This window comes from Lactobacillus sp. W8174, assembly GCF_016100975.1.
In the GTDB taxonomy this organism is placed as follows: Bacteria; Bacillota; Bacilli; order Lactobacillales; family Lactobacillaceae; genus Lactobacillus; species Lactobacillus juensis.
Window position 1 is genome coordinate 1 of sequence record NZ_JACFRN010000005.1, and the last position, 115,343, is coordinate 115,343.

Genomic DNA, 115,343 nt, shown 5'->3' on the forward strand with positions numbered 1-115,343 from the left:
AGAATTTAAGGATAAAGGAGTAATTACAATGAAAATTAACAAAAAATTGTTTATTAGCTTATTAGCTGGAATATTGACAACAACAGCAATAGCAGTTACTACACTAATATTGATCAAGCTCAAACTACTACGTCAAATGTAAATCTGAGCAAGGCAAGCTAACCTTGAATCATAAGACTCGTGTTTATAACATAAATGGTAAGAAAAAATATTCTTATCTTAAAACAAATGGTCTGGTGCTTCAGTAAGATATGTTGGCAAAATTTAAGCCTTATCTGATCCAGATACCAAGCGCTATTCCTTTAATGACAAAGATATGAACTGGTATTATCTACCATATAAAACAATTAAAGCTAACAAGTAACCAATATTAGATCTGCCAACCCGATAACGCTGACTTAACTCAGTAGAACCGATTTGATAATCATGCCAAAGATGATAGATTTCAATTTTATCTTGTTTAGTTAATTTAGTCATAAAAATAACCCCCAAATTTGTCCTAAATTTGGGGGTCATATCATTTTATGAAATTTTAGATTCACCTTCATCGATGTTAAACTGTAATTTTGTGAAAGCTTCGACTGCTAAATATACTTTTGGCAATCATTTAAAGCCAATAAATACAGCAACTGATGTCACGCCAGCCAACATAGAAAAAGAGTAAAAAGATAAAATAAGACCCTCAAATAGCCATAAATTTGAGGGTCTTATTACTGTTTAACTGCTTTCTGACTCAAAGACACAGTGAGTTTAATTTATTTATATGCCCATTTCTGCTTCCACTACATCGGTTATTCTTTTAACGTAAGCGTCAGTTTCCTCTTGAGTAGGTCCTTCAGCCATCACCCGCAAAAGCGACTGTGTACCGGAAGGACGAACTAATACCCGTCCTTCATCACCCATTTCATTTTCAACTTCTTTAATGACGTCTAAAATTGGTTGGTGCTCTTTCCAAGATTTTTTATCTTTAACCGGAACATTAACGAGACACTGAGGATATTCCTTAAAATCAGTCAATAATTCTGTCAAACTTTTTCCAGTTCTTTTCATTACCAACATTAGATGCAAGCCAGTCAACATTCCGTCACCTGTATTATGATAATCACTCATGATAACATGACCTGACTGCTCTCCACCTAAATTATAGCCATGTGCCCGCATTTCTTCTGAAACATACCTGTCGCCAACTTGAGTACGAACATTTTTAATACCACGCCTTTGTAATGCCTTAGTAAAACCCAGATTACTCATTACAGTAGTTACAATGGTATCTTTTTTTAGTCGGCCGCCATCTTCCATATAGCTGCCCAGAATATACATGATGTGGTCTCCATCAACTTCGTGACCATTTTCATCAACAGCAATGCAGCGATCAGCATCACCGTCAAATGCAAGGCCAAGTTGTGCGCCTTGCTTTACCACTTCTTCCTGCAGTTTTTTGGTATGAGTAGCACCAACATGATCATTAATATTCAAGCCATCAGGATGAGTAGCAATAGTAGTGAAATCAACGCCGCAATCCGCAAATAACCGCGAAATCAAACTGCTGGCAGCACCGTTAGCACCATCAATAACCACTTTGATACCACTAAGGTCCTCGGGAATAGTATTTTCAATAAATTGCAAATATTTGGCACTGCCTTCATGAAAGTCAGTGACTGAACCCAATCCTTTAGCAGAAGGTCTAGGCAAATTATCTTCTGGAGCATCAATTAGTTTTTCAATTTCGCCTTCCATTTCGTCTGACAATTTCAAACCATCACTACCAAAAAATTTAATACCGTTATCATCCACAGGATTATGTGAAGCGGAAATTTGAACACCGGCATCAGCGCCCTGAGCGCGGACTAAGTATGACAAACCAGGGGTAGTAATTACACCAACTTCTAAAACTTCAATCCCAACGGAAAGAAGTCCGGATATCAAAGCGTATTCCAACATTTGCCCCGAAATTCTGGTATCACGAGAAACTAAAACTTTTGCCTGCTCTTCCTTAGCTTTATTTTTGGTTAAAACATAACCACCATCACGACCCAGTTTAAAAGCCATTTCTGGAGACAAATCTTGATTAGCCACCCCACGTACACCATCAGTGCCAAAATATTTCAACATTAGTAAACAACCTTTCTATCTTAATTATTTTTATTTTTTGAATCGTTTGTATTTTCCACTTTTACATCAACAGTAATCTGCCTGGGATTTGATCTCACAACCCCATCAGGTAAATTAAAAGTAATTGTTTTGGTAGTAGAAGTTGTAATAGTTCCCAGGTCGACCGGAACTTTTAAATGCTTCACCTTAGCCAAGTCTTCTTCACTACCATATAAAGTAACATACTTAGTTTTAGCAGTTAGAGAATATATTTTATTCATTTTCTCATGTTCTGGCTCAAGCTTTATTTTAACCGCTTTTTTGGCCGTTGTAACGGGAATTGATACTTTAGCCGTTGCGGGATCAATGACTACGTTTAGTTGCCTGCCTTTATGATCTTCGGCTATTAAATTGACCTGCCGCTCATAAGTGTGGTCGATCCCATTTGGTAAAACTACTTTAGCTACTATTTGGTCAATTTGGTCTACTTCAGAACGAGCTCCCGTTACCTCAACCTGCTGCGGATAAACACTAGAGTGACCCAGTTGATAGCCATGAGCAACAGCACTCTTATTATACTCTATTTGTATAGGCATTGTAGTAGATTTTCGTCTTTGAATATCAACTTCAACACTACGAGGATTAATCGAATAAGATATTTGCCTGTTAATACCGTTAACATGAATTTTAACGTTATGTTTGCCAATACTTTTATTAGTCAAATCAATGTAGGCTCTGAAGTTTTGGGTATTAACAGTTGAAGTAACCAGTGCAGTTGAACCTTCAAGTGTGACGCTCACTTTCTCAGGATAGCCAACTACATAATACTTATCTGTATCAACCGAAACTTGGAGGGGAACCTTAATGGTTTGGGTTTTATTTGCAGTTTGCCTTGTTTTTTCTGCTTGTCCTTGAGATAAAAAACCGCCCTGAGTAGAGTTAATATAAATGACCAGTAAAACAGCTATCAACAAAGACACTAATTTAATAAACCAAGACTTTTTCCAAAATTCTCTCATCGATCAGCACCCCACTTCCAGAGCTTGCGGATAATTTTTTGATACCACTTATCGTTATCATTTTTCTTTGGAACCAGTTCTGCATTGAGATATTTTAGATATTCATCACGAGTTAAATCAACCATAAAACGACCATTACGGGTAATTGTAACTCCTCCAGTTTCCTCTGAAACAACTACAGTAATTGCATCCGTCACTTCGGAGATACCTACAGCGGCGCGATGGCGTGTTCCCAGTCTTTTGGGAATCATACTGTTATCTGAAAGTGGCAAATAGGCTGCAGCAACTGCAATTTGATGATCATTGTTGATGATAACCGCACCATCATGTAACGGAGTATTAGGAATAAAAATGTTAATTAGTAATTCCCCCGTAACATCTGCATTTAACTTAATTCCAGTTTCAATATAATCTTCAAGACCGGTTTCCTGCTGAATTGTAATCAAGGCTCCAATTCTTCTTTTTGACATGTACTGAATAGCTTTATCAAGCTCATTAATAAATTTGATTGATTCATCCCGAGCACTGTCCTCACGTCCACCAAAAATAGGCAAACGACCCAAATGTTCAAGTCCACGTCTGATTTCTGGCTGAAAGATCACTATAATACCTACTACGGACCAGGAAACGATTTGATCAATTAACCAGGTAGTAGCATGCAATTGCAAGATGCCAGCAATAATGCGTACAAGAAATATCAGCACAATGCCCTTGGCCAGTTGAACAGCTTTTGTTCCTCTGATCAAAACCACCAGGTGATAAACAACAAACCAGATAATTAGAATATCAAGAATTGTTGAAAAGGTGCTCCAAGTAAAAATATGGGTCCCAATATTTTGCATAAATTCTCCTTCCCATTATGTGTAAACATAATACTTTAATCATTGGGCTTACCAATAATTCTAACTTCTGTTTGTAAGTCAAGTCCAAAACTTGACTTGATTTTCTTTTGAATTAAATGAATTAAATTTAAGTAATCTGTAGCAGTGGCTCCACCTTTATTCACGATAAAACCAGCATGTTTAGTTGAATCTTGAGCACCACCAATTTGTTTTCCTTGAAGTCCTGCCTGAATAATCATAGGTCCAACATAATGACCAGCTGGGCGCTTAAAAACACTCCCACATGATGGATATTCTAAGGGCTGCTTATACTTACGCAAAGCGTTGAGATAATTCATATTTGCCAAAATTTTCCTTTTATTTCCATTTTTTAACGTAAAAGCTGCTTCTGTTACAATATCACCATTTTCTTGCACCAAAGAGTGGCGGTAGGAAAATTTCATTTCTGCTTGAGAATAATTTTTATATTCGCCTGCTCGTGTCAGCACTTTTACATTTTGGACTACATTGCAAGTTTCTCCCCCATAAGCACCAGCATTCATGAAGACTGCCCCACCAACACTGCCTGGTATTCCAGCTGCAAATTCCATACCACTTAGACCATGATGAGCAGCAGTAAAAGCCGTATCAACGATAGTGGCTCCTGCTTGGGCAATAACGCAATTTCCTTTAACTTTTATTTTTTCCATCTTGGTTAAAATTATAACCAAACCATCAATTCCACCATCTCGAATAATTAAATTGGAAGCATTACCTATTACCGTTAAGGGAACATTATTTTCATTAGCAGTAATTACTAATTTCCTTAATTCACTGTCATTACGAGGAAAGGCGAGAAAGGCAGCTGGTCCGCCAGTTTTAGTAAATGTGTACTTACTAAGCGGAACTTGCTTTTCTATTTCAATACCATTTTGGGCTAAATCCGCTAATTTCAAAACAAAAATCCCCTTTTTTACTAATCTTTTACTATTTTACCGCATTCAGTTAATTGCTTCATCATATGTTATACTAAAATTAAAATTTAAAGGAGATAAAATGAATTTCATCGCGATGGATTTTGAAACAGCCAATCGGCATCCAGAGAGTGCTTGTTCTTTGGCACTGGTGATGGTACGGGACAATCAAATTATAGATCGTTTTTACACGGTAATTAATCCGCAAATGCCTTTTGATGCGCGCAACATTCAAATTCACGATATCACTGCAGCAGATGTCAAAGATGCCCCAACGATGGCTGAAGTTTGGCCTAAAATTAAGGATTTATATCAACCGGGAATGTTAGTTACGGCTCATAATGCCCGCTTTGATACTAATGTCATGAGGCAGAGTTTGGCACGCTATGATATACCTGAACCACACTATTTTGTTATTGATACTTTACGCACCAGCAAGTTATTTGAACCCAAATTACCTAACCATAAACTCGACACTGTTTCAAATGCTCTTGGCGTAGAATTATGGCACCACCATAATGCGTTAAGTGATAGTGAAGCATGTGCCGGTATATTAATAGCACAGGATAAACAATATGGTGACGAAGCACTGAAAAACTTGGTTTACCAAATATAGCATAAAAAATAGGGCCTTTTAGACCCTATTTTTAACTTACTTTTTCTATAATCTTTTCTGCCCACTGTTCATTCCTACGGCCTTTTGGCACGAATTCAACTACTCGCTTAGTCGAATTCCAGCTATCATCTACTCTTTTGATAATAATTTGTAAATATTCTTCAGGTAGTTGTTCTTGCACAATTTCCGGCCATTCAATCACAACCAGGCCAGGTTCTGCCATATAAGCACTTAAATCAATTGATGATAAATCATCATTTTCCAAACGATAAAAATCCATATGAAATAAAGGAAGTCTAGCCTCAGGGTATTCTCTAACGATGGTAAACGTTGGACTTTTCACAGGTCGTTTAATTCCCAGTTCCCTACCAATACCCTGAGTTAAGGTTGTTTTACCTGCTCCCAAATCACCATTTAACAGTAACAAATCATGGGCTTGTGCAGTTTGAGCTATAACTGCACCTAAATGTTGCATTTCCTGTGTCGAATTGACATCAAGCTTCATTTTCTTCATCCCTTATTAGTGCTTGTGCAGCAGTTAAAACGGCAATATTATAAACATCTTGCGTATTTGCCCCGCGCGAAAGATCATTAACAGGTTTGCGCAATCCCTGCAAGATAGGCCCAATAGCCGCAAAGTTGCCTAGGCGTTGAGCAATTTTATAAGAAATGTTACCGGACTGCAACTCAGGAAAAATAAAAATATTTGCTTGTCCCTTAATGACAGATTCCGGAGCCTTTTTAGCAGCTACTTCGGGCACAAAAGCAGCATCAAATTGTAACTCACCATCTGCAAGAATATCTGGATGTTGCTGTTTAAAAATTTCTGCAGCTCGTTCAACTTTGATAACCGTATCTGCCTGGGCTGAACCTTTAGTTGAAAAGCTTAAAAATGCGACTTTAGGATCAATATTAATCATTTGTGCAGTTTTAACTGACTGATATGCAATTTCAGCTAAAGTTTGGCTATCTGGATCTAGATTAATTGCACAATCAGCAAAGATATATTTTTCATCGTGCCGCTCCATAATAAAGCTGCCAGAAACTCGTTTCATTCCTTTAGCGGTGTGGATCAGTTGCAAAGCCGGTCTTACCGTTGCAGCAGTCGAATGAGTTGCTCCTGAGACCATGCCGTCGGCCAGACCCATTTCAACGAGCATAGTGCCAAAATAATTTGGATCCTTTACTATTTCTGCTATTTCAGTGGGGGCAACTTTTTTCCCTCGTGCATTGATAAAGCTCTGCACCATAGCTGCCTTGTTCTCATAGTGAGCTGGATCAATAATCACTAACTCCCTAAAAGTTAAATTTTGTTCTTGTACCAACCTAGTAATCTTTGCAGAATTGCCTAATAAAAGGGGCTTGACAACATTATCCAAAGATAATTGGCTGGCTGCGTTTAAAATGCGGAGGTCATCTCCTTCAGGAAAAACAATCTGATACTTTCTGTGTGACTTTTGTACTTTATTTTTTAATAAATCAAAAACGCTCATTTACTTCCTACCTATGCTAAATCTGCTTGTGTTACTTTGGCCGGTAATTGCCAATCAATGGGAATTTCGTTAAAATTTTTTAGTGCTTCGTTGCAACGTGAAAAAGGTCTTGAACCAAAAAATCCTCTGTCTGCGGAATACGGACTTGGATGAGCTGATTTAATCACAAAATTTTTATCTTGGTCAATCAAAACGATTTTATTTTGAGCATAGCGACCCCATAGTATGAAGACCACTTTGCCGCGATCACTTAATGCCTTAATTGCGGCATCAGTCACTTCTTCCCAGCCCTTTCCCTGGTGACCATTTGCGTGACCATATGGGACCGTTAAAACAGCATTTAATAGCAAAACTCCCTGATCTGCCCATTTTTTTAAATAACCATGATTGACGGGTCTACAACCCACATCATCATAAAGTTCTTTATAAATGTTTTGCAGAGATGGTGGCAACTTTACACCGGGATTAACTGAAAAACTCATTCCTGTTGCCTGACCAGGATTATGATACGGATCCTGTCCCAAAATGACTACTTTAGTATTTGCAAATGAAGTTAACTTAAAAGCGGTAAAAATATGATACATATCAGGATAAATCTTCTTTGTCGCGTATTCTTTTTTTAAAAATTCATGTAATCGCTGATACTTTTCACTTTTAAACACTGGAGCTAATATTTCGTCCCAGTCGTTCCCGATAAATTTTTTCATTACCTAAACAGCCTCTCTTTCATTAACTTTTATGTTATCATGAAATTAATAATGAAAGTGGAACAATTAATACTTTTAATTTCTCTTAATTTTCATGTGTAGTTGATGAAGATTAAAGGTAGGGTTTTCTTCATATATGTTAATATGTAAATAATCATTTAAACAGCAAAATTGGAGGAGGAGTAATTTTACCATTGATTAAATTAGTAGCTTGTGATTTAGACGGAACTCTTTTTAACAGTGATATGGCTATTTCGGACAAAAATGTCGCTGCAATTCATGCAGCACAAAAAAATGGTATTGAATTTTTAGTGGCAACCGGCCGTGCACCACGACAATCTCGTAAAACCATGCATGATTATGGTCTTAAAACTGGCTTTATCAACATTAATGGTGCATTAGTCTATGATGCAGATGCCAATTTAAAGGTAAAGCATAAACTGCCAAATGAAAAAGCCAGCCTCATTTCAAAAATCCTTAGGAAAAATAATATTTATTTTGAATTAGTCACTCCTGAAAAGATTTTCTCAACGGATACTAGTAAACGAATAGTTAATTTGGCTCGTTCCTTAATGTTACTTGATCCCAAGGCTAATTTTAAAAAAGCAGTAGCTACTGCTGCAGGTAGTGATGCTATGTTGAGCATGACTTTAGTAGACGATTATGATCACTTATTGACAAATCCTAAGATTGAAATCATGAAAATTATTGCATTTGATGGACGCGGACAAGCTGCTTTTACTCAAGCTAAAAAAGAGATCAATGCTTTAGGTGACGTTGTTGTGACTTCAAGCTCTGCTGCGAATATTGAGATTAATGATGCTAAAGCACAAAAAGGACCTGCGCTTCTTGATTATGCACGTCAAAAAGGTATTAAACGTGAAGAAGTAGCTGCTATCGGCGATAATTTAAATGATGCCAGCATGATTAGAGATGCAGGAACAGGGGTGGCTATGGCAAATGCTGTTCCTGCAATAAAAGAATTAGCACAAGTCAAAACCAAGTCAAATAATGAAGATGGAGTCGCACATGTTTTAAGAAAGTTTATCAAGGATAATGCAAAAGAATAGAGGTGCTTAGATGCGCTACTTACTCGAATTAACTCAAAAACAGGAATATGGTCAAATTCCTGTAGCCAACAGGCAGAATAAAATTCAGTATATAATTCAAGGCAATTTAGATAATCCTAACCATACTCTGTACTTGAAAAAAATTAATGGTGAAGAAATCGGACGTCTTTATACCGATGGCAATGGATTTATTTCCTCCTACACAATTGACGTTATCAACCATTCCTTAGTAAAGGTTAAACGCTTAAACAATAAATTAGCAAACCTTTTTTATATTACTAGGTTAAATTACATAGTTTCTGGCAGTATCAAAAAAGGAAGCTATAAGTTCCTCTTTGGTATCAAAAAAGTCGCAACAGTGCGTACTGTTGTTCAAACTGAAGGGGTGGTCCTCATTTGCGACATTGAACGGCCTGAAGACGTTCCTTTTATTTTATTATGTGCTACTCTTTTTACCCAGTGGCATACTACACCATTGAGACTGCCAACTTTTCCACCTATTGGTCGTAAATATAATGTTAACTTTAATTAATATAGTTACCAGTAAATCAGACAGACTTTGCTGGTAACTTTTTTCGCTTAAAACTAATTTAATGACAAATTTGTAAAAGTTAAATCGGCAATTTCTTCGGCGCGATGGGAAACTACTACTGCCGTTTCTACTCTTCCAAGTAATTTTTGCAATAATTCTTGTGCTGTTTTTAAGTCAATACTCGAAAGGCTTTCATCAAGTAAAATTAGCTTTCCTTTGGTATCAATTAATCTAGCTAATGCGACACGTTGCTCTTGACCTCCCGAAAGAGAGTCAAATTGCCAATTATTATTAATCTTGAAATCTTTTTTCACTAAATCAAGACTGTCTTGATCATAATGACGTCCTAATAAAATATTGTAATCAATTGAGCGTGGAAATATAGTAACCGTCTGTGGCATATAGATAATTACTGAGTTTATTACGTTTCGGGGAATGCTCCTGATATCAACTCCATTAAGGAATATCTGTCCTCGATTTGGTGTGAGCTGACCAGTAATTAACTTCAATAAGGTTGACTTTCCCCTGCCTGAAAGTCCATTTAGTTTGTAAAAAACTCCTTTTTTAAAGACAAAAGAAAAATTATGCAGTATTTCTTCTTTTGCTCGAGGATATGCAAAAGAAACGTTGCGAAATTCTAATGTTCTAAATTCCATTGAAAAAGTTGTCTTATCAAATTTTGCAGATCTACTTTCACTTTCTTCTTTTAAATTATTAAATTTGACAAAAATGCTGGATGTAGAAAAAAGTTGCGCAAAGTAACGGTTAATAATGCCTGCTGAGTCGAACACTTTAGTAGCTAATTCAGCTGTAGCCAGTATGGCGCCAGCGCTAATTCTTCTTTGAAAATGCAGAAATCCAGTTACTCCTAAGATAAGCAGCTGGCTACCGATATTAATCACACCTGTAATAACGTCAACAGCTGAGCGTCTAACTGTGTTATGCACATTTGCCTCTTTTAATGAATTTGAGCCCGTGGCAACGAGTTTTTTTATTTCAGTGAGAACATTAAAAGCATATAAAGTGTCATAACCGTGCAAACCACTGCTCGTGAATTTTAGAAATTTTTCATTTGCCTGAGAAATCTTGGTGACTCCGGTAGTAAGAAACTTTTTACAAAACCTTGGAACTAAAACAATTATCAAAACTAAAATAATTGCAGCAAGAAAAAGAATATAGCTGTAAAGATATAGTGCTGCTAGGGAAAAAACTGCATTACCACTAAAACGTACAATTTGAAAAAAGGTGTTTAAACCTTCTTTTTGAATTAAATTGACATCATTTTGCAAGTAAGACTCATAATAATCAACTGGATTTTCTTTAAATTTATTTTGAGGAAGCTCGATTAAACTGTTAGTTATATCAGCACGAATATCGATCAATATGTCCTGTGTTACGGTTTCCTGAATATAATTTTCAAAAAAGGAAATGATAAATGTTAAAAACCAGAGCATAAATATAATGACTAACATTTTAGTAAAGGAGGCAATTTTACCCGCAATAAGATAATTTGCGAGTACAGCCATTTTAGTAGCTGCCAAAACTTGCAATACTGAATTAACTAGCAATAATAAACAAGCTGCTATAACTGCGAATGTATGCTTTCTCAGATAGTGGTACATTTTGGCCCTCCTTGACTGCTATTTAATTAATAGATAGCTTTTTGCAGCTATTTTCATTAATTTATAATTTATTAATAATATTAACAAAACAGATGCAAGCAAACAAGATACAATGGTAAATTCTATTATTTACTGTTCTGACGTAAAAAATGATGAAAACTTTTAGTCATTCAAAAATTCTTTTACCAGTAAATCTGACAACAACTTGTATCCTTCTGTTCCAAAATGCAAGCCATCATTTAATTGTCCCTGACAAAGAGTTTTTAAGTCACCATGTTTAATCATAGCTTGAAATAGGTTAATAAAATGCAAATTATAAGTTTCGGCTAGCTTTATTAATTCTGCAGTATAAATAGCTATTTCATGATTGTTTCTCTTTTTTTGTCTGGTCTCATCAACTGCAGGTGGCGAAATTAAAATTACATTCTGCGGATAATATAAACAAATTACGCTGGAAATTATGAGAGACATATTTTTACTAAATTGTGTAAGAGGAACTTTTTTGTGCAGGGCCAAATCATTAGTTCCCAAGAGTAAAATTAATTTGTCACAACGCTCAACTTTTAACACTAAATCTGGCAATAATGCGTAAAATGCTCCTGAGTTAATACCAGAGACTGCCGTATTAACTAAATTTGTGCCTGGCATTTTTTCTTTTATTTCTGCATTAATACGCGGTTCTTTTAAGCCTTCTTTGCGTGCAATAATGCTATCCCCTGTTAACAGTAGTTTCACGACTACCTCCTAACTTTTCATAAAAAAACTGTAATCACAAAGAGTTGGGACTACAGCTTAATATCTTAACGTGGATTAATTTTACTATACTTCATGTTTTTAAATTCATGAGCACTATACTTATTGGTTAAAGTTTTAGATTTAAAGTATTGATTTATTACCAACCCATTTTATGGATTACCTTGAAATAAAATTTTATGATTTTACCAGCTAATTTTTCATTTTTGATTGTGAAAGCAAAACCGTTTTTAAAAGAGTTCTCTTGAACTGGGCTTAGAATAATCCATTTATTACTATTTATTTTTTTAGTTGTAACACGCATGTATTTAGCAAGTTCATTTTTATTACTTTGTTTCCATCCATTAGGCATTTGCCAGGGATACTTTTTTGTCCCTTTAACGAAACCTGTTTTCACAACTTTAACATAATCATTTGCCCAAGGAGTATTAAAAGCAGACTTGTGAATAAACATGGGACTCGGTGTAAGATTATTGTTGCTAAACCACTTGCCCCGCCATGATTGTGGAAACTTGAAATCCCTTTTAAAGCCATACTTAGTTTGATTACTGATTTTCTTAACGAATTTTTACACCTTAGTAGTCTGAGCATGATTTGTCTGGCTAACAGTAATTCCACCTGTCGCAACTAAAGCAATTATCATTGTTGTCCAAATGGCAGTTTTACGAAGTTTCAGAGTATTGCCTTTCTTACTAGAACCGTTTTCTTGTATTATGGACACGCATTGTCTTTAATGCAAGCGATATCTTTGAGAATAAATAAAAAAGCCACTATGAAAGTGACTTCGATTACTTAGGAAAAATGCATGAAATTACCATTCTCCGTATCTTTTAAGCTCTTTAGGCTTATGACCTCCATATTTTTTAGCCAGCTTGCGCGTTTTCCAATAAACATTAGTAATTCTAAATGAAGAGGTAGTTCTATCAATTAAAACCTTATGTCCTTTGTAATGATATAAGCCAAGACTCTCACCAGATAAAACCGGACTTACCCACGGATACAAGGATATATATTTTATCCCCTTATCTTTTTTAAACTTTACTGGATAAACTACTCTTAACCAGTTTCGAGCCACCTTGGGTATTTTGGTACCTTTAAAATTAGCTTCTTGTTTATGCAATGAATGCCCAGCAATTGTGTGGGCAGTAATTTTAATCTTATCAACTTTCTTTGCTTTAATACCATTGATGTCAAAATACTTGCCATACCATGTGCCGCGCATTTTTTTAGGTACAGTAAATTTTCCTAAGTCTCCCTTAACATGTTTTGCTTCTACAGTATTACTAAAACCAGTAAAATTGTTACTATCTTGAATACAGAATCCTAAAATTAGCACACCCAAGAGTGCTACCAATATTTCTGCTAGTTTAAAATTAACTTTCTTTTTCATTTCACTGCCTCATTTTATTATTTATATATTCATTACTTATGAATTTATAGTATTTTATATTTTATTACAAATCAAGCACAAAATAATTATATTTTTCGGTTAAACAAAAAAGTTTCTGCAAATCGCAGAAACTTTTTGCTAAATTACATTTAAAACTAACCTTGATAGTTTACTAATTCTAAGAATGAATCAGGTTTTAGTGAAGCCCCACCGACTAAGCCACCATCAATATCAGGTTTAGCCATTAATTCTTTAACGTTGCCTGGATTTACAGAACCACCATATTGAATTCTAACGTTCTCAGCAGTTTCTTCGTTGTACAAATCCTTGACAGTATTACGAATAGTCTTGCACATTTCTTCAGCTTGATCTGAACTGGCAGTCTTACCAGTCCCAATAGCCCAGATTGGTTCATAAGCAATAACTAAACTAGCAACTTGATCGGCTGATAAGCCGGCAAGGGCAGCCTTGATTTGGCTAACTACCCATTCTTCTTGCTTATTAGCTTCACGTGTTTCAAGTGATTCACCACAGCAAATAATTGGGGTAATGCCATTAGTAAATAAAGCTTTAGCTTTCTTATTAATGTCATCGTCTGTTTCGTGGAAGTAACCGCGACGTTCAGAGTGACCAATAATGCAGTAATTCATGCCCATTTCTTTTAAAACTTTGGGTGAGGTTTCACCAGTAAAGGCACCCTCATCCTCAAAATAAGCATTTTCTGCACCGACACGTAATTCAGAGCCGTTTGCGGCTTGAGCTAAACTTTCAAGATCAACAGCTGGAGCACAAATCAGAGCTTCAACTTTACTTGCTTCTGGCAACTTGTCCTTTACAGCAGCAACAAATTCCTTTGTTTGCTTAGGATTCATATGTAATTTCCAGTTACCAGCAATAATTGGTGTACGCATGTAAATAATGTCCTTTCTTAAAGTTTACTTGTCTGAAATGCAGGCAATTCCTGGTAATTCCTTACCTTCAAGGTATTGTAAGGATGCTCCACCACCAGTAGAAATGTGGGTAATCTTAGGAGCGATACCAAGTTGCTTAGCGGCTGCTGTTGAGTCACCACCACCAATAATAGTAGTAGCGTCGGTTAAATCAGCAAGAGCCTTACCAACTTCTAGAGTACCTTCAGCAAAGTTTGACATTTCAAAGGCTCCCATTGGTCCGTTCCAAACGACTGTCTTGGCATCTTTTAAAACATCTTTGAACTTGGCAACAGTCTTAGGACCGATATCAAGACCCATCATGTTTTCCGGAATGTCATCACCGACAACTTTACGAGCAGCATCATTTGAAAATTCAGTTGCTGCAACATTGTCAACAGGTAATACAATTTTGCCATCAGCGTCTTTCAACAATTTCTTAGCAAGGTCGACTTTATCTGGTTCAAACAATGATTTACCAATTTCATGACCTTGGGCTGCTAAGAATGTGTAAGCCATACCACCACCAATTAAAATGTGGTCAGATTTTGGAATAAGGTTAGTGATAACATCGATCTTATCTGAAACTTTAGCACCACCCAAGATAGTAACAAATGGATGGACAGGGTTAGCAACAGCATCGCCTAAGAACTTGATTTCTTTTTCCATTAAGAAACCAGCAGCAACAGGCTTGCCATCCTTCTTCATGGCTTCAGCAATACCAACATTGGAAGCATGGCTTCTGTGAGCTGTACCAAAAGCATCGTTAACATACATGTCACCTAATGAAGCCCAGTATTCACCCAGTTTAGGATCATTTTTGCTTTCACGCTTGCCAAAGTTATTGTCAATATCTTGGAAACGAGTGTTTTCTAAAACAGCAACATCTCCGTCTTGCATCTTAGCAACGGCATCTTCAACTTCTTTACCTTCGTTGGCTGGAACAAAGGTAACTGGTTTCTTTAAGAGTTCGCTTAAACGTTCAGCAACTGGTTTTAATGACAATTCTTTCTTATCGTCATCTGACTTTACACGTCCCAAGTGACTGAGCAAAATTGCCTTACCACCATTTTCAATGATGTATTTAATAGTAGGAAGAGCAGCAACAATTCTGTTGTCGTCGCCAATAACACCATCTTTAATTGGCACGTTAAAATCAACACGGACTAAAACCTTTTTGTCTTTTACATCAAGGTCAGAAACAATTAATTTAGCCATCTATATCCTCCGATAACTTTATTTATTTAATTTTGAAAAAAAGGCGGAAGGAAGAATTTCCCTCCGCCTTCTCTTTCACCACTTAACAGTAATCAAATATTACAGATTAAAGAGTAGCAAATTTCAACAAAGTACGAACCATTTGGCAAGTGAATGAGTATTCATTGTCGTACCAAGCAACAGTCTTAACTAATTGATTGTCACCGGCAGTAGTTACCATGGTTTGAGTTGGGTCAAAGATTGAACCAGCAGTCATACCAACTACATCACTTGAAACGATTTCATCATCGTTGTAAGCAAATGATGGGCTTTCGTACTTCTTCAATGCTGAGTTAACTTCGTCAGCAGTAACTTTCTTGTCAAGGATTGAAACTAATTCAGTTAATGAACCATCAGTAACTGGAACACGTTGTGCGTGACCGTTAACTTTACCGTTCAATTCTGGAACAACAAGACCAATAGCCTTAGCAGCACCAGTTGAGTGAGGAATAATGTTAACTGCAGCAGCACGTGCTGAACGCTTGTTACCACCACGAACAGGTCCGTCCAAAAGCATTTGGGTTGAAGTGTAAGCGTGAATAGTAGTCATAGTAGCTACCTTGATGCCAAATTCTTTTTGCAAAGCGTCAACCATTGGTGCTAATGAGTTAGTAGTACATGAACCAGCTGAAACGATCTTGTCGTTAGCATCTAAAGTGTCATCGTTTACTGAGTAAACAATAGTCTTTAAGTCATTGCCGGCAGGAGCTGAAATCAAGACTCTCTTGGCACCTGCGTCAAGGTGAGCTTGTGATTTAGCCTTGCTGGTGTAGAAACCAGTACATTCAAGGACAAAGTCAACACCGTCATTCTTAACCCATGGAATGTTTTGAGCTTGAGGTTCTGCGTATACACGGTATTTCTTACCATCTACAACGATTGAATCTTCAGTAGCTGAAACTTCGTGGTCAAAAGTACCATGAGTTGAGTCATATTTTAACAGGTGTGCTAAAAGTGCTGGGGTAGTCAAGTCGTTAATAGCAACAACTTCAATATCCTTTGACTTTTCGCCCAAGTCCATAATACGACGGAATGCCAAACGACCAATACGGCCAAAGCCGTTAATACCAATTTTAACTGTCATATTCTAAAGTCCTCCTTAAGAACTATGTAAGAACTGTAAACATCAATTTATTTTAAATGAGAATTACTTCTCCTTTAAAATCTTCTCTGAGGCTCCCTCATCAGTAATTAACCAGGTTTGATGAGGAGCATTAGGCATATATGCCTTGATTGCTTTAGCCTTGCGACCGCCACAAGCAAACGCAAATATGTGAGGTATTTTATTTAGATTCTCAAACTGCAAGCCAACCTGATGCACGCGGTCAACAATCTTCCCTTCGCCATCGAAGAAACACCCAAAACATTCGGTGACTACTTTTTTCTCACGCAATTCGGATAAACGAATTGAATCGTATCCTCTGCGCCTAGCCATATCATGTGCCAGTCCAATTCCGTGAATTACTACATCCGTCTGTGAAATATCTTCAAGCACGTCGGTAAAGGTAGATTCACGAATTAAAGATTTGTAGGCTGCTGATGAAATCTGTTCTGGTAAATATAACGTTTTATACTTACCACCTGTTTCAGCAGCCATTTCTTGAACGATAGTATTACTTTGAATAGCAACATTTTCGCCCAAGGCCCCACGTCCTGGCACAAATACCAGTTGTCGATTTTTACTTAAACTTTTAGACAAATTCCTAGTAGATTTTGCAAGAGCTTCACCACCAAGAACAGTAATAATTGAATGTCCTAAAGGTAAAATCAGGTCTAGAGCTGCATTAAGCTCTTCACCCATTCTCTCATAAACCAATTCCTGTAAATCGCTATCTCCCGGTACAATGATTGTCCGTTCAATACCGAGTCTACGTGCCAAATCAATTTCAGATTTGCGAGCGTTAAACAGGCGATCTATCAGAGGAGCGGCCTCCTGCAATATCTTTTTGCCCTTTTCTGTCATAAACATGCCAAAACTTTTGATCTCGATCAAACCATGATCACGCAAATATTCAGTTTCTGTTCGGACATTTCTTTCAGAAAGTCCTAATGACTGAGCTACACTTCTACGACCAATTGGTGCATTAAATGATATTTGCTCAAGGACTAGATATCTTTGTCGAAAAACTTTTAAGATGTCAGGAACGAGAGCTTCAAGCACGGGAAATTCCGAGTACATTAATATCTCTCCTTCTTCCGGGACGATATTGACCCATTTATTGTCATTAGATGTCCCAGATTGTCTAAAAATATATGAGAAACGTGACCTGACCTTAATCAAGTTACTCATTCCTCAATCGACAACTATAGTATAGCAACACACAAAAAATAATTCAAGTTTAAATGAATCAATTAGAAAGTCTTAATATTTTTGACCAACTCTTATTCTTAAAATATTATACTGTCTTTTCTTTTCGCTAAAGAAAAAACAATTCAATTTTTAGTTTTTTTCTGTTATACTTGTTGTTGTGTCAATTTGGGTCCTTAGTGTAATGGATCGCACGTAAGATTCCGGTTCTTAAAATCTGAGTTCGACTCTCAGGGGACCCATAATTTGAAAAAGAGTACTTGTTGCAATTTTCCAGCAGGTACTCTTTTAGATTTAAGCTAATAAATTTTGTAAAGCCTTGTGGCCGTCATTATTAAGTTGGTCTTTAAGCAAATACGTAAATACTGCTCTCATTGCTGTTTTTTTGTTTGCAGCTTGCTGCCAGATAATAGATTTTTTGCCATCAAGAACAGAAGCCGTTACCTCTTCGCCCCGGTTTGCTGGCAAACAATGCATAAACTTAACGGCGGGATTTTTTGTTTTAGCTAATAACTTATCATTAACCTGATATTTAGGATAAAAAATCTTCATATATTCTTCCTTATCAAGCTCTTGCTCATACAGACCATACCAAACATCTGTATATACAAAATCAGCACCTTCCAAAACTTTTTCATCATCAGATAGTGTAATTGTGCCACCATTTTCTTGAGCAATTTTTTCTGCTTTTTGCAATAATTTTGAAGATAATTGCTTTTCTTTAGGACCATATTGGACAAACTGCATCCCCATTTGAGCACACAAAAATAATGCTGAAACAGTAATTTGGGTTGCATCTCCCACAAAAACCAGCTTCACATCAGATAGTTTTTTCCCTTGAGGCAAAAATTCCTTGATTGTAATTAAATCTCCTAGGGCTTGTGTTGGATGATCATTATCACTCATAAAATTAACTACGGGTGCAGGCGAATTTTGAGCAATTTCAACAATATCCTCATGACTGGCAGTCCTAACCCCGATGATATCAACCAAGTCACCTAGGGCATGACTGGTATCAGCTAAGCCTTCATGACCATTTTCTCCTAGTTGTATTTGACCCGGAGCCAAATACAAGGCATGTCCACCTAGTTCAGTCATGGCTGTTTCAGCTGAACAACGAGTTCTGGTAGAAACCTGATCAAAAATCATTCCCAAACTTTTTCCTTTTAATAACGATGGGTAATCTCCATGATTAATAGCTTCTTTAATTTTAATACCCAGCTCAGCTAAATATTGCATCTCGTCTTTTGAAAAGCTACAGGTATCAATAAAGTCTCTTTTAACCAAAAAATCCTCCTTAAAATAACTTCTATTTAGGTTGTTGCGTACCATAATATAGGAATTAGGCTTTTTTTTAAATCAATTGGGGTCGAATATAGAAAGTCTTAATTACTTTTAAAACATTTTTAGCAAAAGTTTGATTTTTAATTTTTGGAACTAAACTTATAACTGAAGTATTTTTCATTTATATCAAGTTCGAAAATGATAAACAAAAAAGCAGCTTGAAAATCAAGCTACTTAATAATAATTTTAATTCGTGTTACCGGCTGTTAGTTCTCCTCTTTGAGCAAACTCAACATAAAGCTTATTGCCATATGAGGATAGTCCTTCAATTTCACGTCTAACATTCAAATGGTGGGTCTTCTTAAATGTGCCATCTTTATCAACTTTAAAGATGTAATCATTGAAGCCAACATAGAATTGACTGTGCTTTTGATCATAAGTGAATCCTTGGACTGGAGAATGATTACTTACAAAACTGCCTTTTGTGGCACCAACTTCAACTGGAGTCCAGGTGTCACCGCTGCGGGTAACTTTCCAATATTCGTAATAACCGTGGCCTCCATTATGGAACAGGCAATACATTGTATTGTCACCCGCAAATGTAGCATTGTGAATATATCTTGGACTACCATAATTAGAAATTCTAAAGGTCCAAATTTGATTAATCTTCATGTCTGACTTACGGATTTGTAAAATTTCTTCAGAAGCATCCGAATTGCTTGAGGTATTATTATTAGCAATTACGTAAACATATTTAGATGATGAACCAATAGCCTGACCATGTCCTAATTTAATATAAGGACTAACTTTAATATGTGATGCATATTTCTTAAAAGTTGACCAGTTTAGAGCTAATAAGTTTTGTGCCTTAAACTTATTGATGTGTTTTAAGTCATAAGAAACTAAGTGACCGTTTTGCGCTTTACTAGAGTTAAAGACTGCAACAGTAAAGTTTGAACCATGTACAGTGATTCCTTCTGGAATAACACCTACTTGGCCCATTTTGTCGCCAGCCTTGTGATAGTCAAGACTTACAAACCGAGGCTGGAACAACTTAGTTTTTAACGTTAACCCATTAGCTCTAAAAGTATTGGATCTGGTTTCTGGGGTATAGTGATGAGCCGCATTCCAATTTCTGGATGAAGACTTGGAACTACCCTTCCAAGTCGTAACTTCCTTTGGACCCTTTTTAGGAGTTTTATTGGCTGCTGCGATACCTTCGTTCTTATCAGAGCGAACTGTTACAGCAACACTAGCCTTAGCCTTGCCATAACTGTAATTAACAGTTGTTTTTCCTGGTGTGCCCGAATTAATCTTAGATTTGGATACATTAACTTTACTTGCGTCAACAGCTGTTCCGGCACTATCAGTCACATAATTAATCGCATCTTTAGTATTAAAAGAATACCGATTATTTTGTACTAAACTAACTTTGTTAGCTACTGAAATCTTATTTCTGGCAAAAAAGTTTTGGTTAACCCAGCCAACTGTACGACCATCAACAATTATTTTCCAAAACTTGCCCTTTTTAGTATTTATTGACTTTTTAGACTGAATCTGAGCGTGTTTGAAATACTTTGTCGAAGTAAATTTTCCAGATGGTCCTTTCTTTGAAGCATGATGATAAACTGCATAATTGCCATTACCAGCTATCTTAGTGACAGCCTTATGATAACTTTTAGCAGAAATGTATGAATTATTACTCCCAACAAATAAACCAACTGCGGCTATCGTTCCAGCAACCAGCAGCGTGTTTTTAAATCTTTTTTTCATTAAAGCTTACAACCCCTTCTTTTATAATATAATAACAGTTTTGCACTTTTTCAGGCATAAATCAATAATTACCGCCGTTATAAAAAATAAACTACTTTTTATTAGATTTTTAGAATCATTTAAGCTAAAATAATAAAATTGTTATCTTAAATAAGGGAGTAGTTTCATGGGTGAAACACCAAACAATTCTAAAAAGATGATGTGGACAACGCTTGCTACTATGGCTTTTTCTATAGTATGGAGCTTCGGCAACGTTGTTAACGGATTTATATATTTTGATGGTACAAAGGTAATATTCAGCTGGATTGTTATTTTCCTGCTTTTCTTTATTCCTTATGCCTTAATGGTTGGTGAACTAGGATCTGTTTTTAAAGATTCTGAAGGCGGCGTAGCCTCTTGGATTAACGCCACCATTGGACCTAAATGGGCTTATTATGCTGGCTGGACCTTTTGGGCCGTTCACGTAGTTTACATTTCCAGTAAAGGTACAGGTGGCTTGAGAGGCATGGCCTGGGGTATATTTGGAAATACAAACTGGTATGACAGTCTGCCAACAGCTTGGACACAATTAGCTACACTAGTAGTCTTTTTATTCTTTTGCTGGGTAGCCAGTCGGGGAATTCCAGTAATCAAAACTTTGTCAACAATCGCTGGTACTTCAATGTTCATCATGTCAATCTTATTTATTATCATGATGTTTGCGGCTCCAATGATTAATCCGCACGCTACTTTCAATACTGTAAACTGGAATTGGCAAAACTTTGTGCCAGATTTTAACATTAAGTATTTTACTTCTCTTTCTATTTTGGTATTTGCTGTTGGTGGAGCGGAGAAGATTTCACCATATGTGAATAAATTGAAAAATCCTTCAAAGAATTTTCCGAAAGCTATGTTGGGCTTAGCCGGAATGGTAATGATTTCTGCTATTTTGGGCACAATAGCTTTAGCATTAATGTTTGATCCAAAAACCGTTAACGGTAATTTGAATGAATACATTTCAAACGGGCCTTACATTGCCTTTCAAAAATTGGGTGAATACTACGGAGTTGGTGGATTATTCCTCTACATTTATGCCTGGTGCAATGTGATCGGTCAATTTTCCGCACTGGTTATAAGTATTGATGCTCCTCTTAGAATGCTGTTAGGAGGCAAAGAAGCTAAAGACTTCATTCCTAAAAAGCTCTTAAAAGTTAATAAGCATGGTGCTTACATTAACGGTATTTGGATGATTGTTATTCTTTCTGGTGGAATTATAGCACTTCAAGCCGTTATGCCTGATGCACAAGCAGTAATGGCACAGTTGGTCAAGCTTAATTCGATTGTGATGCCTATGCGTTATCTATGGGTTTTTATTGCATATTTGGCTTTACGAAAACAACATGAAAAGTTCCATAACGGTTTTGACAACTACCAAATGACCAAGCACCAATGGTTAGCATATTTAGCTGGTCTTTGGGGATTGGCTGTTACTATTGCATGCTGTTTAATGGGTATGTACTCATCTGATCCATTTACATTATGTCTAAATATCGCTACCCCTGTAGTTTTACTGCTACTTGGTTTGATTATGCCGACTATCAGACGACATCAAGAAGAAAAGTAATAATTTAAAAAATCGCCTTGCTTAAGGCGGTTTTTTCTTTACCAAAAATGCTAAACTATAACTAAATAATAAAGGAGATGAGAACTTTGCCGGATTTTCATAATGATGCTGAAAACTTATTGCGTAATCATCACTTAAAAGCCACTAAGCCCCGTTTAAAAATATTAGAATACTTAATGGCACATCATAATCATCCTACTGCGGCCACAATCTTTTCAGCAATTAGTGGTGATGAACCTACTTATCGTGCTACGGTTTACAATACTCTAAACAAATTAGTTGATGCCGGAATTGTGATTGAAATAAAAAATGGCGATGATTCTCTGCACTACGATTACTTTGTCAAACCACACTTTCATATTATCTGTAAAAAATGTGGCAAAATTGCTGACGTTTATTATCCTGATTTTGACTCAATTGAAAACCGCATGAGAACAGAAGCAGAAAAGCAAACTGATTTTATTACATCTTCTAGTCATGTTGAAATATACGGTACCTGTCCAGACTGCCAAAAGAAAGAAAAAAAGAGCTGAGGCTCTTTTCTTTGTTATAAATAATTTATTGGTAACTTTCTTTAACCCAATTTATTTTACCATTTGCTTTTTGCTAACTGACGCAATTTTTCATCTATATGCTGGTAATTTGAGAACCAATGCAGATCAATACAAGCTTTTTATTCTGTACTAAAAGTAAGTTACTTCAGATGAATGTGACAAAATAAAAATTAATTCTACTCTTCTTAATGAATCTCTTTTAGTCATGATATTTTTGAATTTATAACTATTAATTACATTATAATTTTCATTTTTAAATTTTGTGGGTTACTTAATATAGTATAAATCGCTAAATTCTTTATTTTTATTTTGCAAGGCAAGTTGCGGTGTTTTCCAATAAATTTGATCAGTTGCTATTGAGGCACCGCTTGCAGCAACTAAAACTGGTTGACCCATTTCTGAATGCAGACCCAAAAATATACCATCTCCTGCTCCCTGCATCCAAGCTCGAAAATTAATCCATCTGATGCCATGAATCTTTCTGTTCATTTCTCCTGTCATTTTCCAATTTTCGGTTCTTATTTGATAGTTTTTAGACATTTCTCCATAAGTTTTATGTTCAAAAAATTTATCATCGATTCGATGCAGTTCATATTTCTCACCATTGTCAATAGTATAATTTAGGCCAATTGTCGTAGTATTCATATGCTTATTAAAATAACTATACCAGTTACCTCGCATAGCAAGTGGCATGATAAAAGACCCAGCATCACCCTGCATTTTTTGGCTCATCAACTTGGGACTGATCCTTAAATCAAAAATCTTAGTTTTACGGACATATTTGCTAATTAAATAATCCCAGTCATTTTCTTTCAAGTATTGAATCATAGTTCTAAAAGTTGTTTGTCCCAACTCTTTCATGCCATTGTTTGTATATAAATAGACAACATTATCTTGACCCACCTGTTTTAATGTATAAAGCACTTCGTGATCACCTACTTGGTAAACTACACCAAAGCTCGAAGGTACATGAGGAAAATATTCGCTATTTTTAACAGCAACAGCAAATCCATTTTCTTTTTCTTCAGTTAATGTTTTTTGCCAGTCACCGCCATATTTTTTGGCAGCATATACCGCTATGACTGTAGCCGTTTTTTTAGGATTTATGCTGGAATCAATTGCTTTACGTTTTATAGGAGCAGATTTAGTCTCAGAATCAGATTTATTGGGCTTTGATTTTACTATTTCGGGGGCAGAAGCAGACTTTGTTTGTTTTTGTTGACTACAAGCCGATAATAATAAAAGTATTAAGGACGAATAAGCCAAAAATTGCAGTATTTTTAAGTTACCTAACATTTTCAAGAATTTCATTTTTGAATTTTTAAACTCTTTCTTTAATTCTCCGATTATAATATATTATCATAAATTAGTCTGCATTATTCTTATGATAAAGATCTCTTTCAATTGTATATCGCGGGCGCTTTTTCACCTCTTTAAAAATTTTGCCAACATATTCACCAATTATGCTGATACAAATAAGTTGGACTCCGCCCAAAGCCCAAATTGAGATCATTAAGGATGACCAACCAGAAACGGTATTGCCTTTAGCGTTTTGAATAAAAGTATAAATTAACAAAATTAGTGCAATTAAGACAATTAATAAACCTAAATTCATGATTAATCTAATTGGAACTATTGAAAAAGAAGTAATCCCATCTAACGCTAAGTTAATCATTTTCCGCAAGGGGTACTTTGATTTACCAGCTACTCTTTCAGTCCGTTTGTAATACACTTTTGCTGAAGGAAAACCAATCAGTGGAACCAAACCTCGTAAAAATAAATTTCGCTCAGGATAATTTATTAAAGCAGTTACAGCCTGATGACTTAGTAAACGAAAATCTGCTGCGTCTGGTATCATTTTGACACCTAAGCAGTTCATTAGCTTATAAAATATTTTGGCAGTAATACGTTTAAAATGTGTATCAGTTTGACGATTGTTCCGCACTCCATAAACTACCTGTGCACCCTCATAATATTTAGCCACCATTTTGATAATAACATTAGGATCGTCCTGTAAATCTGAATCAATCGTTACTACCATATCTGCATCACTAACTGCAGACATACCCGCAAAAATAGCAGCCTGATGGCCAAAATTGCGACTTAGTTTTAAACCTGAAACATGTTCTTCATTGCTATACTGCTTGATCAAAAGCCAAGTTTTATCAGTACTACCATCATCGACAAAAACCACTTGACTAGTTTCTGTTATTTGATGATCTCCAATTAGTCGTTCAATTACTTTTTTAAAAATCGGCTCCGATTTGGGCAAAACTTGTTGCTCATTATAGCAAGGTACAACTATACACAATTTGCCTTTTTTCATAGTTGTACTTCCTTTTTCTCAAATTTTTGTAAAACTATTTGAATTCCAAACAAGGAATAGATAATTAGTATTGGCGTAAATTCAATTCTGTACCTACCCTGGACCTCAATAATTAACTGTGCTGCAGCGTACGCAAAAAGAATTAATATTAATAAATATGCTTTATCTGGTAATTTCTTAGAAACAAGACTAAAAGCTCCTATTAACATAAAAATCATTTCTACTGCATTAATGGAGTAGGCCAAAATTAGGAGCAGATGATAGGTCAGATGCCCGCAATTTTTGCGGGATAAGGCATAGTTTAAACTGTTAGATGGATAAGACCATAAACAATTAAATTTCCGAATAAAAAGTTTTAGCCATAGATGATTATGATTTAGGTACTGCACGTTTTCTTTTGTTACCTCTTTCTCTCTTTGTGCCATTTCCACGCGTGATTCAGCTAAGTTAAATTTTTCATCTATAAATTTTCTATAAGTGCCAGCTGACTGGTAATTTAAGCCTGTAACTAACTTCCATAAACTATCACGATTACTTAAACCATATTCATTCAAACCTGTAGCTTTCACTGCTAAACCAAATCCCGTCAAAAGCAGAAAATATGTCAAAATAAATGTAAGTAACCTTAAAAAATTATGTTTACCATTTTTTAAATCACCAATAATACTGTAAATCACTTCAAAAACTATTATTCCTGCAAGATAAATGACGCCTATAGGTCTTAAAAAATTTCCTATTGCTAAAAAAATACCAGCTAATAACCAGGTCTTAATTGAGTAATTACACATAATGAGGTACAAACTTGCTAAAAAGAACATCATAGCAATATATTGATTACTCAAGCGGTTATTTAGGCAGAACCATTCCATATTTATTGCCATTAGGAAAACACACCAGCGGCAAAAGATAATCTTTTGCCAAAGTCTTTTAGTTATGCAGTATAAAAGAATCAAAATAATTACTTGATAGAAAATATTCAGTAATTGCAAAATTCTGATATGGGTCCCCAAAAACTTAACAACCAACATTAAATAAGTTAAAAACCCAGTTTGATATGCCCATTTGGCAAAATAATTATTGTCAGTTTGATATATTGCTTTACCCTTTAATGCTTTAAGTGTTGTTTGCCAAAATGTTTCATAGTCACTTGTCTGTTGTATAGGTGTTTTATAGATCCAAAGACAACTAATCAAAACAAAGACAATAAGCAAGATTGATAAAACAATTATATTATTTCTCTCGCTTTCAGGAATTATAGCTAAAATATAACACGCAAAAGCTATTGCTAAAAAGACACAAATCATACAAAAAATTAATACTACGCTACTTTTTAGCCCCCTCATTTGATATAAAAGGAAGCAATAAGTTAAAATTCCTAGTGTCACAAGGCAGCTAAATAATAAAAAACAAATTTTTAAAATTTTAGATACCCAATTTGAAAAATTTATATTCATTTGTTCACGATTTACATTCTTCCTAAATCTAACCACATCTTTTAATTATCTGGCCAAGTCTTATCTTTAAAAATAAATACTTTACTAAACAGATAATTAGCAATAATGACAATTACGTTATCGACAATTTTTACCCAAAAAGCATTTGCGTTCATAATACCAATGCCAATCTTCAGAATTAAAAAATCTATTAATAAGCTGAGAACTCTCCAGAAGAAAAAGGAAAAAATTTCTCGAATCATTTGCTTTTTTGTACGAGAATGTGCATGAAACACATATAGTTTATTGGTAACATAGGCAAAAATGACTGACACCAGCCAAGCCACAAAGGTGGCCATCTGGTAGCCAGTCATATGTTTCCAAGTATATAAATAATTAAATAATAACAAATTAATTAAAGTAGTTAAGCCACCAAAAATCAGGTATGCGATCATCTGCCAATATTTCACAATCAAAGTTTTTATTTTCATTACTAAGTATTTTATACAATTAAAAATTAAGCAAAATAATATTTTTATATTAGGGCTAGTTATTTCAGCTTATTTTTTATGTCCTTTGCCCTAACCCAGCCATAATGAGTTTCATAGTAAAGATGATCGTTTTTGCCTAGAAAAGACATCTGTACATAGGTTCTAACCGTTTGCCCCTTATATAGTTTGCGGCTCTTAATTGGTCTTTCTTTATCGTTGTAATAGTAAGTATTTCTCTTAATTATACGTTTAACACCGTCAACAGCTACAATCGGTAAATATCGATTTTTGCCAATTTTATACATATATTTGTTTTCTTTACCATATATGCGAACTTTATCTCCCGGTAAAAGAACTTTTTTACCAGTTTTGACATAATCTAATTTTCGATGTCCCTTTTTTCCTTGATAACTGAATACACGTTCCCAATGCAAAAGTGAGCCATAATGAATTCTACTGGAAGCTGCAACATTATTTCGCATGATGCCAATGACGCATGTTATTAACGTTATAACAATTAAAAAACTGAAAATTATTCTGTGTATATTTTTTGATTCCATATTATTTTTCCTGTTTAATGTTTGAGATAATTATACTGGTAAAGAAAATGAACACATTAATGAACACATTTATATATTATTACTTCTAAATTAAATTTCTTAACTAATACTTTTTATCACTAACTATTTTGCCTGTTCCAATTGATTTGATTTTTTGACTTTCATTATCGCTGCCAGATGAACGGAATGAAGCACCTTTATACAGCAAAACCTGTTTTCTTTCAGTATCACCAACTTCAAAAGTAAAGGTGATTTTATAAACTATATTGCTGGACTTATTTGGTGCAGGACTAACAGAAATTACAGAACATGACATATCATAACTGTCAATGTCGTCATCTTCGTCATATCCTTTGTCCATTTTGCGTAACTCTTGATAACTCTTGTTTTCCGCTCCATTAACAAAAGCATCTTCATCAGGATCTTTAAAATTGTCCTCTAATATTTGCTGGGCATCTTCCTTGGCAATTAGACCATCCCACTTAGGCTCAATGGTTTTATGACTGTCATTTGCGTCATCATATTGCACATCGCCATAATTCATTTCCTGAGATTTAATAGTATTATTACCAACTTTAGCCTTAACATAAATTTTTAACTTATCGGTTACCGGATAGTCTTTAAACGTAAGTTGACCTTTTTTATTTAAAGTGCCAGCTTTTTGATCGTTTAAATAAAGAATTGCGCCTGGAGTACTCTTAACCGTAAAACTTTCAGTCCTAATTCCCATATCAACTGTGCCACTAGACCACAAGTCATAATTTGAAGTAGTCGAAAGATTCCTGCCTGAAATATTAGACTTCACTTTTATGTGGTATGTTCCGACGAACAAGCGTTTTAATTTAACACCATATTTATTATCTTGTTTTTCACTATCAAAGCTTCCTCGTTTAACATGACCAATGTATTTACCATTGATAGTTACAGAAGAACTTGAATGATTAGTGGCTACGGTTGCATAAATTGTAGGCACTCTTAATACATATCGCGGAAAAAGCAGCAAATGACGGCCAGATTGAACAAGATGAATTCTATTGAATGATGCGTCTTCTTTTAAATAATTAATTAATTCGTTAGCAGCCTTATGATGTTCTGCAAAATAAGTCTGAGTTGGTTTTAAAGCCGCATCTGTTACTTGCATGGCAGAATCGTCCGCAACAACATCTTTAGCTAATCCGGTTTTTGTATCAATTAAATCTGATTTAATTCTATTAATTTGATTTTCTTTTGAATAATGGTTTGAGCCCCAAGCATAAAATAGTGTAAAAACTGCTAAAAATGCTACACCCAATGTGAGCAAAACTTTCGTTTTCTTTTTCATGGGTTGGGCATGATAAGCTTGACGTCCTTTAGTTGAGCCCTGTTTCTTAACTGTTTGCTGATATGCTTGTCTTGACGGACTGGCATGTTTTATTGCTAATTTGAAACCGCAGTTAGGACAAAACTCAACGTTGTTCTCTAACTTTGTGCCACAATTGGGACAAAATCTTTTTTCACTCATTATTACCTACTCCTTTAACCTTATCAGCTAAAGGCTGAAAACAACTGGTTCATTAATGAATCATAAGCTGAACTATATATCAGCGAAAACAAGATTATTAGTGCAATAATGATAATAAAGAAAGAAATAATGTAACCATACATTTTGTCACGTACCGGCTTAAGATTTTCACCTAAAGTAATCACCTGAAAACCCATAAAGAAGTTAGCAATTATTAGCAAAAACAATAAAGCTGCCATTGAGCCGTTACTTGACCCTAATAACATGATAATAAACGTTAAAACAGTCAGAATTAAGTTCAAATTACTACTATGAACACCAGAATTAACAAATTCGAGCAAATTTTTGCCGCGACCATAAATAAATCTATAAGCTGCATAATAGCCACCAATAACTATCACTTCAAAAAGAATTGAGAAAAATAATAGTGCAATTGTAGCATTAAAGGCAATTCCAGAAACTGTATCTCCTAGACCAAAACCTCCCGCATTGTATCTATTAGCAACAACTTTCATTCCAAAATAAATTCCTAAAACTAGCACAATATCTTCTGCAAGGATAGTCACCCAGCCATACCAACTTTCTCCAGTAAGTTCTGAAAATGGATGTTTCCATGATGCCACACACCATTGCCAATAGTTGTTAAACTTCTCTTTTCTTGCACTACTTGACGTTTGATACTGATTATTAGCTTGTTCTTGATTTGAAATAGCAGGTTGAACGTAATTTTGCGGATTTGGTGGCGTGGCCTTAGCTTGTGCAAACTGGCTTTCAGTTTGACTAGGTTGCTCAGAAGTAGTTTGCTGATCATTCGGAGTTGTACTTTGTTTCATATGCTCCGACTCAATTTTTTCCGGAGTAATTGGTGGGTTAACATTTGGCTTAAGTTCTGATTTATTAGCTTGAGCATTGTTGATGTTACGCAAGTCCGTACCGCATTTAGTACAAAAGTTAACGTCAGCTTCCATTAAGGCACCACAATTGGGACATTTTTTCATTTATTTTCTCCTATAAATAACAAGTATTCAAATCCGGCATTTTTAACTTAAATATATCTATTATGATTATTTCTATTATATAAATGAAAGATTAATTAATATGTCTTTTTTCTACCAAAAGACCAAATACTATACTGCACACCATTACTTTAGTTAATACGTAAAACTAATTTTAAAAGCGCTATAAATTATAATAGAACTGCTGTAACGGTTTTGGAACATCATATAAAAATAATAAAAACAAAGATTATAGTGAGAGTATACTTTTCATTTATGAACATACAAAAACGGTTTAGACCAAATTTAGCATTTTTACTATTAAAAATGCTTTTTAGCTTTTTGTTTTTATACAATATTGTTATTTATTCATAATTCATAAGTGTAATTATAAAGATATAAATTAGTAAGATATAATTAACTCTAGGATTTCTAAACGTGTAATTTTATTTATTTAATTGCAAACAAAAAAGAGCTCTTCAGCTCTTATTTTAAATTATTTTGTCTAATTCATATTCATACTTACGAGTAATTCAGCTCTTTGAGCTAGATTTACATATAGCTTATTATCGCTAACTGAGATGCCCTCGATTTCTCGACCAGTATCAAATGAGTAAGTATCCTTTATTTTACCATTACGGCCGATTTTAAAAATCAAATCATTAAAGGCTAAATAAAAGTTTTTATGTTTGGGATCATAAGTAAAACCCTGGACAGGTGAATTGTTATTAACGAAGTTGCCATCCGTTTTTCCTACTAATTTAGGATACCAGTTATCTCCTTTACGAGTAAATTCCCAGTATTCATAACAATTATTTTCAGAATCATGATAAACGGTGTACATATCATAATCAGAAATCATCACGCCATTATGGAAATAGCGGTTAGTCGTGCCGTCATCAATCCACGTTTTGATTGTCCAAATTTTATTAATCTGCAAGTCACTTTTACGTATTTGAATTAATTCTTCAGAATCATTTGTGTCTTTTAAAGTATTGTCGTTGTTTAAAACATAAATGTATTTGTCACTTGAGCCCATAGCTTGGCCGTGGCCGATTGGAATATATGGACTAACTTTGATATGTTTAACGTAATTGTTAAACTTCTTTTGGGTCATATCAAGTAGGTGCTGTGCATTATATGGACTAGTTAATTTGTTCAAATCGTAACCTACAATATGACCAGACATCACATCGGTATGACTCAAAAGACTAGTATAGGCCCAACCATCAGAAACGGTTACTCCTTCTGGGATATGGCCGACACGATTAATATTATCATCTGTTGGATCTGCAACACTTAATAAAACTGGTTGATAAAACTTAGTTTTCAGTGTCAAATTACCGCTGGTTAAAGTATGTTTACTATCTTCAGGACTATACTCTGTTGGACTAACATAGTTTAAGGATGAACCATAATGAGTTTTCCAAGCTTGATAATCATTTGTGCCCGGTTGAGCTGGGAAGGAATTAAAAGTATCAGCATTAACAATCCCTTCTTTAGTGCTCTTTCTAACCGTTACTTTAACGGTGGCAGTCGCATCCCCATATGTATATTTAACTTTATATGTTTTTGGTGTACCACAATTGATACTATCTTTTGAAATAATTACTTGGCTGTTGTCAATTACTGTACCCATACTGTTAGTAACATACGAAATAGCATCTCTTGGAGAAAAGTCGTAGAACTCATTACGTACCAGGGTTACTGTCTTAGGCACAGCGATTTTGTTTCTGTCGAAATAATTTTCGTTTACATAGCCTACTTCACGTCCGTTGACATAAATTCGCCAGTAACGGTATTTTTTGGTTTCAATCAATTGATCCGACTGAATATGACTATATTGAAAATTAATACCGTCGGCTACTTTGGTATTAACTTTTCCGTCTTTAACTTCTTTCCAAACCTTATAGTTTTTATTACCGGCAACTTTTGTCATCATAGCAAAACCGGTAACAACCTGTTTTGGCTTAGGTTTAATATTATCCTGATCATCTGTGCCGTTTTGATCAGTTTGACCAGACTTATTGGCATCAGTATTATCAGAATTTGCATCAGTTGAGCTATTCGATGATTTATTACTATCATCTTGAACTGGCGGCTGAGTGCTACTGGAATCTGCCGCAACTGATGTAGTTGAAAAACCGGTATAGATCAATAGTCCGGCAACTAGAGTCAGTAAATAGGTTATTGTTTTCTTATAAAGCTTCAAAATATATCCTCCAATATTTAAGTTTACATCTAAATTATATAATAAAAACCTTATTAAAAAGAATACAATTTTAATACACTTTCATTGACAGCAAGTAATGTAAGTGATTTAATTAGCACTGTACTTGATAGAGTGCTAATTATATTTAGGAGGTAGAAAAATGCTTGTACCTACAGTTATTGAACAAACTGCACGTGGCGAACGCGCATATGACATATATTCACGTTTATTGAAAGACAGAATCATCATGCTAAGTGGTGAAATCAACGATGATATGGCAAATTCAATTATTGCACAATTACTATTTCTTGATGCTCAAGACAACACCAAGGATATTTCACTTTACATTAACTCACCAGGTGGTGTAATTACTTCTGGTTTGGCAATCATGGATACCATGAACTTTATTAAATCAGATGTTTCAACCATCGCTATTGGTATGGCAGCCTCTATGGCTTCCATTTTACTTACTAGCGGTGCAAAAGGTAAACGTTTTGCATTACCTAATTCAACGGTTCTAATTCACCAACCTTTAGGTGGTGCTCAAGGTCAGCAAACTGATATTCAAATTGCAGCCAATGAGATTCTAAAGAGCCGTGAAAAGATTAACCGGATTTTACATGAAACTACTGGTCAACCTTTAGAAAAGATTCAAAAGGATACCGAGCGCGATAACTACATGACCGCTCAGCAGGCTAAAGAATATGGTTTAATTGATGAAATCATGGTTAACCAAAAGAAATAAGCGTTAGTAATTAACTTGTAGTAAAAAGAAACCCATCTGCATGGATGAGTTTCTTTTTTATTTCTGGATGTTTTCTGCTATATCATGAATTTTTTTAAAACGATGATTGACTCCTGATTTTGATATCGGACCGTCCGGAACTTGCTGTGCTATTTCTTTGAGTGAAAGTTCTGGTTCCTCTAATCTTAGTCTAGCCAAACCCTGCAATTTTTCAGGAATATTTTCTAAGCCAATTTTACGCTCAATTAGTTCTATGTCTTCAACCTGTTTCGCAGCAGCATTTGCCGTCTTTTTTAAATTGGCTGTATCACAATTAACAAGCCGATTGACAGAATTACGCATATCACGCATAATACGCAGGTCTTCAAAAGACAACATTGCGTTTAAAGCCCCAACAATATGTAAAAAGTCACCAATTTTTTCGGCTTCTTTTAGGTATACAATGTAACCCCGTCGCCTTTTCGTACTTTTAGCATTCATATTAAAGCGATCATTCATAATCTTAAGTAAATCATCATTATGATCTTGATAAATAGAATAAATCTCTAAATGGTACCTACTAGTGCTGGGATTATTCACACTACCGCTAGCTAAAAACGCACCCCTAAGGTAGGACATTGCTCCTTCACGTGATTTAATGATTCTGTCTGGAATTCTAGTAATTAAATTTAACGTAGGCGTTAAAATTTCTAAATTATTCAGTATCTCTTTAACATGATTTTGCAATCGTACCAAGTACTGGTTATTTTTCTTAAGCTTCATTTTTCGTGAAACTATTAGTTGTGGTTCAACTTTATATGCGGTCTTTATTAAAGAAAATATCCGTCTAGCAATTGCAGGGTTTTCAGTAGTAATATCAAGGCTAAACTGATGCTCGTGAAAATTTAAAACTCCATTCATACGCAAAAAAGCAGCTAATTCTGCTTTAGCATGTTCAGGATGAATTGGCAATGAGGTCAATTCTTTTTTCACATTACTTGCATAGCTTGCCATTATTTGTTAATCCTTTCTGCGAGTCATTGCGGCATATGCCAAGTTGATGATTTCTTTAGCTACTTTCATGCCATCATGAAAAATCAAGCCACTATGTTGGTCAATAAAATCATCAGTAATCACGCGACAGCCCTGCTCACGTAACCCCTTGAAATCGTTTTTAACAGGCTCAAGGTAGGCATCATAATCTTTAGGATTAAACTTGGACATGTCTATTTTGGCACCATTGACCAATGTCGTATTAATATAGTGTCCGCCGAGATGGGCATTGATTACTCTGACGTGATCACAATCTGAAAAGTGATCCGTTTCGCCTAGCTGAGTCATGATATTGCAAATATATATTACTTCTGCTTTAGTTTTTTTGACTGCTTCCCCTAAATTAGGAATCATCAGATTAGGCAAAATTGAAGTAAACAAACTCCCCGGTCCCAAGACTACAGCATCAGCATTTTTAATTGCATCTAAAACAGGTAGTACGGCTTCTGGTTCCGACTTGGAGTTTGTATCAGTGACCCACACCCGTTTAATTCTTTTATCCTTATCAGTAATTTCTTTTTCACCAGCTTGAATGGAGCCATCAACAAACTCAGCGTTAAGCGTTAAGGGTTCATTAGAAGCTGGGAAAACATGTCCGTCCACTTTCATCATTTTAGATAAAGACTGGACAGCATCAAAAATATTTCCGTGCATTTCATTCAAAGCAGCAATAATTAAATTGCCAATGGCATGACCAGAGAAAAAGGAATCGGAAGATTCAAAACGATATTGAAAAACGTCTTTTTCTTCTTGGGAAATTTCACTTAACGATACTAAGACATTACGGATATCACCAGGTGGAACAACATTAATAAAGTTGCGAATTGAACCAGAAGACCCACCGTCATCTGATACTGTTACAATTGCTGTGATATCAGCATTTTTCTCTTTGAGTGCATTCAAAACAACAGGTAGACCTGTACCGCCACCAATAACTACAACATGAGGTCTCCTGCTTTTACTGGTATGATTTGCTTTTTCATCAAATGTCATATAATCACCTATTTCTAGTGTAACGACTAATTTCACGATGGGTTAGGTCAACCGTGTAATCTTCAGCCAAATCTTTGGCTAATTGCTTTGCAATTGCTACACTGCGGTGCTGTCCACCTGTACAACCGATAGCAATAGTCAACTTGCTTTTACCCTCTTTGATATAGCCTGGTAAAGCATCTTTTAATAAGTCCAAAAATTTTTGATAAAAGCTGCGCGTTTCCTTTTTCTCCATCACATAATTAAAAACTCTCTTATCAAGACCAGTAAAAGGGCGCAATTCCGGTATATAAAACGGATTAGGCAAAAATCTAACATCCATTACAATATCAGCGTCAATCGGCATACCATATTTAAAACCAAAAGATAATACTTCAATTGAAAAGGGTTGTTTATGCTGTTTACTAAACCTATTTGCCAATTCTTGTTTTAATTCTTTGGGACTTAAATTAGAAGTATCAATTATGTCATTTGCCCGACTCTTAATACCAGTTAAAATTCGTCTTTCTTCCTGAATACCATCAAGTAAGCGACCATTATTGGCCAATGGCGGAACACGTCTTGTTTCTTTATAACGTGCTACTAAAGTATTATCTGCCGCATCTAGAAATATAATTCTAGTTTGGACAGTACCATTGTCTTCCAGGGAATTAATTTCATTATCAAGATCTTTATAAAATCGTTTAACACGCAAATCAATTACCACTGCTACTTTAGTAAAATCATCCGAGTTAACAATTAAGTCCCAAAAACTAGATAAAAGCGATGGAGGTAAATTATCAACCACAAAATAGCCCATATCCTCTAAAGCATGAGAAGCCACGGTTTTCCCTGCACCACTCATGCCTGTAACAATCAGTAGCTGCTTTTTATGCTTAGCCATTTTTGCTGACCTCCTATTACTAAAATTATAACATACCAGGTGTTTCATTACTTTTTTTGGCAAAAAAAAAGTTCAAATGAACTTTTCAAATTTATCTGTTGACAAATGCTGCAATTATCTGATTAATACCAAAGATTAGCAACCAGAAGGAAACTAGCCAAATTAATGTTAAAGCTGACAAAGCAGGGTTAAACATCAAACTAATTGCTATCAGTAATCCCAAGATATTTAATATTAAATTGAGCCAAAAGAAAAAGGTAGAAATCTTTCTCATACTCCAAGAAAAAATGATCCCGGTAATTGAATCAAATAAGAACCAAAAGGCAAACAAATAAGCGATTGTTAAGCCAGCGGCATCGTAGGAATAGAGAAATAAAATTCCGACAATAATATCAAGCACCCCTGAAACAATCGACAACCAACTGGAAGGGATAAAATACCGAAAACGACTGTAGAATACCAGCCACACGAATCCCTGAACAATTGACACAATAGCAAAAAGCAATACAAAGGCATGGAGTGCTTTACCAGGATGACGCAACAAGAACAATCCGGCAATTACCATTAAAATACCAGAGATAAATGCTGCCCAATTAAACCCGCGATTTTCTCTGTAACTAGAAAAATTATCCATTTCTATTCCTCCTTGCGCTTTATTGTACACTTTATCGCAATAAATTAATACTATTTACTTGCTTTTTTACTAGCCTTTTCAGTTAATGCCGTGTCACGCTTAAGCACAGGTTTTAAGTACTGACCAGTATAACTTTCCTTAACTTGTGCCACCTGTTCCGGCGTTCCCGTAGCAACTATTTTGCCACCACCTTCTCCTCCTTCAGGGCCAAGGTCAATTAGCCAGTCAGCATTTTTTATCACATCAAGATTATGTTCAATTATCAAAACGGTATTTCCTTGATCAACCAATCTTTGCAAGACTTCTAGCAGTCGCTTGATGTCATCAGTATGAAGTCCAGTTGTTGGTTCATCGAGAATATAGAAATTCTTTCCCGTGGATAACTTTTGCAGTTCAGCGGCCAGCTTCATTCTTTGAGCTTCCCCACCAGAAAGAGTAGTCGCAGACTGCCCTAATTTGACATAGCCTAGGCCAACATCTACAATCGTTTGCAATTTGCGGGCAATTTTAGGGATATTTTTAAAAAAGTTGCAGGCTTCGCTGATAGTCATATCCAGCACTTGTGCGATATTTTTCTTGCGGTAGGTAACCTCTAAAGTTTCAGAATTATAACGACTGCCATGACATACTTCACAAGGAACATAAACGTCTGGTAGGAAGTTCATTTCAATCTTGATAATGCCATCACCATGACAGGCTTCACAACGACCGCCTTTAACATTAAATGAAAAACGTGCCTTAGTATAACCCCTAAGTTTGGCTTCATTTGTCTGGGCAAATAAAGCTCTAATGTCATCAAAAACACTGGTATAAGTAGCAGGATTACTACGAGGAGTCCGACCAATTGGACTTTGATCAATATCAATGATCTTTTCAATATTTTGATAGCCACTAATGGATTTGTATTTGCCAGGCTTTGTTTGGTTACGATTTAATTTTTGCGCTAGAGCCCGCTTTAAAATCATATTAACTAAAGTTGACTTGCCGGATCCAGAAACTCCGGTAACCACAATTAATTTGCCTAATGGAAATTCTACCTTCAGATTTTTAAGATTATTTTCCGCTGCACCCGTAACAGTAATTTTTTTGCCATTACCTTTACGTCTTTTTAAAGGAACTGGGACAAACTTTTTGCCAACCATATACTGCCCGGTCAGAGACTTGTCATTCTGTTCAACCTCTTCCGGGGTACCAGCAGCCATGACTTCACCGCCGTAAGTACCAGCGCCTGGTCCCATGTCAATCAAATAGTCTGCTTGCCTCATAGTTTCGTCATCATGTTCGACAACAATAAGTGAGTTACCCAAATCACGCATGCGCTTCAATGCAGCAATTAACCTGTCATTATCACGTTGATGCAAACCAATTGATGGCTCATCTAGAACATACATTACTCCTGAAAGATTAGAACCAATTTGAGTCGCAAGCCTAATTCTCTGAGCTTCGCCGCCAGATAAAGTATTAGCAGAACGTGACAAGGTTAGATAATCCAGGCCTACACTATTTAAGAAAGTGAGTCTGTCACGGACCTCCTTTAATATTGGCTTGGCAATGACAGATTCTTGCTCATCAAGTTTAATATTATTGAAAAATTCGAGAGCATGACTGATTGCCAATTCTGATGCTTCAGCAATATCCTTCCCATTAACTTTAACAGCTAATGCTTTACGATTTAACCTTTTGCCATGGCAGGTTGAGCAAGTAAGTTCAGTCATGTATTTGCCCATAACATCACGCATGAACTTAGACATCGGATGATAATAGCGCCTTTCGACGTTTTCCATAGCACCCTCAAAAGGTGCTGTAGTATCATTGACACCAAAATCACCAGTGACATGAAATTTGATTTTCTTGGCCGAGCCATGCAAAATCGTCTCTTTTTGCTTTTTGGTTAGCTTACCAAAAGGTTTATTTAGAGGAATTTTCAATGCCGCACAAGCTTGTTCAAGCATTTCCCCATAATACTTCGAATTCTTCCATGGTGCGACTGCACCTTCAGCCAAAGTTTTGTTTTTATCTGGAACAACCAAATCTTCATCAACTGATAACTTAACGCCTAAGCCATCACAGTCTGGACAAGCGCCAAACGGTGCATTGAAAGAGAAAAGCCGTGGTTCCATCTCTCCTACAGTAAAACCGCATTTAGGACAGGCATAATATTCTGAAAAGTTGATCATATCACCACCGATAACATCAACATTCATATAACCATCTGATAAGCGCAAGGCAGCTTCTACTGAATCAAAAAGGCGTGAGCGAATACCTTCTTTAACAATCAAACGGTCAACCACAATATCAATTGAATGGCGCTTATTTTTTTCTAAAGCAAATTTTTCACCAATCTCATGCATATCGCCATCAACGATGACGCGCACATAACCAGCCCTTTGGACACGTTTAAAGACTTCTTTATGTGCTCCTCTTTTAGCTCTAATTACCGGTGCTAAAATTTGAATGCGACTACGCTCAGGCAAAGCCAAAATGCGATTAACCATTTGTTCAACCGACTGTCTTTCAATCAAAGTACCATCGTTAGGACAGACTGGGTGCCCAACTCGAGCCCACAATAATCTGAGATAATCATTTATCTCAGTAACTGTGCCCACAGTTGATCTAGGATTATGTGATGTCGTTTTTTGATCAATCGAAATTGCAGGATTTAAGCCATCAATTGAATCAACATCAGGCTTATCCATTTGTCCTAAAAATTGGCGGGCATAACTTGATAGTGATTGGACATATCTTCTGCGCCCTTCAGCATACAAAGTATCAAAAGCCAAAGAACTTTTTCCAGAACCCGATAGGCCGGTAATAACAACTAATTTATCCTTAGGAATTGACAGATTAATGTCTTTTAAATTATGTTCACGTGCACCCCGAATAACAATTTTATCATTTACCATTTAAAGCTTTTCCTTTTTTCTTAATTGGACTTCTAGTTGAACTTTCCAATTCCATGATAGCATCCCGCAAGGTCGCAGCACCTTCGAAGTCAAGCTTCTTAGCAGCTTCTTGCATTTGCTTACGCAAGTCTTTAATCATGGTTCTCTTTTGTTTTACTGTTAATTCGTCAAAATTCAAATCGGCAAAACTGTCAGTTTGAGCGTCTTCATCAGCAACTTTTGTGGCAGAAATCACATCTCTAATAGGCTTAACAATGGTTTTCGGTTTCATGCCGTGTTCTTCATTAAACTTAATCTGTAATTTACGTCTTCTCTGCGTTGCTTCAATGGCTTGTCGCATTGAATCAGTAATCGTATCAGCATACATTATTACTGCACCATCAGAATTTCTAGAAGCACGACCCATTGTCTGAACGAGAGGTCTGTATGAACGCAAGAATCCCTCTTTATCCGCGTCAAGGATTGCAACCAGCGATACTTCCGGCACATCAATACCTTCACGCAATAAGTTAATACCAATTAGGACATCATACTTGCCTGTCCGCAAATCACGTAAAATTTGCATCCGTTCCAAAGTTTTAACATCTGAATGCAGATACTGTACTTTAATGCCTAGATCCTTCAAATAATCTGTCAGATCCTCAGCCATTTTTTTCGTTAATGTCGTAACAAAAACACGTTCGTTCTTGTCAATGCGTTTGTTAATTTCAGCAACCAAATCATCGATCTGTCCTTCAACTGGTTTAACCTCAATTTTAGGATCAAGTAGTCCAGTCGGCCTGATAATTTGTTCAACTTTGTGATCAGTCCGCTCTAATTCATAGTCGCCCGGAGTGGCTGAAACATATAATATTTGGTTAACATGCTTTTCAAATTCAGCCAGTTTTAGAGGTCTGTTGTCAAGAGCAGACGGTAAACGAAAGCCATAATCAATCAAAGTCTTTTTACGATTGCGGTCGCCATTATACATTGCTCTAATTTCCGGCATGGTGGCGTGGGATTCATCAATTAAAATCAAGAAGTCATCGGGGAAAAAGTCAAGTAAGGTATAAGGTGGTTCTCCTTCTTTACGGCCTTCCATATGACGAGAATAGTTTTCAATACCGTTGGTATAGCCGACTTCGCCCATCATTTCCATATCAAAGGTAGTGCGCTGCTTAATCCGTTCAGCTTCCAACAACTTGCCTTCGCCCTCAAACTTTTTCACTTGAATATTCATTTCTTGTGAAATTGCCTTAAGAGCACGTCTCATCTGTTCTTCATTGGTCATAAAGTGCGTTGCTGGGAAAAGTGAAATACTCTCTCTTTCACCAACTACTTCACCTGTTAAGGCATCAACTTCTACTATTCTGTCAATTTCATCACCGAAAAATTCGATCCGGTAAGCGTGGTTAGAATTGCCCGCAGGAAAAACTTCTACAACATCTCCGCGAACGCGAAAACGGCCACGTTGAAAGTCAATATCATTACGGTCATATTGGATATTGACCAAATCACGCAGCAAAGTATTCCTGTGATATTCTTCGCCCTCATGAACTGTAATCACGCTCGCAGCATATTCTTTAGGATCACCTAAGCCATAGATGCACGAAACTGAAGCAACGACAATGACATCGTTACGTTCCATTAAGTCACTGGTAGCTTGGTGACGCAACTGGTCAATTTCATCATTAATTGCCGAGTCCTTTTCAATATAAGTGTCTGATTGCGGCACGTAAGCTTCAGGTTGATAATAATCATAGTAGGAGACGAAATAGTCAACGGCATTGTGAGGGAAAAACTCTTTAAATTCTCCGTAAAGCTGACCAACTAAAGTCTTATTATGAGAAATAACTAAAGTGGGTTTATTTAATTTTGCAATAATATTGGCCATTGTGAAAGTTTTACCTGTACCAGTAGCACCTTCTAAAATCTGTTCCTTATAGCCTTTTTTAAAACCGGCAGCTAATTTGTCGATAGCTTGTTGCTGATCACCTGCTGGATTAAATTTTGAAACCAGATCAAATTTACGTTCTTCTTGTCGTTTAATCATCGAAAAACCTCTCGTAGAAAAAGTTGGACAAAACAGCCCAACTTTCATTTTGACTTATTATATTTTACACTCTCGAACGTATTTTCGCATCCTTTTTGTTTTATTTTAACAGTTTTGCCAATGCTTTTTGATAACTTTCAGCAGCTTCATGTGCAGTCTCAATATCTGGTTTATTTACTCCAACATAAGCTTTAATTACTGGTTCTGTACCTGAGGGCCGCAAAGCCAGCCAAGTTTCATCGGCCAAAAAGTATTTTAATACATTTGATTTAGGTAAGTCTCTCATTGGTTTAGTGCCATCTTCATTAGATTCCTGTTGCTTTAAAAAGTCTTGAATTTTAACGACCGGGATTCCATTTATTTTTTGTAAGTTTTCAGAACGCAATTTTGCCATCAATTCGGCCATTTTCTTTTGTCCGCCAATTCCTGGCATTTCTATAGCTTTGGTAATTTCATACGATGTGCCATATTTTTGCCAGATTTCACTCAAACCATCTAAGACTGTCATATTCCTTGAGGCATAATAAGAGGCTACTTCAGCAAACATTAACGCACCTTGCATAGCATCCTTATCTCTAGCAAATGGTTTAAAAAGGTAACCATAACTTTCTTCAAAGCCCATTAAAAATTTGCCATCATGCATTTTATTCATGCGGTCAATTTCTTCGCCAATAAATTTAAAACCTGTCAAAACAGATTTTGTCTTGATACCAAAGTCATCCGCAATTTTAAGTGGCATACTACTGGAAACAATTGAAGTAATTAATTCATAATCACTTCTGAGTTGACCATTATTTTTCAAATTAACCAATAAATAGTAAATCATTAGCGTGGCAATTTGATTACCTGTTAAAACTTGAAAGCTACCATCTTTTGTTCGCACACAAGCACCCATACGATCTGCATCAGGGTCAGTGGCAATGATTAAATCAGCATTTTTTTCATTTGCCAGCTTAATCCCTGGATCAAAAACATCACGGTATTCTGGATTTGGTTTTTTAGTAGTGGGAAATTCCGGGTCGATAATTGCCTGACTAGGGACAGGTATTACATTGGTAAAACCATTTTGCCTAAAAGCCCGTTCATAAAGTATTTTGCCTGTGCCATGCAAAGGAGTGTAAATAATTGTTAGCCTGTCGGCATTTTGCTTTATAAGTTCAGTATTAACATTTACTGTTTTCAGTTCTGCTAAATAAGCTTCATCAATGTCTTCACCAATCAGCTGCAAGGTCTTTTGTGCACGCAGCTGTACTATTGGAGCTGCTTCAACGTTAAAAATATGTGTTACTTTTTGAGAATAATCAAAAACACGATTTGCATCTTCAGGCCCCATTTGGGCACCATCAGCACCATAAACCTTGTAACCATTATATTGCTTGGCATTGTGAGAAGCAGTGATATTAATTCCTGCATACGAATGTAAATATCTTACTGCAAATGAAAGCTCAGGAGTTGGTCTTAGATCATCAAAAAGATAAACACGAATATTATGAGCTCCTAAAATTTGAGCTGCATGCTCCGCAAACTCGCGAGAGTGATAGCGAGAATCAAAAGAGATCACCACGCCCCTTTTTTGAGCTTTTTCACCTTTTTCATCAATCAGACGGGCCAAACCTTCCGTCACTCGACCTATAGTGTATAAATTAATACGATTAGTCCCTGGCTCAAGTCTGCCCCGCATTCCAGCGGTTCCAAAGTTGATGTCTTGGCCAAATGCATCCGCAATCCATTTAGGATCTTGACTAAGCTTTGTTAACTGTTCTTGCAAGTAATCAGGCATGTTGTGTGCATTTTGCCATTCTTGAAATGTTTTTTCAGCTTTCATTTAGATAAGGTACCCCTTTTTCTAGCAATAAATTCGGTTTCATAGATTCTATTCTAGCATTTATCATTATTATCATCCGTAAAAATAAAAAAAGAATTCAATTAAGATGAATTCTTTTTTTAATCTTTATATTTAACGATCATTTAAGTCTTGGAGATAATTATAAGCTTCTTGACCAGCAATGCTGCCATCACCAACTGCATTAGCAATCTGACGCAAATCTTTAGCACGTACATCACCTAAAGCAAAGATGCCAGCAACTTTAGTTCTCATATGTTCATCAGTTGTGATCCAGCCCTTTTCGTCAGTTATGCCTAAGTCTTTAAATGGTGCTGTTTGAGGAATAACCCCAACATAGATAAAGACACCGCGAGTTTGCAAATGCTTTTCCTCTCCTGTTTCTTTATCTTTGTATGTCACCCCAGTAACTTTTTCACCATCGCCATCAATAGACTCGGTCAAGCCATTCCAAATAAAGTGCATTTTAGAATTTGCGAAAGCACGTTTTTGTAAAGTCGGCTGAGCCCTTAATTGATCACGACGATGAATAACCGTGACTGATTTAGCACTTTGTGCCAAATAAATTCCTTCTTCAATAGCGGAATCGCCACCACCTATAACAGCAATGTCTTCATCCTTAAAAAAGGCTGCATCGCAAACTGCACAATAAGAAACACCTTTACCGGAATATTCGTCTTCACCTGGTACTCCTAAATGACGATGATCAGCTCCTGTAGCAATTATTAATGCAGGGGCACTATATTCACCAGCATCTGTTTTTACTATTTTTTGGTCACCATCTATAGTTACTGTTTGAACATCGCCATACTCAAATTTTGTACCAAATTTCATGATTGAATTATACATTTTTTCACCTAGTTCAGGTCCTTTTATTTCACTGAAACCAGGATAATTATCAATCGCATCGGTATTATTCATTTGCCCGCCATACAAACCGCGATCAAGCATTAGAACTGATAAATTTGCACGAGAAGCATAAAGAGCAGCAGTTAATCCGCCTGGTCCTGCTCCTATAATGATCACATCATATTTTTCCGTCATAGTTTTACCCCCAGTACTTTCTTATTTTTCGTAAGTAATGTTACAACGAATTGCCTGCTAAAGTCTAATTTCTTGTTTAGGACTCCTGCCCATCATCCTGGTAATTTCATCATCAACATTGGAATTTTGGTATAAAACTCGGTAAATTGCTTCACTGATTGGCATATCTATTTGTTTTTCTTGACATAATTCATGCACAGCTTTTACCGTTGTAGCACCCTCTACAACTTGACCCATATTCTGCAATATGTAGTCAAGACTTTTACCTTCACCTAGTTGCTTACCACAGCGCCAATTACGCGAATTAACAGATGTACAAGTAACAATCAGATCACCAATTCCGGAAAGACCACTAAAAGTCATCGGGTCAGCACCAAAGTAATTGACTCCTAAGCGCGTAATTTCAGCTAAACCACGCGTCATTAAAGCCGCCTTAGCATCATCACCGTAGTGTTTTCCTACTAAAATACCCGCAGCAATGGCAATAACATTTTTAACTGCTCCCGCGACTTCAACACCAATCAAGTCGCTGTTGGTATAAAGGCGGAAATAATCATTTGAGAATAACTGCTGGACTTTTTGGGCATTTTCCCTGCTTGTTGAAGCACATGAAATTGCAGTTAAATCTTTTTGAGCTACACTTTCTGCATGACTCGGTCCTGAAATTGCTACAATTTTGTCTTCATCATCAGGATAAATTTCTTCTGTCAAAATTTCAGAAATGAGCTTTTTGGATCCCGGTTCAATACCCTTAGTAGCTGTGACTATGAGTGGCTTAGCATTAGTCTTTTGTAATACTTTACTTACATTTTGGGCAACACTGCGAATAGCCTGAGTAGGCAGAACAAATAGAACGATTTCTACACCTTTTAGTGCTTGATTTAAATCACCCGTTGCGGTAACTGTCTCATTTACCTGCCAATTCTTCATGTAATGTTCATTAGTATGATGCTGATTAACTTCGTTATTAACTTTTGCGTTATTACCATACAATACGATTTCATAACCTTTATCAGCAAGCATCGATCCCAGAACCGTGCCCCATGAACCTGCTCCTAAAACTGCAATTTTTGTCATTTCTAACTCTCTTTCACTTAAAACAATTATTTAGTCTCGACTATAAGGATACTTCAAGCCGCTGCCGTCAAGATACCATTTCGGTTTAACTACTTTTCTGCGATAAATAAATAACCCTACGACCACAGCAAATAGTATTAAACTAAGCATTTGTGAAACGCGTATCGAACCCATTAAATAAAGGCTGTCAGTCCGCATCCCTTCCACAAAAAAGCGCACCACAGCATACCACGCCAAATAAAGCATGAATATTTCACCCTGTTTGAATAAATGCTTTTTATGTCTCAAAAACAATATTATTAACAAACCAATCAAATTAAAAAAAGATTCGTACAAGAAAGTAGGTTGGTAGTAGATGCCACCAATTTTCATTTGGCTAATGATAAAATTAGGCAAATGCAAGCTTTGTAAAAACGCTAAGGTTGTTTGTTCACCATGGGCTTCCTGGTTAATAAAATTCCCCCAGCGTCCCAATATCTGAGCCGCCATTACACCTGGGGTAATAACATCCAACATCAAAAATGGGGGTAGCATTCTTTTATAACAAAATACCAAAAGAACCGCCAAACCGGCCAACAAACCACCATAGATAGCGATACCGCCATTCCAAATAGCAATTATCTGATCGAGATGCTGTGAGTAATAATCCCACTCAAAGATAACATAATAAATACGTGCGCCAATATATCCGATTGGAACAGCCCATAATAGCAAATCCATGAAGTCGTCACTTTCAATTTGTCGCTTGCGTCCCTCAATAATTGCCATTGATACGGCTAAAATAATCGCCACCGCCATGATAACGCCATACCATTTGACACTTAAGTTTCCTAATTTAAATGCTACAGGATTAATGGTCAATGTCATTTATTCTTATCCTTTGCTGAATCCTCTTTAGAGTTTTTCTTAATTAACTTCGTTAAGTTATTATCAAAAGTTTTCGTGGCGTTATAACCACTTCTTTTGGCACGGAAATTCATTGTGGCAATTTCAATAATGTCTTCCATGTTGCGGCCTACTTTAACTGGAATAGTAATTTGTGGCACTTCAACATTGCAAATATCACGTTTGCTCTCTTCAAAGCCTAAACGATCGTAATTTGCCTTATTATCCCAATTAACTAGCTTGATTACCAGTTGAATACTTTCACGGTTTTTGACGGCACCAACACCAAACAAATCCATGACATCAATTATGCCAATGCCGCGAATTTCCATTAAATGCTTCAAAATGGCCGGTGCTTCGCCCATCACCGTTTCAACATCTTTTTGATAGACATCGACCCGATCATCGGCAATTAAACGATGACCACGATGAATCAAACCCAAGGCAGTTTCAGATTTCCCAACACCGGAATCACCAGTTAAAAGGACACCCATACCCTTGACTTCAATCAGAACACCATGAATAGTATCGCGAACGGCCAGACGTTCTCGCAAATATTCCGTTAATATGCTCGAAACATAAGTGGTTGATTCAGGTGAAGAAAGGATTGGGATTTGGGCATCATCAGCAGCTTTAACTAATTCAGGCGGTACACGCAGAGAACGTGACACAAAAAAGCACGGCGTATCAGGTGTGCAAAGCTTAGTAAAAACATCGACCAAGCTATCGTGATCTAACCTGGCAGCATAAGAAATTTCTGTTCGACCCAATAACTGAATACGCTGACGCGGATAAAAATCAAAGTACCCTGTCAATTCCAATCCTGGTCTGTAAATATCAGATACTACAATCTCTTTATCCTTGATGTATTGCTTACCTTGCACAACGTGGACAATTTTATTATCTCGAATTAAATTTTTTAATTTGACCGCATTTGTCATTTTAAAATGCCCCTTTATTACTTGTCGACATCTTTAGTTTTAGCATCACGTACTTTTTTACGCTTTGGTCTGGCTTCATTATTTTGGTTCCAGTTTCCCCAGTTATAAGGACCAGGACCAGAATTTCCGCTCTTATTTTCATCATTTTTAGTAAAATGATTAATCAGCCATATAATGCCAATAATAACTAAAGCTGCGGGCAATAACAAAATAAAGACATGAAACATGGCGTAAATAATACTCAAAATGACTACAGCAAGTAAAACTAAACCAATAATTCCCCAAAAACTCATCTAATCACCTACTCCGGATTTTCCTGACTTAAAAGCCACTGCAAATACGCATAAACGAATGGTTGCAACTTACCATCCATTACACCATTTGTATCAGAAGTTTCATAGCCTGTGCGCAAATCTTTAACCAAATTATAAGGATGAAAAACATAAGACCGAATTTGAGAACCCCAGCCAATTTCTTTTTGGTCACCTTTAAGTTCCTGCTTATGCTGACGCTTTTTCTCTTCTTCTAAATGAAATAATTTTGCCCGTAATTCATTCATTGCAGTTTCCCTATTTTGCAGTTGAGAACGTTGTGCCTGAGATGTTGTTACAATTCCTGTGGGTAAATGAGTGATTCTAACAGCACTTGAAGTTTTATTAATATGTTGTCCTCCTGCACCACTTGAGCGGTAGACATCAATTCGAAGGTCCTTGGGATTAATATCAACTTTAATACTATCATCAATTTCTGGAATAATTTCCACGGAGGCAAAAGACGTATGCCTTCTTTTAGCTGAATCAAAGGGTGAAATTCTGACTAACCGGTGAACGCCATTTTCCGACTTCATTAGGCCATAAGCATTTTTGCCAGTAATTTTAGCACTGACGCTTTTAAGACCAGCTTCTTCTCCAGGTTCATAGTTATTAATTTCAAACTTGAAATTTCTAATATCAGCATAACGCTGATACATCCGCAAGAGCATTTGTCCCCAGTCCATAGCCTCGGTACCACCTGCTCCTGGATGAATTTCAATCAGCGCATTATGACTATCATATTTACCAGATAAGAGCAAATCTAATTCGTAATCATGAAATTCAGTCTGCAGCTGTTGTAAATCTGCTTCAACTTCCTTTTGTAAGTCATTATCTGGTTCTTCTCTCAGCAACTCTACTGCAGTTATTTCATTTTCATAATCAGACTTTAATTTGTTAAAAGAATTGCGTTTCTCTTTTAATAAATTTGTTTCACTGATCAAGCTTTGGGCTTTTTCTTGATCATCCCAAAAAGAGGGATCCTGCATCTTATTCTCATTAACAATAATATTTTCAGTTATTGAATCTAAGTCAAAGAGACCCCCTAAAGTGGTCTAACCGCTTATTTAAACTATCTAATTCATTTTGAATTTCACTTATTTCCATCTTTTAGCAATAGCTCCTTTATTTTAATAAAATTTCAGTAAAAAAGAGAAAGCAGCTGCTTTCTCTTCATCTTAACTATTAACGACTAAGATTTTGTCTAATTTCAGCTTTCATAAATAAACGAGTTACGTCAAACTCAATATTTGAAATCATTTCTTCAAACATGTTGTAACCAGAATCCTGATATTCAACTAACGGATTAAGTTGACCGTAGCCGCGCAGACTAATTGATTGCCGTAATTGGTCCATTGCATCTATATGATCAGTCCAGCGATCATCAACTACTCGCAATATAACAACTTTTTCAAATTCAAGCATTTCTGAAGGATCAGCTAAAATCTCTTCTTTTTCTTCGTAATTGGCTTCAACAAGATCATATAATTTTTGCTTTAAGTCAGATACAGTAATTGTTTTGAAATCAATGGCATCTGTTTCTTCTTCATTGGTTAAGCTGGAAGAAATAAAGTCACGCAGTGAATCAAGCCGCCACTTGCTGCGATCACCCTGTGTAAACATGTCTACTTGACTGTTAATGGTGCGCCGAATCATCGGGATTAAAACATCCTTAAGTGAATTTTCTTCACCGATAACTTGCATCCGTTCACCATAAATAATTTCACGTTGAATACGCATAACATCATCATATTGCAAAGTTTGCTTACGAGTATCGTAGTTATTACCTTCAACTCGTTTTTGTGCTGATTCAACCTGTCTGGTGATCAAACGACTTTCAATCACTTTATCATCATCATTATCTGATAAGCGGTCAAGGAAGTCTTTGACTCTGTCGCCACCAAAACGTTTCATCAAGTCATCTTCAAGTGAGAGATAAAAGCGTGTAACACCGGGGTCACCTTGACGACCCGAACGTCCACGGAGTTGATTATCAATTCTACGTGATTCATGACGTTCAGTACCAATAACTGATAGTCCGCCTAACTCTTTAACGCCCGGCCCTAATTTAATATCGGTACCACGACCAGCCATGTTAGTAGCAATAGTGACTGCTCCACGCTGACCAGCATTCATGATGATTTGCGCTTCCTTAGCGTGGTTTTTAGCATTCAAAACTGCGTGAGGAATTCCTTCTTTATCAAGTAATTTACTCAATCTTTCAGAGCTTTCGACTGCAACAGTACCGACTAAAACTGGCTGTCCTTTTGCATGACGCTCTTTTATTTCATTGACAACTGCCGCAAACTTGGATGACAAAGTAGGATAAAGAATATCCGGATTATCCTTCCTGATCAAAGGACGGTTAGTCGGAATCGTAATGACCTGCATATTGTAAATTTCACGGAACTCTTCTTCTTCAGTTTTAGCAGTACCAGTCATCCCCGCAAGTTTTTTGTACATTCTAAAGAAGTTCTGGTAGGTAATTGTAGCCTGCGTCTTGGACTCTTCTTGAATCTTAACGCCTTCTTTTGCCTCAATAGCTTGGTGTAAACCATCAGAATAGCGCCGTCCCTGCATTACACGACCAGTAAACGAGTCAACTATTAAAACTTCGCCATCTTGAACAACGTAATCAATATCTTTAAGCATAATATAATTTGCTTTCAGGGCCTGATCAATATGGTGCACCAATTTTTGATTCTCAACATCGTATAAATTTTTAAGTCCAAAATGATCACAGGCTTTTTGAATACCTGTTCTGGTTAACGAAATAGTCTTAGTAGGCCAGTCAATCTTATAATCACCATAGTCTTTGTCATCGTCTGCATCATCATCACTCTTATCCTCTTGAAGAGTTTTGACAAAACGGTCTGCACGAATATAGTCACCATTAGCTTGTTCGGCTTCGCCAGAAATAATCAATGGCGTTCTGGCTTCATCGATTAAAATTGAGTCTACCTCATCGATAATAGCATAGTTAAGTTCACGCTGAACCATTTGTTCTTTGTAAACAACCATGTTATCACGCAAATAGTCAAAACCAAGTTCACCGTTAGTCGAATAAGTAACGTCACATCTATATGCTTCTCGTTTTTCATCTGGAGACATTGCGTTCAAATTAAGACCAACAGTTAAACCGAGCCATTTGTAAAGCTGACCCATTTCTTCTGCATCACGACTGGACAAGTATTCGTTGACAGTAACAACATGAACACCTTTTCCAGTTAATGCGTTCAAATATACTGGCATGGTCGCAGTCAAGGTCTTACCTTCACCGGTCATCATCTCAGCGATGTTACCATAATGCAGGGCAATTCCACCTAGAACCTGCACATGAAATGGATAAAGGCCTAAAACTCTTTTAGCTCCTTCACGAGCAACTGCAAAAGCTTCTGGCAAAAGTGAATCTAAGCTTTCACCATTTTTTAGCCGGTCACGGAATTCAGGCGTTTTTGCCTGCAATTCTTCATCAGCAAGTTGACCATACTCTTCTGCATGACTTTCAACTTTACTAGCAATTTTTTCAAACTTTTTCAGTTCTCTTTTATCGTTATTGTATAGTTTCTTTAAAATGTTTACCATTTAATCGATCCTTATATGTAGTTAAAGTATAAAAACACATGATAATTTTACCATGATTGACGCCAAATGAAAAATAAACAAAACAAAAACCTCACACTAAATGTGGGGCCCTTGCTTGATAATACTATTTTTATTTTGTTTCAATCAAACCATAACGGCCATCATTTCTGCGATAGACAACACTTGTGCCGTTAGTTTCACCGTCTTGAAAAACAAAGAAGTCATGCTCAAGCATATTCATTTGCAAAATAGCTTCTTCAGGACTCATGGGTTTTAAGCCAATTTGCTTATTGCGCACAATAGAAAATTCGTTACTCTCTTTGCCTTTGGTCTCTTCTTCAGCACTCTCAACAAAGAAGTCATTAATGCCTTTTTCACGACTCTTACGATTCACACGGGTCTTATATTTTCTAATCTGTCTTTCAAGTTTTTCAGAAACAAAATCAATACTGCGGTACATGTCGTCAGTAGTTTCTTCAGCTCTCAATACTAAGTATGGTAGTGGTATAGTTACCTCAACTTTAGCCTTGTGATCACGATACACCTTTAAATTAACATGGGCAATCATATCTTGATTCAAATCGAAATACTTCTCCAATTTTTTCAGGCGCTTTTCAACGTAACTTCTTAAAGCATCAGTTACCTCAATATTTTCACCACGGACATTATACTTTAACATATGAGATTCTCCTTTCAACTGCTTTTGCAGTCTTATGTTACCTATATTATAGCAAAATTATAGCAAAACATGAAAGCGCTGAACAATTTAGTTTTATCTGCATAAGGTAAAACTACTAATTTTTGCATTAGGAAAAACTTCTGCCAGTGCATCCCGTGCATGATAAAGCGTTCTGCCCGTAGTATAAATATCATCTAATAAAAGTATCTTGCATTTCTGAAAGCTAATCGTAAAGTTTTTCTTAACAAAAAAGCTTTGCTCACTACTTAACCTTTCCGCGCGGTTTTTTTCTCCTTGTGCACCAAGTCCTGCCTTCTTCTCCAATACATGGGTTAATGAAACAAGATTACCATATATTGAGCTGACAGTATCAAATTGCCTTTGTTCAAGATGCTCTGGAGAAGTGGGCACAGGAATATAGAGATCAGCTTTAAACTTAGCCAAATCTTCCTGACATAAATCATATAATACTCTGTGCAAAGCATAATCGCCATACCGCTTATAATTAACCATTAGGTCATGAAAAGCCCTATTATATAAATATACGGAATGGTTTTTCAATAATTTTGGGCCATAGATTTTCTGCCAATTAATGCAATCTGAACAAATTTTATCTTGGCTCAATTTGCCAAAACAAATTGGACAGTGTTTATCAGGAATCCGCATATATTTATTTTGGCAATTAGAACAGATGCATTTAGTTTCCTGTTTGTTCCAAGAGAATAATTGGATAAATGACACTTTAGCAACAAAAAACTGACCACACAGTAAGCATTTTTTCATTTATTCATCTCACGAATTTGTTTCATAGCATCACGAATACTTTTAGTATATTTATGATAACAAAATAAAACTAAACCACTGGGATCTGTTTTAGCTCGACCCACTCTACCAGCTATTTGTACTAAGCTCGAAGCAGAATAAATTTTATCATCTGCTTGAACAACAATTACCCAGACATGATTAAAAGTAACCCCTCGTTCCAATATTGTAGTCGTCACTAACAGCTGAATTTCTCCTGCTCGAAACTTTTCAACTTTATTAATTCTATTAATATCATTTGCATGAACTCCAGAAATCTTAATTTGACTAAATTTTGGCTCTTTTTTCAGGGCATCAATATAAAAGTTTATTTGATCAACACGAGGTACAAAAAGCAGTAATGGATGGCCTGCTGCTATAACTTTTATAATTTCTTTAATGAGCCTAACATTGATCTTGTTTTGGCGCAGAAAAGGACGAAGAAACAATTTTTCTTTTGGTACAGGTAAAAGATTTCCATGGAATCTTCTTTTCAACTTTAATTTTCGTAATTTACCTTTTTCTACAGATACCAATAAATCTTTAGTAGGCGTTGCAGTTAAGTAAACGCGTTGACCGCTATCATTAACTGCATTTTTCGCTGCAAAATGTAATTCCGAATTATGGACATAGGGAAAGGAATCAGCTTCATCGATAACAAGCAGATCAAAAGCATGGAAAAATTTTAATAATTGGTGTGTTGTACAAATGGTTAATTGTTCCAGTCCAGGCTCTTGATACTCACGCCCATGATATTTACCGATTTTAATCTCACTAAAAGCTTTTTGAAAACGCGGGTATAACTCGTTTACAACATCAATTCTAGGCGTGGCTATACAACATCTTTTTCCTTTTGCCAAACAGTGTGCTATTAACGGGAATAACATTTCTGTTTTACCTGCACCGGTTACCGCATGGACTAATGAATCTCGACCATATACATAATTTTCAGTTAATTTATGTGCAATCTCAGCTTGTAGTGAGGTTAGTTCACCCTTCCACGTTAATCCACCATTTGCTTTTATCGAGAAATTTATTTTTTGTTCATTGCGAATTAAATAATCACCCTCCACAATTCTTCCCAGACCAATGCATGCTCTGCAATATTTTTTGCCACTTGGCAGTTTGGCATAAACCCTGGCATTGCAGCGTAAGCAGCGACCATTTTTAATTGCCTCGATTTTGGTTAAGCCAGCCTTTGTGCTAAAATCCATTTGACTACTAAGCCATTGGCGGCCTGCAAGATTTGAAATATCTTCCATTTTGTCCTCCAATAATACATACGCAAAAAAGGGCTGATTTTTTTGAATGAAAAAGAAAATTATTTGACCATTAAAGAAAATGGCAATCACAAATTAACGATTAAAAAAAGTCGTTTTATTACGACTTTAATACGGACCCCAACTATTGAAGAAGCTGAAAAGGCAATTGCCGCTGTGTCTGACAAATACCGTGATGCCACTCATAATACGTTTGCTTATACTATTGGTCTCAACGATGAGCATGTTAAAGCCAGCGACAACGGCGAACCTTCTGGTACGGCCGGAGTTCCAGAACTAAAAGCCTTGCAGTTAATGAAACTTAAAAATGTCACTGCAGTAGTTACGCGCTATTTTGGCGGAATAAAATTAGGGGCTGGAGGTTTGATACGTGCATATTCTAATAGTGTGACTAAGGCAGTGGAAGCCATAGGCGTAGTTAAACGAGTTCAGCAACAGGGGGTTAAATTTCAAGTCGATTATAAAAAATTTGATGAAATCCAACACTATCTTAATCAACAAAAAATCTTTATTGACAATATTGATTATGGCGTCAGCGTGACAATTTCAATTTACATTGATGAAGGCAAATTAAAGGAATTGGAAAATGATCTCACTAATATTTTGTCCGGAAAAATACAGTTTATTTTTCTGCCTAAAAGATATAATGAGGTTCCCATTACTCAGCACAATTATCATGATCAATAAAAGCGTAATTCAATAACTATATAAAAGAAGAAGACAATCCACATTTAAAGAAGTTGTCTTCTTTTTTCTTGCTAATTTTGGCAATAGTCAAATTAACTTTTAAACTAAAATCTCTTGTCAGTATCTGCCAAGTTTAATCTTTCTTTTTCTTCTTTAATTGTTCAGGCTTGTCTTGCCCGAGGTGCCAAACTTCCACCGTAGGATCTTTTTTACTGCGAGAATTAATCAGTTTTTGGGTCAAATTCATCAGCGGTTTATATTTTTCTCCTAAAAGACCAATAGATTCCACAAAAAACTCTAAGGCAACTGCCAGACCAGCAATTAAAACCCACATTCCCCACATTGGTGACAACAAAAACAAGAGAGAAATGAATGAAAAAATAAGCGATAAAGCATAAATGGTTAAAACAGTTTGTCTGTGGGTCAAACCCATTTTCATTAGTTGATGATGCAAATGGTGCTTATCGGCTTGCGAAACGGGACGGTTATTTAATTTGCGCCGAATCATGGCATAAATTGTATCTGTAATGGGAACGCCTAAAATAGTGACCGGTACTAACAGAGAAATAAAAGTTACATTTTTTAAACCTTTAAGTGAAAACACCGCAATCATAAAGCCAATGTATAACGCCCCTGTATCACCCAAAAATATTTTTGCAGGATGAAAGTTATAGGGCAAAAATCCCAATAGACATGCTGCAAGCATAAAACAGCCAATAGGTATGTATAATTGACCGGTATGCAGGAAGAAATAACCAACGATCCCCATGGTAATAAGTGAAATCATTGAAACCCCATCGGCCAGGCCATCAAGACCATCAATTAAATCAACTGCGTTAGTTAAGGCTAATATCCAAAAAATAGTAATTGGTAAGCTCCACCAGCCTAATTGTATTTGTTTATTAAGAAAGGGCAAATTCAAGACGTTCATCCTGATGCCGGCAAGAAAATAAATTACTAAAGCACCAATAAATATACCCAACATTTTTTGCCTTGGCTTTAGCTCCATAATATCGTCAATTATGCCGGTTAAGACAATCACACTGGATCCTAAAAGTATGCTAAAAGCCTCATGTGTTGGAAATTGCTCACGCAATAAAACAAAAGCGCCAATATTGAAGGTCACAAAAATACCCAATCCGCCTAAAGTTGGCATTGGTTTTTTATTTACCCTTCTTTTATTTGGAATGTCGACTGCCCCTAATACAAAAGCCAATCTCCTAATAAAAGGCGTGATCGAAGCTTGTATAATCACTAAAAAGAATAATTCAACAATAATTTTAAACATAGTCGGCTACTTTCATTTATAGTTGTCTTAATTATACAAGCTCGAATAAAAATGCACAAATTAGGTTAATTGAATACTGGTTTTTTTAACAAAAAATTGTTATTTATAATATAAAAAGAACTAGGTTCAAATGAATCCAGTTCTGATTAATTAACAAAATATAAAAACTACATGTGAGAGGCAGTTGAACTTGCATCAGCCCCTACTTTGACATTAGTTGCAGCACTTTCTCCAGCTATTCTTCCAAAAACAACAGCATTAGTAATGCCCATCCCACATCCAGGATAAGTCATTCCGCGCCAACCACCTGTAGTACTTCCTGCAGCATAAAGATTGTTTATCTTTTTATCAAAATTGTCCAGAACTTCTGCTTTGGTGTTAATAGCTAATCCACCTGCCATGTCTGGTGTTGAGGGAGCTAGTTTAGCAGCATAAAATGGTGCTTTGAAAGCTGTTAAATCTTTTTGACGACCAAATTCTGTATCTTCACCATTAATAACGTCATTATTCCACTTTTTAATTGTTTTCTCTAATACCTCTTGGTTTAGGTTAATCTGTTGAGCTAATTCTTTTATCGTATCAGCTTTCTTGAAGTAACCATCTTCTACCTCACGTTTTAAATGTGGTGACGGAGCTGGTGCTGAAAAAGCAGCTGGCATTTCATTTGCCATGCCTTCATCAAAAATTAGCCAAACGTAGCCTTGATCAAGACTTGCGATTTTCTTAGAGGCATATTCAAAATACATATCTTCCCTAAAGTGCCTTTTAGCATCTGTGCCTACCCAAATGTAAGGCTTTGTCCAGGCAGTACACAGAGGACCGATACATACATTATCGCCGGATTGAGTACCAATTGAGTTGGCTATTGGCATCCACATATCTTTTAACTTAGCGCCAATTTCAGCGCCCATAGTGATACCATCACCCATTTGTCTGATTGAGCCATATGATTCTCCAACAGCAAAATCAGGCGCAAAACTCTTAAGGATTTCTTTATTACGAGAAAAGCCTGCTGTAGCAATAATAACACTTTGGGCTTTGTAGTTACCCTTATTAGTATGTACACCCACTACATTATTATTCTCGTCAGTTATTAAGCTCTCAGCTGTGATATTAAAAATAAATTTTGTGCCAACTTCTTTTGCCTTATTGTAAAGCGGCTTTGACAGACCATAGCCACTTTTTTCGACAGTTAAATGTGATCTGGCTGCCGGAATAGCATAGTCTTTCATTGCTTCTTCATTGCCAATTTCTTGGACTTCTTGAAAATTGACACCAACTTCATCAGCCAGCCATTCATAATCTTCTGCACCATGTTCAACGATTGTTTCTCTCATGCCCGCATCTTCATAGCCTTGACCAACTGCTTTTAAATAATTATTCCAGTTTTCCTTGGTATCTTTTATTCCCTGAGATTTTTGCAAACTAGTGCCCCCACCAGCGTTGTAATAACCGCCAGACAGAGTCATATCGGACAGCATGTAACTTGAAGTATATTCTAAACAAATTACTGAGGCACCTTTTTGCCTTGCAGAAATAGAAGCTGAAAGACCAGCGGCACCTGCACCAATTACTAAAACATCAGTTTGATCTTCAAATTGCAAATCATCTGGATTAACGTTACGGTAGTCCTCACCATTAACCTTTTTTGCAGTATTTCTCAAATCTACTTTTTTATCAAGACCACTAGGATCGCCAGCCTTTGAAACTGCATCTCTGACTGCTTTTTGGACGGCTTGAAAACTAATAGTTGCTCCAGTAACTGCATCAATGTTATATGACTGATGCTCAACAATTAGCTTTGGTGCCTTTTTCAATGCAGCAGTGCTTATACCAGAAGTTTCATCTTGCTTATCAATTGTTACATCCGTAATTTTATTGTCTTTGACTGTTACCGAAACCTTGACTTCACCTCGATTACCAGAACCTTGTCCTTGATAAACGCCATCTTTTAAATTTGCCATTTCTTATCCTTTCGTCAAAATCTATGCCTGCTTCAACGCAGATTCTACTGCTTCTTTAAATGCGCGACTTGATGCAGAAGCTCCAGAGACAGCATCTACGTTAGCTGTTTTGTTAGTCAACATTTCTTGTTTCATTTTCTTAATCGCTTTTTCACCGTAGTCGGGCGATTCGCTTTCTTTTAAAACTTCAATATTGGTTGGACGCTTATCACTGTCAACTGTTACTCGCACTACAATTTCATTGCCCATGCCGCTTGAAGATTTACCAATATATTGATTTTCAGCAGTTGAATAGCTTTCTTCTTTAACATCTGATTCAGGAAATGCAACATCAGCATTATTTTCACTAACACTGGCACCTGAGACTACTTGATCATTCTTAATTTTGGCGGCATTTTCTCCGGCTATTTTACCAAATATTAAGCAGTCAGCCATGTCACCCCCGCCATTGTATTGATTTGCACCTATATGACCCAGTTCACCAGCAGCATATAAGTGTGGCAAAACTTTCTGATCTGTATCTATGACTTCAGCATTTTCATTTCGACGGGGACCACCTTGGGTGTTTAACATGGTATGTTGTTGAGCTAACGAATAGAACGGACCTGTAAGTGAAATTTTGACCATTGATTCTGGCTTACGTCCACACTGATAGTCGACTCCCTGATCAACAAAGAAATTATATGTGTTCAAAGTATTTTCTAAAACTGCCGGATCAACTTTAATTTCTTGAGCTAAATCTGCGATAGTTTCTGACTTAACTACTTTACTTAGAGCCTCTTTTTGAAATTCATCATTATCAGCTGAGAACAGTTCATCGTATTTTTTCTGATCAAAAATCATATGAGGATGTATTTGAGCTAAAGGAATTCTCCAAAGACCATGATTATAGCGATGACCATGACGAGTTGGATCGTCTTCTGCTACATAACGCGTACCATCATCACCAACTGTGATCAAGGATCCAGCAAATAATGCTTTCCATGCCATAATGTTATGAGCTCTTTGGCCTTTAGGAGCAGCTAAATTAACAGTCCCACCGGGTTCATAATTATTCATATGCCATAAATCTGCACCAACTTCTATAGCCATCTTGATGCCATCGCCATTGTTATAAAGCGTACCGTATGGTAATAAATTAGTTTCACCTAAGTAGTCCTGCACCATTTGTTCGTTATTTTCAAATCCACCAAGAGCTAAAACTACACCATTTTTTGCTTGAACATTGAACAGCTTGCCTTTATTTTCAATCTGTACACCTACAATTGTCTTACCTGTATCCTGAATTAAATGCTTTGCTGGTGTTGAATAAAGTATATCAATCTTGTCGCTGCGATCCAGCACATTCTGTCGCAATTTTTTCCAAAGAGCAGCATCAAATATCTGATCATGCACTAACAAGTCATCATTGGTGTCTGCGCCTTCAAATTCAGGATATTCAGCACTCATATAAGCCAGCATAGCAACATTTTTGTTTCCTGGATTGCTTTTAACGCTGAATGCTTTACCACCCAAATATTTTTCAAAGTAATCTGGTAAATTGACCATCCCTTTTACAAAAGTTTCAAGCACCTGCTCATCTAAATCCAGTGGGGCAGTCATTTTTTGATAATACTTTTTGAGCTTGTCATAATCATAACCTGCTTCAACAATCTGACCACAGTACCGGGTATTACCACCCTCATGTCCTTCCGGCGCACTGTCAACTAGAAGAACTTTTGCTCCTTTATCTGCTGCAAAACGCGCCGCTGTAGCACCTGCTCCGCCAAAACCTATTACAACAACATCATAAGTAGCATTCCAAGATTCATTATCTTTTAAAAACATTTTGTTTTCTCCTCAATTAAATTGCATTAATACTATTAGATTGTAGAATTTTTTGCAGTCTGTATTCTCTGACCGTAACTCCAGACCATTTTTTAAAAGCCTTATAAAATGAAGCAACACTATTAAAACCGACTAAAAAACTTACTTCAGCAGTATTTAAAGTCTTATCTTGAAGCAGGTTTTGTGCCAAAATCTTTTGCACAATACTGAGTTGCTCTTTAAATGTAGTACCTTCATTTTGCAGCCATCTTTGCAAGGTCCGTGAAGAAATACCCAGTTTATTTGCTACATCGTTTAGCTGAAAATTACCCCCAGCAATCAGTTTAAAAAGAGTGTTTTGCACAACAGCTGAAATTGGAGGATTGATATTTAATTTTTTGATGTACTTTTTTAAACCGGGTTCAATAAAGTTCCACATTACATCATTTTTAGTTATAAATGGTTGTTCTAAATCACGCTTTCTAAACACCAAATAATTGTCTAAACTATTTTGACCTTTAATGCCTAAATAATCGTTAATTTTTGATCCATATTTGTATTTGCTACCAATAGACACGGGAATAATAGTTTTATTCGTTCCTGCTCTAATCAGACTAACCAAAGATATTTGATCAACCAGTAAACTAAATCGTGAGTATTTACGATATTGATCTAAATATCTAATATGAATTCTTAAATTTTCACCTTCTTTAAATCTGCCCATTTCGATTGGCCCTATAAGCTGCTGGTAAGTCGCCAAACGGGAAATCGCCTGTTTTCCGTTTTTACTTGACAGTGCAGCAAAATATGGAGGAACAAACTGGTAAAAATTGCGGACATTGCTGCAAGCCAGCAACTGTTCGTCACTTGCTTTTCTATCAAGCACCTGAAATACATGTGAATTCTTAATCCACTTAGCATTGAGATATTTATCCATAACGCTGGAATCAAGTAAACCAGAAATAGAATCAAATGGATACCCTAGCTCTTGCAAAAAATCTTTCAGCTCAATTGTTATTTTTGAATTCACAGCAGTTTCCTCCATTCAATTTTAATTGTATACCCTTTCACTTTAGCAAAATATGTCTATTTACGATAATATATGTCGAAATGTGCCACATTTTATTTGTTTTTATAAAAATAAATAAATAAAAAAGGCTGAATTTTTTAGAATTCAACCTTATACTTTTATTTTGCAATAGTTACAGCACGCTTTTCACGAATAACTGTTATTTTAATATTACCCGGGTAATCAAGTTCTTTTTCAATTTGATTACGAATGTCTCGTGCCAGTACTGTAATACGATCATCTGAAATCTTATCAGGTTCAACCATCACGCGAACTTCACGTCCAGCCTGAATAGCATATGCCTGCTTAACTCCTTCATACCTGTTAGCTATTTCTTCCAGGTCAGTAAGTCTTCTAATGTAGTTTTCCAAACTCTCGCTTCTGGCACCAGGTCTTGCAGAAGAAATTGTATCCGCTGCAACTACCAGTTCAGCAATAAATGATAACTTCGGCACATCCCCATGGTGTGCTGCAATTGCATTAACAACCACATCCGGCTCGTGATATTTCCTGGTCAATTCCACGCCAATTTCAACGTGTGACCCTTCAATGTCATGGTCGACTGCTTTTCCAATATCGTGTAATAATCCCGCGCGAACCGCTAATTTTTCATTTAATCCAAGCTCCGCAGCCATTGTTCCAGCTAGTTTTGCAACTTCAATCGAATGACCCAAAACGTTTTGACCGTATGATGTACGGTACTTGAGTCTACCCAATATTTTGACCAACTCTGGATTCATTTTGTGAATCCCCAGTTCCATTAGAGCGCTTTCGCCAGCTTCGTAAATATCATCATTAACTTCTTTACGAGCTTTATCAACTGTCTCTTCAATTCTAGCTGGGTGAATTCTTCCGTCTTTAATTAAACGCTCCATTGCTCTTTTAGCAATTTCACGCCGAATTGCATCAAAACCACTCAGTGTCACAACTTTAGGTGTATCATCAATAATTAGATCCACACCCGTTAGTGCTTCAAAAGATCTGATATTACGCCCTTCACGACCGATAATTCGGCCTTTCATTTCCTCATTAGGCAAATCAACTACTGACACCGTAGTTTCGGCTACCGTATCAGCGGAACTGCTTTGAATAGCATCAATAATGATTTTACGTGCATAGTGATCCGCCTTGGCTTTCACTTCTTGATTACTATTACTAATCATTTCTGCTCGTTCTTTAACTAATTGGTCCGACAATTGATTTAAAACAAGCTTTCGCGCCTGCTCCTTGTCTAAGTGAGCAACTTCATAGAGCTTTTGTGTAGTCTGTTCGACTAATTCATCTGCCTTTTGCAACTTAGTGGTCAATTCATTTTGCTTATTTTCTAGCTGTTCGTCTTTTTTAGCTAAATCATCCTCTTTTTCCTTTAGCAAAGAGTTTTTATGATCAAGAGTATCCTCTCGTTGAGTTAAGCGATTTTGATCACGTGCTATTGTATCACGTTTGTCGTTTAATTCATCTTCAACTTTTTGTCGATAATCTTGAATTTGTTCTTGGGCTTCAAGAATTTTTTCTTTTTTGGTGTTTTGCGCACTTTGTTTTACAGCGTCAGCTGCCTGCTTTTGTGCATTGACTTCTGCTTTAGCAGCATCGACTCGTGCTTTTGCTTCGGTTAAAATATGATCGGCATCGTTTTGAGCATTTTGGGCTTTCTTTTCCCAGATATTTTTACGTATAGCGTATCCTACAACTATGCCTACTATAATTGAAATAATAGCAATCGCGACGGGAATCAAAAATTTACTCATCATGATTTCTATCGCCTTTTTTTATTTTTTTAGATTATTCACACAATATTAATGATAAAGAACCACGGAGATTATGTCAAACGTCATGAAAAAAACCTCGACCAGTTTTCACAGGTCAAGGTCTATTTCCTCATAATTAGCTTTTGCTGTCAGCTTCTTTTTTATCAGAAGCTTCCTTTTCTTTGCTTGCAGCCTTTTTAGCTTTCTTCTCTTTTATTTTTTCTGGATCTTCTCTTTCAGCTACGGATTCTTCATCAATGCCGAAAGCCTGACGAACTTGTTTCTGAACATCATCATAAACATCAGGATGATCTTCAAGATACTTTTTGGCATTTTCTCGTCCTTGCCCAATTCGTTCATCATGATATGAATACCAAGAACCAGCTTTAGCAATAATGTCCTTGTCAGCAGCCATGTCTAGAAGTTCACCACTTTGAGAGATACCTTTGCCGTACATCATATCAACTTCGGCAACTTTAAAAGGCGGAGCAACTTTATTCTTAACAACTTTGATTTTTACGCGGTTACCAGTGATTTCACCACCAGTTTGTTTAATTTTTTCTGCTCTTCTAATTTCAAGTCGAATAGTTGCGTAAAACTTAAGTGCACGACCACCTGGCGTAGTTTCAGGATTACCAAACATGATCCCCACTTTTTCACGTATTTGATTAATAAAAATTGCTATAGTTTTAGTCTTATTAATATTACCTGAAAGTTTACGCAATGCTTGACTCATTAAACGTGCTTGCAGTCCAACGTGGCTGTCGCCCATTTCGCCGTCAATTTCAGCTTGAGGCACAAGTGCTGCAACCGAATCAACTACTAAAATGTCAATCGCACCACTCGTAATCAATGTATCCGCAATTTGCAATCCCTCTTCACCAGTGTTAGGCTGGGATAAAATTAATGAATCAACATCAACGCCTAAAGCTTCCGCATATGCCGGATCCATGGCATTTTCAGCGTCAATATAAGCAGCCGTGCCACCTCTTTTTTGCACTTCAGCAACCGCATGTAACGCAACTGTCGTTTTACCAGAAGACTCTGGTCCATAAATTTCTACAATTCTACCACGGGGATAGCCGCCAACTCCTAAGGCCGCATCAAGAGCAAGCGAACCTGAAGGAACAGTTGAAATTTTGGTGTCGGCCTTATCGCCCATTCGCATGACGGCGCCTTTACCAAAATTCTTTTCAATTTTCTTAAGTGCATTTTCCAATGCAGCTTGTTTTTCATCTTTGGCCAAGACTCTTGTCCTCCTATAAATAGTTTCATCATTTTAATACGTAATAATTATACTTTGCTTTAGTGTATATTTGCAAGAAAAAAGGCGAACAAATGTTTATTAATTTTATTCACAATAATAATTACGTAAAAATTGCCAAAAACTTTTTTAGTTTGCCTTTTTTAATCCCTTGGGTTGTAATATTTTCTGCAAAAAATTCAAAATGACGTCTGCTAAAATTGCCATTAATGCTGTAGGAAGAGCTCCAGCCAGTATGATTGCACTGCCGTTGGTAGCATTAGTACCACGAATAATAATGTCACCTAAACCGCCAGCACCTACAAATGAACCAATTGATGTAATACCAATAGCTATGACTAAAGCATTTTTTAAGCCTGCTATAATAACTGACATTGATAAAGGCAAACGAACCATGTAAAGCAGCTGCAATTTTGTCATACCCATCCCTTTACCAGAATCAATAACATTTTTATTAACATTACTCATACCAGTATATGTATTTTTAATAATAGGCAAAAGTGAATAAAGCGTAACAGTGACGATAACAGTCATAACGCCCAAACCCAAGCCAATCATTACGATGGATAAAAGTGCCAAAGATGGAATTGTTTGGATAAAATTGGCAATTTCAACAACAAAATCACCTAAATGACCATTGCGAGAGATAAAAATTCCTAGAGGAATACCTATAATTGCAGCAAATAATACCCCGTAGATTGAAATGAGGAAAGTGCGATTAAATTGTTCTAATACATAACTGCCATTATGGGCATAATAATAAATAAATTGCTGCCACAATGATAAATGAGACATTATTTCTCCCCCTTAAAGTAATTATGTTTTACTAAAAATTGATGTGCAACAATAGACGGCTCGAGCAACTTGTCATCAACTTGAAAATTCATTTTACGAATATCATGCACACTCACATTGCCAACTAGTCTGGTCAGTATTGGCTTTAATTCAGGATGCTCACGCAATAAATAATTATTGATTAACATCCCACAATTATACGGTGGAAAGAAATGTTTATCATCTTTGAGGAGATGTAAATTATAGCTGTCAATTCGACCATCTGTTGAATAACCCAAAATAACATCCATTTTTCCACTATTCAAAGCGGAATAAACTAAACCTATATTCATAGGATGGGCTTTAGCAAAAGTCATTCCATAAGCTGTTTGAAAAGCCGGATAACCCACTCCTGGAGCATTAACCCATTCAGATGCTACACCAAAAGAAAATTTGTCTTTAACTTTCTTTAAATCTGAAATTTTATAAAGATGATATTTCTTTTGATCTTTTGCTCTAACCATAAAGGCATAATTATTAGCAAAACCATAGGTATGCAAATAGGTTTGGTCCCATCTCTTTTTTACTTCTCTGCGAACTGTATCATTTGCCTTCTTGGAATCTTTAATCGCAGTTAGCAGCAGATTGGCTGTTAACTCGCCACCATCATACGCGGCTGCTTGGATATCAGCATCATGCCGAATTAGAGCTTGGTGCTGCATCGGTGCAGAACCCAAATTATTAACAATAGAAGTCTTATATGACGTCTCGTGCTCAATTAATTGGGCAACAATATTTGCCATAATTTGCGATTCAGTCGTTGTCAGTGCCGTAATTTTAATATCTTTTTCACTACCTTGACTGTCAGAAAGTCCTGGTAAACCACAAGCACTAGTAGTAAGCAGTATGAGCAAGGTGGTTATCATCAGCAATATTTTTTGCAAATACTTTTTCACGATGAACACCTCCTTATATTCCCTTTGGCGTCAGCTTACGTTCCAGCTTACCCAATAGGTAATCCGTTAATAGAGCCAAAATGATTACAGGAATCGTTCCTCCAAAAATGAGGTCTGTTTGGTAGAGGCTAAGTCCATTAAAAATAAAGTCTCCTAAGCCGCCAGCTCCGATGTATGAAGCAAGTGTCGCCCAGGCAATTACATAAATAGCAGAAAGTCTGATTCCTGCCATGATTACGGGCATAGCTAAAGGAATATCAACTTTTAAAATAAGCTGCATATTAGTCATGCCTAACCCGCGTGCTGAATCAATTGTATCTTGATTAACATCAGTTAGCCCTACATATGTGTTGCGTAAAATGGGCATTAAACTATAAAGAAAAAGAGCTATGATTGCGGGCAGTTTCCCAACACCAAAAAACGGTATCATGATTGCCAGCAAAGCCAAAGCCGGTATAGTTTGCAGCATACTGGCTATTGCTATTACTACTTTAGCAATTCGCTTAAATTTCATTAATATCACGCTTAAGGGAACTGCAACAATTATTCCTAACCCTAAAGAGATAGCAGAAATATATATTTGTTGCCAAGTTTTTACTAATAATTCTGAACCGTGTTGTGCAAAAAAGGCTGACATTGTTATTTCGCCTCTTTTTCTGAAGAATTTTGCAGGCGACTTTTATCGCCCCATATTTTTTCATAAACAACATTTACTAAACTAGCACGTGTGACTATACCTACTAATTTTTTATCAGAATCCGTTACGGGTATGTAGCTCTTATTCCGACTCATGATCCGACTAAAATTGTCACGCAAATATTCCTCAGGACCGACAGTGCTCAGTTTAGTAATCAAAATATCACTGACACTACTTACTTTAGGGTAATTGCGTTGCAAATCATCAATTGAAATGTAGCCTTTAAGGTGGTCCCCATTATCAACGACTAAAAGCGTATCAACTCTATGCTCCTTCATCATGGTTAAAGCGTCAGTGAGCGAAGCTCCTAAATCAATTTTAGTTGGGTTAGTCAACATCACGTTTTTAACTTTTACAGTTTCATATTTTGCTTCTGACAAACGCTCTTCACCAATCAAGCTCTTAACGTAATCATTTGCAGGATGATGTAGAATCTGGTCAGGTGTTCCTACTTGAATCAATTGCCCATCATGCAAAACAACTACTTTAGTGGCAAGCTTTAATGCCTCATCCATGTCATGAGTGACAAAAACAATTGTTTTGCCTAATCGCACTTGTAAATTTTGAATTAAATTCTGCAAACTTTCACGAGTTATTGGATCCAGTGCGCCAAAGGGCTCATCCATTAATATCAAGTTTTGGTTTGCAGCTAATGCACGCACAACTCCAATTCTTTGTTGCTGACCGCCCGATAACTCTGAAGGATATCTATCTAAATATGACTCAGGTAATTCAGCCATTTTAATAAGTTTTTGCGCCTCACCAGCCAGCCTGTCCTTAGGCCATTTTAGTAATTTGGGTACTAAAATAATATTTTCCCTGATGGTCATATGAGGCATTAATCCATTATTCTGAATAACATAACCTATGTGCCGCCGTAAATTAACTGGGTTAAAACTTTTAACATTTTTGCCGTCAACAAGCACTTCACCCTTAGTTACACTATTCATGCGATTTATCATACGCATTAAAGTAGTTTTTCCTGAACCGGAGGTACCAATCAGGCAGCAAAAATCACCTTTTTCTATTTTGAAACTAATATGTTTTACAGCTGCATTTTTCATCTTAGGATATATTTTTGATACATCCCTAAATTCAACTGCTGGTACTTTTTCTACCATAAAATTTCCTCCTTTTCCAATATTCCCTTAATCTAATCCTAACAAGTAAATGGAACATAATCAACAATCAGCATTTTTTGGAGACTTTTATATTAAAAATCACGCACAAAAAAGCACCACTTATAGTAGTGCTTTTTTATAATTTATCCCATCATTAAATTTACATTGAACCTTCAAAAACATCCCATGAGCTGTGGAAATAGTCCCAGCCTGAGTAAATAGTAAAAATTAGTGCAATATATAGTAAAATAGTTCCTATATGATAGAAATCTCCAATTAATAAAAAGATTATTGATAGCATTTGACAAGTCGTTTTAATCTTACCGGGCATAGCTGCAGCCATAACCTGACCCTTATTTTCTGCCAGTATTAAACGTAAACCTGTTACTGCCAATTCACGACAAACGATAATAGCGATAACCCAGGCAGGAGCCAGATTTAGCGAAATTAACATTATGAAAGCAGTCATAGTCAACATTTTATCTGCCAGCGGATCAGCAAATTTACCAAAATTGGTAACCAGATTACGTGCTCTCGCTATATGCCCATCAAACCAGTCGGTTGCAGATGCCACCGCAAAAACAACAGCAGCAATGACTAACTTCCAATAAACTGTTGTTCCTGCTACTTTAACGCTGGCATCGCCACCAAAAATGACAATTAACATAAAAACTGGTATTAATAATATTCTAAAAACCGTTAACTTATTAGGTAAATTCATTCTTAACTTTTCCTCCCAAAATAGTTATCTTTCATTACTTTCATTCCCACTGGAAGAATTGCTTCCAGAATGACCAGATTCACTACTATGATCATTATTATTTGACTGATTGTCGTCATGACCTGACTGACCATTTTGATTACTCTGGTTATTATTTTGATTATTTTCTTGGCTATTGGTCGAACTAGAATGATTATTGTCATTAGCATTAGCATTATTGTTATTGCTATGACCGCCAGTTTGATTATGACTCTGATTTTGATGATTTGAGTTACTATGTTCAGAATTATAATTAGTGGTTCCAGAATTATTCTGGCCACTCTGTGTTTGACTATTATGACGTTTACCAATATAAAATGTCAAAGAAAGATTCGAATTCTGAGCAGTGTATGGAACTTTTTTACCACCAATTGTAACTGAAGTTCCAATAGCATTACTGAATGTAACAACAACTGTTTGTGCAGTTTCAGGAATCCTCAGCGTATGCTTTTGACCAGCGGTTAATGTCTGACCACTTTGGTTAACGCCATTCATTGCAATAGAAACAGTAGTGGCTTGATCACCAGCCCGCACGACTAAGTTGCGATTATTTTTTAGACCAGTAATCTGAAATTGGTTTGCTGCCAATTCTTTAATTTTTACGCTTTTCTTTTTAGGCTTTTTAACCTTCTGATGACGTTTGCCATTATCTGAAGAAACAGAAACATCCCCTGTTGTATTGTTATTTTGATTGCGACTAGAAGAAAAATGAGCATAAACAACATAGCATACCAAAACAACAACGATTATTCCCAGACCAACAATAATCCGTGGAAGGTAATCCTGCCATATTTTTTTCTTGTTATTAGTAGTTTTACGGACTTCTTCACTTTTGTTGTCAATCGAATCTTCGACAAATTCATCAGGCTCTGCCTTAGGAATATCTTCATGATATTCACTTAAAAGCTTTTTACCATCCAAACCGACTATTTGGGCATACTGCCTGATAAATGCTCTTACATAAAAATCTCCAGGAAGTTTATCAAAATCGTTTTGCTCGATCGCCGTCAGATATCTGCCTTGAATTTTGGTTGCTTTTTCAATATCTTCAATTGAAAGTCCCTTAGCCTCTCTGGCACTGCGTAATTTATCTCCGATATCTGCCATAGTTACCTCTTTAAATTCTAAATTTACTCTTTGAGTATAACATATACTACATATTATTTTTACATTTATATGAGCCAGCCGCCACTAACATATATTGTTTGTCCAGTTAAATATCCTGAATGGACGTCAAGTAGTGTCCTAACCCAATAGGAAATATCTTTGCCTTCTGCTAAACGGCCAACAGGTATTTCGCCTCTAACTTCTTCCATTGCTTCAGGTGCTAATATTGAATTCATTGCTGTATTAACAGCACCAGGTGCTACAACATTTACCGTAAGATTGGCTGAAGCAACTTCACGGGAATATGCTTGTGCGAAACGTTCAAGACCTGATTTAGAAGAACTGTAAACAGCTTCCATAGCACTGCCTGAACCACCATAAACCGAACCTAAATAAACGATACGACTATAATTATTTTTTATCAAATGGGGTTCTAATAATCCTGTTAGTTTAATTGGTGTAATCAAATTAATGTGCAAAATATCATCAATTTTTGCCATATTTTGACTACTTACAAAATTATAATCTGTAATTCCCTGAGCAAACACAACAGCATTTACTGGCAAAAGATTATTAACAAATTCTTTTAACTCATCATTTTTAGCCAAAAAATCCAATTTTATAGGAATAAAGTCCTGATTAGGATATTTCTGACTCATTCCTTCAGCCATAGTATAGGCTTCCTGCCAATTTTTACTGCAATGAACATAAAGAGACCAACCAGCTTGGGCTAAGTCAGCACAAATAGCTTGACCAATGCCACCTGTTGCACCAAATACAAGCGCTCGCTGCAATTAAAACATTCCTTTTATTTTAAAATTGTATGAAGATGACCATATAGCTAAACTATTTTTAGAAAATAAATTCAGTTATGCATTCATATTCGATTATATTTTAACATTATTTTTTGGCAAGTTTGAACTAATAAAGCGACTTGATAAACTTTCTTAAAAATTAGCTTTTGTCTTCATCTTTTTTAGGCGGTAATAATACTTGACGAGGTTTTGAACCTTCAGATGGGCCCACAATGCCTTTTTCTTCCATTGCATCAACAATTCGGGCAGCACGATTATATCCTATGCGAAACCTTCTTTGTAAGAGTGACACACTAGCTGTTTGTTGCTGTCTGACCAGTTCAACAGCCTGATCATAATATTCATCCTCTGGTTCGTCATCTTGTTTCTCAGAATTTTCTTGACCTTTTTGTGGAATCATACCTTGATCATATTCAGGTTTTTGTTGTTTCTTTACCCAAGAAATTATTTTCTCAACTTCACTAGAAGAAACATAAGCACCCTGAATACGCTCAGGTTTAGACGCTCCGACCGGCATGTACAACATGTCACCTCTGCCAAGCAGTTTCTCGGCACCAGTTTGGTCTAAAATTGTTCTTGAATCAATACCACTCGAAACGGCAAAAGAGATTCGCGATGGTACATTTGCCTTAATTAAACCGGTGATAACATCAACACTCGGCCTTTGAGTAGCCAGAATCATATGAATTCCTGCAGCACGAGCCATTTGCCCTAGGCGGACAATTGCACCTTCAACATCGCGGCCACCAACCATCATCAGATCACTAAGCTCATCAACTACGACCAAAATATAAGGTAATAGTTTCATTTTCGGCTTTGACTTTTCCTGATTATTAAGTCGAACCTTATCATTAAATTCGCCAATATTACGAGCACCACTTGCGGCAAATAATTTATAGCGTCGTTCCATTTCTTTAACAGCTTTACTTAGAGCATTTGCGGCCAGCTTGGCATCTGTAACTACCGGTATCAACAAATGCGGAACACCGTTATAAACAGAAAGTTCCACCATCTTGGGATCAATTAAAATCAGTTTAACTTGATCCGGCAGTGCCTTCATTAATATACTCGTTAAAATAGTATTGATTGCAACAGACTTCCCCGAACCTGTTGAACCAGCAATGAGAAGGTGAGGCATTTTAGTTAAGTTTGCTGAGATAGTTTGACCACTAACGTCTTTTCCCAAAGGTACTTGCATAGGGTCTTTCTTAGCTTTATTATCTTGACTTTGCATTACATCTTTAAAAGCAACAACTGAAGTATTTTTGTTAGGTACCTCTATACCAATATATGGCTTACCCGGAATAGGTGCTTCTATTCTGATATCTTTTGCAGCCAAAGCAAGAGCCAAGTCATCTGCTAAATTTACAATTCTACTAACTTTAACCCCAACAGCAGGCTGAACTTCATACCGTGTAATTGTTGGTCCTAAAATTGCTTTTTTAATAATAACTTTGACCCCAAAACTTTTAAAAGTAGACTGCAAGGTTTGCGTATTTTTGCGAATGAGAGCTTTATCAGTACTTTGGTCAATATTCTTAATGCTATCAAGTAAGGCTATTGGCGGCTTTTGATAATTAGGACTAACTTTTTGGTCTTGCTTAAGTTCGCCATGATCTACAGATCCTAATTCTTGTTTAATTTTTCTGTCTTCTTCAGCAAAAGAATGAGATTTGGGTAAATTGCTACTAGAACTAGTTGCTTTTCTCCCTTTTTCATTATCATTTTGACTGGCCACCTGAATCTGCGGCTCAACTGGGGCATGCTCTGGCATATCACCAAATTCAGATTCGTTTGCAACTGCATCGTCTGTATCCTGAGTATCTGTGAATTCTTCAGAAGACTCGTCATTAACGGCAAAATCATCAACATCGGGAAAAACCATATTTTTAGATTTTGATGTCTCCTGTGAATTCTGAGATTGTTCGTCTGAGATTTTCTGTTTCTTTTTCTCTCTAAAAGAACCATATTTATTTTTTATTTTCGTGCCGGCTGCCTTATTTTTATTAATAAAAAGCTGACTAACCTTCTGAAATTTTTGGATTATCGTGGCCAATTTTACATCAAAGAACATTAAAATGCCGCATGGAATCAGTAAAATCGCAACTACACGCAATCCTATATGGCCTAGTAAGGGATAAAATAATTGGTAGCATAATGCGCCAATGACTCCTCCCCCAACATGTTTAGTAACAGCCATGCGACCAAATTCAGCAGAAATTTCATGCCAAAAGGCATTCATAAATGCATTGTTTACAAATTCACTTTCAAAATAAACGCTGCTTTGGATTAATAAAAATCCCAGTATTGCAAAAAACAGGCCACAACTGCGTTTAAATTTAAAGTGCATTGGCTTATTGTAAATTAGCATGACCAAACCAAAAATAATGCAAATTCCAGCTGCTAATAAATAGGAATCTCCAAAGAAGAAACGAAAAATATTAGCAACTTGTTTTCCTAAAATTCCGTATTTAACAAATGCCAAGACTGATATAAGAATTTGTATCAGTCCAATGATTGCCCAGGTAATTCCAGTATTTTGTTTTTTCTGATGAGCCTTGGTGGTTTTTCTCCTTTTCTTTTTAGGCATAATACTACCTAATCAGCAATTAAAAATTTGCTTGGAAGTTCAAATTAACTGGCTCATCCAAAGTAATTTGAGTAACTTCATAAGTAAGGGTTTCAATATATTCAACTAATGGCCGACTAAGCAACTTATAGTCACTTTTTTCCAGATCACTGCCATCACCAAAATAATCTTTAATTTTAACGATTTGACTAATCATTCCGCTTACAGAAAAATCTCCTGGCGCAGGTGCCACGTCAAAAACAACGGTTACATCAAAATAATTGCCGTCAGTACCAGCATCAGTTGTGCCATCATCATTTTGTTTTTCAACCTTTTTCAAGCCAAAATTTACCTGATCTTTAGTTTCCGGCTCTTCATTAATATCATAATGAAAGTTTTTGACTATAACAGGAGTTTCTTTTTCAAAATCCATCTTAGTTTCCTCCTAAATTTCTTTCATACCGCTCTGGGCGATTATAGCTATCTTTTAATTTATCATTTTCATAATGATGTGTAGTTTCTAAATCAGGAAAACCCTGCTGACGCAATGCTTCAAGTAAAACTATCGCTACCGAATTGGCTAAATTGTAGCAACGAATATTATTAGACATTGGTATTCTCAAATTGCGGTCATAATATTCGCGCATAAATGTTTCAGGTAAACCAGTTGTTTCTTTACCAAATACAAAATAGTAATTTTTTGCAGAATCTGTATAGTCTACTTCCGCATAATTTTTGGAAGAAAACTTAGAAATAAGATACATTTCATCTTGGGGACCAAGTTGCTTCAAGAATGCATTAAGATCTTCATGTACGTGAACATCAACCTTATCCCAATAATCTAAACCCGCTCGCTTCATTTTTTTATTATCGATTTGAAAACCTAATGGCTCAATTAAATCAAGAACTGTATTAGTTCCAGCACAAGTCCGAGCAATGTTACCAGTATTAGCCGGCATCAGTGGTTCGTATAAAACTACGTGATTTGTCAATCTTTTTCTCCTTCACTAATTTTTTCACAAATAAGAATTATTTTTTTGGCGCCTTTTCTTCTGATTTCCCGCTTAAATTATTCGAGTTTTCAGCCACAACTTGGACGTTTTCTTCATCTTCCTTAAAAACTTGCGAAACCTTCCGGTAATAATTATAAACACGTAAAATGATGATTTTTAAAATAGCATAAATGGGGATACCAAAAATGACGCCCCAAAGTCCCCAAACAGCACTTGAGCCTATCAATAATAAAATAGTAGTAACAGGATGCATTTCCATCTTATTTCCCATTACCAAAGGACTAATAACTCTAGACTCAATGGTCTGTTCGATTGCAAAAACTACCAAAACTTTAATTACCATTGGCACAGAAAGCATAATAGCAATTACGATTACAGGTATAAAGGAAATAAAAGTACCAAAATATGGAATAAGGTTAAGAATACCGCTTAAAACGGCAAGGGCAATGCCATACGGAAGTCCAATGATACTGTAACCAATGGCAAACATGATTCCGACCCAAAAGGCAACAGTAAGTTGTCCCCTAATATAAGATGCTAGAGCAGTATTAATGTCGTAAAGAAGCTCACCAAAACTTTTTTGCCAGCGTTTCGGTGCAAATTGTGTTAAATATGGCCTCAGATTATGAGCATCTTTTAACATAAAGAAAAGAATAAAGGGTGCAGTAAGCAAAGTCATAACAATAATGGTTACAACACTTATTGCCGAAGAAATATTGCTTAAAGTTGCATTGATAGCTTCGTGACCTGATTTAAAGAGCATATCTTGAGCACGATTGATAGCATCATTAATATTGCCCTTTACACTATGCAGTTGCGGATTACTCAGCCAATCCTGTACCGCATTTGTTGCATCCTTCCAGATATGAGGCCAATGTACAATTAACGAGTTAATTTGACTTTGAACAATTGGCAATAAAGTATTAACTATCCAAACGAGCAAAACTGCTACCAAAACAAATAACCCAAGAATAGTGATAATCCTTGGTACTTTAAACTTCCGCTCTAAAATATCTACCAGCGGATTCATAATATAAAACTGAATCAAAGCCAGCATCAGTGGGGGAAGAATTGCACTTACAAAGACCTTAGCGGGATTTAAAACAAATGATATCTTGTTGAACAACCAAATCACAAGGAAGAACAACAAAATGTTTAGTAGCGCAATACTAAAACGATTATTCAAAAACCATTTCTGAAATATGGTTCTTTTTTTATGCTTCTTCTCGTAGTCCATCAAATCATCCTAATCAAATATGCTCATATATTATGTCATCACCGATATTGAATTCAGGTATTGTCTGTTTATCCTCTAAAGTGAAATACACACCGTTAGCTAGTGGATTTTTTGACTTTTTCTGATTAAAAAATAAGGTAACGTGTCCCAGAGCTCTCATATCGCTGGCAACCATGGAGCCAACAAAGTCAGCAACATAGGTCTGGCCATCAATAGTAATTGTATCGCCCTTTTTCATAATAAAACCAGTGGGAAGAGTTTGGGGATCAAACTTTTGAATAACTGAAACATCGACTAATTCTGGAGTGACATTTTCACCAAATAAAATCACCATATTACCCTTAGGTTCAATAGCTTGTTTACCAATTTTTGTAATAGTTGCTGTCCATTTCATAATTGTTCTCCTTAAGCTTTAATTTTAGCATAACAAAAACCGCTTAACTAATATATAGGCGGTTTTTTTGTTACTTCTTTATTTTTTATGGTAAAGTAGCCATTTTTTAATTTCATCAATAATAACTAACGGTATTGGCAAACAGAATAGGAATAGCCAGTCAACCGGCAATAATCTTGTCGTATTGAATAACTGCTGCAAGCCAGGCGTAACCGTTAAAGCTAAAAACAGTAGTATTTCAAATACAATACCGTACCAAATGTTCCGGTTACTAAATATGCCTTTCTTAAACAGTGAAACTTTATTTGTTCTGCAATTTAAGACATTTGCGATCTGCGTAAAAATAATTGCTCCCAAAACCATTGTGGTTGCACGCATATAAACTGGACCATTAGCTGCTAAAGGCACATGCGGCCAACCGTTTTGGAAATTCACGAAGAAATATGCGCCAATGGAGATAGCACTGGAAATCAAACCGTACCACAAAAATGCTTTAATGATGACACTTTTATTGAGCAAATGCTCATTACGCTTTCGCGGTGCTTGTTTCATAACATCTGGATCAACCGCTTCCCCGCCAAGTCCTAATGCTGGCAACATATCCGTTCCCAAGTCGACTGTTAAAATCTGCATTACAGTCATCGGCAAAGGAATCATGCCTCCAGAAAATAGGAACAATATTGAGGGAAAGGCTTCTGGTACATTGGAAGTCAAAATATAGGTTAAGAACTTACGGATATTACTATATACGGCACGGCCTTCTTCAATCGCGGCAACAATTGAAGCAAAATTATCATCAGTTAAGATAATATTAGCAGCATCTTTAGCTACATCAGTGCCAGTCAGGCCCATTGCTATACCAATATCTGCCTGCTTCAAAGCAGGAGCATCGTTAACTCCGTCACCGGTAGAAGCTACAATTTCACCATTTTCCTGTAAAGTCTTGACAACTTTATATTTTTGCTCTGGAGCTACCCGCGCAAAAATTACTTCTCCTTTTAAAGCTTCGCGTAAATCTGCATTACTCATGGTTTCCAGTTCATCGCCAGATATGACTCGTGCCTTGTCTGATGTTAAACCAATTTGGACAGCAACAGACTTGGCTGTCAACTTGGAATCCCCAGTTACCATGATAATTTTAATTTTTGCTTGGTGACAACGTTTAACAGCGCTATATATTTCTGGCCGAGGTGGATCACTCATTGTGGTCAAGCCCACAAATACTAAATGTTGTTCAGCTGTCTCAATAGTCAACTTGGTAACATCAGTATTTTCTTTTTCTACAATTCGATAAGCCATGGCCATACTGCGAAGTCCTTTAGCAGCATAGTCAGCATTATGTTTTTCGGCTCGTTTCTTATCATCGTCAGTCAGGGCTCGAACTTTACCGTCTACTTGAATTTGGTCACACTGCTTAATCACATCACTAAAAGAACCTTTAGTAAAAATGATATATTGGTGATCATTCCAGCGGTGAATAGTTGACATCCGCTTTCTATTAGAGTCAAAAGGCAATTCTCTTAATCGGGGATATTTTACTAAAACCTTTTGGCGATCAAAGCCTGCTTTTTCCGCCATAATAATTAAACAAGCTTCAGTTGGGGTGCCCAAAATCTTAGGTTTGCCCCCTTTAACCTTGCTGGGTTGAACAGCTGTATCATTGTCGAGAGATGCTATCTGCACCAACTTGTGCAAGTCGGGGTTTTCCTCATACCACAACTGTTTATTGTTTAACTCAATTTGGCCATTATTGACATAGCCGTTGCCTGTGACCTTGTATTCATTTTGCGGAGTCCAAATGTAATGAATAGTCATTTGGTTCTGAGTTAAGGTACCCGTTTTGTCGGAACAAATAACTGTAGTTTCGCCTAGTGTTTCAACAGAATTTAATTCCTTAACCAGTGCATGTTTTTTGGCCATGCGTTTAACACCCTGGGCTAAGCTAAGAGTTACAGTAGGCAATAATCCTTCTGGGATAAAAGCTACAATCATCCCTAAAGCAAAAATAAATGCTTTAGCAAACGGATATTTCACAAAGAAAATTGCTGCAATCAAGAACAAAACACCTATCGAAACAGCAATAATTGATAATTGCTTAGTCAAACGGTTTAGTTCTTGTGTTAGTGGACTATCGACTTTATTTTGCTTTTGAGTTAACTGTGCTATTTTACCGAATTCAGTATTCATTCCCGTAGCAAACGCTATTGCACGAGCTGTGCCTGAGCCAACTGTTGTTCCTGAATAAACCAAATTAGCTTCTGCGTAGCTGCCTTCGCCCGGTGCGTAATCCGTAGTTTTTGATTCAGGTACAGATTCACCATTTAAGGCACTTTGGTCAACCTGCATCGAGCTGGCAGTAATTAACCTGGCGTCTGCTGGAATAGCATTACCTGCTTGAAGAATAAATACGTCTCCAGGAACCAGTTCTTTAGCATCAATCTGCGTTTTTTTACCGTCACGAATTGCCTGAACATAGGTTGGCAACATGTTATTCAAAGCATCGGTTGCTCTTTTGGCAGCTCTTTCTTGCCAAAAACTAAACAAACCGTTAATAATATTAACCAGCCAAATGGCAATTCCCAATTCAAGGGTGCCACTGAACATTGCTACAGCTCCGGAAATCCATAACAAGATTGCCATCATACTTATAAAGTTCTTAAAAAAAGTCTTCCATTCAGACTCTTCTTGAGATTTTTTAATTTCATTACGACCATATTTAGCCAATCTTGCGGTTGCTTCTGCAGTAGTTAAACCTGCAGAAGATGAGTGAAGATTAGTATAAACTTCAGAAATATCATTCTTAGCATAAAGCTCTCGAATTTTATTTTCTTCCATTCCCAACATACCTCTTATTTCAAAACTTTCAATTTTAAACTAATAAAGCCGACACCATACTTTACCACTTTTTAAAATGTTAAAGTCACTCAATATTTTTACAATTGCGTGTCATGCTATACTAATTGTTGAGACAATTATAAATGAAATTGGAGGCTTTTCAAGCATGAAATTATTAATCGGCGGATACACCAAAAAAAAGTCAACGGGAATTTATGAATTACCACTTACCCGTGCAGAAAATGGATTAGAAATGCAGATGGGACCAGCTAAAGAGGTAATAAAAGTTGGAGGTCCAACTTATTTTGTCCAAGACGGCAAATTCATTTTTACTATTAATAATGCTGGCGATAAGGGTGGCATCAGCTCATTTGAGCTCGTTGACGGTAAGTATCAAGAAAAAGATTCCTACTTAACTGCCGGTTCGTCACCCGCTTACATTGGCATTAACGGTGAAAAGAAATTACTCTATACAGCAAATTATCATACAGCTGTTCTTGCTGTATTTGCATATGATGATGAAGGTAAATTAAGTTTGCTCGATTCTGTTACGCACACTGCTGATTCTTTGGGGCCGTGTCCCGAACAAGCTGATGGTCCCCACCCGCACTTTTTTGATCAAACACCGCAAGGCAATTTAGTAAGTTGTGATTTAGGTAATGACTGCCTTGATTTTTACAGTTTTAAAAATAATAAGCTGCATCACCTAGCCAAGTATCAAAACGAACCCGGTTTTGGCAGTCGCCACATTGTTTTCAGTCCTGATGGCCATTATTTTTATGTTGTTGGTGAGCTTTCAAGTAAAATTAATTTAGTCAAGTTTGATGAAACTAACTGGCAATTTGAGAATTTTGCCACTTATTCAACCATCCCTGATGACTATTCAGACCACAATGGCGCAGCTGCTATTAAAATTAGTAAAGATGGTAAATTTATTTATGCTTCCAATCGTGGCCACGATACCATTACTGTTTTTGCAGTCAATGATGATCACACATTACAGCTACGCCAAAGAATCTCAACCTTTGGTGAATTTCCGCGAGATTTTAACTGGGATAAAGACGAAAAATACGTGGTGGCAACTAATCAAAATTCAGATAATGCTACTTTATATACCCGTGATTCTAAAAATGGCTGTTTGACTCCTGTGCAAAAGAATATTTTTGTTCCAGAAGGAACCCGCGTACTTTTTAGTGAATAATTTCGGAAAACGAAAGAGAGTTGTCCTGATTAAAGGCAACTCTTTTATTGTATATATTTTTAAAAATTATTTAGGAATACCCTGCCACAATTTTTGCATATCTGGTGGATCAGGGATCTCAATATTAACTTGCCTTTCTTTCCTGAAAGGATCAGAAAATTCTAAGTAAAAGCAATTTAGTGCTTGCCTGTTAAAATTATCTTTTTCCCCATATAATGGATCCCCATATAGCGGATGACCGATAAACTGCATGTGCAAGCGAATTTGATGAGTTCGCCCGGTATAAAGACGCAATTCTACTAAGCTGGCATTGGGCTTTTGTGCAATCACTTTATAAACTGTTTTTGCCTTCTTACCTGAAGAATCAATACTGCGCACGATAGAAGTTCCCTTGCGTCCAATGGGCTGATCAATGATACCCGTTAGTTCATCTAAGTCAAAATTTCCATGAACAATTGCGTGATATTTTTTAACAAATTTGTCCTTAGGAATTTGACTAAAACGTGCATGAGCAATAGCATTTTTACCAACCAAAACCAAACCAGAAGTGTCGCGATCAAGTCGCGTTACAATGTGCGGCTTGGTATGCACACTTTTTTTGCGCTCAAAATAACCTAAAATTTGGTTAACGAGCGCGTTATCATCGTAGCGAGAAGGAATCGATAAAATCCCTGCAGGTTTATTGACAACGAGGTAATTTCCTGTTTCTTTAACAACTTCAAGAGGTTCTGGAGAAGGTACCAGCCATGGATTGCTTTTTTCCTGACCTGGAATGAAAATCACTTCATCACCGGTATGTAAAATGAAGTTTGTATAGCGCCTTTTATGATTAACAAGAATCATTCCACCAGCATTTTTAGCATTATTGACAGCTCTTTTTGAAAAACCATTCTTTAATAAAAAAATCCCCAATTTTTTGGGGGCTTTTTCATCCACAGTAACTTTAAATAGTGTCATCGTTATCTCCGATAAATGCACTTTGAACTCTTGACCAAAAATGGGTATGTCCAAACCTGTCAAAATGGATTTCCTTACTAGAAATACGGTAATCAATCTTTTTGGCATTGCGAATGTTAATCCGACGACCGTCAATAGTCATCACAAAGTGATCAGCTTTAGGAACTATAGTAATCCACTGCTCGGGAGCGAGTACAATTGGTGATGACAAGGATCTAAAAATACGATTATTGATAGAAGCTATTTCCGCCATTTGCAACGCTTTAAGTCTCGGATGGATTACTGCACCACCAAGCGATTTATTATACCCTGTTGAGCCGGTTGGAGTTGAGATACACAATCCGTCTCCCCTAAAATTCTCAAATAATTGATCATCAATATAAACTTTAGCTTCAAGAGTGTGTGATACGCGCTTTACTGCTGACTCATTTAAAGCTAAAAAATGCTTTTTTTCATTAGCTTCAGTTAAAAGTTCCACCTCTAAGAGCGGATAGCTGGCAGATTCAGGTTCCCTTAAAAACAATGCGTCTACCATTTTATCAACTTCTGGACCACGCCAATCAGTATAAAAGCCCAAGTGTCCAGTGTGGATACCGATAAAGCGAATTGAACTAATTTGATTTTCATATCGGTGAAAGGCATTGATCAAAGTGCCATCACCGCCGACAGTAATCACTACATCTGGATATTTGGCATCAAAGACAACGCCCTCTTTGGTTTCTAACAATTTTCGCAAGTGCGCTACCACCTTTAAAGTCTCTTGATTGGTGTTATGGGCAATTGTAATTCTCATTATTTTTCCTTACCCTTGTTTTTAGTAAAAACCTTCTGCGCTTCTTGTACTTCATCTTTTATTAAAGACATTTCTTCATCAAGTTTATAAGCCGTTTCTGCAGTAGATTTTAGTCTTTCAGAAATATCTTTTGGATAAGAACCCTGATATTTATAATTAAGAGTATGCTCAACAGTAGCCCAAAAATTCATTGCTAGAGTCCTAATCTGAATTTCAGCTAATAATTTTTTGGGTCCTGTTGGCAAGTAAACCGTATAAGAAATAACCATATGATAAGAGCGATAGCCTGAAGGTTTAGCATTTTTAACATAATCACGTTCTTCAATGACTTCCATATCATCACGTGCATGTATTAAGTCTACCACCTTATAAATATCATCGACAAATTGACAGACTATCCTTATTCCGGCTATGTCTTGCATATCAGTCTCAATCACATCTGGACTGATAACACGCCTTTGCATTTTTTCCTTAATTGAATCAACAGTTTTTACTCTGCCGACCACAAATTCAATCGGTGAATGTTCTTCTTGAGTCAAAAAACTTTGTCTCAAAGAACGAAACTTCACCTTTAATTCTCGCACGGCCTCTTCATATGGCCATAAAAAATTATCCCAATCATAATTCATAGAAATAACCCTTTCTCAAACAGCATATTCATTTTAACATAAATTATATGATAGCAATTTCATGTAATCATTTGCCTTAATAAAATGGCATTTTCCTATACAGAAACTAGAAAAGTTATTATAAGGTCTTATTTCTTGCACATTGAACCTTTTAATAATATGATAAATTTATTAATTTCAATTAGGCTATACTATCATAGCTTTAGCGCTTTTTTCACTAATTTAGGGGAATTTTAAAATTTAACTGCAGTCGCTTTTCATTTTTAAAGGATAGTTCTTAAAATAAATATAGACTTCGGCACGAAATGTTACAGGGAATTCTTTGATAGCCACAATATTGAATGGAGTATTATAAAATGTCACAAAACAATGAAATTGAAGCTAAAATCATTTTACCTAAGGCAATATATCTAAAACTTTGTCATGATTTTCCACTAAAACACAGTTTTAACCAGGAAAATTATTATTTTGATACCAGTGACGGTTTGCTAAAACAATCTAATATAAGCTGCCGCATTAGGCTTTTTCGTGACCATGCAGAGCAAACTCTTAAGGTTCCAAATAAGAATCCCATACAAAACGATTTCCATGAAGCAATAGAAATTAATGATTCCTTAAAATTAAATGAAGCAAAAGCATTTATTAAGCAGGGAGCCGCTGGATCGCCTATAATTTTTAAGTATAGTGCAGGAAAATATTTAAATCAGAAATTTTCACAGAAATTAAGCCTTCATTTACAGACTTATTGCAAAACTCATCGCATATTAGCGAATGGACCAAAAAATTGTGAGTTAACTTTTGATGATAACACTTATCCAGACAACTACGAAGATTTTGAACTTGAGATTGAAAATCGCAACCCAGACTTGATAGCAGAAACTCTGGCAAAATTAAAAAAAGAATATCAGTTTACGCAAAATTATGCTAACACTAACCAGGCGAAAATTGCACGCGCTTACAGACATCGTGTTAGAATATAGTTGAAGGTAACTTTTCAAAGGATAGATATTTAAAAATTTTATACTTAATAATCAGTATTGGAGGAGCCTGATCATGTTCGAGATTTTTCTTTTTGTTAATCCCGTTGGTATATATTGTTATAATACGGAAGTTTTAATCAAAGACGCAATTAATGAACTTAATATCAACTCTTCATTTCATTTTGTTCCGATTATAAATACTAAAGTAATCAAAGAGGACATTATTAGAAGAAAAAATGATGGACAGAAAATAAAAGACGTACCGCAATATACAATTGTTTCTTTTCAGGTCTTACGGCATTACAATGCGATTAAGATAGAATATGGTAACAAAAAGGCACGTGCTTATTTAGTTGCTTTGCAGCGTGTTATTAGCACCGATTTTAATAAATATTCAGAAAATTTGCCTAGACAAATTGCAGAAAGTTTAGACTTGGATTTTGATCGTATAAATGATCGCAAAATTGCCCACTATGTTGATGAATCTATCCAACAAGACAAGGATCTTGCACGTAAATTTAATGTTCGCAATTTCCCTACAACTATTATTTTTAATGAAAGTGGCAATTATAATGGCGTAATGCTAGAAGGCATTCTTGCACATGACAAACTAATAAAGCTTCTTAAGGATAAGGGTTGTGTCGCCAGTGACCCAAAGGGCTATTATCCGGTGCGACATTTACGACTGATTTAAATATTTACTTACATTATCTGGTGAATCTATTTTTCGAAAACTGGTAAAAACCCAAGGCGGCAAATCATCTATGGTTTGCCTTTTTTTATATAGCAAATTTGCAATTTGCATGCCCTTCAAACTCATATGTTTGAGCTGTATTTGCAGATATCGCTTTTGCTCTTTAGGATTAACATGATATTTTTGCAATAAAGGGTGAAAATGCCACAAGCTTTTTAAACCTTTTGCACTGATAGCGAATTTTTCCTTTTGGAAATGAACCTTGTTTGTTAATGGCTCAAGCAAAACGTTATATTTTAGCCTAATAATTTTTTTAAAAGGATCAATCTCTAAATAATAATCTCGCCAAAAATTGTTTCTGCGAAAGAAAATAAGCTGCGACTTTTTTAAGTTTTGTTCTAAAAAATGCCTCTTGCCAACTATCCAGATATCTTTAACGCCTATTTGCCTATACAAAAAATGGCGGTGGCGAAATTCTGACTTATTTAAAGGAGCGCACTGAATCTCGAAGGCTAAGTTTGAGCCTGCTAATATATCAGCTCGCAACTGTCCATTAGCAAGATTAACTTCTGTTTGCGCATTAAAATGTACTTCTCTCAGTGCTTGTGTCAGTATTCTTTTACTCTGGGCATGTTCTTTATTTTCCCCGCATAAGTTTATTTTGGAAGGTATATGTTTAAAATAGGACTGCGTATCTTTACATACTAATTGCATTTCTCGTTCACAATGAGGGCAAAAATAATGTTTCTTTACTTCGTTATTCCTTTTGGTCAATTTAGCTTCCTCAACAGCTAAAACCAAAGTATTATTTAACAGTGCTGCGTACATATTTATCACCTAAAAATAAGTACGCAAAAAGGCAGGAATTAACCTGCCCTTTTTATTCAGCTATTATATTATTTTATTTAATACCGCTAAAATAATGCCGCAGTTGATCTAATGCATCATTAGTTAGCAAACATTTACCATTAGTTCGTACACGAGCCATTTCACTTGTTTTTACTTTAATACCATATTCATTTGCAATTGCCCATGCATTAGCGGGCTTTATTTCTGCATAGTCTTGACTAGTAAAAATCAGCTCTAAGTAAAATTTCCCCCGCTCAAAATAAAGACTGGAAGACAAATCATTAGCTTTAAGACTATCCGCTAATTCAGTCACTTGATCAAGGTCAGTAAAACTATATGCCTGCTTTTTCTGCAATTTCCAAAACTGCTTCTTAACTTTAGGTTGAGAAGAATCTGCTGGTTCATTTGAATCATCTTTATCTGTTTCTTCATCTTCAGGCTCAAGGTCAAGAAAAGATTTACGAGCATCATTATTCTTTTTATGGTTGTCAATAAAATCATTATCAAATAATTGGGCAAGATTATTACGATCTTTCTCTGTCACTTTAGTGATTAATAAATCAAGCCCACCGTTATTAGGCATTACTTGAAAAGTTACCGGTGCATCCTGACTAAAAGAATGATCAGTGTCAATTTCATCCAAAATTGAATAAAAGAAATGCTGGATTTTATTTTTATCACCTAGTAAATCTAAAACTTTGAGACCACGATTAGCTAATTCTTGTTTACCTATTCTCACGCGAATCGTATTATTGTTTATATGATCTACTTGCATGAGTTCTCACCTCCATCAGATTCTTTGTTCTATTGTAGCGTACTTTGCTCATAAAATAAAAGCGTTAGTTTAAAAACTAACGCTTTTATTTTAAACTTACCTGAATTTTATAAATCAGCTATCTTTTGCATTTCTTCAAGCTCAAGACGACGCACTTTTCTTGGTAAAAAGCGCCGAATTTCATCTTCATTATACCCCACTTGCAAACGCCGATCATCCATAATAATTGGACGTCTTAATAAACTAGGATTTTTTTCCACTAAGTCAAGCAGTTGGTCTATCGACAGATCATCAAGATTAACTTTAAGTTGTTGAAAGGCTCTTGAACGCGTAGAAATAATTTCTTCCGTACCGTTTTCAGTCATTCGCAAAATTTGCATCAGCTCGTCTTTTGTCAAGGGCTCTGAAAAAATATTCCTTTCCTTAAAGGGAATATCATGTTTCTTTAACCAAGCCTTTGCTTTGCGACATGATGTACAGCTCGGAGATATATATAAGTTGACCATATATTTCACGCTCCTTTAAATTGTTTTCTAAATTATTATAACATACTACTTCTTTTTTGTAAGTAGTGTTTTCCACAATTAACTATATTCTTATGTTAAGTTCAAAAAATGAATATTCTGTGAATTTTTTACCAAGAAAGATTAAAGAAATTAAAAAAGGATACACAAATTTTAAAAATTGTACCCTTTTTAAAAAATATATTTAATTGTTCACTTTTTTCATTAAATCGCTAACCAATTTTTCGTTTTCTTCAGCAGTTTCTGAAACATAACAAGCTTTATTAGCTAATTCCTTGATATCATTAGTGTCAAGTTTCTTCATCAAACTTCTGATTCGTAAAATTGAAGTAGCACTCATTGAATACTCGTCTAAGCCCATTGACAAGAGAATTGGGAACATGGTACTGTCACCGGCAGCTTCACCACACATGCCACACCAAATACCATTTTCGTGAGCTGCATCAATTGTATGTTTTATTAAACGTAGAACTGATGGATTTGCAGGTTGATACAGGTAAGAAACATTGTCATTACCACGATCAGCAGCCATTGTATATTGGATTAAATCATTAGTACCAATTGAGAAGAAGTCAACTTCTTTTGCTAATTGGTCGGCTAAAACGGCAGCAGCTGGAACTTCAATCATCATTCCTACTTCTAGGTCTGAACCGATTTTAACGCCCTTTGCCTCTAGCTTGTCTTTTTCTTCAGCTAAAATTGCTTTAGCCTTGCGTAATTCATTTAAGGTACCAATCATTGGGAACATGATGCCTAACTTACCATAAGCTGACGCACGTAATAAAGCACGAAGCTGAGTACGGAAAATATCCTCATTTTGCAGTGAAAGTCTAATTGCACGTACACCTAAAAATGGGTTCATTTCTTCTGGTAAGTCCCAGTAATCAAGATGCTTATCTCCACCAATGTCCATGGTTCTGATAATAACCTGCTTACCGTGCATGCCTTCGATAACTTCCTTATAAGCCTCAAATTGTTCATCCTCTGTTGGGAAATCCTTTGAGTCCATATACAAGAATTCAGTTCTATAAAGACCTACAGCCTCAGCACCATTGTCATTTACCCCTTGCATGTCATTTGGCGTACCAATATTAGCTGCAATTGTGAATTTTTTACCATCTGCAGTTACTGATGGTTCATTCTTTAATTTTTCCCATTCAGCTTTCTGCTTCAAGAAGTCGGCACTCTTTTGCTTATATTCCGCAATCTCACTGTCAGTCGGCTTAACGACAACATCACCATTCAGGCCATCAACAGCGACTGTATCACCATTTTGAACATCATTTGTGATTGATTCAGTACCTACAACAGCTGGTAATTCTAAAGAACGAGCCATAATTGCTGAATGCGCAGTTCTACCACCAATGTCAGTAACAAAGCCCTTAACAAACTTTTTATTTAATTGAGCAGTGTCACTTGGTGTCAAGTCATGAGCTACCACAATTACTTCGTGATCAATTGATGCAGGGTTAGGTAATTCTTTGCCCAGCAAATGAGCCATAATTCTCTTAGAAACGTCTCGTACATCAGCTGCACGTTGCTGCATGTAAGTGTTATCAGTCATTCCTTCAAAAATACTGATAAATTTTTGTGCAGTTTCGTCTAGCGCAGCTTCACTATTAACTTTTTGTTCCTTAATTTCATTCTCGATGGCACCAGTAAATTCAGGATCATTTAAGATCATCAGGTGAGCTTCAAAAACTTGAGCTTCATCTTCACCTAAACTCTTTTTTGCGCTATCACGGATTTTTTCAACTTCAGCAGTTGACACTGAAATTGCCTTCTTATAGCGTGCTAATTCACTTTCAACATCGCTAACCGTAGTTTTTGAAAATGAAAGATCAGGTTCAACCAAGAGATAGGCTGGTGCTACAGCAATACCATCACTTGCAGCAATTCCTTTTAAAGTCTTGGTCATTATTCAGCTAAACCCTCTTTTTTCATTGTTTCAGAAATAGCGTTGATTGCGTCTTTTTCATCATCACCATCAGCACTGATCGTAACGTCAGCATTTTTGCCAACTCCGAGTGACATGACACCCATGATTGACTTCAAGTTAACTGATTTACCATTGTATTCCAAGTTGATATCTGAACCAAACTTAGAAGCTGCTTGTACTAGCAAAGTAGCTGGACGAGCATGAATACCTGTTTCTGCAACAACATGAAAATCGCGTTTTTCCATTATATATATCTCCTTTTAATTCAAAAAATCAAAACGGTAGTAAATACCTATTCGCTTACTTAGACTATCATTTTTTTGTGAATTAGACAACATAAATGTAACAGTTTACATCATTAAACTCCAGTCTTGGACTGCGAATAAATTATTTTACCGCCCCGCAAGGCCTTTCCCGTTATGTTTTGCCTTTTACCAAAAGACCTTAATGCAGATTGAAATTCAAAAGCATCTTTAGGATCAACCTCATAATGATCTAGTTCACCATCTGCCAACTGCTCAAGAATTTTTTGATAATCCAAATTTACCACCGCTTTTATCCTATATTATTTCAGCAACATTTTTGATTTTTGCCTATATGTATTTTAGCATATTTAGCATACTTACAAATAATAAGATCCAAGTTTTAGCACTTGATTATTCCGAGTGCTAATTATATAATTTAGTAAACTGATATGAAAGGCGGTAATACAATGCTTTGTCAAAACTGTCAAAAACGACCAGCTTCCATTCACTTATTTGCAAAGGTCAATGGACAAAGTCGCGAAATTAATTTATGCGGACAATGTTATCAACAACTTAAACAACAAGGAAATATTAATATGAATAATGACAATAATGGCTTTTTTGGTGATTTTAGTGACCTGTTTAATTACAGTGGCAACACTGGAAACCCAGGAGATCCAAGAATGGGTAATGGCGGACCCGGCAATGCCAATGGAAACAATGGTGCTGGCGGTGGTCGTTCACTTTTAGATCAATATGGAACAGATCTAACTGCACTGGCAAGAAAGGGCAAGATTGACCCAGTCATCGGACGCGATAAAGAAATCGCACGTGTGATTGAAATTTTAAACCGCAGAACAAAAAATAACCCAGTTTTAATTGGTGAAGCCGGTGTCGGTAAAACTGCTGTAGTTGAAGGCCTGGCCCAACAAATTGTCGATGGCTCGGTTCCTGCCAAGCTGCAAGACAAAAGAATAATATCATTAAATGTTGTTTCTTTAGTGCAAGGTACAGGCATTCGCGGTCAATTTGAACAGCGTATGCAGCAACTTCTTAAAGAAGTGGAAAATCACGATGATATTATTCTCTTTATTGATGAGATTCACGAAATAGTCGGCGCAGGCAATGCTGAAGGCGGAATGGATGCAGGCAATATTATTAAGCCGGCTCTTGCCCGTGGTGATTTACAACTAGTTGGTGCGACAACTTTAAAGGAATATCGTGAAATTGAAAAAGATTCTGCTTTAGCAAGACGTTTCCAACCCGTTGACGTTAAAGAGCCTTCGGTTAAAGAAACTATCCAGATCTTAAAGGGTATTCAAAAGCGCTATGAAGATTATCATCACGTTCACTACACTGATGATGCCATTAAGGCTGCTGCTGAACTATCTGAGCGTTATATTCAAGATCGTTTCTTACCTGATAAGGCAATCGATTTGCTTGATGAAGCAGGTTCACGCATGAATCTGACAATTCCATATGTTGATAAAGATAAAATGAAAGAACGGATTGATGCAGCCCAAAAACTAAAGCAGGAATCCTTAAAGAACGAAGATTATGAAAAAGCTGCCTACTACCGCGATCAAATTGAAAAATATAATAAGATGAAAGACCAAAAGGTTGATCCGGATAAATCGCCAGTGATCACTAGTAAAATTATGAATAAGATCGTGGAAGAAAAAACTGGCATCCCCGTTGGCGATTTACAAAAGCAGGAAGAAAACCAGTTACAAAACTTGGCACCAAATTTGAAAGCACATGTCATCGGTCAAGATAAAGCTGTTGACAAGCTGGCACGAGCAATAAGGCGTAATCGGATTGGCTTTAATAAGTCAGGTCGTCCAATTGGCTCCTTCCTCTTTGTTGGACCAACTGGTGTCGGTAAAACTGAACTGGCTAAACAGTTGGCCAAGCAAATGTTTGGTTCAGAAAATGCTCTAATTCGTTTCGATATGTCAGAATATATGGAATCATATTCAGTTTCCAAATTGATTGGTTCGGCACCTGGTTATGTCGGCTATGAAGAAGCTGGTCAATTAACTGAACGTGTACGTCGTCATCCGTATAGTTTGATCTTGCTGGACGAAATTGAAAAAGCCGATCCAGCTGTTATGAATCTTTTCCTGCAGATATTAGATGATGGTCGCTTGACCGATTCTCAAGGCAGAACGGTATCATTCAAAGATACAATTATTATCATGACTTCTAATGCTGGTCAGGGTATTAAAAATGCCAGTGTAGGTTTTGCTGCTGAAAATGCTAAAGATAAACCTGATACTGCTAGAAACTCAATGAGTCAATTCTTTAAGCCTGAATTCTTAAACCGTTTAGATGACGTGATCGAATTCAACGAATTAACTAAGGACGACTTAGTGAAAATTGTCAACTTAATGCTCACCGATGTTAACGACATGGTTAAGAACCAAGGTTTACAAATCACGGTTAGTGAAGATGCTAAGAAGAAACTAGTTGAGGAAGGTTACAATCCTGCTATGGGTGCAAGACCATTACGTAGAACTATTCAGGAGGAAATTGAAGACAAGGTTGCTGACTACAAACTTGATCATCCAACTGCCAAGAACTTACTTGCCAGTGTTTCTGATAATCAAATTATCATTAGTGAAGATACTAATGAAAACAGTGCCAGTGAGTCAGTTGATCAAACTACAAATAATTAGTTAAAGTAACTCTTCATTAAGCATGATTATTACAGATAATAATAATCATGCTTTTTATTAAAGAAAAAAGTGTTGATAAGTTGTATACTAAAATAAAAAGAACTACTAGAAGAAACGGGTGAAATCCATGCATTTAATAGATGTAACCAATAGCTATAGGGACCTAGTTCACAGTCAATTAAATTCGACCAATGTAAATTATGTTAAGGTTTACTCTTTGGGTAATACCTCTGTTATCTACACCGAAAGTGATAAAGCGATCGGAATTGTTTTGGAAAATCACAATCGCCGAGTGCGCAAAGAGGAAACAGATTTTGTGATTGAACGCTTAATTAAAGAAAAAGACCCTTCATATATGTTGACCTTTGATAAAAGTCAACATGTCATTGAAATCCATATTGATAAATAAAAAAACTGGCTTCAATGCCAGTTTTTTATTACAACTTTTCAGTTAGTTTAACATCAGGATATTTGTCTTTGAAAAACCGCTCTGCAAATTGATTTTCAAACAAAAATAGTGGTTGACCATAACGATCTTTAACTAGCAGATTTCGGCTATTTGCCATAGCTGGATCAAGCTGTTCAGGAGCAATCCAGCGCGCTACGCGATGACCAATATTGGTCATCTCAACGTCTGAATTGTACTCATTTTTCATTCTGAATTTGAAAACTTCAAATTGCAATTGACCAACAGCACCCAAGATATACTCATCGGTTTGATAATTTTGGTATAACTGAATCGCACCTTCTTGAACCAGTTGGACCATTCCTTTATGAAATGATTTCTGTTTCATCACATTTTTTGCAGTGACTCTGACAAATAATTCAGGAGTAAATTCTGGTAGTGGTGGATAAACCACTTTGTTTTTACCAGCATAAATGCTATCACCAATTTGAAAATTACCGGTATCATATAAGCCAACTATATCCCCGGCAACTGCATCTGAAACTTGCATCCTTTCACTCGACATAAACTCGGTGGCATTGTTAAGTCTAATCGGTTTACCAGTCCGAGCCAAAGTTACATCCAAGCCTTTTTTAAATTCGCCACTGCCAATACGGACAAAAGCAATACGATCACGGTGATGCGGATTCATATTAGCCTGAATTTTAAACACAAAACCAGAAAACTCAGGATCATCAGGAGCCAGGTCTTCAGTTTCATTAACTGTATGACTTGCAGGAGCAGGAGCCATTTTGACAAAGCTTTGCAGGAAAGTTTCAACACCAAAATTGGTTAAGGCAGAACCAAAGAATACTGGGGTTTGATCACCTTTAGCAATTTTTTGCAAGTCAAATTGGTTGCCAGCTTCTTTAATTAATTCAATTTCTCCTAGGGTATCTTGAAACTGCGGGTTCTGACTAAAGGGTTCACTGTCTGGCAATTTACCATCTTTATCTAGTGGCAAAAAGCGGTCAGGGCCATCTTTATGATACATTTCAATTTGGTTATTAGCGATATCATATAGTCCTTGCAAGGTTTGGCCCGAGCCAATAGGCCAATTCATGGCCACACCTTCAATGCCCAGCAGATCTTCAAGTTCAGCAATCAAATCTAACGGCGGTCTGCCGTCACGATCCAACTTGTTCATGAAGGTAAAAATTGGAATCCCCCTTTGTTTTACGACCTTAAATAATTTTTTAGTTTGAGGTTCGATACCTTTAGCAGAATCAATCACCATGACTGCTGAGTCAACTGCCATTAAAGTACGATAAGTATCTTCGGAAAAGTCTTCATGCCCAGGAGTATCAAGAATATTAATTCTCTTTCCCTGATATTCAAATTGCATGACGGAGCTGGTAACTGAGATACCACGTTGTTTTTCAATTTCCATCCAGTCACTAGTAGCATAATGGCCGCTTTTACGCGCTTTAACCGTCCCGGCACTGCGAATCACACCACCAAAAAGAAGCATTTGCTCCGTGATCGTAGTCTTCCCTGCATCTGGGTGCGATATGATAGCAAATGTTCTTCTTTTATTTACCTTATCTAACAGTTCATTACTCATTAAGTATTTTGTTCTTCTTTCTTCTTAGGTTTTTCTTCAGGTATAGTTAATAAAACGGTCATCAATCTCGAACGCATCATTCTTCTGGTAGTTAAAACCATGCCGTTATCTAATTTAACCGATAGTTTTTCTCCTTTGGCAGGAATTATGCCTAATTTAGTGATCATGTAGCCGGCAATGGTATCTACGTCTTCCATTTCCAGATTTGTGCCGAATTGTTCGTTAAAATCATCAAGAGGCATTTTACCATAAATGACATACTTATTAGGGGCAATTTGATGCACTAAAACTTCGGTTTGGTCCACTTCATCATCAATATTACCGACTATCTCTTCGATAATATCCTCAATGGTTGCAATTCCGACCACCCCACCATATTCATCGGTTAAAATAGCTAATTGCTGCTGTGTTTGCTGCATCTCAACTAGTAATTCTCTAAGTTCGGTTGTTTCTGGCGCAAAAAGTGGCGGATTCATGACATCATCATAGGTAATCTTATCAAAGCCTTTTTCCCAGGCCTTACGCAAAACAGTACGAATATGAATGATACCAACTATCTTGTCTTTATCATGTTGATAAACCGGTATTCTGGAATATGGTTCACGCAGTATTTCTTTGAGATGATCCTGTAAACTTTCCTGGCAATCAACCATAAAAGCATCAATTCTGGGTACCATCACTTCACGTACCATCCGTCCCTGAAAATCCAAAACTGCATTTAACATTGAAAATTCATTGTCATTAATTTTCTTATTTTTATGTAAATCTTCAATTTCTGAAATTAAGTGCTCTCTTGTTTCTTCATCGTTTGTAGGGGAAAATTTATTCTTGAAACGCTCAAATAAATTCCCCTTGTCGGGGTCGCTAGCCATTTTATTGCTCTCTTTCTTAAAATAACGTATTAAATACCAACATTATATCATGTACGCACACAATATGTTAGAATAGCACGTAAGAAATGAGGTCAAACTATGAAAAAAAGTCATGTCATACTTGTTTTCACCTTTCTGCTGTTAATTCCCTATCTGTGTAGTCTCACCATTATTGGTATTGGCTATGATGCTTTGGTTTTGCATTCGGCTGATCTTTTGCGCACTACTATTGGAGCAACAGTCGGTGCCTTAATTATGTTTGCCATTAAGGCAACGATTCAAAGACCGGTCGACTTGCTGGCAGTAGAAATAAACGATGGCTTCTTGAAGCAATTGTTACGTTTTTTCAGTATCAGACGACGCTACCTTTTGCAAATTGCTAACGTAATTTTGGATTTCATTCTCTGTTTTGCTGCTACTTTTGTGGTTAGAGAATTTTTAACACTTGACCAAATTGTGGGTAAATCAGTCGGAATTGTGATGCTGATTATGCTCTTGTCAACTTGTCTGGGTGCATATGTTGAATACGACAACCTGTCAATTGATCCCAAGCAACACTAATTTTTAAGACTGTCTTCAAGATATAATTCTTGGGTCAGTTTTTTTGTGTCTAAATTCAAGTTTTGCAAAACATAGGGAGTTAAACTATCTCCCGGATTTTGATAAATTTTAATGCCCTCATCCGCAACAGCAGCTAAAAACTGTGAAATTACCACATTTAAAGGTTGACTAAAAAAGGAAATATTTTGATCAGTTTTTTCTTCAATTGCTACTTGAGTTTCAGGCAAAACAAATCTCATTAAGCCTTGAGGAACTTCAACATCATTTGGTGCAACGACACCATACCAATACATAAAGTTTTCAGGTCCAAAAACTATTAGGCTGCTCCTAGTATTTTTCAAATTGTTTTTGCTAATAAAATCTTGAAAAGCTTGATTTTGTTCCATTTCCATGTTTGCCTGATTAAAAGTTTTTTGTTCATCCATCACTTGATCTGGAAAAGGACGACCAACAAATGTTATTTTTTCTTGCAGTTTTTTCATAAATTCTCCTAATACTCAGCTAGTTCATCTAAAGGAATAATTTCACCGGCCAGAAAGGCATCAATTTCATTGCTGGCAAAACCATGTGTAAAAAGATAATTGCGTATTTTATTCTGTCTTTGGCTTTCAGGTAAGCGGCGAAAACGTTTATATGCTTTTATGCCCTGCTTTTTTAAGGCTGCGATTTGATCTTCATCATTTTGAGCAAAATCCATTTGCCCAATTATTGCACTTGCCAGAGCACTGGAAAAGCCATGGTTTAACAACTTAGTTGTCATTTTGCGTTCCAATTCTCGCTCTGACAACTTACCTACTTTGCTTTTCATTGATTTGAGTACTCTTTTGCCAGCATCCAGCCATTTATCGTCAGCTATTTCGGCTAAAGCATTGTCGATTATTTCAGGATCAATTCCCTTTTGCTTTAGTTTATTACTGACGCTAAGAGGGCCATCGGTGCCAATGCGCAGATTTTGTCTGACCAATAATTGGGCGTACTTGGCATCGTCTAAAAAGCCCATCTCTGTCATCTGACTAACCGCAGCCTGGGCAGATTCATTATCAATACCATGTTTATTGAGGTATTGTAAAACTTCAAAAACAGTCCGAGGCTCGTAACTCAAATAATTAGCCACAATATTTGTTGCCTTGGCATCAGCATCAAATTGCTTAATTTCCACAATTTGTTCTTCAGACAGTTCCTGCCCTTTTAAGAGCACGAATTCAGCTACAGTTTGTTCAGTGGCCGAAAAAGAGTACTTACCGTCTAAAAAGATATTAAAACGGCCAGGTCTTTTCTGACTGCTGACTTTAGTAATAATTGGCATTAAAAATCACCTTTCTCTCGCTTAATTCCATGCTAGCAAATTTTGCTCTTTCTTGCTAAATACTTTTTACTGGGAGTACAATTAATTATTAACATTTAATATTTTATTGTAGAAAGAAAATTATGTACAAGAAATTTAATCAAAATCAACCAAAAGAAAAAGATATTATTATTACAATTAAAAGACTGGGTATTAATGGTGAGGGCATCGGCTATTACCGTAAAAAAATAATTTTTATTCCAGGTGCCTTGCCTAATGAAGTAGTTGTTGCCAAAATTATTACAGAATACCCCCGCTATATTGATGCAGAACTGGTTCGTATTAAAGAAAAAAGTCCTGACAGAGTACCTTTTCCCACTAATGTCAATCCAGAAATTGGTGGACTCGAACTGGCTCATTTAGCTTATCCTAAGCAGTTAGAATTTAAACGGGACAATGTTCTTGAAGCCCTCAAGAAATTTCATCCCCGTGGTTACAGCAAGTATAAAGTCAAAAAGACCATTCCGGCTCCAGAAGAATGGCATTATCGCAATAAAGCGCAATATCAAATTGAACGATCACATGGTCAAATTAGCTTAGGACTTTTTGCCCCTAATTCGCACGAACTCTTTGATTTGCCCGAAATGCCAACGCAAAGTCAGGCAACCCAAGATACTGAACGCAAAATTAAAATTCTAGTTGAAAAGCTGCACATTAGAATTGCCGATCCTTACCGTCACTTTGACGGACTTAAAACTATAGTTGTTCGTCAAGCTTATGCCACTCACGAAATTCAAGTAACTCTAATTACAGTGGGCCACAGTCTTAAAAATCTGGAACAACTTGCAAAAGAAATTATGAGGCTCCCTGATGTAGTCAGTGTTTTTCAAAATGAAACTGATTGGCGCAATCCTCAAGTCTGGGGCAATAAAACCACTAAAGTAGCAGGTAAAAACCAAATTACTGATGAAATTTTAGGGAAAAAATTTGCCTTGTCACCGCGAGCATTCTTCCAGTTAAATCCGGTGCAAACCATTACTCTTTACTCACGGGCGCTAAAATTTTTAGATTTAAAGCCAGATGAAACCCTGATTGATGCCTATAGTGGTGTGGGAACGCTGGGAATTTTAGCGGCAGATCAAGTCAAACAGGTTATTGGGATTGAAACTATTCCTGAAGCAATTGCTGATGCCAATCATAACGTGGAACTCAATCATATTAAAAATGCTAATTATATTCAGGGCAGTGTAGAAAAAGTTTTACCTGAACTAGCTCAAAATGGAATTCCAATTGACGCGCTGATTGTGGACCCACCACGAACTGGTCTGGCCAAAAGCTTGATCAAAACCCTGTTGAGAGTAAAACCTAAAACCTTTGTTTACATTTCCTGTAACCCATCTACTCTCGCACAAGATTTAGTCCTTTTGACTGAAGCTTACAATGTCAGACTGATTGAAAATGTCGACATGTTGCCGCAGACTCCAAGGTGTGAATGTGTCGTTAAACTAACTTTAAGATAAATAAAAAGCAAAATAGTTGTCGCAATTAGCGACAACTATTTTTGTGGATCGGGTGTCAATTGAGATTATTTTCTTTTGAGATAAAACCATCATATACAAATATATAAAACTATAAAAACTTCGCGATAAAATTGTCATTTCAAAAGTAGATAACAAACATATTATGGAGATAGAAATCTTGTTAACCTTGACCACACTTTTATAATAGCAAATAAATGTAAGCGCTAGCAAATAAAATGCATAGCTTATTTTACATATTTGACTAAAAATGTTGCTACCCGTCTTTTATATTCTTTGGGATGCTTTGAAAATGACTTGGCATGTTTGGCTCCAGGAGCTACCCATATTTCCTTCGGTCCTCTAGTAGCCTTATAATTAGGATAGACCATTCTAGTAGGCACAAAATTATCACGGCTGCCGTGAATAAACAGCATTGGTCTATGATTTTTATGTAATTGTTTAACACTAGAGGCATTACCCATGAAATAGCCAACTTTTATCTTATTAATGCCGCTTAGAATTTCAACTAGTGGAAAACGAGGAAAGGCAGGCATATTGTACAAGACTCCTGCTTCATGCTCAATTTCATCCTTGACGCTGCTATAACCACAGTCTTCTACAAACGCTTTAACTTGATGAGGCAGTTTAAGTCCACTTGTCATCATGGCAGTTGCCGCACCCATACTCAAGCCGTATATCACTACCTGTTGGTTCTGGCCATATTTTTGCAATAAATATGAGATCCATTTTTTGACATCATCTTTTTCCGGCCAACCATAGCCAATATATTTTCCTTCGCTCTTGCCTTGGGCTCTTGGATCTGGGGTTAAAGTATTATAGCCTAACTGGTGAAACAAAGCGTCATATTCTCCCATATCCTCCTTCGTATCCATATAACCAGGTAAAATAATAGCTGTCTTATTGGAACTTTTATAGGGAATGAAATTCGCATCCAATTTAAACTTTTCGTCAGCGGATTCAATATACCACTTTTGTTTAGCAGTTTTTTTAAACCAAATTTTTTCACGGTAAAGAGGATCTGACTTCTTGATCACATCACTGGAAGAACTTAAAAAACTTTTTTTACCTGGAACACATGCCACTTTAAAGAAATAGTAACCGGCTCCGGTAAACAATAAGCATACTAGTAAAATAATAATAATTGATGAAAGCCACAGCTTTTTATGTTTTAATTTTTTCAATTAGTTCAGCCACCCTCACTAAAATAATATCTTATAGTATAACATTTTAAATTTGTATAGGAATAATAAAAAATGAGATTAACAGACTTATTACAATTAACCAATGATTTAAGCAACCAAACTAACTTGTATCTGACTATTAACCAGAAAAATATTCCTTTGGCAAAAGTAAAAATTTCAAGCAGTGAATGTTTGCTTTTCCCCGGAAAAAAGCCTCTAACAAAAGGCAAACTGATTAATTTGGTTAAAAATATCCACGGTCGCAGTATTCCCATATTTATTTATAACCAAAAAAAGAGAATTGCTGTTTATGGTATTCAAATTTTGCCTGATCAAAATGGAGTTAGGCTAACCTAAAAAAGCTGCCGCTTGGCAGCTTTTTCTAACTATTTTTGCAAATATTGACGAATACGGTTTTTGGTCCCAGCAAAATACCAGGTGCCGGTTTGTTCGTCACTTTGAAGCTCTATGTCATCTTGCGGAGATTCTAAAGCTTGATTAAAAATTTGTTCATATTCAGGAATAGTTAATTTTTGGCGGCGAGCAATCATTTTTTGATCTGCATTTTTATGTAGATTCTTGTCATAGCCCTCAACTATTCGTCCTGAATAAAACTCACCCATTGCCCCTGAACCATAAGAAAATAAACCGATCTTTGCCTTCGCGGGCAATTTAGCATTTTCCAGTAAACTCAAAAGGCTTAAATATAAAGAAGCAGTGTAAATATTACCGACTTCCTTGCCATAACGAGCTGCAGCAGTAAAATTCTCTGTCAATCGCTTTTTAGTCTTTTCATCCTGATCGGCAACAGCCCACTCATTTGCCTTAAAACCCATTTTCACAAATGGTAAATGATAAAGTAATGCTGTGAAATCACTAGTTTTTATTCCAGTTTGTCTAAGATAATCCTTGAATGTGTGTTTAAAAAAGTCTAAATACACGTTTTTAGAATATTTACCATCAACTATGGCAACTGCTGAATCATTAGGACGCCAGAAGTCATTAATATCCTCACTGTATGAGCTGTGTCCCTTATTGATAGCCAAAATTTGCGGATCAGCCTTAATTAGCGTGCTAATGCTGCCAGCTCCTTGTGTCACCTCACCGCCAGTGTTAACGCCATAGCGAGCAATATCAGAGCCAATTACAATTGCGCTATGGTGCGGATGGAGGCGGACATAATCCCGAGCGATCATGATGCCTGCAGTCATACCAAAGCACGCTTCTTTTACTTCAAAAGTTCTGACATTTGCCGGTAATTCCAAAGCCGATTTGATGAAAAGCGAAGCCGATTTAGACTGGTCAACACTGCTTTCTGTTCCAACGATTAATAAACCGACTTTTTTACGTTCAATTTGATCTAAATATCTAAGCGTTGCATTAATTCCCATTGATACTGCATCTTGAGTCTGATCAGTAACGCTCATTCTATTTTGTCCAATACCAATCAAAAATTTATTAGGATCTTCATTGCGCGCTTTTGCCAAATCTACCATATCAACGTATTTGTTTGGTGTATAAAAACCAATTTGATCAATTCCGACTTGCATTATTTTCCTCTCTTATTTCCTTTAAAAATTCCTTAGCTGCAGATTGACTGTATTTTTTGCTATTTATGATTTTTTGGAATACAACTTTTTTCTCGGCAGCAGTAGCATCTAAAACTGCCACAATATTTCTGGCCTGCAGTTTCATGTGTCCTGCTTGTATCCCCTTGGTAGAAATTGCCAGTAATGCTGCTAAATTATTGGCTAAACCAATGGCAGCAATAATATTAGCTAATTGTTCTGCAGTAATTTTTTCGCCTAAAATACGATAGTTTTGCTTAACATCTTTTCTGGTGTTAATTGAGCCGCCCACAGTTCCAATTGGCAAGGGAATGCTTAGCTTTCCCATAAGATTTTCATTTTCAAGCTGCCATTTGCTGAGACTGGCGTAGGTGCCTTTTTTACTTGCAAAAACACCACAAGCTGCCTCTACTGCGCGAGTATCGTTTCCAGTTGCCAGTAAAACAGCATCAACTCCATTCATAATCCCTTTGTTATTGGTAACGGCTCTCATTGGATCGTCCTGACCAATTCGACTTAATAAAACAATTTTCCGAGCAGTTTCTGTTCCACCAATTAAATTAACAGGAATTGCAGCCTTGACCGTTGTGATTTGGCTAGGATAATTTGACAAAATGGCAAATAATTTTTGTTTAATGCCAGCAAAATCCTCTAACTCATCTGCCATAAATTCTAAAATAGAATTTACCTTGTTGGCGCCCATCGCCTCCGCGGGATCAACTAATACTTTTATATAAAGCAAATCATTTATTTGCTTAAGTTCTATTTTACGGACTCCACCGCCATGACTTACAAGACTGGCAAAATAGGTATTTGTCTTTTTAATAAGACCAGGCAATACTTCTTGCAAGTTAGAGACTTCAAAATTTTCAGCCACCTGCATCACAATTTGACCCCAAATACCGTCTCGCTGACTGCTTGCCGTAAAACCACCAGCTTTTGCAACGATACCAGCGCCATTATTAGCCGCAGCAACTACCGAGGCTTCTTCGGTCACCATTGGCACTTGGTAATTTTGACCATTAACCAATAGGTTTTGTGCTAAACCAACGGGTAAACGTAATTGACCAATTACATTTTCACTTAATAAATCCAAGTCATGCAAAACCTGTGAATCAACTTGATCCAGTTTAATTCCTTGTTTTCGCAGCATTTCTCGTCTTTTTTCTGGTGCTAACTTATAAAACTTCATTTAAAATTTCTCTATTTCATATGCAATTGCTTGTCCGCCACCAATACAAAGAGTTACCAAAGCCTTGTGACCATTGATATGATTCATAATATTGACAGCTGTTCCTACTAAACGAGTTCCGGTAGCAGCAAGAGGATGACCTAGTGCAATAGCTCCACCAAAAATGTTTAGTTTAGCGGGTGGAATTCGGAGTTTTCGAGCTAAGACAACGCTAGGTGCAGCGAAAGCTTCATTAACTTCGATTGCATCATAATCATTAATGGTATTGTTTGTTTTTTGTAATAATTTTTCTACTGCAAAATATGGTGCTACACCCATGTATGCCGGATCAGTACCAGATTCAGCAAACGATCCCAACCGCGCCAGAGGTTGCAGTTTGAGTTCCTTTACTTTTTCTGCGCTTGCCAAAATAATCATACTGGCACCATCACTTAAGGGCGAAGAATTGCCAGCTGTAACTAAACCATTTTTCTTAAAAACAGGTTTTAACTTGCTTAGTGCTTGTAAATTAGTATCAGCTCGAATTGTTTCGTCCTGCTGGATTATTTTACCGTTTACTTCTACGCCAATTATTTCATCTTGAAAAAAGTTTTGCTGAACAATTTCAACTGCTTTGCGATGAGAAGCTAAACTATATTCATCCATTTCTGTACGCGTAACTCCATATTTTTCTGCTACGTTTTCAGCCGTTAATCCCATATGCTCATGAGAAAAAGCATCAATGAGGCCATTCTGCAGCATTTCACTTTGAAAATGCGGCTTTTCTTTGTCCTCTGTTAAATAAACAGCATTCGACATGCTTTCGGCACCACCAACAGCTACCAGATCAAAGTCGCCCAGTTCCATCTGTCCTTGAGCCAGTCTGAGAGATTTTAGACTTGAACCACAGACTTCATTAATTGTCACGCTGCTGCTTTTAGGGCTCATACCCGTATTCAAAGCAATTTGCCGCGCCATATTTTGTCCCAAACTTGCACCCAAAACATTACCCATGAATAAGGCGTCCAGTTTTTCAGCAGGCAGACTAATGCTTTTTAACGTTTCTCTTAAGGCTAATTCTCCTAATTCTGTTGCATTTTTTTCACTCCATAACCCATGATAGCGACCAAAAGGAGTTCTTTTAGCTGCAACGATGTATATATCTTTCATTTAACCTATCCCCTAGCTAAAAGTTTCAAGTCGCATGATACAAAAATTTTCTACTCGAAGACAGTAATTAGTCCGACATTAAGAAAAATTTTACATAAAAAAAGAAACCATTAAATGATGGTTCCTTTAATTGCATAATTTATTTGTTATTGTTGATTTTGTTCTTTTAATTTCTTTCCTAAGTCAATTATGTATTTACGCAATGCATCCTTAGTTTCCGGATGTTTTAAGCCATACTCAATTGAAGTTTCCAAGTAACTTTCTTTATTACCGACATCGTGACGGGTTCCCTTAAAGACATGGGCTAAAACGCGTTGCGTTTTATTCATGGTATCAATCGCATCAGTTAATTGAATCTCCCCACCTTTATCTGGTTTTTGCTTAGCCAAAATTGGAAAAATTTCTGGAGTTAAAAGATAACGACCAATAATAGCATAATCACTCGGAGCCTTGTCTACTTCTGGCTTTTCTACAAAAGATTTAACATTTATTAAGCCAGGTGCAATTTCACTATCCGGTTCAATTATGCCATATTTATAAACCTCTTTATGGGGTACCGGCATAACGGCAATTGTTGACGCATTCGTATCGTTATAGCGGTCAATCAATTGCTTGGTTAACGGTTCTTTGTCCATCATCAGGTCATCGCCCAGCATAACAACAAATGGTTCATTCCCAATAAAACTACGTCCACGGGCAATTGCATCCCCCAAACCTGCTGGATAAGGCTGACGAGTATAATAAATATTAATTCCCAGGTGAGTAATTTCTTGCGACATTTTAAGCAGACTAGTCTTACCTTTTTCCTGCAGATTTTGTTCAAGTTCAGGATTGGAGTCAAAATGATCTTCAATCGAGCGCTTATTTTTTCCAGTGACAATCAAAATGTCTTCAATACCAGATTTTTTGGCCTCTTCAACAATAAATTGAATAGTTGGTTTGTCGACAATCGGCAACATTTCCTTGGGCATTGCTTTAGTTACCGGCATAAACCTAGTACCCAGACCAGCTGCAGGAATAATTGCTTTTCTTACTTTCATATTTTTTACGCTTTCTTTAAAATCATAAAACTAATATACCAAAATAAAATTGAATGCGCCAATTTTTAATGACTGCGCTTTCTTTGAATATATTCAGCTAAGCGACCCACTGAATAGTGTACTTCTCCATAATTTAGTGTCACTATTGCAGCATTTACACATGTCCCCAGTAAAAAGAGAATTGAGGAAATATTCAACCACAACATAAAAATAATAAAAGTACCGATAATGCCATAGTTTTCCCAGCTAATACGAAAATGATGCAGATAGAAACTAAAAAGCCAGGAAAGAATGATCCACCCGCATAAAGTAGTAAAAACACCTGGCCAAATAACTTTTTTCTTTAATTTGATGTTAGGTAAAAAGTAATTGACGTAATATAACGAACCCATCATCGTGATTATAATGACAGGATAGCGATAACTAAAAATTTTCTCAATTTCGCCAACAGAAAAGGAGAAAATTGGTCGTAGAAATTCCAGCACCTGCTGACCAAAAATCAAAGTTAAATTAAGCAAGGCAAATACTATAATCATGAGGTTGGTCAACATAATAGTAATAGATCTTGTCCAAACAGTAACCTGCCATTTTTGCTTTAATTCTTGTGCACGAACACCATAAACCCGATTCATACCAATTCTAATAGCATTAACTAACGAAGAAACTGACCATAGAGCCAATATAATACCAAATGAAATATACCCACTTGATTTTCTTTTCAATAATGAGTTAATTATCGGCATAATAAATTTAGCAATTTTATCTGGAAAAATTAGTTTTAAATAACTGGCAATCGGTTCAGTATTAATATTAAATAACGGCAAAATATTTCCGATAATAATAATTAACGGAAATATCGAAAACAAAACGTAGTAAGCAATCGCAATTGCGCTTGTCAAAACTTCACCTTGAGTAAATTTCAAGGAAACAGTTTTATAAAATAAAAAAGAGCGTTTCCTGATTGCCTCAGCTTTTTTACCCATGCAATTTAGTCATCCATTTCGTCAAAATGTGGTAAGTACTTTTCGTAGCCGTCGTATGGCTTTTGCAGCGTTAAAATTTTAGGACCGTCTTTAGTAATTGCAAAAGTATGTTCAAATTGAGCTGATTTTGAGCCATCCGGTGTAGCGTAAAAGACCCAATCATCTTTAGGATCAGAAACGCTTTTTTCTACAATGCGCCAGTCACCACCGGCTTCAACCATTGGTTCACAAGTAATAGTCATTCCTTCACGCAGTCTTAATCCGTGCCCTGCCTTACCCCAATGTGGTACTTCCGGATCTTCATGAATACTTGGCTGGATGCCATGACCGACTAATTCTTTAACGTCGCCATAGTGATGTTCATCTTCTACAAAATGCTGTATTGCGGCTCCGATGTCTCCAATGCGATTACCTAAAACTGCCTGATCAATACCCAAGTACATGGCTTTTTTAGTTGTATCCATCAAATCCTGATCAGCTTGAGAAATTTTGCCTACTGGGTAAGTTGTGCAAGAGTCTGTTTCAAAGCCATTGAGATTGCAAGTCACATCAACCTTAACCAAATCGCCTTCTTTTAAAACTGTGTCTTTACGTGGCGTAGCGTGGGCTATTTGATCATTAACAGAAATACATGTCCCATATTTGTAGCCTTCAAAGCCTTGCTCTGACAACCTGCCACCACGACTTTTGACAAAATCTTGACAAAATTCTTCAATTGACCAAGTGGTAATTCCAGGTTTAATCACGTCTCGCAGGCCCTCAAACATTGATGCTAATAATCGGCCTGAAGCCTGCATACCCTTTAACTCTCTAATTGATTTAATTGTAATCAAATTTAAATTCTCCTCTATTAAATGATGTTTGATTACATTATAGCGTTTTTTAAAAGTTTACTAAAGAATTTCATTAATTACGCAAAATTAGGTATAATGTTTTGATGAATTAGTTTTTGTGAAAGGTATGAATTTAATGAAAGCTAGAATAGTCTATGCAAGTATGACTGGCAACGATGCAGATATGGCAGATATTCTGGAAGAAGATTTGCAGGATTTGGGCTTTGATGTTGAAACGAGCGAAGCTGAATTTACTGACGCCAGTGATTACTTATCAAGTGATTTGTGCATCTTTATTACTTATACCTATGGCGAAGGCACTATGACCGACGACATTGCAGACTTTTATGATCAACTAAAAGATTTAGACTTAAGTGGGAAATATTTTGCCGTGATGGGTAGCGGTGACATGATGTATGCCGATCATTTTTGCGAAAATGTTTTTGATTTTGAAAAAATGTTTAAGCAAGTTGGAGCAAAAGAAGTGACAAAACCTGTTACAATTGAAAATGCCCCGAATGATGATGATATAAAAGCAATTGATAATGCAGCTAAGGAAATGGCTGATCTATTAAATGGTTAAGAATAAGAAAACGGATTCACAAAAATTCGACTCAATGTCTGATCCTAAAATTCACCGCTTAGCACAAAATGTAGTCAAAAGACATCGCAATTTATTTGTTTACATGATCTTTGGTTTTATAGCGGCTCTAATCAACACTGTGGTATTTATGATTTTGCATAAATGGTGGCACAGCATTGTTTTAGTATCAAATACTATTGCATTTATTGTTTCTAACCTCGCCTCTTTTGTATTTAACCAAAAGGCCGTCTTTATCAATAACGTCGATGAGGAGCATTCAACTTGGCAAAAGTTGGTCGTCTTTTTCACCTATAGGATTATTAGTCTTATCCCTGACAGTTTGATTATGTTGGTTGGATTGTCCTGGCTTCATCTAGATGCCTTGCTAGTAAAAATTGTTGATCAAATTTTAGTGGGTATTTTTAATTACCTGACTACGAGATCAGTTTTTCAAGCTCAAGAAACTACCATGATTGCACGAGCAAAAGAGAAAATTAAATCACGTAAAGAAAAAAACGATAAATAAAAGCCAAGAAAATTTTTCTTGGCTTTTTGTGTAATAAAATTTAGACGGCTCATTTAAAATCAGCTGGTCTTTCACCCTTATTTTGAGCAAAATAGTAGGCAATAGCATCCATTATTCTTTCTGATGCATGACCATCACCATAAGGGTTCTTGGCATTGGCCATCTGGTCGTAAACTTTTTTGTTTTCAAGTAATTCCAACATTGCGTTTCTGACATTATCAACTTGCGTTCCCACTAATTTGAGTGTACCAGCTTTAACACCTTCTGGTCTCTCTGTAGTATCTCTTAAAACTAAAACTGGCTTGTTTAAAGCAGGAGCTTCTTCTTGAACTCCTCCAGAATCTGTCATAATGAAGTAACTTAATTTGGCTAAGTTATGAAAATCAACCACATCTAAAGGGGCAATCAAATGAATACGCGGATCATTACCTAAAATTTCGTGTGCAACTTTTTGCACACTAGGTGATAAATGAACAGGATAAATAATTTCAACATCATCATTGTTGTCTACGACCTGTTTCATCACCTTAAAAACCCGTCTCATAGGTTCACCCTGATTTTCCCGCCTGTGCATGGTCACAAGAATTATCTTGCTTCCGGGTTTAATCAAATCTAAAACCTCATGGTGGTAATCATCTTGAACTGTTTCTTTCAAAGCATCAATAGCTGTATTACCTGTGATAAAAATATTGTCAGAATTGTGGTTTTCTTTAATCAAGTTTTGCTTGCTAACCGCAGTTGGTGCAAAATAAAGATCAGTTAAATCATCAGTCATTTGCCTGTTCATTTCTTCAGGAAAAGGTGAATATTTATTCCATGTTCGCAGTCCCGCCTCAACGTGACCTAAGGTACATTTATTATAAAAGCTGGCCAAACCGGCAGCAAAACTGGTGGTTGTATCTCCATGGACCAAGACAATATCTGGTTTAACTTCTTTTAAGACTTTTGTCATGTCGATTAATACCTTGGCTGTGACGCCCTCTAAAGTTTGGTTTTTCTTCATGATATTAAAGTCATACTCCGGCTTGATTTTAAATATATTAAGAACTTGATCCAGCATTTCCCGATGTTGTGCTGTAACCACCGTAACTTCCTCAAATCGATTATCTTTTTTTAGTCTCTGTACCAACGGCGACATCTTTATAGCCTCCGGTCTGGTACCAAAAACCGTCATTACCTTAATTTTGCTCATAATTTCCTCCATTTTATTAATATATTAGTAAATTAGCTGCAAAAAAACAAGTTAATTATGGTTTAATAACTATTGAATAACAAAAGTTGGTGAAGAAATGTATCATGGATTTAAATTATTACTAATTACAGGTCTGTTAATAGTTTTAGCAGCTTTTTGTTTTGTCTTTAGTTTTGATAAGAGAAAGACGGTCAAAAGCAAAAGAATTTTACTTGGAATAGCATTAATCCTATTCATAATAATTATCTTTTTAGTTATCCGAATTTTGGAATCGCCTTTATATTAAATATATAGCAGCAATTGCTCTAGAACAGTAATTCAACAAATAATTACTTTATAAAAGTGTTTATTCTTTCACTTTATATATCAATTCGCTGTATAATGATTTTGAAAAGAGGTGAATAAATTATGGGTAAGGCAGAAGTCACTAAAAATGTTTGGGTCACTACTCACGGCGACAAATGGGCTGTTAAAATTGCCGGGAGCGACAAAATCTCTAAAACTTTTGACCGCAAAGCTGACGCTTTAGAATATGCAAAAAGTTTGGCACAAAAGGAAAAGACCGAACTAATTAGTCAAAAAAGAAACGGGCGTATTAATCTTAAAAATTCATATGGTCATGACAGTCCTAAAGCCGCAGGCTAATATATCGATACATTGTTATTACTACTATTTTCATATATTTTATCTATTCTGACATTTTAATTAATCTATATTTCTCAAACTAAAATATAAACTTTATTTTATTCATATTTACATAAATAACAAATCTTTCAAATTCTGGTCTGATTATCTTCTTGATAGTCAGACTTTTATTTGTCTGCAATTATTTTTACCCCTAATATATCTGAACTATCAATACTATCTTCTTTTTTGTTACCAACAAATGTAAAGTTTGTCTTTGTTGTGTTTTTGATTAAAACATTCGTTACCAAAAAGGTTTTAATTGCACCATCTTTAAGCATAAATTCTACTTTTTGACCTTTTAGGACAAATTTTAATTCACAGAATGGCATTTGATGTATATCTAAAGAAAAATTGGCACTGCTTGGAATTGCATCAACTACTTGTGAGATAAAAACATCATTTTTTGGATCATCAGCCATAAAAATCATTTCAGGTTGGTCATCATCTTCGTCTTCAATTTCATTAACAAAGATTGTTTTTTTAGTACCATCTTTTAATTTAAAAGTTACATTACGAGCCCGAAAATTATCTAAAACCTCGGGTAAAGACATTTTGTGTGGATTCATTTTTAAAAATTCTAATTAAACTAAAAAAGCCAATCTGTTTAAAACAGGACAGAGCCGAAAATGATCCTGCTACAAAAAATTAGCAACTGTTTTCTAATAAATTTAAATGCAGTAAAATTTGCATTTAAATTATACCTTATATGACCCCGGTGAGATTCGAACTCACCTCTACGGTTTAGGAGACCATTGTTCTATCCAGATAAACTACAGGGTCGCAATAGATTAACTTTACCAAATTTGAGTGATAAAAGCCAACTTTTTTAGTAATTAATATTGACGAGTAAAATATGGTTTCGGTGCATTAGAATCAGCAATTTTATCTGCCGCAAAAACAAAGGGTGTCCAAATGGCTAAAGCTATCAGCATGTTGACAATTGACAATACGATAGCACGCCAATCATAATTACAGGCTAAAAATGGCCCGATGATTGGTGGCACAACGGCAGGAACTGCTACTTGTACAGGATTAACTAAATTCATCATGCTGACACCGTATGAAAAAGCCACATTAACTAAAGGGGCAACGACAAATGGAATAAAATAAACGGGATTGAGAACTACAGGCAGACCAAAAACAATTGGTTCATTGATATTAAAAATTCCCGGTGCAAGTGCAACTTTAGCAATTGTTCGGTAGTCACTCCGTTTGGAAAACAGCAGTATGGCTACAATCAGCATTAACGTTCCCCCTGCTCCTCCGAACCAGGCAAATGCGTCAAATGATCCGCGAACCCAAATAAAAGGTGCTTCTCTTCCTGCACGAGCAGCTGTGACATTGACATTCTGGGCAGTTAACCAAATTGAATCTAAAATTGGAGCCCAGACACTTAAGCCATTAAAACCAAAAAAGCTGAAAATCTGAACTAATAAGGTTACAAGCATTACCATGCCGAAGCCTTGACCTAATTTTACTAGAGGTGTTTGAATCGAATTGAGCAACCAGTTGCCAAAAAAAGTTCCCGTAATTGTCTGAAAGACAAAATTAATCATACCAACACAAAATATCGCAATAATTGCAGGAATGAGTGAATCAAATGCCATCTGCTCTGCATAAGGCAAATTAGCAGAAAGATGAAGCCTGATTCTCGCTCTAAAACAAAGTGCAAAAATAGCAACACCGATTGAACCAAATAAAATAGCAGTAAAAATGCCAGTAGTTGAAAATTGTGAAATATTAAAAGCTTTTTGAACAGAAACTATTTTGCCGTTAATTTTAAGTTTAGTTAAATTAGCAATGCTCATGGCCAAAGAAGACAGGGAAACAATCGCTCCAGCAACTGGATCAACTTCCATGCTTTTAGCTAAATGATAGCCCAAAGACATTGACAAAAAGAGGGCAAATAAAGCAAAGGTACCGCGCCAAACTACATTACACACTAATGAGAGCGGCTGCATTAACCAGGCAAAAGTGTTCCAGCCTAATTCAGTTTTGGCTGCAGCAATCAGGCTTTTGACCAACACAGCAAGGGAACCGGCAATAGTAATAGGCATTACTGAGACAAATGCGTCCCTTAGCGCCACAAGCCAGTGAGTTTGCCCTATTTTGTTAGCTACAGGCAAAATATAGTCTTCAAGCCAAGTAACTAATCGACTCATTTTTGCTCCTTTCTTTTCAAATAATGGGGATGATAGCCCTTGTTTTTATTCTTATGCTTTTTATGTTTTTTGCTTGATCCACTAAACTTCTTTTCTTTAGTTGGATCTTGCTTTTGATTTTCCTTTTTACGTGGCATTTTGGTAGTCAAATGAAAGCCGGCAAAATATACACGTTCAATTTTAACACTCTGTTCAAGCAGTTTCCTGAGATCGCGCAGATCATGATCATCACCCAAAGTTACCACAAATCCTTTGGCACCCATGCGACCAGTTCGTCCAGCACGATGCATGTAGGTGTTAACTTCACTAGGAATGTCGTAGTTCACCACATATGTTACCCCTGCTAAGTCTAAACCGCGAGCAGCCAAGTCTGTAGCTAGAAGCAATTTGATTCTGCCAACTTTAAAACTATTGAGAGCCGCCTCTCTTTTCTGTTTGCCAAATTCATTAGCTAAAATACCAAATTTAGTCTTAGTATGTGCCAAAATTCCGGCAAAACGCATCATTGTTTGGTTTGAATCAAAAAATAGGATACCTTTAAAACCATCAAGGCGCATTAACCGCTGAATAAAATCAACTTTATGCGCATTGTCTATTTGCAAAAAATAATTTTTAACAGTTGTTTTCTGTTCTGGTCGCACATCTATCGTGATAAATTTGCGGGCAAAAATATCTTCTGCCTGTTTGGTTATATCGGATTCCGTAGCACCAAAAAGCAAGATCTGCGCATCAGCTGTCATATTTTGCCCTAAAGAACTTAATAATTCCATTTTATTGAATTCTAAAACGTCATCCGCTTCATCTATTACCAGAGTTCTTATTTGATTAACTTTGATGCGATTAGCGGAAAAGAAATCGAAAAATCTTCCGGGAGTGGCAACGACAATTTCAGGGTGTTTCTTTTTTAAATTATCTTCTTGACGTTTGCGATTTCCTGCTCCAACAAGTGTAATTCCAGTTAAAGCGAGAGCATGAATAAAGGGATTAATGGCATGGCGAATTTGCACCGCTAATTCTGTTGTTGGTGCAATAATAATTAAACTATTGGGTTTGCCTTTTTCTACTTTTTCCAGTGCAGGTAAAGCGTAAGCCAAGGTCTTTCCGGTTCCCGTTTTTGCAAGTGCGATACAACTTGCACCATTTAAAATTGGAGTTTGCGTTTCTTGCTGAATCAAAGTTGGTTCAGCCATTTTTAATTTTGTTAAAACTGCTTGAATTTCTTGTTTCATTATTGTGTTAATTGTCCGTATTTCTCCTTGTACTGGGTAACTGTACCATTGTAAGTTAACATAACTACCCCACTTTCCAGATTTCTCACAGACTTTACCCGTCCGTCATTGTTATAGCGCCAAAATGAATATTGCAATTTGTTCGGAGCCTTTTTGCCACCAGTAATGAACTGCACATCATGGGGAAAATACTTTTTATATTTAACCGGGACATCTACCATGACGCGCTTATTTAAACCTTGAAGCATGCTGACAAATTGAGCCATTTGTTTAATATATGCTAAATCATAGTTATCAATAGCTGGTTCTATCCAAATCGGCAAACTTCCCGTGTCCGTGCCCACCTTTTTCAGAAAATACTGATAGTGCTGTAATGGTGTTGATTCGTTGCTGTAGGCAACAATAGTACCAAAAGCCATTTTAGTTCCTAATATTTGATCACGATATGACAGATAATCGTCGTCAAAGTACGAACGTCCCTGTGTACTTCTCAAATAGACAAATGAAATACCATTAGCCTGCAGTTCATGTAAATCAACATAACCATAATCTTGATTTAATTCGACGCCAATTGCGCTTGAATTACCGTTTGGCGGCAAGGTCGTCTGGTTATGCATATTGGCTATACCAGTGATAAGAAGTCCAATCGCAACAACTAATAAGATTAGAATTGCAGGTAGCGTAAACTTATGATGAAACCTTTTCATCTTTATCTCCGTTTATTTTTTCTACACCTGTACATTATAGCAATTTTTCCACTACAGTTGCTAACTACAATTTTAACAATAAAAAAAGTGATCGGCTGTAAAGTCGATCACTTAATAAACAAAAATTATTCTTCAACTAAATATACTGGCTTTTGACCATTTAAAACTCGCTTAACATCAGTCATACTGTGCTCAATCATATTCTTGACTGAGGTCTTAGTGTAATATGCGGAGTGCGGGGTAAAGACTACATTAGGCATTTTCGCCAATTCCTGGTACTCAACTGGTAATTCAGAAATATCTTTGAATTTCTTCATGACAATTGCCTCTTCACCTGTCATAACATCCAATGAAGCACCAGCAATTTCTTTGTTCTTCAAGGCGTCAATCAAGTCTTGAGTATTAACCAATGGGCCTCTAGCTGCATTAATCAGATATGCGGTGTTCTTCATTTCTTTAAATTGCTTTGCACTAATCATATCTTCCATTGAAGGCTCAAGCGGTGTATGCAATGTTAAAATATCCGCATTTTTGACTACAGTATCAAAATCGGTATATTCCAAAAATGCCTCATTGGCAGGATTTTCAACCAAGTCATAACCGAGTACTTTAGCTCCTAAAGCATGAAACATTTCTGCAACGCAAGAGCCGATACGACCAACACCAATAATACCAACTGTCTGGTTATAGATTTCATCACTCATCAAATCTTCAGACCGAACAAAATTGAGGTGCTCTCTTTCATTATCTAAAATAGGACCCCACTTTCTCAACAAGTACATTGCAGAAGTTAAAGTGTTCTCTGCCACTGCACGTGGAGAATATGCCGGTGTATTCGTTACAATCATATGATACTTATGCACAAAATCAAAATTGACAATGTTATACCCAACAGATCTTAAAGCTATTTGCTTAATTCCATATGAGCTCAGTTTACGATAGACCTCTTCCTCATCTATGTCAAAGACCTGCAAAACGCTGACAACATCATAGCCTTTCGCCATCTCAACAGTCTTAGCATCAAGCTTGTCTTCAGTTGAAACCAATTCATCTTCAGGATGATCTTTGTTCCACTTGTCAGCATAAACCTGTTGCTCCGGGGTCATATTGTAAAGTAAAGCTTTCATTATTAATCCTCCTTTTTGGATAAAAAATTTATATCTCTTATTGTATCCAAAATTAGAATAAAATTAAAGATAAATTTTAAAAATAATAATTAATAATTTAAGCCTAATCATATGAAAGCGAATAAGCCCTTCTGATTTGTACATTATTTTAAAGTGCTAAATTAAATTTTTTGTTCAATTTGGTCGATATTAACCTGTAAAACTTCTCTTAACCAGGGAAAACGACTTTTCATTTCAGCAAATTCTGGTCCCTCTGCCCAAAATTTTCCGGTTCCTTTAACATGAAAGCCAGCTCCTGGACCAGCTGTACCCTCTACTTTTTTAGAACCCATAGTCAAAAGAACATGATTGTCATTAGCAAAATCATTTTCAATACTATGCATGCCTGCTGCTGGGAGATAAAGGCGATTATTTTCCTCGTCGACTTTTACATACGACATCCACGTATTTACCACACTAGCAGGGTTGGCATTAATAGTAACAATGGTAACAGGTCCTTCATCTTTCATGACATCTAAAAATTTTTGATTCATTTTTTCTCCTCCCAAAATTAAAAGAAGCTGCTTTTTAGTAGCTTCTTTTATTATGGAACACTTGTTCGAAATTACAAAATTATCTGTTTTTATTTAGTAAGCTCTCTTACCCTTTTTATAAACTGCCTTATCCTTTTGGACAACTGCACTAATTTTTTCAAGTGGGTTTTCATCAAGTACCAAAAAGTCCGCGTATTTACCCTCCTCTAATGAACCATATTCATCAGCGATTTTAAGGAGTTTGGCGGAATTATAACTGGTTTCCAAAGCTTCAAAGTTAGTGAAACCTTGTTCTACCAGCAAAGGCAATTCTTCAGGAGTCATTGTAAAGTCATTGAATGGAGTTCCAGCATCAGTACCCAGAGTGATTTTGACACCAGCATTTTTGGCTTTAGTAATATTGCCACGTAAATCTTTCCAAGCTGCGGAAATTTTATTCATTTCCCAGTCTGGAATTTTACCTGGAGCATATTCGATGAATGCCCAAGCTCCAACTATTGTTGGCGTCAAATATGTTCCTTTTTCAATCATCAACTTAATTTCTTCATCATTAACGTAGAAGCCGTGTTCAATACTGTCAACGCCCGCCTTAATCGCATTCAAAATTCCTGGATTTCCTTCCGCATGTGCGGCTACAGTTAAACCCTTGTGGTGAGCTTCTTCCACTGCAACGTGCATTTCAGCTTCACTTAATTGGGGGTCATCAAGAGAGTCATTCTCAGTCATGACTCCGCCTGTTGCCATAACCTTAATTGCTTTAGCACCAGCCTTAATTCCTTGGCGAACAGCCTTACGCATCTCATCAGGTGAATCAACCAATACACCAAAGTTAGGCAAATCACCATGTCCACCAGTCATAGAAAATGGGTGTCCTGCGGGCACAATTTCTGGTACCTTAGTCAATTTGTTTTTCTTAATTAAATTATTAAGAGCAATATCTATATTATATGTACTGCCACATTCACGAATATAGGTAACACCTGATTTCAATAAATCATGCAAATGTTTAACGGCACGAACCGTAGAAGATACAACATCAGATTCACTGCCACCGTCAGGAGTCAAAGGATCCATAATAATATGAGTATGGCAGTTGATTAAGCCAGGAATCACATACTTATTCTGCAAATCAACTGTTTTATCTGCTTGAGGTGCAGTACCTGTAGCAATTTCGGTAATCTTACCACTTTCGTCATCAACCACTAATGTTGTATTAGACTGAATTTTATCATCAATCCCGTTAAACAAATTAACGTTAGTATAAGCAGTTTTAGTCATCTAAAAAACCTCCAAATTTTTGTATAAAAAAAGCACTCATCCTTTTCTTCTTAAGGACGAGTGCTCGCGTTACCACCTTTTATTCATTTATTACTCACGTAATAAACCTCATTAACTATCAAACAATAGCTTGCAAAAATAACGGATGCAACTCCGCCACTGGCTGATTATCACCAATGGACATCAATTAGAAGCCCATGTTCACTACTTACTGCTAACTGATTTTCACCAAATATCAGCTCTCTTTATCAGCAACAAAATAGTTACTCTGCTTTGCAAGATGTTGTTTATTTAATTGACTTTTAATCTATCATTATTTATTAATTATGTCAACACTATGAAGTAAAAATGAAGAATCGGCAGTTCACTTGGGGGTATAGCATTAACTATTTGGCGAAGAATGGTAAAAAATTTTATCATCTTAGCCTTACTTTTCTGATGTTTTTATAATAGTTATTTTGTTTAACCTGATGATATTGCTTTTTTTAAGTTTATGCTAGGTAAAGTTTTAGTAACAGGTAATCGATAACCGCTTTGATGCCACACCTCCAATTACGACTTTAAATTAGTTTTGATTACCACTGTTTTTAGTCGTTAAGCCAGAATGCTAATAATTAATCTATCCCTACTCATATGCGTTTTTTCTACTAATTTGTAACTAGTATTAGCTTAATTGATTAACTAACAATCCTTTTTCCTGAAAGATGTAAAAGGCAAGAGCTTCAACTTTTTGCTTTAATCATCCGCTATTTTAT

The 115,343-nt window shown here is 36.3% G+C and carries 109 protein-coding genes, 1 tRNA gene and 1 other annotated feature; of the genes, 18 read left to right on the forward strand and 92 right to left on the reverse strand.

The window, feature by feature from the left end; genetic code table 11:
- Positions 1–327 precede the first annotated feature (327 nt).
- The 5 genes from H3U49_RS07290 to murB all read right to left on the reverse strand — a co-directional run bounded on the left by H3U49_RS07290 (position 328) and on the right by murB (position 4,887).
- Positions 328–477 (reverse strand): hypothetical protein, encoded by a 150-nt coding sequence (locus H3U49_RS07290; protein ID WP_198180792.1) that lies wholly within the window; start codon positions 475–477, stop codon positions 328–330.
- 282 nt (positions 478–759) lie between these two features.
- Positions 760–2,112 (reverse strand): phosphoglucosamine mutase, encoded by a 1,353-nt coding sequence (gene glmM / locus H3U49_RS07295; RefSeq protein WP_198180793.1) that lies wholly within the window; start codon positions 2,110–2,112, stop codon positions 760–762.
- A 20-nt stretch (positions 2,113–2,132) separates the two neighbouring features.
- Positions 2,133–3,110, reverse strand: coding sequence for a YbbR-like domain-containing protein (locus H3U49_RS07300; protein WP_198180794.1), 978 nt, complete (start codon positions 3,108–3,110; stop codon positions 2,133–2,135).
- The gene (gene cdaA, locus H3U49_RS07305; protein WP_198180795.1) at positions 3,107–3,952 is read right to left on the reverse strand and encodes a diadenylate cyclase CdaA; all 846 of its coding nucleotides are present in this window, start codon (positions 3,950–3,952) and stop codon (positions 3,107–3,109) included. Before cdaA ends, H3U49_RS07300 begins: the two co-directional genes overlap by 4 nt.
- Before the next feature lie 35 nt (positions 3,953–3,987).
- Positions 3,988–4,887 (reverse strand): UDP-N-acetylmuramate dehydrogenase, encoded by a 900-nt coding sequence (gene murB, locus H3U49_RS07310; protein ID WP_198180796.1) that lies wholly within the window; start codon positions 4,885–4,887, stop codon positions 3,988–3,990.
- A 100-nt stretch (positions 4,888–4,987) separates the two neighbouring features.
- On the opposite strand from murB, the gene H3U49_RS07315 reads away from it, so the two are divergent.
- On the forward strand, positions 4,988–5,521 hold the full coding sequence (locus H3U49_RS07315; RefSeq protein WP_187154423.1) for a 3'-5' exonuclease: 534 nt from the start codon (positions 4,988–4,990) through the stop codon (positions 5,519–5,521).
- A gap of 31 nt (positions 5,522–5,552) precedes the next feature.
- On the opposite strand, the gene tsaE is transcribed toward H3U49_RS07315, so the two are convergent.
- Genes tsaE through H3U49_RS07330 form a run of 3 tightly spaced genes read right to left on the reverse strand, consistent with a single transcriptional unit; the run spans position 5,553 to position 7,721 of the window.
- A complete protein-coding gene (gene tsaE / locus H3U49_RS07320; RefSeq protein ID WP_198180797.1) occupies positions 5,553–6,026 on the reverse strand; it encodes a tRNA (adenosine(37)-N6)-threonylcarbamoyltransferase complex ATPase subunit type 1 TsaE in 474 nt (157 codons plus the stop codon).
- A complete protein-coding gene (pta, locus tag H3U49_RS07325; protein ID WP_198180798.1) occupies positions 6,016–7,014 on the reverse strand; it encodes a phosphate acetyltransferase in 999 nt (332 codons plus the stop codon). The genes tsaE and pta overlap by 11 nt, the downstream gene beginning before the upstream one ends.
- Before the next feature lie 11 nt (positions 7,015–7,025).
- A complete protein-coding gene (locus H3U49_RS07330; protein ID WP_198180799.1) occupies positions 7,026–7,721 on the reverse strand; it encodes a uracil-DNA glycosylase in 696 nt (231 codons plus the stop codon).
- A gap of 194 nt (positions 7,722–7,915) precedes the next feature.
- Between H3U49_RS07330 and H3U49_RS07335 the strand changes: the two genes are divergently transcribed.
- On the forward strand, positions 7,916–8,791 hold the full coding sequence (locus H3U49_RS07335) for a Cof-type HAD-IIB family hydrolase (RefSeq protein ID WP_198180800.1): 876 nt from the start codon (positions 7,916–7,918) through the stop codon (positions 8,789–8,791).
- Between the two features lie 10 nt (positions 8,792–8,801).
- Entirely contained in the window at positions 8,802–9,323 is a 522-nt protein-coding gene (locus H3U49_RS07340; protein ID WP_198180801.1) for a hypothetical protein, read from the forward strand.
- 53 nt (positions 9,324–9,376) lie between these two features.
- On the opposite strand, the gene H3U49_RS07345 is transcribed toward H3U49_RS07340, so the two are convergent.
- From H3U49_RS07345 to H3U49_RS07395, 11 genes are all read right to left on the reverse strand, one after another.
- Positions 9,377–10,945, reverse strand: a complete 1,569-nt coding sequence (locus H3U49_RS07345) for an ABC transporter ATP-binding protein (protein ID WP_198180802.1) — start codon at positions 10,943–10,945, stop codon at positions 9,377–9,379.
- Between the two features lie 162 nt (positions 10,946–11,107).
- Entirely contained in the window at positions 11,108–11,680 is a 573-nt protein-coding gene (locus tag H3U49_RS07350) for a GDSL-type esterase/lipase family protein (RefSeq protein ID WP_198180803.1), read from the reverse strand.
- Positions 11,681–11,837: 157 nt separating this feature from the next.
- Positions 11,838–12,152, reverse strand: coding sequence for a hypothetical protein (locus H3U49_RS07355; RefSeq protein ID WP_198180804.1), 315 nt, complete (start codon positions 12,150–12,152; stop codon positions 11,838–11,840).
- A 114-nt stretch (positions 12,153–12,266) separates the two neighbouring features.
- Positions 12,267–12,419, reverse strand: a complete 153-nt coding sequence (locus H3U49_RS07360; protein WP_198180805.1) for a hypothetical protein — start codon at positions 12,417–12,419, stop codon at positions 12,267–12,269.
- Positions 12,420–12,509: 90 nt separating this feature from the next.
- Positions 12,510–13,088 carry a hypothetical protein gene (locus H3U49_RS07365; RefSeq protein WP_198180806.1) on the reverse strand — a complete coding sequence of 193 codons (579 nt, stop codon included), beginning with the start codon at positions 13,086–13,088 and terminating at the stop codon, positions 12,510–12,512.
- Between the two features lie 155 nt (positions 13,089–13,243).
- Complete coding sequence (tpiA, locus tag H3U49_RS07370; protein WP_198180807.1) at positions 13,244–13,999, reverse strand: triose-phosphate isomerase; 756 nt, start codon at positions 13,997–13,999, stop codon at positions 13,244–13,246.
- A 24-nt stretch (positions 14,000–14,023) separates the two neighbouring features.
- Positions 14,024–15,235 carry a phosphoglycerate kinase gene (gene pgk, locus H3U49_RS07375; protein WP_198180808.1) on the reverse strand — a complete coding sequence of 404 codons (1,212 nt, stop codon included), beginning with the start codon at positions 15,233–15,235 and terminating at the stop codon, positions 14,024–14,026.
- A 106-nt stretch (positions 15,236–15,341) separates the two neighbouring features.
- Positions 15,342–16,358: a type I glyceraldehyde-3-phosphate dehydrogenase gene (gene gap / locus H3U49_RS07380; RefSeq protein ID WP_046331890.1), complete on the reverse strand. Its 1,017-nt coding sequence runs from the start codon at positions 16,356–16,358 to the stop codon at positions 15,342–15,344.
- Positions 16,359–16,421: 63 nt separating this feature from the next.
- Positions 16,422–17,453 (reverse strand): sugar-binding transcriptional regulator, encoded by a 1,032-nt coding sequence (locus tag H3U49_RS07385; protein ID WP_198180809.1) that lies wholly within the window; start codon positions 17,451–17,453, stop codon positions 16,422–16,424.
- Positions 17,454–17,876: 423 nt separating this feature from the next.
- Complete coding sequence (argF, locus tag H3U49_RS07390) at positions 17,877–18,869, reverse strand: ornithine carbamoyltransferase (protein ID WP_198180810.1); 993 nt, start codon at positions 18,867–18,869, stop codon at positions 17,877–17,879.
- Between the two features lie 243 nt (positions 18,870–19,112).
- Complete coding sequence (locus H3U49_RS07395; RefSeq protein ID WP_198180811.1) at positions 19,113–20,639, reverse strand: SH3-like domain-containing protein; 1,527 nt, start codon at positions 20,637–20,639, stop codon at positions 19,113–19,115.
- A gap of 166 nt (positions 20,640–20,805) precedes the next feature.
- Here H3U49_RS07395 and H3U49_RS07400 point away from each other — a divergent pair, with 166 nt between their 5' ends.
- Together H3U49_RS07400 and H3U49_RS07405 are read left to right on the forward strand one after the other, a co-directional pair.
- On the forward strand, positions 20,806–22,242 hold the full coding sequence (locus tag H3U49_RS07400; protein WP_198180812.1) for an APC family permease: 1,437 nt from the start codon (positions 20,806–20,808) through the stop codon (positions 22,240–22,242).
- A gap of 86 nt (positions 22,243–22,328) precedes the next feature.
- Positions 22,329–22,775, forward strand: a complete 447-nt coding sequence (locus H3U49_RS07405) for a Fur family transcriptional regulator (RefSeq protein WP_232347653.1) — start codon at positions 22,329–22,331, stop codon at positions 22,773–22,775.
- A 288-nt stretch (positions 22,776–23,063) separates the two neighbouring features.
- On the opposite strand, the gene H3U49_RS07410 is transcribed toward H3U49_RS07405, so the two are convergent.
- From H3U49_RS07410 to H3U49_RS07445, 8 genes are all read right to left on the reverse strand, one after another.
- On the reverse strand, positions 23,064–24,107 hold the full coding sequence (locus tag H3U49_RS07410) for a hypothetical protein (protein WP_198180814.1): 1,044 nt from the start codon (positions 24,105–24,107) through the stop codon (positions 23,064–23,066).
- 55 nt (positions 24,108–24,162) lie between these two features.
- Positions 24,163–25,122, reverse strand: coding sequence for a glycosyltransferase family 2 protein (locus H3U49_RS07415; RefSeq protein WP_198180815.1), 960 nt, complete (start codon positions 25,120–25,122; stop codon positions 24,163–24,165).
- The gene (locus tag H3U49_RS07420) at positions 25,119–26,003 is read right to left on the reverse strand and encodes a hypothetical protein (protein ID WP_198180816.1); all 885 of its coding nucleotides are present in this window, start codon (positions 26,001–26,003) and stop codon (positions 25,119–25,121) included. Before H3U49_RS07420 ends, H3U49_RS07415 begins: the two co-directional genes overlap by 4 nt.
- A gap of 614 nt (positions 26,004–26,617) precedes the next feature.
- The gene (locus H3U49_RS07425; protein ID WP_198180817.1) at positions 26,618–27,046 is read right to left on the reverse strand and encodes a GtrA family protein; all 429 of its coding nucleotides are present in this window, start codon (positions 27,044–27,046) and stop codon (positions 26,618–26,620) included.
- A 59-nt stretch (positions 27,047–27,105) separates the two neighbouring features.
- The gene (locus H3U49_RS07430; RefSeq protein WP_198180818.1) at positions 27,106–27,606 is read right to left on the reverse strand and encodes an SLAP domain-containing protein; all 501 of its coding nucleotides are present in this window, start codon (positions 27,604–27,606) and stop codon (positions 27,106–27,108) included.
- Between the two features lie 103 nt (positions 27,607–27,709).
- Positions 27,710–29,107: a zinc ribbon domain-containing protein gene (locus H3U49_RS07435; RefSeq protein WP_198180819.1), complete on the reverse strand. Its 1,398-nt coding sequence runs from the start codon at positions 29,105–29,107 to the stop codon at positions 27,710–27,712.
- Between the two features lie 23 nt (positions 29,108–29,130).
- The gene (locus H3U49_RS07440) at positions 29,131–30,105 is read right to left on the reverse strand and encodes a zinc ribbon domain-containing protein (protein ID WP_198180820.1); all 975 of its coding nucleotides are present in this window, start codon (positions 30,103–30,105) and stop codon (positions 29,131–29,133) included.
- A gap of 502 nt (positions 30,106–30,607) precedes the next feature.
- Positions 30,608–32,314 (reverse strand): SH3-like domain-containing protein, encoded by a 1,707-nt coding sequence (locus H3U49_RS07445; RefSeq protein ID WP_232347654.1) that lies wholly within the window; start codon positions 32,312–32,314, stop codon positions 30,608–30,610.
- Positions 32,315–32,474: 160 nt separating this feature from the next.
- Between H3U49_RS07445 and clpP the strand changes: the two genes are divergently transcribed.
- Positions 32,475–33,059, forward strand: a complete 585-nt coding sequence (gene clpP, locus H3U49_RS07450) for an ATP-dependent Clp endopeptidase proteolytic subunit ClpP (protein WP_198180821.1) — start codon at positions 32,475–32,477, stop codon at positions 33,057–33,059.
- Between the two features lie 57 nt (positions 33,060–33,116).
- On the opposite strand, the gene whiA is transcribed toward clpP, so the two are convergent.
- The 17 genes from whiA to H3U49_RS07535 form a co-directional block, all read right to left on the reverse strand.
- The gene (whiA, locus tag H3U49_RS07455) at positions 33,117–34,052 is read right to left on the reverse strand and encodes a DNA-binding protein WhiA (protein WP_198180822.1); all 936 of its coding nucleotides are present in this window, start codon (positions 34,050–34,052) and stop codon (positions 33,117–33,119) included.
- Between the two features lie 6 nt (positions 34,053–34,058).
- Positions 34,059–35,084: a gluconeogenesis factor YvcK family protein gene (gene yvcK / locus H3U49_RS07460; protein WP_198180823.1), complete on the reverse strand. Its 1,026-nt coding sequence runs from the start codon at positions 35,082–35,084 to the stop codon at positions 34,059–34,061.
- A 4-nt stretch (positions 35,085–35,088) separates the two neighbouring features.
- Positions 35,089–35,967, reverse strand: a complete 879-nt coding sequence (gene rapZ / locus H3U49_RS07465) for an RNase adapter RapZ (RefSeq protein WP_198180824.1) — start codon at positions 35,965–35,967, stop codon at positions 35,089–35,091.
- 91 nt (positions 35,968–36,058) lie between these two features.
- Complete coding sequence (locus H3U49_RS07470; protein WP_198180825.1) at positions 36,059–36,601, reverse strand: HdeD family acid-resistance protein; 543 nt, start codon at positions 36,599–36,601, stop codon at positions 36,059–36,061.
- 50 nt (positions 36,602–36,651) lie between these two features.
- The gene (gene uvrA, locus H3U49_RS07475; protein ID WP_198180826.1) at positions 36,652–39,504 is read right to left on the reverse strand and encodes an excinuclease ABC subunit UvrA; all 2,853 of its coding nucleotides are present in this window, start codon (positions 39,502–39,504) and stop codon (positions 36,652–36,654) included.
- Positions 39,494–41,536: an excinuclease ABC subunit UvrB gene (gene uvrB / locus H3U49_RS07480; protein ID WP_198180827.1), complete on the reverse strand. Its 2,043-nt coding sequence runs from the start codon at positions 41,534–41,536 to the stop codon at positions 39,494–39,496. The genes uvrA and uvrB overlap by 11 nt, the downstream gene beginning before the upstream one ends.
- 100 nt (positions 41,537–41,636) lie before the next feature.
- A complete protein-coding gene (locus H3U49_RS07485; RefSeq protein ID WP_198180828.1) occupies positions 41,637–43,361 on the reverse strand; it encodes a phospho-sugar mutase in 1,725 nt (574 codons plus the stop codon).
- Between the two features lie 132 nt (positions 43,362–43,493).
- On the reverse strand, positions 43,494–44,423 hold the full coding sequence (gene trxB, locus H3U49_RS07490; RefSeq protein WP_198180829.1) for a thioredoxin-disulfide reductase: 930 nt from the start codon (positions 44,421–44,423) through the stop codon (positions 43,494–43,496).
- 57 nt (positions 44,424–44,480) lie between these two features.
- Positions 44,481–45,500, reverse strand: a complete 1,020-nt coding sequence (locus tag H3U49_RS07495) for an NAD(P)H-dependent glycerol-3-phosphate dehydrogenase (RefSeq protein ID WP_198180830.1) — start codon at positions 45,498–45,500, stop codon at positions 44,481–44,483.
- 30 nt (positions 45,501–45,530) lie between these two features.
- Complete coding sequence (gene lgt / locus H3U49_RS07500) at positions 45,531–46,367, reverse strand: prolipoprotein diacylglyceryl transferase (protein WP_198180831.1); 837 nt, start codon at positions 46,365–46,367, stop codon at positions 45,531–45,533.
- Complete coding sequence (gene hprK, locus H3U49_RS07505) at positions 46,364–47,326, reverse strand: HPr(Ser) kinase/phosphatase (protein WP_198180832.1); 963 nt, start codon at positions 47,324–47,326, stop codon at positions 46,364–46,366. Before hprK ends, lgt begins: the two co-directional genes overlap by 4 nt.
- 17 nt (positions 47,327–47,343) lie before the next feature.
- The gene (locus H3U49_RS07510) at positions 47,344–47,619 is read right to left on the reverse strand and encodes a hypothetical protein (RefSeq protein WP_109586077.1); all 276 of its coding nucleotides are present in this window, start codon (positions 47,617–47,619) and stop codon (positions 47,344–47,346) included.
- An 8-nt stretch (positions 47,620–47,627) separates the two neighbouring features.
- A protein-coding gene (gene prfB / locus H3U49_RS07515) for a peptide chain release factor 2 (RefSeq protein WP_198180833.1) occupies positions 47,628–48,744 on the reverse strand; the annotation gives its coding sequence in 2 pieces (ribosomal slippage) (positions 47,628–48,671 and positions 48,673–48,744; 1,116 coding nt in all).
- Positions 48,745–48,822: 78 nt separating this feature from the next.
- A complete protein-coding gene (secA, locus tag H3U49_RS07520; protein WP_198180834.1) occupies positions 48,823–51,222 on the reverse strand; it encodes a preprotein translocase subunit SecA in 2,400 nt (799 codons plus the stop codon).
- A gap of 130 nt (positions 51,223–51,352) precedes the next feature.
- On the reverse strand, positions 51,353–51,901 hold the full coding sequence (gene hpf, locus H3U49_RS07525) for a ribosome hibernation-promoting factor, HPF/YfiA family (protein WP_198180835.1): 549 nt from the start codon (positions 51,899–51,901) through the stop codon (positions 51,353–51,355).
- A gap of 93 nt (positions 51,902–51,994) precedes the next feature.
- On the reverse strand, positions 51,995–52,414 hold the full coding sequence (locus tag H3U49_RS10040; protein WP_370466773.1) for a ComF family protein: 420 nt from the start codon (positions 52,412–52,414) through the stop codon (positions 51,995–51,997).
- Between the two features lie 266 nt (positions 52,415–52,680).
- Positions 52,681–53,964 (reverse strand): helicase-related protein, encoded by a 1,284-nt coding sequence (locus H3U49_RS07535; RefSeq protein WP_198180837.1) that lies wholly within the window; start codon positions 53,962–53,964, stop codon positions 52,681–52,683.
- A gap of 42 nt (positions 53,965–54,006) precedes the next feature.
- Here H3U49_RS07535 and H3U49_RS07540 point away from each other — a divergent pair, with 42 nt between their 5' ends.
- Positions 54,007–54,669, forward strand: a complete 663-nt coding sequence (locus H3U49_RS07540; RefSeq protein ID WP_198180838.1) for a YigZ family protein — start codon at positions 54,007–54,009, stop codon at positions 54,667–54,669.
- 133 nt (positions 54,670–54,802) lie between these two features.
- On the opposite strand, the gene H3U49_RS07545 is transcribed toward H3U49_RS07540, so the two are convergent.
- From H3U49_RS07545 to H3U49_RS07635, 19 genes are all read right to left on the reverse strand, one after another.
- Positions 54,803–55,957, reverse strand: coding sequence for a glycosyltransferase family 4 protein (locus H3U49_RS07545; protein ID WP_198180839.1), 1,155 nt, complete (start codon positions 55,955–55,957; stop codon positions 54,803–54,805).
- A 167-nt stretch (positions 55,958–56,124) separates the two neighbouring features.
- A complete protein-coding gene (locus tag H3U49_RS07550; RefSeq protein ID WP_198180840.1) occupies positions 56,125–57,921 on the reverse strand; it encodes an FAD-dependent oxidoreductase in 1,797 nt (598 codons plus the stop codon).
- Positions 57,922–57,942: 21 nt separating this feature from the next.
- Positions 57,943–59,748 carry an FAD-dependent oxidoreductase gene (locus tag H3U49_RS07555; RefSeq protein WP_198180841.1) on the reverse strand — a complete coding sequence of 602 codons (1,806 nt, stop codon included), beginning with the start codon at positions 59,746–59,748 and terminating at the stop codon, positions 57,943–57,945.
- 16 nt (positions 59,749–59,764) lie between these two features.
- Entirely contained in the window at positions 59,765–60,757 is a 993-nt protein-coding gene (locus tag H3U49_RS10045) for a helix-turn-helix transcriptional regulator (RefSeq protein WP_198180842.1), read from the reverse strand.
- Between the two features lie 158 nt (positions 60,758–60,915).
- Positions 60,916–62,544, reverse strand: a complete 1,629-nt coding sequence (gene rny / locus H3U49_RS07565) for a ribonuclease Y (RefSeq protein WP_370466785.1) — start codon at positions 62,542–62,544, stop codon at positions 60,916–60,918.
- A gap of 136 nt (positions 62,545–62,680) precedes the next feature.
- A complete protein-coding gene (gene recA / locus H3U49_RS07570) occupies positions 62,681–63,790 on the reverse strand; it encodes a recombinase RecA (RefSeq protein ID WP_198180844.1) in 1,110 nt (369 codons plus the stop codon).
- Between the two features lie 147 nt (positions 63,791–63,937).
- Positions 63,938–64,603, reverse strand: coding sequence for an ABC transporter permease (locus H3U49_RS07575; protein WP_198180845.1), 666 nt, complete (start codon positions 64,601–64,603; stop codon positions 63,938–63,940).
- Complete coding sequence (locus H3U49_RS07580) at positions 64,603–65,508, reverse strand: osmoprotectant ABC transporter substrate-binding protein (RefSeq protein WP_198180966.1); 906 nt, start codon at positions 65,506–65,508, stop codon at positions 64,603–64,605. Before H3U49_RS07580 ends, H3U49_RS07575 begins: the two co-directional genes overlap by 1 nt.
- A gap of 43 nt (positions 65,509–65,551) precedes the next feature.
- Positions 65,552–66,175 carry an ABC transporter permease gene (locus H3U49_RS07585; protein ID WP_198180846.1) on the reverse strand — a complete coding sequence of 208 codons (624 nt, stop codon included), beginning with the start codon at positions 66,173–66,175 and terminating at the stop codon, positions 65,552–65,554.
- Positions 66,176–66,177: 2 nt separating this feature from the next.
- Positions 66,178–67,356: an ABC transporter ATP-binding protein gene (locus H3U49_RS07590; RefSeq protein WP_198180847.1), complete on the reverse strand. Its 1,179-nt coding sequence runs from the start codon at positions 67,354–67,356 to the stop codon at positions 66,178–66,180.
- A 160-nt stretch (positions 67,357–67,516) separates the two neighbouring features.
- On the reverse strand, positions 67,517–68,077 hold the full coding sequence (pgsA, locus tag H3U49_RS07595) for a CDP-diacylglycerol--glycerol-3-phosphate 3-phosphatidyltransferase (protein ID WP_198180848.1): 561 nt from the start codon (positions 68,075–68,077) through the stop codon (positions 67,517–67,519).
- A 24-nt stretch (positions 68,078–68,101) separates the two neighbouring features.
- Positions 68,102–69,223: a RodZ family helix-turn-helix domain-containing protein gene (locus H3U49_RS07600; RefSeq protein ID WP_198180849.1), complete on the reverse strand. Its 1,122-nt coding sequence runs from the start codon at positions 69,221–69,223 to the stop codon at positions 68,102–68,104.
- 65 nt (positions 69,224–69,288) lie between these two features.
- Positions 69,289–70,017, reverse strand: coding sequence for an elongation factor P 5-aminopentanone reductase (gene ymfI, locus H3U49_RS07605; protein WP_198180850.1), 729 nt, complete (start codon positions 70,015–70,017; stop codon positions 69,289–69,291).
- Between the two features lie 160 nt (positions 70,018–70,177).
- Positions 70,178–72,628, reverse strand: a complete 2,451-nt coding sequence (locus H3U49_RS07610; RefSeq protein WP_198180851.1) for a DNA translocase FtsK — start codon at positions 72,626–72,628, stop codon at positions 70,178–70,180.
- 19 nt (positions 72,629–72,647) lie between these two features.
- Positions 72,648–73,040 (reverse strand): DUF1149 family protein, encoded by a 393-nt coding sequence (locus tag H3U49_RS07615; protein WP_198180852.1) that lies wholly within the window; start codon positions 73,038–73,040, stop codon positions 72,648–72,650.
- 1 nt (position 73,041) lies between these two features.
- Positions 73,042–73,599: a tRNA (cytidine(34)-2'-O)-methyltransferase gene (locus H3U49_RS07620; RefSeq protein WP_198180853.1), complete on the reverse strand. Its 558-nt coding sequence runs from the start codon at positions 73,597–73,599 to the stop codon at positions 73,042–73,044.
- 37 nt (positions 73,600–73,636) lie between these two features.
- Positions 73,637–74,857 (reverse strand): AI-2E family transporter, encoded by a 1,221-nt coding sequence (locus tag H3U49_RS07625; protein WP_198180854.1) that lies wholly within the window; start codon positions 74,855–74,857, stop codon positions 73,637–73,639.
- A gap of 13 nt (positions 74,858–74,870) precedes the next feature.
- Positions 74,871–75,251 (reverse strand): PTS glucitol/sorbitol transporter subunit IIA, encoded by a 381-nt coding sequence (locus H3U49_RS07630; RefSeq protein WP_198180855.1) that lies wholly within the window; start codon positions 75,249–75,251, stop codon positions 74,871–74,873.
- 78 nt (positions 75,252–75,329) lie between these two features.
- Positions 75,330–78,086 carry a cation-transporting P-type ATPase gene (locus H3U49_RS07635; protein ID WP_198180856.1) on the reverse strand — a complete coding sequence of 919 codons (2,757 nt, stop codon included), beginning with the start codon at positions 78,084–78,086 and terminating at the stop codon, positions 75,330–75,332.
- Positions 78,087–78,252: 166 nt separating this feature from the next.
- Between H3U49_RS07635 and H3U49_RS07640 the strand changes: the two genes are divergently transcribed.
- Entirely contained in the window at positions 78,253–79,287 is a 1,035-nt protein-coding gene (locus H3U49_RS07640; protein ID WP_198180857.1) for a lactonase family protein, read from the forward strand.
- Between the two features lie 66 nt (positions 79,288–79,353).
- Here H3U49_RS07640 and H3U49_RS07645 read toward each other — a convergent pair whose 3' ends face one another.
- From H3U49_RS07645 to H3U49_RS07655, 3 genes are read right to left on the reverse strand one after another with little or no spacing between them, the layout of a single operon-like run.
- Positions 79,354–80,244: an RluA family pseudouridine synthase gene (locus H3U49_RS07645; protein ID WP_198180858.1), complete on the reverse strand. Its 891-nt coding sequence runs from the start codon at positions 80,242–80,244 to the stop codon at positions 79,354–79,356.
- Positions 80,231–81,037 (reverse strand): NAD kinase, encoded by an 807-nt coding sequence (locus tag H3U49_RS07650; protein WP_198180859.1) that lies wholly within the window; start codon positions 81,035–81,037, stop codon positions 80,231–80,233. The genes H3U49_RS07645 and H3U49_RS07650 overlap by 14 nt, the downstream gene beginning before the upstream one ends.
- Positions 81,037–81,666, reverse strand: a complete 630-nt coding sequence (locus H3U49_RS07655; RefSeq protein WP_198180860.1) for a GTP pyrophosphokinase family protein — start codon at positions 81,664–81,666, stop codon at positions 81,037–81,039. Before H3U49_RS07655 ends, H3U49_RS07650 begins: the two co-directional genes overlap by 1 nt.
- 356 nt (positions 81,667–82,022) lie before the next feature.
- On the opposite strand from H3U49_RS07655, the gene H3U49_RS07660 reads away from it, so the two are divergent.
- Positions 82,023–82,646 (forward strand): CYTH domain-containing protein, encoded by a 624-nt coding sequence (locus tag H3U49_RS07660; protein ID WP_198180861.1) that lies wholly within the window; start codon positions 82,023–82,025, stop codon positions 82,644–82,646.
- Positions 82,647–82,719: 73 nt separating this feature from the next.
- Positions 82,720–83,340: a DsbA family protein gene (locus H3U49_RS07665; protein WP_198180862.1), complete on the forward strand. Its 621-nt coding sequence runs from the start codon at positions 82,720–82,722 to the stop codon at positions 83,338–83,340.
- Here the strand turns inward: H3U49_RS07665 and H3U49_RS07670 are convergent.
- The 6 genes from H3U49_RS07670 to H3U49_RS07695 form a co-directional block, all read right to left on the reverse strand.
- Positions 83,326–84,168: a competence protein CoiA family protein gene (locus H3U49_RS07670; protein ID WP_198180863.1), complete on the reverse strand. Its 843-nt coding sequence runs from the start codon at positions 84,166–84,168 to the stop codon at positions 83,326–83,328. The two genes, H3U49_RS07665 and H3U49_RS07670, sit on opposite strands and share 15 nt — an antisense overlap.
- Before the next feature lie 73 nt (positions 84,169–84,241).
- A complete protein-coding gene (locus tag H3U49_RS07675) occupies positions 84,242–84,964 on the reverse strand; it encodes an adaptor protein MecA (protein ID WP_198180864.1) in 723 nt (240 codons plus the stop codon).
- Positions 84,965–85,071: 107 nt separating this feature from the next.
- Positions 85,072–85,470 carry a transcriptional regulator SpxA gene (gene spxA / locus H3U49_RS07680; protein WP_034977372.1) on the reverse strand — a complete coding sequence of 133 codons (399 nt, stop codon included), beginning with the start codon at positions 85,468–85,470 and terminating at the stop codon, positions 85,072–85,074.
- Between the two features lie 202 nt (positions 85,471–85,672).
- Complete coding sequence (gene ptsP, locus H3U49_RS07685; protein WP_198180865.1) at positions 85,673–87,406, reverse strand: phosphoenolpyruvate--protein phosphotransferase; 1,734 nt, start codon at positions 87,404–87,406, stop codon at positions 85,673–85,675.
- Positions 87,406–87,672 (reverse strand): phosphocarrier protein HPr, encoded by a 267-nt coding sequence (locus tag H3U49_RS07690; protein WP_034977366.1) that lies wholly within the window; start codon positions 87,670–87,672, stop codon positions 87,406–87,408. The genes ptsP and H3U49_RS07690 overlap by 1 nt, the downstream gene beginning before the upstream one ends.
- A 113-nt stretch (positions 87,673–87,785) precedes the next feature.
- Positions 87,786–87,968 carry a hypothetical protein gene (locus tag H3U49_RS07695; protein ID WP_046331841.1) on the reverse strand — a complete coding sequence of 61 codons (183 nt, stop codon included), beginning with the start codon at positions 87,966–87,968 and terminating at the stop codon, positions 87,786–87,788.
- A gap of 171 nt (positions 87,969–88,139) precedes the next feature.
- Here H3U49_RS07695 and H3U49_RS07700 point away from each other — a divergent pair, with 171 nt between their 5' ends.
- Positions 88,140–90,350, forward strand: coding sequence for an ATP-dependent Clp protease ATP-binding subunit (locus H3U49_RS07700; RefSeq protein ID WP_198180866.1), 2,211 nt, complete (start codon positions 88,140–88,142; stop codon positions 90,348–90,350).
- A gap of 127 nt (positions 90,351–90,477) precedes the next feature.
- Positions 90,478–90,759, forward strand: a complete 282-nt coding sequence (locus tag H3U49_RS07705) for a DUF1827 family protein (protein ID WP_198180867.1) — start codon at positions 90,478–90,480, stop codon at positions 90,757–90,759.
- A 28-nt stretch (positions 90,760–90,787) separates the two neighbouring features.
- Here H3U49_RS07705 and H3U49_RS07710 read toward each other — a convergent pair whose 3' ends face one another.
- Together H3U49_RS07710 and H3U49_RS07715 are read right to left on the reverse strand one after the other, a co-directional pair.
- Entirely contained in the window at positions 90,788–92,359 is a 1,572-nt protein-coding gene (locus H3U49_RS07710; RefSeq protein WP_198180868.1) for a peptide chain release factor 3, read from the reverse strand.
- Positions 92,359–93,231 carry a hemolysin family protein gene (locus tag H3U49_RS07715; protein ID WP_198180869.1) on the reverse strand — a complete coding sequence of 291 codons (873 nt, stop codon included), beginning with the start codon at positions 93,229–93,231 and terminating at the stop codon, positions 92,359–92,361. Before H3U49_RS07715 ends, H3U49_RS07710 begins: the two co-directional genes overlap by 1 nt.
- A gap of 99 nt (positions 93,232–93,330) precedes the next feature.
- Between H3U49_RS07715 and H3U49_RS07720 the strand changes: the two genes are divergently transcribed.
- Entirely contained in the window at positions 93,331–93,792 is a 462-nt protein-coding gene (locus H3U49_RS07720; protein ID WP_198180870.1) for a hypothetical protein, read from the forward strand.
- Here the strand turns inward: H3U49_RS07720 and H3U49_RS07725 are convergent.
- Both H3U49_RS07725 and recX read right to left on the reverse strand, forming a co-directional pair.
- Positions 93,789–94,274, reverse strand: a complete 486-nt coding sequence (locus H3U49_RS07725; RefSeq protein ID WP_198180871.1) for a hypothetical protein — start codon at positions 94,272–94,274, stop codon at positions 93,789–93,791. The genes H3U49_RS07720 and H3U49_RS07725 overlap by 4 nt on opposite strands.
- 8 nt (positions 94,275–94,282) lie before the next feature.
- Entirely contained in the window at positions 94,283–95,098 is an 816-nt protein-coding gene (gene recX, locus H3U49_RS07730) for a recombination regulator RecX (protein WP_198180872.1), read from the reverse strand.
- A gap of 122 nt (positions 95,099–95,220) precedes the next feature.
- Here recX and rlmD point away from each other — a divergent pair, with 122 nt between their 5' ends.
- Positions 95,221–96,597: a 23S rRNA (uracil(1939)-C(5))-methyltransferase RlmD gene (gene rlmD, locus H3U49_RS07735; RefSeq protein ID WP_198180873.1), complete on the forward strand. Its 1,377-nt coding sequence runs from the start codon at positions 95,221–95,223 to the stop codon at positions 96,595–96,597.
- 245 nt (positions 96,598–96,842) lie between these two features.
- Here rlmD and H3U49_RS07740 read toward each other — a convergent pair whose 3' ends face one another.
- Positions 96,843–97,799: an alpha/beta hydrolase gene (locus tag H3U49_RS07740; protein ID WP_198180874.1), complete on the reverse strand. Its 957-nt coding sequence runs from the start codon at positions 97,797–97,799 to the stop codon at positions 96,843–96,845.
- Between the two features lie 72 nt (positions 97,800–97,871).
- On the opposite strand from H3U49_RS07740, the gene H3U49_RS07745 reads away from it, so the two are divergent.
- Complete coding sequence (locus H3U49_RS07745; RefSeq protein WP_198180875.1) at positions 97,872–98,156, forward strand: hypothetical protein; 285 nt, start codon at positions 97,872–97,874, stop codon at positions 98,154–98,156.
- Between the two features lie 29 nt (positions 98,157–98,185).
- On the opposite strand, the gene H3U49_RS07750 is transcribed toward H3U49_RS07745, so the two are convergent.
- From H3U49_RS07750 to map, 6 genes are all read right to left on the reverse strand, one after another.
- Positions 98,186–99,349 (reverse strand): hydroxymethylglutaryl-CoA synthase, encoded by a 1,164-nt coding sequence (locus tag H3U49_RS07750; RefSeq protein WP_198180876.1) that lies wholly within the window; start codon positions 99,347–99,349, stop codon positions 98,186–98,188.
- Positions 99,333–100,559 carry a hydroxymethylglutaryl-CoA reductase, degradative gene (locus H3U49_RS07755; protein ID WP_198180877.1) on the reverse strand — a complete coding sequence of 409 codons (1,227 nt, stop codon included), beginning with the start codon at positions 100,557–100,559 and terminating at the stop codon, positions 99,333–99,335. Before H3U49_RS07755 ends, H3U49_RS07750 begins: the two co-directional genes overlap by 17 nt.
- Entirely contained in the window at positions 100,560–101,708 is a 1,149-nt protein-coding gene (locus H3U49_RS07760) for a thiolase family protein (protein WP_198180878.1), read from the reverse strand.
- 146 nt (positions 101,709–101,854) lie between these two features.
- A complete protein-coding gene (galU, locus tag H3U49_RS07765; RefSeq protein ID WP_198180879.1) occupies positions 101,855–102,748 on the reverse strand; it encodes a UTP--glucose-1-phosphate uridylyltransferase GalU in 894 nt (297 codons plus the stop codon).
- Between the two features lie 65 nt (positions 102,749–102,813).
- Positions 102,814–103,731, reverse strand: coding sequence for a YihY/virulence factor BrkB family protein (locus H3U49_RS07770; RefSeq protein WP_198180880.1), 918 nt, complete (start codon positions 103,729–103,731; stop codon positions 102,814–102,816).
- Positions 103,732–103,736: 5 nt separating this feature from the next.
- Positions 103,737–104,564, reverse strand: a complete 828-nt coding sequence (gene map / locus H3U49_RS07775) for a type I methionyl aminopeptidase (protein ID WP_198180881.1) — start codon at positions 104,562–104,564, stop codon at positions 103,737–103,739.
- Between the two features lie 136 nt (positions 104,565–104,700).
- Between map and H3U49_RS07780 the strand changes: the two genes are divergently transcribed.
- Together H3U49_RS07780 and H3U49_RS07785 are read left to right on the forward strand one after the other, a co-directional pair.
- On the forward strand, positions 104,701–105,147 hold the full coding sequence (locus tag H3U49_RS07780) for a flavodoxin (protein WP_198180882.1): 447 nt from the start codon (positions 104,701–104,703) through the stop codon (positions 105,145–105,147).
- Positions 105,140–105,673, forward strand: a complete 534-nt coding sequence (locus H3U49_RS07785; protein WP_198180883.1) for a GtrA family protein — start codon at positions 105,140–105,142, stop codon at positions 105,671–105,673. The genes H3U49_RS07780 and H3U49_RS07785 overlap by 8 nt, the downstream gene beginning before the upstream one ends.
- A 49-nt stretch (positions 105,674–105,722) precedes the next feature.
- Here the strand turns inward: H3U49_RS07785 and wecB are convergent, their stop codons facing one another.
- Entirely contained in the window at positions 105,723–106,865 is a 1,143-nt protein-coding gene (wecB, locus tag H3U49_RS07790; protein WP_198180884.1) for a non-hydrolyzing UDP-N-acetylglucosamine 2-epimerase, read from the reverse strand.
- A 408-nt stretch (positions 106,866–107,273) separates the two neighbouring features.
- Between wecB and H3U49_RS07795 the strand changes: the two genes are divergently transcribed.
- The gene (locus H3U49_RS07795) at positions 107,274–107,510 is read left to right on the forward strand and encodes a DUF2188 domain-containing protein (protein ID WP_198180885.1); all 237 of its coding nucleotides are present in this window, start codon (positions 107,274–107,276) and stop codon (positions 107,508–107,510) included.
- Between the two features lie 167 nt (positions 107,511–107,677).
- On the opposite strand, the gene H3U49_RS07800 is transcribed toward H3U49_RS07795, so the two are convergent.
- The 8 genes from H3U49_RS07800 to H3U49_RS07835 all read right to left on the reverse strand — a co-directional run bounded on the left by H3U49_RS07800 (position 107,678) and on the right by H3U49_RS07835 (position 114,588).
- A complete protein-coding gene (locus H3U49_RS07800; RefSeq protein ID WP_198180886.1) occupies positions 107,678–108,118 on the reverse strand; it encodes a hypothetical protein in 441 nt (146 codons plus the stop codon).
- Between the two features lie 141 nt (positions 108,119–108,259).
- Positions 108,260–108,332: transfer RNA gene (locus H3U49_RS07805), tRNA-Arg, on the reverse strand.
- Between the two features lie 53 nt (positions 108,333–108,385).
- The gene (locus H3U49_RS07810; RefSeq protein WP_198180887.1) at positions 108,386–109,714 is read right to left on the reverse strand and encodes a PTS sugar transporter subunit IIC; all 1,329 of its coding nucleotides are present in this window, start codon (positions 109,712–109,714) and stop codon (positions 108,386–108,388) included.
- Positions 109,711–110,946 (reverse strand): DEAD/DEAH box helicase, encoded by a 1,236-nt coding sequence (locus tag H3U49_RS07815; RefSeq protein ID WP_198180967.1) that lies wholly within the window; start codon positions 110,944–110,946, stop codon positions 109,711–109,713. The genes H3U49_RS07810 and H3U49_RS07815 overlap by 4 nt, the downstream gene beginning before the upstream one ends.
- Positions 110,943–111,650, reverse strand: coding sequence for a GH25 family lysozyme (locus H3U49_RS07820; protein ID WP_198180888.1), 708 nt, complete (start codon positions 111,648–111,650; stop codon positions 110,943–110,945). The genes H3U49_RS07815 and H3U49_RS07820 overlap by 4 nt, the downstream gene beginning before the upstream one ends.
- 125 nt (positions 111,651–111,775) lie before the next feature.
- Positions 111,776–112,777 carry a D-2-hydroxyacid dehydrogenase gene (locus H3U49_RS07825; RefSeq protein WP_198180889.1) on the reverse strand — a complete coding sequence of 334 codons (1,002 nt, stop codon included), beginning with the start codon at positions 112,775–112,777 and terminating at the stop codon, positions 111,776–111,778.
- A gap of 161 nt (positions 112,778–112,938) precedes the next feature.
- Positions 112,939–113,310: a pyridoxamine 5'-phosphate oxidase family protein gene (locus H3U49_RS07830; RefSeq protein WP_198180890.1), complete on the reverse strand. Its 372-nt coding sequence runs from the start codon at positions 113,308–113,310 to the stop codon at positions 112,939–112,941.
- A 93-nt stretch (positions 113,311–113,403) separates the two neighbouring features.
- Positions 113,404–114,588 carry an amidohydrolase family protein gene (locus tag H3U49_RS07835; RefSeq protein WP_198180891.1) on the reverse strand — a complete coding sequence of 395 codons (1,185 nt, stop codon included), beginning with the start codon at positions 114,586–114,588 and terminating at the stop codon, positions 113,404–113,406.
- A 49-nt stretch (positions 114,589–114,637) separates the two neighbouring features.
- Positions 114,638–114,876: a binding site (T-box leader), on the reverse strand.
- Between the last annotated feature and the right edge of the window lie 467 nt (positions 114,877–115,343).

Coding starts and splice junctions, on each gene's coding strand:
- H3U49_RS07290 (WP_198180792.1), bottom strand. CDS start 477: ATGACTAAATTAACTAAACAAGATAAAATTGAAATCTATCATCTTTGG.
- glmM (WP_198180793.1), bottom strand. CDS start 2,112: ATGTTGAAATATTTTGGCACTGATGGTGTACGTGGGGTGGCTAATCAA.
- H3U49_RS07300 (WP_198180794.1), bottom strand. CDS start 3,110: ATGAGAGAATTTTGGAAAAAGTCTTGGTTTATTAAATTAGTGTCTTTG.
- cdaA (WP_198180795.1), bottom strand. CDS start 3,952: ATGCAAAATATTGGGACCCATATTTTTACTTGGAGCACCTTTTCAACA.
- H3U49_RS07315 (WP_187154423.1), top strand. CDS start 4,988: ATGAATTTCATCGCGATGGATTTTGAAACAGCCAATCGGCATCCAGAG.
- tsaE (WP_198180797.1), bottom strand. CDS start 6,026: ATGAAGCTTGATGTCAATTCGACACAGGAAATGCAACATTTAGGTGCA.
- pta (WP_198180798.1), bottom strand. CDS start 7,014: ATGAGCGTTTTTGATTTATTAAAAAATAAAGTACAAAAGTCACACAGA.
- H3U49_RS07330 (WP_198180799.1), bottom strand. CDS start 7,721: ATGAAAAAATTTATCGGGAACGACTGGGACGAAATATTAGCTCCAGTG.
- H3U49_RS07340 (WP_198180801.1), top strand. CDS start 8,802: ATGCGCTACTTACTCGAATTAACTCAAAAACAGGAATATGGTCAAATT.
- H3U49_RS07345 (WP_198180802.1), bottom strand. CDS start 10,945: ATGTACCACTATCTGAGAAAGCATACATTCGCAGTTATAGCAGCTTGT.
- H3U49_RS07355 (WP_198180804.1), bottom strand. CDS start 12,152: ATGTTTATTCACAAGTCTGCTTTTAATACTCCTTGGGCAAATGATTAT.
- H3U49_RS07365 (WP_198180806.1), bottom strand. CDS start 13,088: ATGAAAAAGAAAGTTAATTTTAAACTAGCAGAAATATTGGTAGCACTC.
- tpiA (WP_198180807.1), bottom strand. CDS start 13,999: ATGCGTACACCAATTATTGCTGGTAACTGGAAATTACATATGAATCCT.
- pgk (WP_198180808.1), bottom strand. CDS start 15,235: ATGGCTAAATTAATTGTTTCTGACCTTGATGTAAAAGACAAAAAGGTT.
- gap (WP_046331890.1), bottom strand. CDS start 16,358: ATGACAGTTAAAATTGGTATTAACGGCTTTGGCCGTATTGGTCGTTTG.
- H3U49_RS07385 (WP_198180809.1), bottom strand. CDS start 17,453: ATGTACTCGGAATTTCCCGTGCTTGAAGCTCTCGTTCCTGACATCTTA.
- H3U49_RS07395 (WP_198180811.1), bottom strand. CDS start 20,639: ATGAAAAAAAGATTTAAAAACACGCTGCTGGTTGCTGGAACGATAGCC.
- H3U49_RS07400 (WP_198180812.1), top strand. CDS start 20,806: ATGGGTGAAACACCAAACAATTCTAAAAAGATGATGTGGACAACGCTT.
- H3U49_RS07410 (WP_198180814.1), bottom strand. CDS start 24,107: ATGAAATTCTTGAAAATGTTAGGTAACTTAAAAATACTGCAATTTTTG.
- H3U49_RS07415 (WP_198180815.1), bottom strand. CDS start 25,122: ATGAAAAAAGGCAAATTGTGTATAGTTGTACCTTGCTATAATGAGCAA.
- H3U49_RS07420 (WP_198180816.1), bottom strand. CDS start 26,003: ATGGCAATAAATATGGAATGGTTCTGCCTAAATAACCGCTTGAGTAAT.
- H3U49_RS07425 (WP_198180817.1), bottom strand. CDS start 27,046: ATGAAAATAAAAACTTTGATTGTGAAATATTGGCAGATGATCGCATAC.
- H3U49_RS07430 (WP_198180818.1), bottom strand. CDS start 27,606: ATGGAATCAAAAAATATACACAGAATAATTTTCAGTTTTTTAATTGTT.
- H3U49_RS07435 (WP_198180819.1), bottom strand. CDS start 29,107: ATGAGTGAAAAAAGATTTTGTCCCAATTGTGGCACAAAGTTAGAGAAC.
- H3U49_RS07440 (WP_198180820.1), bottom strand. CDS start 30,105: ATGAAAAAATGTCCCAATTGTGGTGCCTTAATGGAAGCTGACGTTAAC.
- clpP (WP_198180821.1), top strand. CDS start 32,475: ATGCTTGTACCTACAGTTATTGAACAAACTGCACGTGGCGAACGCGCA.
- whiA (WP_198180822.1), bottom strand. CDS start 34,052: ATGGCAAGCTATGCAAGTAATGTGAAAAAAGAATTGACCTCATTGCCA.
- yvcK (WP_198180823.1), bottom strand. CDS start 35,084: ATGACATTTGATGAAAAAGCAAATCATACCAGTAAAAGCAGGAGACCT.
- rapZ (WP_198180824.1), bottom strand. CDS start 35,967: ATGGCTAAGCATAAAAAGCAGCTACTGATTGTTACAGGCATGAGTGGT.
- H3U49_RS07470 (WP_198180825.1), bottom strand. CDS start 36,601: ATGGATAATTTTTCTAGTTACAGAGAAAATCGCGGGTTTAATTGGGCA.
- uvrA (WP_198180826.1), bottom strand. CDS start 39,504: ATGGTAAATGATAAAATTGTTATTCGGGGTGCACGTGAACATAATTTA.
- uvrB (WP_198180827.1), bottom strand. CDS start 41,536: ATGATTAAACGACAAGAAGAACGTAAATTTGATCTGGTTTCAAAATTT.
- H3U49_RS07485 (WP_198180828.1), bottom strand. CDS start 43,361: ATGAAAGCTGAAAAAACATTTCAAGAATGGCAAAATGCACACAACATG.
- trxB (WP_198180829.1), bottom strand. CDS start 44,423: ATGACGGAAAAATATGATGTGATCATTATAGGAGCAGGACCAGGCGGA.
- H3U49_RS07495 (WP_198180830.1), bottom strand. CDS start 45,500: ATGACAAAAATTGCAGTTTTAGGAGCAGGTTCATGGGGCACGGTTCTG.
- lgt (WP_198180831.1), bottom strand. CDS start 46,367: ATGACATTGACCATTAATCCTGTAGCATTTAAATTAGGAAACTTAAGT.
- hprK (WP_198180832.1), bottom strand. CDS start 47,326: ATGACAAATGCGGTCAAATTAAAAAATTTAATTCGAGATAATAAAATT.
- H3U49_RS07510 (WP_109586077.1), bottom strand. CDS start 47,619: ATGAGTTTTTGGGGAATTATTGGTTTAGTTTTACTTGCTGTAGTCATT.
- secA (WP_198180834.1), bottom strand. CDS start 51,222: ATGGTAAACATTTTAAAGAAACTATACAATAACGATAAAAGAGAACTG.
- hpf (WP_198180835.1), bottom strand. CDS start 51,901: ATGTTAAAGTATAATGTCCGTGGTGAAAATATTGAGGTAACTGATGCT.
- H3U49_RS10040 (WP_370466773.1), bottom strand. CDS start 52,414: ATGGTTAATTATAAGCGGTATGGCGATTATGCTTTGCACAGAGTATTA.
- H3U49_RS07535 (WP_198180837.1), bottom strand. CDS start 53,964: ATGGAAGATATTTCAAATCTTGCAGGCCGCCAATGGCTTAGTAGTCAA.
- H3U49_RS07545 (WP_198180839.1), bottom strand. CDS start 55,957: ATGTTTAAAATTATTGTTGAATTATTCTTTTTAGTGATTATACAAGCT.
- H3U49_RS07550 (WP_198180840.1), bottom strand. CDS start 57,921: ATGGCAAATTTAAAAGATGGCGTTTATCAAGGACAAGGTTCTGGTAAT.
- H3U49_RS07555 (WP_198180841.1), bottom strand. CDS start 59,748: ATGTTTTTAAAAGATAATGAATCTTGGAATGCTACTTATGATGTTGTT.
- rny (WP_370466785.1), bottom strand. CDS start 62,544: ATGAGTAAATTTTTGATTCCCGTCGCGATTGCTATTATTTCAATTATA.
- H3U49_RS07575 (WP_198180845.1), bottom strand. CDS start 64,603: ATGTCTCATTTATCATTGTGGCAGCAATTTATTTATTATTATGCCCAT.
- H3U49_RS07580 (WP_198180966.1), bottom strand. CDS start 65,508: ATGATAACCACCTTGCTCATACTGCTTACTACTAGTGCTTGTGGTTTA.
- H3U49_RS07585 (WP_198180846.1), bottom strand. CDS start 66,175: ATGTCAGCCTTTTTTGCACAACACGGTTCAGAATTATTAGTAAAAACT.
- H3U49_RS07590 (WP_198180847.1), bottom strand. CDS start 67,356: ATGGTAGAAAAAGTACCAGCAGTTGAATTTAGGGATGTATCAAAAATA.
- pgsA (WP_198180848.1), bottom strand. CDS start 68,077: ATGAATTTACCTAATAAGTTAACGGTTTTTAGAATATTATTAATACCA.
- H3U49_RS07600 (WP_198180849.1), bottom strand. CDS start 69,223: ATGGCAGATATCGGAGATAAATTACGCAGTGCCAGAGAGGCTAAGGGA.
- H3U49_RS07610 (WP_198180851.1), bottom strand. CDS start 72,628: ATGCCTAAAAAGAAAAGGAGAAAAACCACCAAGGCTCATCAGAAAAAA.
- H3U49_RS07615 (WP_198180852.1), bottom strand. CDS start 73,040: ATGGATTTTGAAAAAGAAACTCCTGTTATAGTCAAAAACTTTCATTAT.
- H3U49_RS07625 (WP_198180854.1), bottom strand. CDS start 74,857: ATGGACTACGAGAAGAAGCATAAAAAAAGAACCATATTTCAGAAATGG.
- H3U49_RS07630 (WP_198180855.1), bottom strand. CDS start 75,251: ATGAAATGGACAGCAACTATTACAAAAATTGGTAAACAAGCTATTGAA.
- H3U49_RS07635 (WP_198180856.1), bottom strand. CDS start 78,086: ATGGAAGAAAATAAAATTCGAGAGCTTTATGCTAAGAATGATATTTCT.
- H3U49_RS07640 (WP_198180857.1), top strand. CDS start 78,253: ATGAAATTATTAATCGGCGGATACACCAAAAAAAAGTCAACGGGAATT.
- H3U49_RS07645 (WP_198180858.1), bottom strand. CDS start 80,244: ATGACACTATTTAAAGTTACTGTGGATGAAAAAGCCCCCAAAAAATTG.
- H3U49_RS07650 (WP_198180859.1), bottom strand. CDS start 81,037: ATGAGAATTACAATTGCCCATAACACCAATCAAGAGACTTTAAAGGTG.
- H3U49_RS07655 (WP_198180860.1), bottom strand. CDS start 81,666: ATGAATTATGATTGGGATAATTTTTTATGGCCATATGAAGAGGCCGTG.
- H3U49_RS07660 (WP_198180861.1), top strand. CDS start 82,023: ATGTCACAAAACAATGAAATTGAAGCTAAAATCATTTTACCTAAGGCA.
- H3U49_RS07665 (WP_198180862.1), top strand. CDS start 82,720: ATGTTCGAGATTTTTCTTTTTGTTAATCCCGTTGGTATATATTGTTAT.
- H3U49_RS07670 (WP_198180863.1), bottom strand. CDS start 84,168: ATGTACGCAGCACTGTTAAATAATACTTTGGTTTTAGCTGTTGAGGAA.
- H3U49_RS07675 (WP_198180864.1), bottom strand. CDS start 84,964: ATGCAAGTAGATCATATAAACAATAATACGATTCGCGTGAGAATAGGT.
- spxA (WP_034977372.1), bottom strand. CDS start 85,470: ATGGTCAACTTATATATATCTCCGAGCTGTACATCATGTCGCAAAGCA.
- ptsP (WP_198180865.1), bottom strand. CDS start 87,406: ATGACCAAGACTTTAAAAGGAATTGCTGCAAGTGATGGTATTGCTGTA.
- H3U49_RS07690 (WP_034977366.1), bottom strand. CDS start 87,672: ATGGAAAAACGCGATTTTCATGTTGTTGCAGAAACAGGTATTCATGCT.
- H3U49_RS07700 (WP_198180866.1), top strand. CDS start 88,140: ATGCTTTGTCAAAACTGTCAAAAACGACCAGCTTCCATTCACTTATTT.
- H3U49_RS07705 (WP_198180867.1), top strand. CDS start 90,478: ATGCATTTAATAGATGTAACCAATAGCTATAGGGACCTAGTTCACAGT.
- H3U49_RS07710 (WP_198180868.1), bottom strand. CDS start 92,359: ATGAGTAATGAACTGTTAGATAAGGTAAATAAAAGAAGAACATTTGCT.
- H3U49_RS07715 (WP_198180869.1), bottom strand. CDS start 93,231: ATGGCTAGCGACCCCGACAAGGGGAATTTATTTGAGCGTTTCAAGAAT.
- H3U49_RS07720 (WP_198180870.1), top strand. CDS start 93,331: ATGAAAAAAAGTCATGTCATACTTGTTTTCACCTTTCTGCTGTTAATT.
- H3U49_RS07725 (WP_198180871.1), bottom strand. CDS start 94,274: ATGAAAAAACTGCAAGAAAAAATAACATTTGTTGGTCGTCCTTTTCCA.
- recX (WP_198180872.1), bottom strand. CDS start 95,098: ATGCCAATTATTACTAAAGTCAGCAGTCAGAAAAGACCTGGCCGTTTT.
- rlmD (WP_198180873.1), top strand. CDS start 95,221: ATGTACAAGAAATTTAATCAAAATCAACCAAAAGAAAAAGATATTATT.
- H3U49_RS07745 (WP_198180875.1), top strand. CDS start 97,872: ATGAGATTAACAGACTTATTACAATTAACCAATGATTTAAGCAACCAA.
- H3U49_RS07750 (WP_198180876.1), bottom strand. CDS start 99,349: ATGCAAGTCGGAATTGATCAAATTGGTTTTTATACACCAAACAAATAC.
- H3U49_RS07755 (WP_198180877.1), bottom strand. CDS start 100,559: ATGAAGTTTTATAAGTTAGCACCAGAAAAAAGACGAGAAATGCTGCGA.
- H3U49_RS07760 (WP_198180878.1), bottom strand. CDS start 101,708: ATGAAAGATATATACATCGTTGCAGCTAAAAGAACTCCTTTTGGTCGC.
- galU (WP_198180879.1), bottom strand. CDS start 102,748: ATGAAAGTAAGAAAAGCAATTATTCCTGCAGCTGGTCTGGGTACTAGG.
- H3U49_RS07770 (WP_198180880.1), bottom strand. CDS start 103,731: ATGGGTAAAAAAGCTGAGGCAATCAGGAAACGCTCTTTTTTATTTTAT.
- H3U49_RS07780 (WP_198180882.1), top strand. CDS start 104,701: ATGAAAGCTAGAATAGTCTATGCAAGTATGACTGGCAACGATGCAGAT.
- H3U49_RS07785 (WP_198180883.1), top strand. CDS start 105,140: ATGGTTAAGAATAAGAAAACGGATTCACAAAAATTCGACTCAATGTCT.
- wecB (WP_198180884.1), bottom strand. CDS start 106,865: ATGAGCAAAATTAAGGTAATGACGGTTTTTGGTACCAGACCGGAGGCT.
- H3U49_RS07795 (WP_198180885.1), top strand. CDS start 107,274: ATGGGTAAGGCAGAAGTCACTAAAAATGTTTGGGTCACTACTCACGGC.
- H3U49_RS07800 (WP_198180886.1), bottom strand. CDS start 108,118: ATGAATCCACACAAAATGTCTTTACCCGAGGTTTTAGATAATTTTCGG.
- H3U49_RS07810 (WP_198180887.1), bottom strand. CDS start 109,714: ATGAGTCGATTAGTTACTTGGCTTGAAGACTATATTTTGCCTGTAGCT.
- H3U49_RS07820 (WP_198180888.1), bottom strand. CDS start 111,650: ATGAAAAGGTTTCATCATAAGTTTACGCTACCTGCAATTCTAATCTTA.
- H3U49_RS07825 (WP_198180889.1), bottom strand. CDS start 112,777: ATGAAAGCTTTACTTTACAATATGACCCCGGAGCAACAGGTTTATGCT.
- H3U49_RS07830 (WP_198180890.1), bottom strand. CDS start 113,310: ATGAATCAAAAATTTTTAGATGTCATGAAAGATGAAGGACCTGTTACC.
- H3U49_RS07835 (WP_198180891.1), bottom strand. CDS start 114,588: ATGACTAAAACTGCTTATACTAACGTTAATTTGTTTAACGGGATTGAT.